We start from the raw sequence: 115,343 nt of genomic DNA, 5'->3' as shown, positions 1-115,343 counted from the left end.
GGTGGCGGCCGCAAGAGCGCTTGCCCGGTTTGCCTGGCTGCGGCCGAGAAGCAGTGCCTCGTGAAATTCGGCGTATTTGTCAGGCGCCACTGAATTGACCGCGACGGCGACCTGGGCGGCTTCCACCGATCCCTGACCGAGGACCGGGAATTCCTTGAGGACGATTTTCAGGTCGGGATACTGTTCGATCAGACGCGCCATGTCGGCGTGCGCGCGCTTGCAGTAGCCGCAGTTGTAGTCGAAGAATTCCACCAGCGTCATGGAACCTTTCGGATTGCCGAGAACAACCTGACGGGAAGAGTTGAAGAGAACGTCCGCGCTGTCGCTCAACGCCTGCAGGCGGGCGGATTCCTCAGCTTCCTTCTCGCGGCGGTCCAGCTCCGTCAAAGCTTCGGCGATGACTTCGGGATTTTGAAGAAGATATTCCCGGACGATTTTTTCAATTTCGCCGCGATTGACGTCCTGTGCCGCAGCGGAGCCGGCGATCATGGCCAACACAAGGGCAGTGGCGGAGAGGAGGCGCAGCAATGCGGGCGGGCATATTTGCCGGCTAAAACTGGTGATGTAGGTCATATGGGGCTCCCTGGACCAACCCGCTGTCATGTGGCGTCACATGCGGCAAAGAAGTCGATCGATTCCAAATTGTTGGAGCATCCGGTCTGCGTTCGTCAGATCGCGGGTTGCTCCAGGCAAAAACGTCATGGCCATTCGGTCTTGCCACCATGCGTGTCACAGGTGTTAGCGGCCATTCGGCAGATCTGGTGGTTTGTACGCTACAATGTCGTCGGCTTGAAGCCATGCGGGCGATCCGCGCTTCAAACTTTTTTGAGCGCGGGCCGCGTAGCGCTGTGCCGCTTGAAAATCTCCGCTGACCATCAGACCCTTCGCCGTTGCCAAATCGGCTTCGGCCCGTTCCCCCTGGCGCCCGTGGGCAATCGCCAGCTGGCTGTAGGCCACGCCCGAGTTCGGGTCTCTGTGAATGGCCTGTTTCAGGATACGCTCCGCTTCGGGAAGATAGGACGGCTCATTGGCGCCGACCAGCGCATATCCGAGCCAGACGAGAAACTGCGGTTCGTCGGGCTTGAAGGACAGGGCCTTGCGGAACGGCGCGACCGCGGCTTTCGGGTCGCCGCCTTCCAGCAGCGCCTGGCCCTTGAGTTCGTAGTAATAGGGATTGTTCGGCTGCGTGCGGATCAGCGCGTCGATCTCGTTCACAGCTCCCTTGCCACGGCTTTTCATGGCCGCGATCGCCCGCGCATATTGCGCCGCGGGGCTTTTGTCGCTGCGCGGATAGGCCCGCAAGGTGGCCGAGGGATGGCTGGTGAAGGCGAACAGCTTCGCACGGACCTGGTCGTGCCGATATTGCAGGACGTAGTCTTCCGGCTGGTTGAAATATTTCGACTTCTGAGCCTCATTCAAAAGGCCGTTATAGCGTTCCTGCGCCATAGGGTGGCTCTGGGCGTAGGGGTCGGCGAACTTGCGTGAGAACAGCTGCTGTTCGGACATGCGCTGGAAGTTTTTCAGCATCCCACGGGCACTCTGGCCGGTCGCATCGAGATATTTGAGCGCCGCCCTGTCCGCGGAGGCTTCCTCACCGCGCTGGTAGGCGAGCAGGGACCTTTGCCCCACCGAACCTGACCCGAGAATGGCGGCGGCGCCCCCGGAGGCGGCCTGGCCCGACCCGGCAGCGGCGCCGGCGGCGGCGGCGCCCGCGCCCAGGATCATGCCGATCACGGCGACGATCTGGGCATTGGCCGCGGCCGAGCGCAGCCGCACGAGATGCCGTCCGGCGATATGGCCGGATTCATGGGCAATCACGCCAATGACTTCTCCCGGCGTTTCCGCTTCGAGCAAGACGCCTATATTGATGAACATGCGGCGCGAGTCCGGAACGAAGGCGTTGAAAGTTTTTTCGTTGACCAGAATGATCTGCGGTTCGGAATTGGCGATTCCCGCCACCTTGAACACCGGCTTGGCGTAATCCTTCAAGAGCGCCTCGGCTTCCGCGTCGCGGACCAGCGGCAGGTTTCCGCGCTGTGCCTGTGCCGGGGCAGCGGCCAGGGGCAGAAGAAAGGTAACCGAACAGGCAAGGGCAACAGCCCTGCGCATCAGCCGCATTCCGGAGCTTCTTTCAGGCAGGACGAAAAAGGGCACGAAACGCGGCAAGTCGCATACCTCCGAAGCGTAACAGCAAATCGATCTCCACATTCATCCTCCCGATTCAGCCCTACTCAGGCGCATGCCTACTCAGACGCATGAATGTGTGGCGAACGTATGGAGCATGGCGGGCCCGGTCAAGAAAAGGTAATGACAAATTAGAGAGGCTTCAAAGAAAGCGTCCTTTCCATGGACGTCGCGGCCAGATTGCATCCTTAGGGAGAATCCGCGATACGAAGGGCCGTGAGCATTCCGATCCAAACCATTTCATCCTCATTTGTGAGTTCGTGACCGAGGTCACTGCCGGAACAAGCAGGTCGCCATGACATCCTCCGCCTTTGTGCCTTCCCGCCGCAGCGACGTTGCCCCTTTCATCGCCATGGACGTTCTGTCCGAGGCCGCGCGGCTCGAAGCGGATGGTCGCAGGATCGTGCATATGGAGGTCGGCCAGCCCTCGGCTCCCGCCCCCAAAGCTGCCCTGGCCGCGGCGGACGAGGCTCTCAGGCACGGCAGGCTCGGTTACACGGAAGCCCTCGGGGTAAAACCGCTTCGCCATGCGCTTGCCCGGCACTACAAGAAGACCTACGGCGTTGAGATTCCGATTGACCGGATCGTGGCGACGACAGGATCATCGGCCGGTTTCAACCTGGCCTTTCTGGCCGCCTTCGATCCGGGCGACCGGGTGGTGCTGACCGCACCTGGATATCCCGCCTACCGCAATATCCTGAAGGTGCTCGGTCTGGTGCCTGTCGAGGTGGAGGTGGGCGCCGAAACCCGCTGGAGCCTCACGCCGGATCATCTGGAAGAGGTTCAAAAGGACGGGCCCGTGAAGGGCGTTCTCGTCGCCAGCCCCGCCAATCCCACCGGCACAATGATGAGCGCGGAGGCGCTGGAAGATCTGATCCGCTACTGCGAGAGCCGGAGGATCTGGTTCATTTCCGACGAAATCTACCATGGTCTTGACTATGCCGGAGAGCAGAAGACGGCGCTTGCGTTTTCCCGCAACGCGATCGTCATCAACAGTTTCTCCAAATATTATTGCATGACCGGCTGGCGGATCGGCTGGATGGTTCTTCCCGAACAGCTGGTCAGGCCGGTGGAGCGCATTGCCCAGAGCCTCTACATTTCGCCGCCGGAGCTATCACAGATCGCGGCAACCGCGGCGCTGGACGCCGTTCAGGAACTTGAGGGCGTCAAGGCAGGCTATGCGGCGAACCGGGCATTGCTGCTGGAGAAGTTGCCGGAAATCGGCCTCGACAGGCTTCTGCCGGTGGACGGCGCTTTCTACATCTATGCCGACATAAGCCGCTTCAGTTCGGACAGCCTGGAATTCGCAAGGCAGATGTTGCATCAGGCCGGTGTCGCGGCAACGCCGGGCGTGGATTTCGACCCGGTGCACGGTCATGAGTTTCTGCGCTTTTCCTTCGCGGGAACTCATGAAGACATGAAAGAAGCGTTGAACCGGCTGTCCGCTTTCCTGAAATAGAGCGTTCGGCAACCAGGTTATCGAAGGCTTTTGACCAGAAGGAAGCGGGAGCGTCTCTCCAGATCAACCTGCTTGACCTTGCAAGCAGGTTGATCTGGATGTTCCTTTGGCAGACTTTTCGGCAGGCGATCAGAAGAAGGACCGGCCCCGCCACCAGCCGGCGCGTTTCGGCTTGTCTTCCTTGTCGTCACCGGACGTTTCGCTGGTGACGACAGGCTCGGCCGGAGCAGAGGGAGCTTCCGCTTCCTGTTCCGGGGCCGCTTCACTGGCGACAGGCTGTTCGGATGTCGGGGTTTCGACAACGATCTTTTCTTCTTCGGACGCATCGGAAGGCTCGGACGCCGTAACATCCTGGTTTTCCGTAGTGTCCGCCTCGATGGTTGAGACCTCTTCCACCGGGCCGGCGGCAGCTTCCGCGTTCACCGCGTCGGAGCCATTTTGCTCAGCCTGAGATTCTGGCGTTGCCGGCTCTCCGGAAGCTGTGGCTTCCTGCGCCGGGGTGGCGTCTACAGCCTCCGCAGCTTCGCCGTTGGAGGCTTCTGCCGAAATTGCGGTGTTCCCGTCCGCTTCGTCTTCACCGTTGAAGTCTCCGCCTTCACCATTCTTGCGGCCCCGGCGTCCGCCGCGGCGGCCCCGGCGGCGCTTGCGGCGCGGTTCGTCATCACCGCCATCTTCCTCGCCGGAGCTGGCTTCCTGCGGCTGGCCGTCTTCGCTTTCCGCGTCGTCGGAGGCGTCCGCCGCCTGCCGGGTGGTATTCGCGGTGTCATTGTTGAAGTCGTTGCCTTCGGGCTGCGTGTCGGATCCGCCCCGCCGGCGCTTGCGACGGCGTTTGCGGCGGCGGTCTCCACCCTCGTCGTCGAGAGCCTGCTCTTCTTCAAGTTCCTCCGGCTGCTCTTCGGTGGGCTCGTCCTCATATTCAATTTCAACGGTGTGGGGCTGGACGATCGGCGACGGTGCGGGGAAGCGTTCCCTGTCCACCAGGTCGCCGCGTTCCAGCACATAGAGCTGGCCGTTGATCGCATCGTCCGCATGAACCCCGATCTCGATCGCGAATCGCGTTTCAAGATCCACCAGGTTCGCGCGCTTCTGGTTCAAAATGTAGAGCGCGACCTGTGTTGTGGTGCGAATGATCAGATTATGGGAAGACCCCTTGAGCAGGTTGTCCTCAATCGAGCGCAGCACATGAAGAGCTATGGATTCCACGGACCTGATCATGCCGGTGCCCTGACAATGCGGGCAGGGGGTGGTGGAGCTTTCCAGAACGCCGGTGCGGATGCGCTGGCGCGACATTTCCAGCAGGCCGAAATGGGAAATCCGGCCGACCTGAATGCGGGCGCGGTCGTTCTTCAGGCAATCCTTCAGCTTGCGCTCGACGGATCTGTTGTTCTTCGACTCTTCCATGTCGATGAAATCGATGACGACAAGGCCGGCCAGATCGCGCAGGCGCAACTGCCGGGTAACCTCTTCAGCCGCTTCCAGGTTTGTCTGCAGCGCCGTGTCTTCAATATTGTGTTCGCGCGTCGACTTGCCCGAGTTCACGTCGATCGAGACCAGAGCCTCGGTCTGGTTGATGACGATGTAACCGCCGGACTTCAGCGTTACCTGTGGCGAGAACATCGCGTCGAGCTGGGGTTCCACGCCAAAGCGGATGAACAGCGGCGAGGGATCGCGGTAGGGCTGGACGTTCTTGGCATGGCTCGGCATGAGCATGCGCATGAAATCCTTGGCCTCGCGGTAGCTTTCGTCGCCGGCAACCAGGACCTCGTTGATGTCCTTGTTATAAAGATCGCGGATCGAGCGTTTGACCAGACTGCCTTCCTCGTAGACGAGGCTTGGAGCGCTGGATTTCAGGGTCAGCTCGCGCACATTTTCCCAAAGCCGCATCAGATATTCGAAATCGCGCTTGATTTCCGCCTTGGTGCGGCTGGCGCCCGCGGTCCGCAGGATGACGCCCATGCCTTCCGGCACTTCCAGTTCGGAAGCGATCTCTTTCAGGCGTTTGCGGTCGGTCGGCTGGGTGATCTTGCGGGAGATGCCGCCGCCGCGAGCGGTGTTCGGCATCAGAACGGAATAACGGCCGGCCAGCGACAGGTAGGTCGTCAGAGCAGCGCCCTTGTTGCCGCGCTCTTCCTTGACCACCTGAACCAGAATGACCTGGCGGCGCTTGATGACTTCCTGGATCTTGTATTGTTTGCGAACCGGTGCGCGACGCTCCGGAACCTCTTCCATGGCGTCTTCCGCACCGACAGATTCGACCGCGTCTTCGTCATTTTCGACGTCGTCGTCGTCTTCTTCGGATTTGCGGCCCCGGCCTCGCCCACGGCCCCGGCCGCGCGCCTTCACCGGGGTGTCATCTTCTTCCTCGTCCGCGTCGTCAGAGGACTGGTTGCCGTCACCGGCGTCCTGGGCGTCGTCGTCTTCGGGAGCCCTGGCGGCAAGGTCTTCCACGGTCGCGTCACCAGACGCTTCACTTGTCGTGTCCGCAGCCGGTTCGCCGGCATCGGCCTGGGCGTCTTCGGGCTCGATCTTTTCGCTGGCGACAGTTTCCGCGCCGTCGTTCCTGGCCGCGCGGGTGCGGCGGCGGCGCTTCGGCTTTTCGTCGGCATCCGCGTCGTCGCGCTGGCGGTCGGCGGCCTCGGCGGCAAGCAACGCTTCCCGGTCCGCGACCGGTATCTGGTAATAGTCCGGATGAATTTCACTGAACGCGAGAAATCCGTGGCGGTTGCCGCCATATTCCACGAACGCCGCCTGAAGCGAGGGTTCGACTCGCGTTACTTTCGCTAAATATATATTCCCGCGAAGTTGCTTCCGGTTCGCTGCCTCAAAGTCGAATTCTTCAACCCGGTTGCCACGCACGACGACGACCCGGGTTTCTTCCGGGTGGCCCGCGTCGATCAGCATTTTGTTTGCCATTATTGAACGTCTCCACGGCAGCGCTGCTTGGCGCGAATCGAAAACGCGCATCGCCCGAAAGGAGGATGGCTGCCGTATTTGTTTTGCTAAGATGGGGAAGGGCGTCTGCGCCCGGCGCGGTCGTATGATCAACGCAAGCGGCCGCATAAGCGGGGACTTGCTTCATGTCGATCATCATGTGCATCGCGCGGGTCCTTCGGGGCAACGCAGGCCCAAGAGTTAAAGTCGTTGTGCCATTTACACCGGCATGCAGGTTGGCTTCGCCGCTACATCTACACCCGGTTCCGGAAAGGGTTCGCTCTCAAGGCCCGCCGCTGACCTCGCTGGGGATCAGCCAATGGAATCAGGCATGATGCTACGAGGCGGGACGGTATCGAAGAGAGGCCGATACCCTGTCCTCTGCAGTCCAGACACTTGAAAAACCGGCAGAACGGCCTCTGTTCTGTCGCTTAAAGGCCTTGGATTGCGATGACGTTGTGGATAGACATCCCATTTCGTCACCTGGGAAGGTATCGGATTCGAACCTAAATCCGTAAGGTACTTTTACGATCCACCGCTCCGCATTGCAAGCAGTGTGACATATGGGAAGCATTTTCCTCTTTGCGCAGATGGCGTATGAGGGAGCGAAAGAGCCTCACCACGGACGGTTTGCGGGCAACATGACCGGTATGATGGAATTGAAAATCGGGATGAAACTGCAGGTTGGCAGGGTATTTGATGCCATTCGCGGGTTCGCCGGGCTGACGGGCGTCCTATTCGCACTATGTGCTCTCGCGTTCACCGTTCACACCGGCGCCGTTCTGGCGGAAGCCGTGACACCTGTCGTGACCGGAGCCAGAGTTGCCGGCGATGAAGGCCGGACCCGATTCGTTCTGGACATGAATACGCAGGTCACGCCCATCATTTCCGGCCTGGCAAATCCGTATCGGCTCATCCTCGACCTGCCGGAAGTATCGTTTTCCATTCCGCAGGAGTCGGGAGAAACGGGACGGGGGCTTATCAGCGACTGGCGTTTCGGACTGTTCGCTCTCGGAAAATCGCGAATCGTCATGGATCTGACCGGACCGGTCAGCGTCGACAAGACCTTCTTTTTGCCCGCCGTGGACGATCAACCAGCGCGGCTCGTCGTGGATCTGGTGCGCTCGTCGCCGCAGGACTTCGCAGCCTTTGTCGAAACGTCCCGATCCGTGCGACCGGCGGATAGCGAAAAGGCCGCCTCCAAGAGCGACAGGCTGACTGCCCCGAAGAACGGCCACAAGCCGCTCGTCGTCCTCGATCCCGGCCATGGCGGGATCGACAACGGCGCCACGAGTGCCGGCGGAACACTGGAAAAGGCGATCGTTCTCGAATTTGCCAAACTCCTGAAAGAAAAACTGGAGGCCAGCGGTCTCTACAATGTGCGCCTCACGCGTGAGGACGACACGTTCATTCCGCTTGGGCGCAGGGTCGAGATCGGTCATGAACTGGCCGCCGATCTATTCATCTCCATTCACGCCGATTCGGTGCGCCGGGGGCGGAAACTGGCCCGAGGTTCGACCGTCTACACCTTGTCGGACAAGGCTTCCGACCAGCTTTCCGCGGAAATCGCGGAATCGGAAAACATGTCCGACGTGATAGCGGGCGTGGATCTGGAGTCGGGACCGGCCGAGGTAACCGATATCCTCCTCGACCTGGCGCGCCGGGAAACCCGGTCCTTTTCGGTGTATTTTGCCAGGACGCTTGTGAGCGAGCTGAAAAGCGCCGTCCGCCTCATCAACAACCCGCACAGATCGGCGGGTTTCCGGGTGCTGAAAGCACATGATGTGCCCTCGGTTCTCGTCGAACTCGGGTACCTTTCGAACGAGCATGACGAGAAACTGCTGATCTCCGACGAGTGGCGCGAGCGCATGGCCAGCGCGGTTACCGAGGCTATTCACGGATTTTTCCGGCCCCGGCTGGCACGCCAGCAGGACACGGCATCTCAGTAAAAATCCTTGTGCCATCACGCAAATCGAAGGTGCGGACCGACAATTGCCTCAGCATCGCCATATTGGTGCACGAGGAAGGCTGCTAAGTGTATCGGACGGTCTGTAGTGCCGGATTAATGTATCCATGTTAAAACGCTATACGCGCTTGAAGACGGGGAAAGACGAGCCCGCGGTATGAAATTTTTGGTGAAGTTTTTCGGTTATCTGTTTGGCATCGGCGCTGTCCTCGGACTGCTCGTGGCGGCCGGCGTGTGGATGTATCTGCAGCATCTCACAGAGGGTCTGCCCGATTTTACCGCGTTGCAGAATTACGAACCGCCCGTCATGACGCGCGTCCATGCCGCAGATGGCAGCCTGATGGCGGAATACGCGATCGAGCGCCGCATGTTCCTGCCGATCCAGGCCATTCCGGACCGGGTGAAACAGGCTTTCATCGCGGCGGAGGACAAGAATTTCTACACCCATATCGGTGTCGATCCTGAAGGCATTGCCCGTGCGGCGGTACGGTTCATTCAGAACTATGGCTCCGGCCGGCGGCCCGAGGGCGCTTCCACGATCACCCAGCAGGTGGCGAAGAACTTCCTCCTGTCCGACCTGGTGAGTGAGGAAAAGCAGAGGCGGTCGGCGGCCTATGAGCGCAAGGTCAAGGAAGCCGTTCTCTCCTTGAGGATCGAACAGGCCTATACGAAGGACGAGATACTCGAGCTTTATCTGAACGAGATCTATTTCGGGTTCGGCGCCTACGGAGTCGCGGCGGCCTCGCTGATCTATTTCGACAAGTCTGTGCACGAGCTGTCACTCGATGAAGTCGCCTATCTGGCGGCGCTTCCCAAGGGGCCGAGCAATTATCATCCCTACAGGAAGACCGAGGCCGCCATCGCACGCCGTAATTATGTGATCGACCGGATGATCGCCGATGGTTACATCAGCCTCGAAGAGGGGGATGAAGCCAAGGAAAAACCGATCGTCGTCAAACCGCGCGAACACGGTTCGCAACTGTTTGCAGCCGAATATTTCACCGAAGAGGTCCGCCGCGAGGTTGCCGATATCTTCGGCGACAAGCGCCTTTACCAGGGTGGCCTTTCCGTCCGCTCGACGCTTGATCCGGAACTTCAGAAGATGGCGCGCAAGTCGCTCATGGACGGGCTGATCAAGTTTGACCATCAGCGCGGCAGCTGGAACGGCCCGGTGGAGAAGCTCACCCTGGGCGCCGACTGGGGCGTCGATCTGGCAAAGATCGAAGCCTTGAGCGACCTGCCGGAATGGCGTCTCGCGGTGGTTCTGGAAAGCGGCGGCGATCAGGCGCTTGTCGGCGTCCAGCCGGAAAGGCTGGTCAGCGGTGAGCTTTCCGACGAACGCAAGAGCGGGCCACTCTTCCTGGAGACCATGAAATGGGCCCGCGTGAAGGGCCGGACGCCAAGTGCGGTTTCCGATGTGCTCGCGCCGGGCGATGTGGTTTATGTCCATGAAAGCGATGTGGCTCCCGGTACATTCGAACTGCGCCAGATCCCGAAAGTTTCCGGCGCGCTGGTCGCGATGGATCCCTATACCGGGCGTGTTCTGGCCATGGTCGGCGGTTTCAGCTACGCCCAGAGCGAGTTCAACCGGGCCACACAGGCCTACCGTCAGCCGGGCTCGTCCTTCAAGCCGTTCCTTTACGCCGCCGCCCTCGACAACGGCTACACACCGTCCTCGGTGGTGATGGATGCGCCGCTGGAAATCAACCAGGGACCGGGCCTTGGAACCTGGCGGCCGCAGAACTACGGCGGCAAGTTCTACGGACCCGCCACCCTTCGCACGGGCGTCGAGCTTTCCAGAAACGTCATGACCGTTCGCCTGGCGCAGGACATGGGCATGCCGCTGGTGGCCGAATATGCCAAGCGCTTCGGCATCTACGACAATATGCTGCCGGTCCTGTCCATGTCGCTCGGTGCCGGCGAAACCACGGTCCTGCGCCTGACCACTGCTTATGCAACCATCGCAAATGGTGGCAGGAAGGTGCGTCCGACCCTGATCGACAGGATCCAGGATCGGTATGGCCGCACCATTTACAAGCACGACAGCCGTATCTGCGACGGCTGTACCCAGGATGTCTGGGAAGGCCAGGAAGAACCGACCTTGATCGACGACCGCGAGCAGGTGCTCGATCCAATGACCGCCTACCAGATCACCTCCATGATGGAAGGTGTCGTGCAGCGCGGCACGGCGACGTCGGTCCGTGCGGTAGGCCGTCCGGTCGCCGGCAAGACCGGAACGACCAATGACGAGAAAGATGCCTGGTTCATGGGCTTCACTCCGGATCTCGCCGTGGGGGTCTTTGTCGGCTACGACAATCCGAAGCCGATGGGACGCGGCGCGACCGGCGGCCAGGTCGCGGCACCCATCTTCACGGATTTCGTCAAAAAGGCCCTGTCGAACAAACCCCCGGTGGAATTCCGGGTTCCGAAGGGTCTGCAGCTTATCCCGATCAACCGCCGCACCGGCATGCGTACGGCCGCCGGAACGCCTGGATCGATCCTGGAGGCCTTCAAGCCCGGCATGGCTCCGCCGGACAGCTACTCCGTCATCGGATTTCAGGAAACCATGGGTGTGCCGCACGCGGTGTCGCCGGAAGCCGCAGGCGCGGTTCTCAGCGGGACGGGCGGCCTTTACTGATCGGCCGCGTCCGGACGCATCAGCGAAACGCTTCCTCCCGCTGTGTGGTTTACAGCGTCAATCCGTCCGGGTAATGTCCCGCTCCAAATTCAAAAGCCCGCAGCGTCTATCGGGACGCGCGGACTTTAAGAACCGATCTGGGCCCGGCGTCTCCTGAAGGTGGCCGGGCCGCTTCATGTCAATCAAGCGAGGTATCCGATGCGCGCCGAAATGGAAGCGATCGTCGACGAAATCAAGCAGGCCATAAGCCTGCTGAGGAGGCATCTTTGACTGGGATCAGGCTGTTGTCCGGCTGGAAGAGCTGAACGCTCTTTCGGAAAATCCGGAACTTTGGAATGAACCCACCAAGGCACAAAAGCTGATGCGCGAGCGCCAGCAGCTCGATGACGGCATCAGCGGCGTGACGGCTCTTCAGCAGGATCTCTCTGACAATATCGAGCTGATCGAACTCGGTGAGATGGAAGATGACGCCTCCGTCGTGAAAGAAGCCGAACAGGCGCTGCGCAGTCTGAAGGACAAGGTCCACGAGCTGGAACTCAAGTCGCTTCTGTCCGGGGAAGCCGATGCCAACGACACCTATCTGGAAATCAACTCCGGAGCGGGCGGTACGGAAAGCCAGGACTGGGCGTCCATGATGCTGCGCATGTACCGACGCTGGGCGGAAAAACGCGGCTACAAGGTCGAACTTTTGGAATATCACGACGGCGAGGAAGCGGGCATCAAATCGGCAACGCTGCTGATCAAGGGCGAGAACGCCTATGGCTGGCTGAAGACCGAGTCCGGGGTGCACCGCCTGGTGCGGATTTCACCCTATGACAGCAATGCACGCCGCCACACGAGCTTTTCCAGCGCCTGGGTCTATCCGGTGATCGACGATACCATCGACATCGACATCAACGAAAGCGACTGCCGGATCGACACCTACCGCGCATCCGGCGCCGGAGGACAGCACGTCAACACCACCGATTCGGCCGTGCGCATCACGCACCAGCCGACAGGAATCGTTGTCCAGTGCCAGTCCGAACGCTCGCAGCACAAGAACCGTGCGACCGCCTGGTCCATGCTGAAAGCCCGGCTCTATGAGGCGGAACTGAAAAAGCGGGAAGAGGTGGCCAGCGCCGAGGCCGCGTCCAAGTCGGATATCGGCTGGGGTCACCAGATCCGGTCCTATGTCCTGCAGCCGTATCAGCTTGTGAAGGACCTCAGAACCGGTGTTGAAAGCACCTCTCCGGGCGATGTTCTGGACGGAGACCTCGACAAGTTCATGGAAGCCGCGCTCGCCCAGCGGGTCTTCGGCGGCGACCCGGTCACGGTTGAGGATATCGAATAAAAGCTGGCTGGAACGGCGAAAAGGGGGCTCCGGCCCCTTTTTTTTTGTTTCAGATCGCCTCAAGAACGTGTCGCGTTAAAGCGAAAGGGCGGCCAGCTTGTCGCCGGCGGAGAGAAACGCCGCCGGGTTGCTCGGTTTGTCGCCGCGGCGGATTTCATAGTGCAGATGGGCTCCGGTCGAGCGGCCGGTGGAGCCGACATTGCCTATCAGGTCGCCCGCGAGCACATGATCGCCCTCCGACACCCGAAGGCGGCTCAGATGGGCATAGCGGGTGACAAAGCCGTTGGCATGGCGGATTTCGACCATCTTGCCATAGCCGCCGTGACGCCCGGCGCCGATCACCGTGCCGGGGGCGGTTGCGAAGACGCGCGCGCCATAGGGCGCCTTGAAGTCGATGCCGGTATGCATTGCCAGACGGCCGAGAAAAGGATCCACCCGGGGGCCGTAGGTGCTGGAAACGGAACTGTTTTGAACGGGACGTTTTATCGGCAGACGCAAGGCGGTGAACTTGATCCTGCGCAAGGCATCGATAGCCTTGTTTGCCCGCTGCAGCCGGTCCGGAAAGTTTTCGTCGGTGATCGGCTGAAAGGGACCGCCGATCGAGGTTTTGCTGCGCAGCGCCGCATTGACGGACGGGGTGACGGTGCGCGTGATGCCGAGAATGTCTTCTATGCGGCTTTCCGTGGCAATGGTGATGGCATCCACCGCGACGGTGCTTTCCTCGTCCATTGCCGAGATGTGGGCTCTCACCGCATCGAGAGCAGCTTGTTTCTCAAGGTTTTTTTTTACACTGGAATTGGATTGAGGTGGTTCTGAAACCGGCTGCCGCAGGATCGTCAGCGGATCGAAACCTTTCGAAGAACCATCCCGCAGACCGAGCGCCTTTACCGGTTCGTCGATCAACTGACTTTCACCACCGATCGCGGACTTGTCCTCTTTTTCGATCGAGGCGAGGTTACTGGAGTCCAGAGCCGGTTTTTGCGGCGGCAGCGGTTGATCGCTGCTGAGATAGATGCCGTTGCTTTCCGCACGAGCCACCAGATCGGCAACAATCGCGTGCCGCTGATTGAGGCCCTGCTGGCGGCGCAGAACATCCATGACCTTTATCTCGACGGTTTCCCTGTCAACCATCTGTCGGCTGGTCAGGATTTCAATTTCCGCCCGAAGCCGGTCGATGCGATCCTGGTATTCCAGAACCAGTTCGGTACGTTCCGAACTGGCCTCGACCATCATGTCGTGGCGCAGGAGGAAGTAGCCGATGGTTCCGGCAGCCGCCAGTGTTGCGGTGACGCAGACAAGGGCACCGCAAATCAGGTGCAGCGGCCGGACGCTGTAGGTGGTCGTCTTGGCGTTTTTATCCGGCGCCGGATGATGTGGTGCCGCCCAAGGTGCCTGATAAGGCCGAGTCGTATTCTGGCGCTGTCGCATGTTCACTCAGTCACTGCCTGCATTCTGCAAAAGAACTGAGTCTGATTAGAGTTTGGTAAGGTTAATAAATCGTCTTCGCGAACTTGAAATCAGCCTGTCAGGCGCGCGAGAGGCTTGTAAAAACCGGGTGTTAGCCCGGCTTCTGAACGTGCGCGGTCGTTGAAAGGCGGTTTGAGCGCGCCGCGGAAATGTTTGCGGACGAATGCGTGAAATGCGGGCTCGGGTCTGATTCCCTGACGGTCGCACAGGAAGCGGAACCATTTGGCACCGAAAGCGACATGGTTTTTTTCATCCCGGTAGATCACTTCCAGGCATCTGGCCGTATCTTCATCGCCAATTCCGCGTGCCTTTTCGATCATCGGCGGGGTGATGTCGAGGCCGCGGGCCTCCAGTACGAGAGGGATGATGGCAAGTCGCGCGGCAAGGTCGTTCCCGGTGTTCTGGGCCGCTTCCCAAAGGCCGTCATGGGCCGGCATGTCGCCATAGGCGGCGTCCAGCTTCGTCAGCCGGTCCTGGAGCATGGAAAAATGCTTTGCCTCTTCCAGACCCACCCGGACCCAGTCGTCGTAGTAGGAACGCGGCAGGCGTATATGGGCGAACCGTCCGATCAGGTCCCAGGTGAGATCGACCGCATTCAGTTCGATATGGGCAAGGGAATGGATCAATGCCAGGCGGCCTGACTTCCCGGTCAGGCTGCGTTTCGGCATGTCCCGCGGAGCCAGCAGGACCGGTTTGTCCGGCCGGCCTGGCCGGTCGGGCATGGAACCGTCCCTGGTTGGTGAACCGAGCCCCAGCTCCCGTTGAAACCATGCTTTCGAAACCGCATAGGCCAGCCGGACCTTTTCGGACGTGTCCTGGGAGGTAACGATGGCCCGGGCTCCGGCAACAAGGCTTGGCGGCAGGGAGGAAGAGGGGCGAATCCCGGCGCCGCCTTTATGAGATGTCAAAGGGCCCGAACCGCTTCCAGAACGGCTTCCGCATGGCCGGGTACTTTCACCTTGCGCCATATCCCGACGATTTTTCCGTCCGCATCCACAAGAAATGTGGAGCGCTCCACACCCATGTATTTTTTGCCATACATCGATTTTTCGACCCACACGCCATAGGCTTGCGCCGTGCCGGTTTGCGTATCGGCGCCGAGGCGAACCGCCAGATTGTGTTTGGCGACAAAATTGTCGTGTTTCTTTGCCGAATCCGGTGAAAGACCGATGATCGTGACATCCGACTTTTCGAATTCCGGCATCAATTCGGTAAAGGCAATGGCCTCCTTCGTGCAGCCCGGCGTGTTGTCCTTCGGATAGAAATACACCACCACAGGCTTGCCCTTCAAAGCTTTCAGGGAGACGCGCCCGCCTCCATCGCTTTCCAGATCGAAATCCGGTGCCGTGTCTCCAATGGCCAAGTCTTCCATCACGCCTTCCTTCTGTCACAGTTTGTGGGTTAATGCCGGGGACCGGCAGTCTGGCGAGTTGCGACTGTCGCTTTTACAGTTGCATTCGCTGTACCATAAAGTGTCCCGTGAATCGTTCAATGCGGCACGGAGCGAAGCAGGCGTTTTGTCCCCGGGAACACACTGAACCGCCTTTGGCGCCTTCAGGCGGAAGATATGGACTGACTTACTTGCCCAAAAACGGCAGCCCGAAAGGTTCGAAGACAGCTTCACCGCGAAAGACCGGGCGCATGCTTATGCGCATTTTCATCGCGGCGGTGCTGATATGTGTCCTTGCGGGGCTCACGATCCTGTTTGCTTCCGGACCTGTCCGAATTCCGTTTCTCGGCAGTCTTCTTGCGATGCAGGGAACCCGTGGACCGGTGACGCTTTCAGTCGTCCGCGCCAGCCTCGATTTCACCGCGCCCGGCGGCCTGGAAGTCATCATCGAGGATGCGAGGGCGGACATCGACGGGCCGTCTCCGGTCAGCATCCGTCTGCCGAAACTGACCGCCCCGATCGATATGGACGCGCTTTTCTCCGGCCGGGTCCATTTTTCGTCGCTCGTGCTTGAAAAGCCCCACGTCAAGCTGGCTCTGAGCGGCGGGCCCGCGAAGGTGCCGGAAGTCGGGCCTTTGATGGAAGCGGTCGACCGGATCAGCGATGTGGTGGATGATCAGTTCGCCCGCCGCGGCCTGCAGTCCGTCCGGATCGCGGACGGTTCATTTGAACTGGCCGGGCCCGCTTCCCGCCGCTTCAAAGGCATCGACGCGGATATCTTTCGTGGAAGCAATCGCGTTATCCGCGCCTATGCCAGGATTGCCGGAAACATTTCCAACTGGCGTCTGGAACTTGCCCGGAGCGCGCCGGAAGACGCCGGCTTCAAGAATATCGGTGTCGTGGTCAACGGAATTACGCTGGCCGAGCTGCTCGGGCCGGAAGCGGGATCTAAGCATGGAAAAGGCCTCCGTCTGCCGGCCTCCGCGAAAATGGAAGCCAGTCTGGATCGGGAGGGGAAGTTTGTCTCGGCAAACGCCGTCGCCCGAATGCGCAATGGCTGGTTCCAGCTCGGCAAAACCCTCGTCGCCTTTGACGATGCGGCATTGTCGCTGTTGTTCACGGCAGGCCAGAAGGCAATCGACATCACGACTTCGCATGTGATCCGAGGCAATACACGGCTCTTTTTTACCGGTTCCCTTACGCCCGGCATAAACGGAACTTCCGAGTGGGGCATCAGTCTGGACAGCAAATATCCCCAGTTCGGCCCGGCGGATGTTTCTGAAGATCCGAATATGCTGGAAGGCATCCAGGTGCGCGGACGCTTCGATCCGCAAGAGCGGCTGCTAAATATCGAACGGTTCACCGCCCGCTCGGGAAAAGCTGTCATTCACGGCGTCGCATCGCTTCAGCTTACCGCGGAGGGGCCATATCTGGCGCTCGCCGCCAATGGCGAGAAGATACCGGTAGCCCTGGCCAAACAGGTCTGGCCGATCACGCTGGTCCCGCCGGCGCGTCGCTGGGCAGTGGACCGGATCAAGGACGGTCTCATCGACAGTGTGTCCTATACCGGGGCCCTGCGTCCGGCCGCCTTCGATCCCCGCGATCCGGACCCGGGCTGGTCGGGGGATGACATGCGTATCGACATGACGTTTTCCGGCGCTGCCGTCACACCGGTCGGCGAGGTGCCGGAAATCAGCGGCCTTCAGGGCACACTGACGATACGGGACGAAATAATGAGCGTTGCCGCCACGGGCGGTTCGGCGGTTTCTTCGAAGGGAGGAACGGTCGCGTTGCCGTCAGGCACTTTTGAGATACACCAACTTACGGAGCGGGACGGCAAGACAGCGCGCGTTTCCACGCTGATGGAAGGCGAAGCCGAAGATATCGGAGCAATGGTGAACAGTGCGCCTTTCCGGGTATTGGACCGGGCCGACATCAGGAACGATGGTGTCAGCGGGACCGGCCGGCTGAATATCGAAGCGACATTTCCGTTGGAAAATCAAATCGATCTGGCTGATGTGGACTGGCGGGCAACTGGAAATTTCAAGAATTTTTCGGACCCTCATCCCGTCATGGGGCACACGGTGGCGGATGCGAATGTTTCGCTGGAGGCGGACGAGGATCAGGTCGCCATCACCGGCAAGGGAGTTCTCGACGGGTTCAAGGCGGATATCGATCTGGTCGTTCCGCTCGGCGATTCCGGCATCGCGGCCAGACAGGACGTCGTCGTGTCGGTGTCCGCGAAACAGCTCAAGGACAAGGGCATCGATCTGACCGCGTTCCTCGATGGCGGAATGACGCTTAGCGTCGCCAAAGCCGGCGAGGGGCAGGATTTCGTCATCGACCTGAAGCAGACAGATGTGCGGCTGACGGCGCTTGGCTGGCGAAAGGCCAAGGGTGTGCCGGCGACTGCCACCTTCAGGATGACCGAGACCGCCGACGAGCGCCGTATTCAGAATTTCAAACTTGTGTCCGAAGGCGTCAACATCAACGGCGCTCTGCGGCTGACCGCGGACGGCGAGTTGAGTCAGGCGTCGTTCGATACCTTCAGGCTGCGGCCCGGCGATGATATCGAGCTTGATATCCAGCGGGCGGGGGATGGGCGTTACGACATTATCTTCGCCGGTCCATCCTTCGACGGAAGGGGTCTTATACGAAGCATACGAAGTCCGGGCGGCAGCAAGGGGGCGGGTGATTTTTCAAGCGGCGCCAGGATCGCGGCAACGATCGACCGGGTGACGGGCTTCAACAACCAGACCATCGAAAAATTCTCCGGCAAGATCGACACGGGAACGAAGGGGCTCGTCTCGGCCGATCTGCGCGGTCTGGTCAATGGCCGTGCCAATTTCGAATTCACCGTGAACGACAACGACGGATCGCAGTTGGCCAATGGCCGGTTCGCGAATACCGGAGCGACGCTCAGGTTCCTTGACGTTTACGAGCGTATGCGCGGCGGCACCGGAACGCTGAATGTCGTCATGGCCGATGAGGACAGCTGGGTGGGGGACTTCAATGTGACCTCCCTGCGTATCACCGAAGATCCGGCAATCCGGAGCATTCGCGAGCGGGACCAGATCAGCAGGCGCAACAACGGCACCGAAGGTCCGATGGGGGCGGTTCAGAACAAAGGTTCCGCGAGCTTCGACACACTCGACATCAATTTCACGCGCGAAGCCGACATGCTGAGTATCAGCCGCGGCGCATTGCAGGGGAACGCGCTGGGTGGAACCGTCAGCGGAACCGTGAACCTGGCTCAACAGACCCTGAACCTCACGGGCACTTTCGTGCCGATCTACGCACTCAACAATTTCTTCGCCAAGATCCCGTTGCTTGGGTTCGCGCTTGGCGGGGGTTCGGGCGAAGGGCTGATCGGGGTCACCTACCGGCTGTCGGGCTCCGTTTCCGAACCGGTCCTTTCGGTCAATCCGATCTCCGCGATCGCGCCGGGCATTTTCCGCAAGATGTTCGAATTCCAGTCGAACTGAATTAAACGCCCGGCACTGCCTGCTTGGAACATACCATCCAGGCTTTGGGAAAGGCCTTCAGCGCGCTCGGTTCAAAAAAGTCGGGATCCGGCTCTTGCCGAAAAACGCGGCCGCCTGGCCGGTTCAGACCGGCTTCAGCAGCACGTGTTTCTTTTTGCCGAGCGACAGCTTGATGACGCCGTCCTGCGTGACGTCGGCCAGGGAGAGCTGGCGATTGTGGTCCTGCTCGCCGCGGTCGTTGATCCTGACGGCGCCACCCTTGATGTTCCGGCGTACGTCTCCATTGGAGGCACAAAGACCGGCGGTCACGAATGCGGACAGAACGCCCAGACCCGTTTCAAGCTCGGATCGGGCGATTTCCACCGTCGGCAGGCCTTCGGCGGACTGGCCCTCCTCGAAGGCCTGGCGGGCGGTTTCCGCCGCCGCTTCGGCTTTGTCGCGTCCATGGATCAGCGCCGTCGCTTCCGTCGCGAGCACCTTCTTGGCTTCGTTGAGCTCCGAACCCTCAAGGGCCGCGAGGCGGGCGATTTCGTCCATCGGCAGAACGGTGAACAGCTTCAGGAAACGTTCCACATCCGCGTCTTCGGTGTTGCGCCAGTACTGCCAGTAGTCATAGGCGGAAAGCTGCTCTTCGTTGAGCCAGACGGCGCCGGCCGCCGTCTTGCCCATCTTTGCGCCGGACGAGGTGGTCAGGAGCGGCGAGGTGAGGGCAAAGGCATCCTTGTCTTCCAGGCGGCGGACGAGATCCGTGCCGGACAGGATATTGCCCCACTGATCGGATCCGCCCATCTGCAGGCGGCAGCCGGTGCGCCGGTAGAGTTCCAGAAAATCATAGCCCTGGAGCAGCATGTAGTTGAATTCCAGGAAGGACAGATGCTGCTCGCGCTCAAGACGCAGACGGACGGAATCGCGCTGGATCATCTGGTTGACGGAAAAATGCCGTCCGATGTCGCGCAGGAAGTCCACATAGTTCAGCTTCAAGAGCCAGTCCGCATTGTCCACCATGATGGCGTCGGTCCGCCCGTCGCCGAAGACAAGCAGCTTTTCAAAGACCTTCCTGATGCCGGCCTTGTTCTGCTCGATGTCGTCCTCGGTGAGGATCTTGCGGGTTTCATCCTTGCCGGACGGGTCGCCGACACGTGTCGTGCCGCCGCCCATCAGGGCAATCGGGCGATGTCCGGTCTTCTGCAGCCAGTGCAGCATCATGATCGGAACGAGGGAGCCCGCATGAAGGCTCGGCGCCGTGCAGTCGAAACCGATATAGGCGGTGACGGTTTCCTTCAGGCAAAGCGCGTCGAGCCCGGCCGGATCGGAAATCTGATGAATGAAACCGCGCTCTGAAAGAACCTTCAGAAAGTCCGATTTGAACTCGCTCATGCCTGCCTGTCCGTGATTTTTTCTCGTGTATCGCCTCTCGGCTCTTCGGACGTGCTCTAGCGCGTGCGGCGGGCGTTGTAAATCGCGGCGGACGGAAAACCTGAAGGTCGCCGGGTTCCAGTCGCTCCGGATCCGAAAGCAGTGATGGAAATGCCCGTCGCGGGCCTGACCGGCGCCGCCGCCCGGATAGGTGAGAATTCCGCTACCCCGAAGGCTGTTCACTCACGTTTTTCCCAAAGGCACGGAGCGTGACAACGGTCACAGAGAAAAGTTTTCGCGAGGTCTAGTGTCTCTTCATCAGCCAATTCAATACCGCTGAAGATCAGTTGAGAGGACCAGACATGTTTCGCAAGTTCGCCATCGCCGCCGTTACCGTTGCCACAGTGGCAACCGCTGCCGTCACCATGACGCCGAATGAAGCCCAGGCCGGGAACCGCCGTGCCGGCGCTATCGCCGCGGGTGCAATCATCGGCCTTGCCGCCGGTGCCATCATCGCCTCGCAGGCTCAGCCGCGCTATTACGCGCCCGTGCGCTGCCACAATCAGCCGGTTCGCCGCTGGGACCCGTACTATCGCCAGTATGTCGTCGTCGGCTACCGCCAGGTCTGCTACTGAGCGCAGGCAACATCACGAGAACGAATGGCCTCCTCCGGGAGGCTTTTTCGTTTTTAGCTTGCGCAAATTCATCTTTTCTCGGTGCATCGCGCCTTTTCCGGACAGCGAGGCGGCGCGGAAAGCGCCCGGCGAAACAACAAAAAACCCCGGCCAGATGACCGGGGTTTTTCCTGTCCGAAAGAGCGGAAACCCTTAGACGGAGTAGTACATGTCGAATTCGACCGGATGCGGCGTCATTTCGTAACGCTCGACTTCTTCCATCTTCAGTTCGATGTAGGCGTCGATCTGGTCGTCGTCGAACACGCCACCGGCCTTGAGGAACTCGCGGTCCTCATCGACAGCTTCCAGGGCTTCACGGAGCGAACCGCAAACCGTCGGGATCTCGGAGAGCTCTTCCGGCGGCAGGTCGTAGAGGTTCTTGTCCATGGCATCGCCCGGGTGCAGCTTGTTCTTGATGCCGTCAAGGCCGGCCATCAGCAGCGCGGAGAAGCACAGGTACGGGTTCGCGGTCGGATCCGGGAAACGAACTTCGACGCGTTTTGACTTCGGAGACGCCGTGAACGGAATACGGCAGGAAGCGGAACGGTTACGCGAGGAATAGGCCAGCAGAACCGGTGCTTCATAACCTGGAACCAGACGCTTGTAGGAGTTGGTCGACGGGTTGGTGAACGCGTTCAGGGCCTTCGCATGCTTCAGGATACCGCCGATGAAGTACAGGCAGGTTTCGGAAAGATCGGCGTACTGGTTGCCGGCGAACACAGGCTCGCCCTTGTTCCAGATGGACAGGTGGCAGTGCATGCCGGTGCCGTTGTCGCCGAAAACCGGCTTCGGCATGAAGGTTGCGGTCTTGCCGTAGGCATGAGCAACCTGATGGACGACGTATTTGTAGACCTGCATGTTGTCGGCGCAACGGGTCAGGTGGTCGAATTTCATGCCGAGTTCGTGCTGGGCGGCCGCCACTTCGTGGTGGTGCTTTTCGGTCGGAACGCCCATTTCGCCCATGACGGACAGCATTTCGGAGCGGATGTCCTGGGCGCTGTCGATCGGCGGAACCGGGAAGTAGCCGCCCTTTGTGCGCGGACGGTGGCCGAGGTTGCCGGTCTCGTATTCGGAGCCCATGTTCGACGGCAGTTCGTCGCCGTCGAGGATGAAGCCGGTGTTGTACGGGTCCGCGGTGAAGCGGACATCGTCGAACATGAAGAATTCAGCTTCCGGACCGATATAGATGGTGTCGCCGAAACCGCCGGACTTCACGTAAGCTTCCGCCTTCTTGGCGGTCATGCGCGGATCGCGATTGTAGCCTTCGCCGGTGATCGGGTCGACGATGTCGCAGAAGATCGCCAATGTGGACTGGGCGAAGAACGGGTCGATATGCGCGGATTCCGGATCGAGGATCAGCATCATGTCGGACTCGTTGATGGCCTTCCAGCCGGCGATGGACGAGCCGTCGAAGGCAACGCCCTCAGCGAACATGTCTTCGTCAACAAGCGCGACATCCATGGTGACGTGCTGCATTTTGCCTCTTGGATCGGTGAAGCGCAGGTCGACGAATTTCACGTCCTTTTCCTGAATCTCCTTCAGGACTTCAGCGGCAGTGGTCATAGTGTCCATCCCTTTGATTTATTGTGTGAACGGTTGGGTTTGGTTCCGGCCCGGCTGGGTGTCTTCAACTGTTGGCTCCGTTGCTCAAGACCGGAATGGGGATCACCGGCGGATGCCGGAACGGGTGGGTCAGATAGCGTCGATGCCGGACTCGCCTGTCCGGATGCGCACAGCTTCTTCAATATTGGAAACAAAGATCTTGCCGTCGCCAATGCGGCCGGTTTGCGCCGCGGAACGGATCGCGTCAACGGCTTTTTCGACCATGTCGTCGCCGAGCACGATTTCGACCTTCACCTTCGGCAGGAAGTCCACGACATATTCGGCGCCGCGATACAGCTCTGTATGTCCCTTCTGCCGGCCGAAGCCCTTCGCTTCCGTAACGGTGATGCCCTGGAGGCCGACCTCCTGAAGAGCTTCTTTGACCTCGTCCAGTTTGAAGGGTTTGATGATCGCCTCGATCTTTTTCATCACCTTTTGTCTCTCTCCACATGTCAGGCCGGGATTATTCGGCGAGCCTTCTTTCGGAAGGCTTGGGGTCAGGCAGACCCTAGATCGACCCGCATTCATATGGCCTCATATGAAAGCAGGCTGATCGATCTTAAAGTGTCAGAGCATCTTGTCCGCATTTGGTTGGACACAGGATGCGCTAACGGGCCCGTAGGGACCGTTGCTGGCTATAAAGCACGATATGTGCCAATCCGGAGCAACTTCCCGCAAATTTTCTCAGAGTAGAGATTTCCGCCACTAAAAGCGGCAAAATCAATCGGTCCATCTGAGCAGTTTCGTATGAAGCATTGATCTTGTGATTAAACAATATGCAAACAGCTTAAAAAATAGACATGAATGATAATGATGACCTTATGTTACTCCCAAGGCTCGACAAAAACCGCGATCCTGTACAGCTTGCGAAGCGGGCAATTGGAGGCCTTTTGGGAATGAACCCGGATATTGTTTTTTCCAACGCGGTGCTGCTGACACCGGAGGAAATGGGGCAGGCGGACCGGCTGACCATTTCCGGTGGCGTGCCGGGTATCGAGCTGATGGAGCGGGCCGGGCAGGCGGTGGCGAGGGCTGCCGCGAAAATGGTCCCGGCCGCCGCGCGGATTTCCATCCTGTGCGGTCCCGGCAACAATGGCGGTGACGGGTTCATTGCCGCGCGTTGTCTTACCGCGGCCGGCCACACCGTTCAGATCCATCTCCTCAAGGCATCCGAAACGCTCAACGGAGATGCGCTTGAAGCCTTTGTGCGTATGGGGTTGCCACACACGGTGGTTCCCGATGGAGACGGGATCGCTGTTTCTCTGGCGGGAGAGCTCGAGCGCGCGGATCTGATCATCGATGCGCTGTTCGGAGCCGGGCTCGACCGGCCGCTCGCCGGTCCTGGTCTGGCTCTTGTGAAGGCCGTCAACCGGTCGGGCCGTCGGGTGCTTGCCGTCGATCTGCCGTCCGGAGTGAACGGCGCGACCGGAGCCGATCCGGGCGCGGCCGTCAGGGCAGACGCGACGGTGACCTTTTTCCGCCGCAAGCCGGGGCATCTTCTCAATCCCGGCCGGACCTTGTGCGGCTCTGTCACGGTTGCCGATATCGGCATAAAGGCAGGTGTTCTGGAAAAGATCGGGCCTTCCGTCTTTCACAACATTCCGGAGCTGTGGCTTGGCGACTGGCCACGGCCCGATCCGCTCGGGCACAAATACACCCGGGGCCATGCGGTCGTGTTCGGCGGGCCGATGTCGGCCACGGGCGCGGCGCGGCTTTCCGCGGGCGCGGCTCTGAGGGCTGGGGCAGGGCTGGTAACTCTAGCCTCGCCGCCGGATGCAATGATGGTCAATGCCTGCCATCTGACGGCGGTGATGCTGAAAAAGGTCCCCGGAGCGGAAGCCATGGAAGAGCTTCTTGCCGACAGGCGGTTCAATACCGTGCTGATCGGCCCCGGCTACGGCGTCGGCGAGGAAACCCGTGCCGCGGTCGCCGCCATTCTCAAACAAAAACGGGCAACCGTGCTGGACGCCGACGCGCTGACGAGTTTCCCGAACCATGCTCAAGAGCTGTTCACCCTGATCGGGGACAATCCGGCGCCGGTTCTGTTGACCCCGCATGATGGCGAGTTCGCCCGGCTGTTTCCGGACATTGAAGGCGACAAGCTTGTCCGCGCCCGCCGGGCGGCGGAACGCTCCGGCGCCGTCGTTGTCCTCAAAGGTCCCGATACGGTGATTGCGGCGCCGGACGGCCGGGCCGCGATCAACGACAACGCGCCGCCGTTTCTGGCGACGGCGGGGTCCGGCGACGTTCTCGCCGGAATTTCCGCCGGGCTTCTCGCGCAGGGTGTGCCGGGTTTCGAGGCGGCCTGCCAGGCGGTCTGGCTTCACGGCGAGGCTGGACGGGAAGCCGGCCCGGGGCTGATTGCCGAGGATCTGGCGCCTGCCCTCAAAGCCGCAATCCGTGCGCTTGTGGACAAAACGGCCGGGGGGTGAAAGCGGCCGCAGCTTTTTGCTTTGACGGGGAAATCAGTGGTGTTATAGAGGCCCCGCTTCTAGAGCGGGGCTTCAAATGCCCCGCGGCGCGGATGTGGTGGAATTGGTAGACACGCCAGATTTAGGTTCTGGTGCCGCAAGGCGTGGGGGTTCAAGTCCCTTCATCCGTACCAAAACAGACTTCGGGACCGGAAAGCCCCCAAGCGCCCTGAACGGCAACGCGATTTGGGGGCAGGTCCCTCATCCCGGACACATTCAATCTGCTCTGCGAAGGCCAGCTTCAGCACTGCCCGACGCAGACTGACCGAGATTACTTCCGGTGTCGTCATTGCCTGGCATTCAAGTGCAGCCGCATCGTCGCGAAAAAAGAACGCAGATTTGTGTCTCTTTCTTGGGACATCCAGTCCGGCAAAGTATTCCATAGCAGTCCGCTTCAGGATCACAAACACTACCTCTCCCAAAAACCCGACATGGCGTTTCCGATCGGTGGCGATGGCGTCAAGCCTGCGCAAGTCCCCGATCCCATGAACCCCCAAGCCAGCGATACCGGTCAAGTCGATCCTGAAGGCGACAAGGTGAAGGTCTCGGAATATGAGACCCGCTCGGTGAACATCTATGTCTACTGGCTGATCAAATCCCGGCCCGACCCTTGGCCCGGCTATGTTCAAATGCCGTCCCCCGGCGGGAAGGACACACCGCCGGAGCGCTAATGATAGAGCTTCCTCCTCGCCAGATGACAGGTGTTGCGTATAGGCTTTGGCTCGCAACACGTCCGCAGGGCGGGAAAGACCATGACCGGTGCAACTTCGGCCACCTGGAGCGGCCGTCAGGGCTTCTACCGGCGTTTTTTCGCACCCTGTCCCACGCTGAATGCGGGGGCGACCGCCCTTCGGGCCGCCTGAGCGCGGGATGACCGACAGAGTTGGTTCCGCGCGGGGAGTGGTTGAAACGCGGCTGATTTCCTCTCCAAACCCCCGCTCTCCCCTTGACACTTTCCACCCCAACCTTTATCGCGCTTGCATCGTGCGTCTCGGACTTTGTCCGCGGCGATGCATCGCCATTCGAACGCTTCCGGGAGAAGGGGAGTGCAGGCAATGCGGCACACGGAATTTTAAAAACAAAACCTCCGGAGCGGACTGCCGCTCAGGATCGAGGACGACAAAACCCATGCAGGTAACCGAAACCCTCGCCGAGGGCCTGAAGCGAGAGCTCAAGATCGACATTCCGGCCGGCGATCTCGCCGCCAAGCTCGATGAATACATGGACGACATGAAGTCCAAAGCCAACATCAAGGGCTTCCGCCCGGGCAAGGTGCCGCTCGCGCACCTGAAAAGGATGTATGGCCGTCAGGCGATGGCGGAGATCCTGTCGAACACCATCCAGGAGACCACCCAGAAAGCCGTCGAGGAGCGCTCCGAGCGCCCGGCTCTGACCCCGGAAATCGATCTGCCCGACGAAGACGCCGAAAAGATCCTGGCGGGCGATGCCGACCTGTCCTTCAAGATGACCTACGACATTCTGCCGGTCTTCGAGATCGTCGATTTCTCCGGTATCGAAATCGAACGTCCGGTTGTTGAGATCGCCGACGAGGAAGTCGACACTCAGGTCGCCGACATCGCCAAGAACAACACGCCGTTCGAAGCCAAGGACGGGGCCGCCGAAGACGGCGACCGTGTCACCATGTCCTATCTCGGCAAGATCGACGGCGAGCCCTTTGAGGGCGGCGCCGACGAAAACGGCATGCTGGTTCTGGGCTCCGGCCAGTTCATTCCGGGCTTCGAAGAGCAGCTTATCGGCCTCAAGGCCGGTGACGAAAAGGTCGTGGAAGTCTCTTTCCCGGATGACTATCCGGCCGAACACCTCGCCGGCAAGTCGGCTGCCTTCGACGTCGTCGTCAAGGAAGTGGCCGTCGCGGGTGAAGTCACCCTCGACGACGAGTTCGCCAAGGGCCTTGGCCTTGAGTCGCTCGACAAGCTGAAGGAAATCGTCCGCGGCCAGATCGAGGGCCAGTTCGGCCAGATGACCCGCCAGCGCGTGAAGCGTCAGCTTCTCGACAAGCTGGACGAGCATTATTCCTTCGATCTTCCCGAAAAGCTGCTGAACTCCGAGTTCGACGTGGTCTGGAACCAGGTCGAAGAGGACATGAAGCGCAACGAGAAGACCTTTGAGGACGAAGACACCACGGAAGAAGAGGCGAAGGCGGAATACCGCAAGATAGCCGAACGCCGTGTGCGCCTCGGCCTTGTGCTTTCCGAAATCGGCGAGAAGAACAACATTCAGGTCACCGACGAGGAACTGCAGCGCGCGCTCTACGACCGGGTCCGCCAGTTCCCGGGCCAGGAGCAGCAGGTGTTCGAGTTCTACAAGAACAACCAGCAGGCGCTGGCAAGCCTGCGCGCCCCGATCTACGAGGAAAAAGTCGTCGACTTCATGCTTGAGCTCGCCAAGGTGACCGACAAGACGGTGACCAAGGAAGAGCTGGAAAAACTGGTCGCGGAGGAAGAGGAAGAAGCCTGAGCTTGTTCCCACCTATCCCCAGATACGGCAGCGGTCTTAACTTTGCTTTCATGCCGCATCTGTCATGACTTTGCGTTGAGGGCGACATCCCATATATACGGGGTGTCGCTTTTTTCGACTCAGGCCCCTGATCGATGCGCTCGGGGGGCTGAATCAGGCCCGGCTGACTGCCGGGTCCCATCTCAAGCTTATGGATGAGGTATGAAGGATCCTGCCGATATCTACATGAACACGCTCGTGCCGATGGTTGTCGAACAGACAAATCGCGGCGAGCGGGCCTTCGATATCTATTCGCGATTGCTCAAGGAGCGCATCATCTTCCTGACCGGTCCGGTCGAAGATCAAGTGGCTACCCTGGTCTGTGCCCAGCTTCTTTATCTGGAAGCTGAAAACCCGAGCAAGGAAATCGCGATCTATATCAATTCCCCCGGTGGTCTCGTAACCTCCGGCCTGGCGATCTACGACACGATGCAGTTCATCCGCCCGGCGGTTTCGACGCTGTGTATCGGTCAGGCCGCCTCGATGGGGTCGCTTCTGCTGGCCGCCGGCCACAAGGGCATGCGATTCATTCTGCCGAACGCGCGGGTGATGGTTCACCAGCCTTCCGGCGGTTTCCGCGGTCAGGCCGCCGATATCATGCTTCATGCACAAGAAATTCTTGCAATGAAGCGGCGGCTGAATGACATCTACGTGAAACATACCGGACAGACCCTCGATCAGGTTGAAGAAGCGCTGGAGCGCGACAACTTCATGACCGCCGAAAGGGCCAAGGAATTCGGGATCGTGGACAAGGTGATAACCGATCGTACCACGCTCGGTGAAGAGGCTGAAAAGTGATCAGGCTTACCCGGTCTTAAGCATGGCTTCAATTTCCTTGATTTAAGACCGGAAAATGCCCGATTGATGCCGGGTTTTCATCTTCGCCTTAAACCTATATTGATTTTTAATGGTGAAGCATGGTGACATCAGATTGTGAAGGGGTGCTAATGCATCTCTTCAAAACCGGTTCAGTCATAATTCGGCCGCATCCGGGAAGATAAGGGGAGACACTCCCCGAAAACGCGAGGTTAATTGTATGACCAAGGCCAGCGGCAGCGATTCAAAGAATACGCTCTACTGCTCCTTCTGCGGCAAGAGCCAGCATGAGGTGCGTAAGCTGATCGCCGGCCCGACTGTTTTCATTTGCGATGAATGTGTCGAGCTGTGCATGGATATCATTCGCGAGGAAAACAAGTCCTCGCTGGTGAAGTCGCGGGACGGGATCCCGACCCCTCAGGAAATTCGCGATGTGCTGGATGACTATGTCATCGGGCAGGGCAGCGCGAAGAAGGTTCTTTCGGTTGCCGTCCACAACCACTACAAGCGCCTGAACCACGCATCCAAGAACAACGATGTGGAACTGGCGAAGTCCAATATCCTGCTTGTCGGTCCGACCGGCTGCGGAAAGACGCTTCTGGCGCAGACCCTTGCCAGGATCCTGGACGTGCCGTTCACCATGGCGGATGCCACCACACTGACCGAAGCCGGTTATGTGGGCGAGGACGTTGAAAACATCATCCTGAAGCTGCTGCAATCGGCCGACTACAATGTCGAGCGCGCTCAGCGCGGCATCGTCTATATCGACGAAGTCGACAAGATCAGCCGCAAGGCGGACAATCCGTCGATCACCCGGGACGTTTCCGGTGAAGGCGTGCAGCAGGCCCTTCTGAAGATCATGGAAGGCACAGTGGCTTCCGTTCCGCCCCAGGGTGGACGCAAGCATCCGCAGCAGGAGTTCCTGCAGGTGGACACGACCAACATCCTGTTCATCTGTGGCGGTGCCTTCGCGGGTCTCGACAAGATCATTTCCGACCGCGGCACCCAGACCTCCATCGGCTTCCAGGCCCAGGTCCACGCCCCGGAAGACCGCCGGATCGGCGAGCTGTTCTCGGAACTGGAACCGGAAGATCTGCTGAAATTCGGTCTCATTCCCGAATTCGTCGGCCGTCTGCCGGTGATCGCAACGCTGGAAGACCTCGACGAGGAAGCCCTGGTAACCATCCTGACTGAGCCGAAAAACGCTCTGGTCAAGCAGTATCAGCGGCTCTTCGAAATGGAACAGGTCGAGCTGTCCTTCCACGAGGAAGCGCTCAAGGCGATTGCCCGCAAGGCGATCCACCGCAAGACGGGTGCCCGGGGCCTGCGGTCCATCCTTGAGTCCATCCTGCTCGATACCATGTACGAGCTGCCGGGCCTCAAGGGCGTGAAGGAAGTTGTGATCTCGCCGGAAGTCGTCAACGGCGAGGCGCGTCCGCTCTATATCTACGAGGATCGCGAAGAAACCTCCGCGACCAGCGCTTGAGGGATCCGGACGCAGCAAAAACGTGAATAAATGCCGCTCGACAAGGGCGGCATTTTGCTTTTTTCGCCTGATTGTGCCGTGCCGGCCGCTTATCCACCGGCGCATCGAGTCGTCAACAGACAAGACTTCTCCATCGGGCTGGGCGACCTTGACACCGGCATGTCAGATGTCCACCTAATAGCCTTAAAGGACGGCTCGTGCGGATTAACGGTGTGCCCAGACGGGGTGCCGTGATCCGGCCAATCGGAAGCAATAGCCGAAAGCCGTATTTCAGTGTTCAGGCTGCCTTTTACCGAGTGGGGCCGGAACACGCCGAGAAAGGAAAAAAAATGAGCGACGCAGAAATCCGCGCCACAGATCCGGACAGCACCGCTGTCTATCCCGTACTGCCGCTGCGCGACATCGTCGTCTTTCCGCACATGATCGTGCCTCTGTTTGTCGGCCGCGAGAAATCGATCAAGGCGCTGGAAGAGGTCATGACCACCGACAAGCACATTCTTCTGGCTACCCAGATGAATGCTGCGGACGACGATCCCAACCCGGACCAGATCTACGATGTCGGCACGCTTGCGACCGTGCTGCAGTTGCTCAAGCTCCCGGACAACACGGTCAAGGTGCTGGTCGAAGGAGGCGCGCGCGCCCAGATCGGAGAGTACAGCGAGCGCACGGATTATTTCGAAGCCTCAGCCACGGTTCTCCCGGAGCGCGACGGCGAGGAAATCGAAGTGGAAGCGCTCGCCCGCTCGGTGATTTCCGAGTTCGAGAACTATGTGAAACTGAACAAGAAGGTTTCTCCGGAAGTCCTCGGCGCGGTCAACCAGATCGACGACTATTCCAAGCTGGCGGACACGATCGCTTCGCATCTGGCGATCAAGATCCCCGAAAAGCAGGAAATCCTCGGCGTCGTATCCGTCGCCGAGCGGCTTGAACGGGTTCTGGGCATGATGGAGAGCGAAATCTCCGTCCTGCAAGTGGAAAAACGCATTCGCTCCCGCGTGAAGCGGCAGATGGAGAAGACCCAGCGCGAGTACTATCTGAATGAGCAGATGAAGGCCATTCAGAAGGAGCTTGGCGACAGCGAGGACGGCCGCGACGAAATCGCGGAACTTGAGGAAAAGATCAAGAAGACCAAGCTGACCAAGGAAGCGCGCGAGCGCGCGGCAGCCGAAATGAAGAAGCTGAAGCAGATGAGCCCGATGTCCGCCGAGGCGACCGTCGTGCGCAACTATCTCGACTGGCTGATCGGCATTCCGTGGAACAAGAAATCCAAGATCAAGCACGATCTGGCGTTTTCCGAAAAGGTTCTCGACACCGACCATTACGGCCTCGACAAGGTCAAGGAACGGATTATCGAATATCTTGCGGTGCAGAGCCGGGCCAACAAGCTGCGCGGTCCGATCCTCTGCCTGGTCGGTCCTCCCGGTGTCGGCAAGACCTCTCTCGGCAAGTCGATCGCCAAGGCGACCGGCCGCGAATTCGTTCGTATGTCGCTTGGCGGCGTGCGCGATGAAGCGGAAATCCGCGGCCACCGCCGGACCTATATCGGCTCGATGCCCGGCAAGGTCGTCCAGTCGATGAAAAAGGCGAAGAAATCCAACCCGCTCTTCCTGCTCGACGAGATCGACAAGATGGGCATGGATTTCCGCGGCGATCCGTCCTCCGCGCTTCTGGAGGTGCTCGATCCGGAACAGAACTCGTCCTTCATGGATCACTATCTGGAAGTCGAATACGACCTTTCCGACGTGATGTTCGTGACGACAGCCAACACGCTGAACATTCCCGGTCCGTTGATGGATCGTATGGAAGTGATCCGCATTGCCGGTTACACGGAAGAGGAAAAGGTGGAAATCTGCCGCCGTCACCTCATCCCGAAGGCGGAAAAGGATCACGGCCTGCGCGAAGGCGAGTTCTCCATCGAGGACGACGCCCTGCATCTCATCGTCCGGCGCTATACCCGCGAAGCCGGGGTGCGTAATCTTGAACGCGAAATGGCGACCCTTGCCCGTAAGGCGGTCAAGGATATCCTGATGAGCGACAAGGTAAGCGTCACGGTTACGGAGGAAGTGGTCGAGAAATATCTCGGTGTGCCGCGCTACCGGTATGGCGAAGTCGAACTGGAAGACCAGGTTGGTGTTGTCACCGGTCTTGCGTGGACCGAGGTCGGCGGCGAGCTGCTGACCATCGAAGGCGTGATGATGCCGGGCAAGGGCAAGATGACCGTGACCGGAAACCTGAAGGACGTGATGAAGGAGTCGATTTCGGCAGCGGCCTCCTATGTACGCTCCCGTGCGATCGCCTACGGAATCGAACCGCCGACCTTCGACAAGAAGGATATTCACGTGCACGTGCCGGAAGGCGCGACGCCGAAGGACGGTCCGTCCGCCGGTATCGCCATGGCAACCGCGGTCATCTCCACCATGACCGGCATTCCGGTCCGCCGGGATGTGGCAATGACGGGTGAAATCACGCTGCGGGGCAGGATCCTTCCGATCGGTGGTCTGAAGGAGAAACTCCTGGCCGCGTTGCGCGGTGGCATCAAGCTGGTGATGATCCCGGAAGACAATGCCAAGGATCTGGCCGATATCCCTGATTCGGTGAAGAACTCGCTGGAGATCATTCCGGTATCCAGCATGGAAGAGGTGCTGAAAAATGCTCTCGTCCGGGTTCCGGAACCGATCGAATGGGATGAAACTGCTGCGGAAGCCGCCACCAAGGCGGGTGAGTCGGAAGAGGACAAGGCGGGCCTTTTCGCCCACTAAAAGCCTCTTTACAGCGTACAAAATGTCAAGCCCCGGGAAATCCGGGGCTTTTCTTTTGAATAATTGGTCAAAATGGCGGTTTTCTGCGAAAAAACCACTTGCGTTTCGAGTCATTTCGCCCGAATTTCGCGCAACGGCGCTGACAGGAATCGTCGGCAATCTGCCGTTTCTTAGAAAGGTATCTGCTATGAATAAGAACGATCTGGTCGCAGCTGTTGCAGAAAAGACCGGCCTCACCAAGGCGCAGGCAGGCGAAGCAGTTGACGCAACTTTCGACGTGGTCACTCAGACGCTGAAAGGCGGCGACGAAGTCCGCATCATCGGCTTTGGTAACTTCACGGTTTCTGCACGTGCGGCCACCGAAGGCCGGAACCCGCGGACTGGCGATACGATCCAGATCCCGGCTTCTAAGACGCCGAAGTTCAAGGCCGGTAAAGGCCTGAAGGACGCTGTGAACGCCTAAGGCGCTCACACTCGAGTTCTTCGAGAAACCCCGTATCCGATGCCGGATGCGGGGTTTCTCATTTTCAGCATTCAATTCCCGATTGTGGGCTGCCGCGTTTGCGTATTCGCCGCTATAGTGAGCGTTGCGTGGGATCCAGCCGACGGAACGGGAGCGGGACATGTCGCTGCAAGCCATCATAAGCCGCCGACAGCGGGCTCTCTTCAATGCCTGGGTGCAGGATCCGCTTGTCCAGGTTCAGGTCGAGCATCCCGAACGACTCGGTCGTCTGGTCTTTCTCAACGGTTTCGATGACACGACTGAAACGGAACGGGCAGGGCGCCGCAGCCTGAAAAACGTCGCCATCGTCCGGAAACCGGGCGACCCGGACCAGAATGCCAGCGTCTGGGTGCGGGCAGGGTATTCCTCCTACCAGAAGGCCTGGCTCGGATTTGTCGACCAGGCCTATGGCATCAAGGCAACGTCCAGCGATCTTGCCGGCTACAATATCGACCACCTTCTCAACAAGGCGCGCAGTCCGAACAAGGCCGGGTTCATCCGGGTCGAGGCCGTCAACGATGCCGTTAACCAGGCGTGGGGCGGCTTGTTTGAGCGGGCGGCGAGCAATCCCGAGTTCAGCGCCAACCAGAAGAGATACCGACGGACAATGTCGTGGATCATTGCCGCCAAGCTCATGGATCAGCCGCCTCCCAGGGGACCGGACGACCATCAGGGAATCGCCCGGCTGGTCCAGTTCTTCAACCAGAATGGTCTGGCAGCCGACGATCCGCAACGCGGCCTGACGGACATGCTGCAGTTCGCCTACCGGTTCCGATAACCGGTCAGGAGGCGAGGGCCTGCACCTCTTCCGCAGCTTTCCGTCCGGACAGCAGCGCGCCGTGAACGGTCGCGGGGAAGTCCGGACTTGTGGCTTCGCCCGCGAAAAACACCCTGTCATTCACGCTCGCTGCGAGCGCCAACCGGTCGGCGGAGGTACTGCCTGGTGCAAGGAACGAATAGGATCCCAGCGCCTGTGCATCACTTGCCCAGGCGGAGGAAATGCCGGCCTTCGGGACAGGCAGGTCGGCACCGAACATGGTGCGGAGCGCTTCATGGGCCGCGGCCATGCGCCCGGCGTTGTCCATGGCCTCCAGGTCGCGGGCAAAGGAGCCCGCATTGAGCGCGCCGAGCACCGGAACGCCGGTCGCCCGGCTGAGATTGATCCAGTAGGCGAACTGGCGAGGCTTGTCCGATACCCTGATGAAGTTCAGCGCATCGGGTTCCCAGAATGGTTCGGCGAAGGTCAGATAGACCTTGTTGAGCACGCCCATGCCCAGGTTGCCGATCGCCTTGCGCTTGGCGTCGGGCAGTGGGGGACCGAAGTCGATCCGTCCGGATTTCAGCACGCCGAGAGGGACCGTGACGATGGCGTAATCCGCGCTGAAGGTCTGCCCGTTCACCAGGACCGACACACCGTTGGAAGAGTGATAGATGCCGTCGACGGATGAAGAGAGCCGGACCTCCAGGTCGCCTGCCAGGCCATGGGCGAGACGGTCGTAGCCGCGGGGCAGGATCGCATCCGGACCGCCAAGGACACGGCCTTCCCCGAGAGCTGCGAGGGCGAGTTCGCCGCTGTCGGCGGCATAGTCCAGTTCTACGTGATTGGTGATCAAGGCGCCGATTTCCGCGTCGGACAGATGGGCGATCCGGCGTTTTCGCCGGATGTGGCTCACGGCATCGCGAATTGTAAGGGTGGCGGCGTGCGATCCGGCTTGACTTGCGAAATCTTCCAATCCGGTCAGGAATTCGTCGGCTCTTTCCTGCAATCTCCCCCGGTGGCCCGTCAGGTCGATAATGGCCCTGTCCTCATAGTTCCAGTCCTGGAGAGGTTGGCCGAGACTTTCGGACAGTTGCGCGACCGGGTTGCCGCGCGTGCCGTGGATCCAGCTCGCGCCCAGATCCAGCGGAATGCCAAACGATCGGTCGCTCCACAGCCGGCCGCCGATGCGGTCACGGGCTTCCAGAACCGTGACCTTGAAGCCACGATCCGCCAGTTGTCTTGCCGCGGCAAGGCCTGAGATTCCCGCGCCGATGACGACAACCCTGGCACCGTCCGCCGATCTGGCCGGACGCGTCATGGAGGCAAGCGGCAAGCTGGCGAGGCCGAGAAAAAGGCGCGTCAGCACGGACCGGCGGGAAGGCGTCATTCGTCCGGGTATCCTTTACTTGGGAAAGACCGTTCCGGGAGCCGGTGCGCACTCATCCACTGCATGTGGGGATCTGCGAAATCTGTTCTATTTTATTCTTGCCAAGTGCCGGGGGACAACCTAAAAGGCGTCTCACCTCATAGAGGGCGATTAGCTCAGTTGGTAGAGCGCTTCGTTTACACCGAAGATGTCGGGAGTTCGAGTCTCTCATCGCCCACCATTCCCCCAGCCGGTAGATTCGATTTTTCTTGCCATGGCGCTTTCAGTGTCAGGGCTCGACATGCGTTGGGGCTTTGGCGTGTCCTGACCTGATACCAAGCGTTTCCGGCAGGGGGTCGTCGGGTTGATCCGTTTCAACTGCGTCCGGCATAAGGCATTGAAGAAAATGACAAAGCCTGGACAAGCCCGATCCGGCGAATCCGTCCCCTCTCTGTCTTGGGGAAACATTATCCACAAGGACTGAGAGGATTTCATTCGCGCGAAGTGTCACAAGCGGCGGGGTTTTAAAAAAACGACACATTAGAATGGGCTCGGCGCTTGACTTCGCAATCCAGCCGCCGTACATCAGCGCCACTTCGGAACGGACACAAGTTCATTCCGCAAGCGGGTGTAGCTCAGTTGGTTAGAGTGCCGGCCTGTCACGCCGGAGGTCGCGGGTTCGAGTCCCGTCACTCGCGCCACTTTCCAAATCGCCAAACACAGCGATCGGGGAAGGGCGCAATATTCCGTGAATGTGCGGGTGTAGCTCAGTTGGTTAGAGTGCCGGCCTGTCACGCCGGAGGTCGCGGGTTCGAGTCCCGTCACTCGCGCCACTCACGGTTTTGATCGATATTTCAATATCTTCCTGAAGAAACTTAATGCAGAATGCGAGCTTCGCCAACGAAGTGTCGAGAGATGCTTTGCGCCTTTGTGACTTCCAAGGTCGACCGCCCGGTTCCGGCGATGGAATACCGTGGTTACGCAGCGTCTTCAATTTGTTCGTCTTTTGCTATACCGATGTTTCAGATCCGATTCTCAGGCAGGGGTGGATTTGCATCGCAGGTGCGGCATATTTCCTTTCGGCTTGTGCAAAGATTTTGTTCCGCGGCAAAGTGGCTGAAATGAGGGAATTGTCGAGGGTGCGCGGGAACTTGGTCCAACTGCGGCAGGAGTTTGCCCGCATCTGGGTCTTGCGTTGCACCAAGCCGTAAGCTAAGCGTGCGCTCGCATGTTGGTTTCATTCGGCTGGCGGGCTCAGCGCGATCGGCCGGGAAATGTGACGAGAGGGCCACAGCCCTGGCCCGGATCGCCTCCCGATCCGCCTCCATATGCAAGGACGCGAAAGACATGGAAGAACTGTTGCGGGAATATGTCCCGATTGTCGTCTTCATCGGCATAGCCCTGGTGATCGGCCTTGCTCTGCTGATTTCCCCGTTCATCCTGGCCTACAAGAATCCGGATCCGGAAAAACTGTCGGCCTATGAGTGCGGCTTCAACGCCTTCGACGATGCGCGCATGAAGTTCGACGTGCGCTTTTATCTGGTGTCTATCCTGTTCATCATCTTTGACCTTGAGGTCGCCTTCCTGTTCCCATGGGCAACGGTGTTCGGCGAACTCGGCTGGTATGGATTCTGGTCCATGATGGTCTTTCTCGGTGTCCTGACCATCGGATTTATCTACGAATGGAAAAAGGGAGCGCTGGAATGGGATTGACCTCGACCGAGCCGCTCGTCGCACGGCAGCCGAAAGGCATCATCGATCCGAACACCGGTAACCCGGTAGGGGCGGACGATCCGTTTTTCCTCGAAGTCAACAATGAGCTCGGCGACAAGGGCTTTCTTGTCACCTCGACCGACAATCTTATCCAATGGGCGCGCACCGGTTCGCTGATGTGGATGACTTTCGGCCTGGCCTGCTGCGCCGTGGAAATGATGCAGATGTCCATGCCGCGCTACGATGCCGAGCGCTTCGGCTTCGCTCCGCGCGCTTCTCCGCGCCAGTCCGACGTGATGATCGTCGCCGGAACGCTGACCAACAAGATGGCGCCCGCCCTGCGCAAGGTCTATGACCAGATGCCGGAGCCGCGCTACGTCATCTCGATGGGATCCTGCGCAAATGGCGGCGGCTATTATCACTATTCCTATTCGGTGGTGCGCGGATGCGACCGCGTTGTCCCCGTCGATATCTACGTGCCGGGCTGTCCCCCGACTGCCGAGGCGCTTCTTTACGGTGTCCTGATGCTGCAAAAGAAGATCCGCCGTACCGGTACGATTGAACGATAAGAATCAGCCGCCCCGTGGCGGCAGGTTCAAGGAATGAGGCGCCCGGCGCCTTGAATTTGAGGCTCCCCAGGAGTGAGGTCGAACGCGATGGACGAGACTTTGAAGGAACTCGCCGAGCACATTGAGCTCGGTCTGGGAGAAATCCTTGTTTCCTGGCAGGTCGAATACGGTGAGCTGACGCTGACCGTGGATGCCACCGGTGTGCTCGATGCGATCCGTTTCCTGCGCGACAACAGCTCATGCAAATTCTTCAATCTGACCGATATCTGCGGCGTGGATTATCCGGAGCGCGAAAAACGCTTCGATGTGGTCTACCACTTCCTGTCTCCGGTCCAGAATCAGCGCATCCGCGTGAAGGTCGCGACCGACGAGACCACGCCGGTCGCCTCTCTGACACCGCTGTTTCCCGGCGCCGAATGGTTTGAACGCGAAGCCTATGACATGTACGGCATCCTGTTCTCCGGCCATCCGGATCTGCGCCGCATCCTGACCGACTACGGTTTCGACGGACATCCGCTGCGCAAGGATTTCCCGGTCACCGGGTTCGTGGAAGTGCGCTATGACGACGAAAAGAAGCGAGTCGTCTACGAGCCCGTGCGCCTGAACCAGGAAATGCGGACCTTCGATTTTCTCTCGCCATGGGAAGGCACGGACTACGTGCTGCCGGGCGACGAAAAAGCAACGACGAATTGAGGGCGGGGCAGGGATGAGCGAACGGCTTTCAGGCGGCTGTCTTTGCGGCGCGGTGCGGTTCACCGCGGTGCCGGAGAAACCCGAAATGGGTGTCTGCCATTGTTCCATGTGCCGTCGCTGGACCGGCGGTGTCTTCATGGCAGTCGGCTGCGGCGATGTTCAGGTGGAAGATGAAGATGCACTCGGCGTCTACAAGTCCTCCGGTTACGGCGAGCGGGTGTTCTGCAAGACGTGCGGGACGACGCTGTTCTGGCGGATGGCCGACGGCTCTCATACCAGCGTTTCCGCCCAGGCTTTCGACGATCCGTCGGTCTTCAAATTCACGACGGAAATCTTCGTCGACGAACAGCCGGCCAACTATGCCTTCGCCAACGACACGAGCAAAATGACCGGCCCGGAAGTCATAGCGTATTTCACTCAACAGCAGGATCCTCAACATGGCTGAGGCTCAGGTCCGAAACTTCAACATCAACTTCGGCCCGCAGCACCCGGCGGCCCACGGGGTTCTGCGTCTGGTGCTGGAACTCGACGGCGAGGTTGTGACCCGCGTGGATCCGCATATCGGCCTGCTGCACCGGGGCACCGAAAAGCTGATCGAGCAGAAGACCTATCTGCAGGCGATTCCGTATTTCGACCGCCTCGATTACGTCGCGCCGATGAACCAGGAGCATGCCTTTGCTATTGCGGTTGAACGCCTGGTCGGCATCGAAGTGCCGAAACGCGGGCAGCTCGTGCGTGTGCTTTTCTCCGAAATCGGCCGTATCCTGTCACATCTCCTCAACGTGACCACCCAGGCGATGGATGTCGGCGCCCTGACGCCGCCGCTCTGGGGCTTCGAGCCGCGTGAAGAACTGATGGTGTTCTATGAGCGCGCCTGTGGGGCCCGCATGCACGCGGCCTATGTGCGCCCGGGCGGTGTGCATCAGGACCTGCCACGCGATCTGCTCGACGACATCTGGGATTTCTGCGATCCGTTCCTGCAGACGCTGGACGACATCGAAGGCCTTCTGACCGAAAACCGCATCTTCAAGCAGCGCAATGTCGATATCGGTGTTGTCGATCTTGACGATGCCTGGGCCTGGGGTTTCTCCGGGGTCATGGTTCGCGGTTCGGGCGCTGCCTGGGACCTGCGCAAGTCGCAGCCTTACGAATGCTATTCCGAGCTTGATTTCGACATTCCGATCGGCAAGAACGGCGACTGCTACGACCGCTACCTGATCCGCATGGAAGAAATGCGCCAGTCGATCCGGATCATGAAACAGTGCCTGGAAAAGCTGACCGTTGAAACCGGTCCGGTCTCCACGACCGACGGCAAGATCGTGCCGCCGAAACGCGGTGAAATGAAGCGCTCGATGGAAGCGCTTATTCACCACTTCAAGCTCTACACCGAAGGCTTCCATGTGCCGGCCGGTGAGGTTTACGCGGCCGTCGAGGCGCCGAAGGGTGAATTCGGCGTCTATCTGGTTGCCGATGGTACCAACAAACCCTACCGCTGCAAGATCAAGGCGCCGGGTTTCGCCCACCTTCAGGCAATGGATTTCCTGTGCCGCGGCCACATGCTCGCCGACGTCTCGGCGGTACTTGGGTCCATGGACATCGTGTTCGGTGAGGTCGACCGCTGATGCGGACCGCCCGCCAGAAATATTCGACCCTGGCAGCCGCCCGTCCGGCTCCGGTCACTTTGAAAGAACGGGGATAGCACCATGGCAGTTCGCCGACTTGCCGCGGAACAACCAGACAGTTTCGACTTCACGGAGAAGAATCTCGCGTGGGCAAGGAAGCTGATCGACCGTTATCCGGCAGGCCGCCAGGCCTCCGCGGTCATTCCGCTTTTGTGGCGCGCGCAGGAGCAGAACGACGGCTGGGTCAGCGAGCCGGCGATCCGCTACATCGCGGACCTTCTGGACATGCCGAGGATACGCGTTCTGGAAGTGGCCACCTTCTACACCATGTTCCAGCTTCAGCCGGTCGGCAAGAAGGCCCATATCCAGGTCTGCGGCACCACTCCGTGCCAGTTGCGCGGGTCGGAAGACCTGATCAAGATCTGCCAGTCGCGCATCGCCAAGCACATGCACGAAATTTCCGAGGACGGCATGTTCTCCTGGGAAGAAGTCGAATGCCTGGGCGCCTGTGTGAATGCACCGATGGTGCAGATCTTCAAGGATACCTACGAGGACCTGACGCCGGAAAGCTTCAACCAGCTGATCGACGACATTGCCGCCGGCAAGGAAGTCACGCCGGGTCCGCAGAACGGACGCCGATTCGCCATGGCGGAAGGCGGCCAGACGACGCTCTCTGAAATAGACGACGATACCAAAGGCGAGCTTCCCGCTGCCCACATCGTCGATGGAGCCGAGAAGGCCTCCCATGCGTTCGCCGGTGCTCCCATCAATGCTGGTGGAAACGATTATGACGGCGTTCCGACCCCGGCGGAGGATGCAGTCGCGCGGGTGAGGGCGGAAGTCGCCGCCAGGGCGGAAAAGAAACCGGTTGAAAATCCGGCTGCCTCCGCGCCAAAGAAGGCCGATCCGGATACAAAGCCAACTGTCAAGGCGAAGACGGCAGGCGACGACCCTGAGAAAAAGGCCGCAACGCCCAAGGCACGCGGTGAGAACAAGGCGCGTCCCGACGCGAGTGACCGCACGGAAGTGGAAGTCGCGCGTTCCGCCGACACCAGCGGCGCGGCTCCCGCCAGGGACAAGGCGCCCGCTGGCGACGAAAAAGCACCGGAAACGCTGACGCAAGCGCGTGGCGGCAAGCCGGACGATTTGAAAAAGCTCAAGGGTGTCGGTCCGAAGCTGGAAGCGACGCTCAATGAACTCGGCTTCTACCACTTCGACCAGGTCGCAAGCTGGGGTCCGCAGGAGGTCGCCTGGGTTGACAGCCGGCTGAAGTTCAAGGGCCGGATCGAACGGGACGGCTGGACCGAACAGGCGAAGACGCTCGCGTCCGGTCAGGACACAGAATTTTCCAAGCGCGTGGATGCCGGTCAAGTGGCCTCCTCCAAGAGCGAAGACTAGGGGGAAGAGATGCTGAAAGATCAGGATCGGATCTTCACCAATATCTACGGTCTGCATGACTGGGGTCTGGACGGCGCGAAAAAGCGTGGCCAGTGGGACGACACCAAGGGCCTGATCGACAAGGGCCGCGACTGGATCGTCCAGGAAATGAAGGATTCCGGCCTGCGCGGCCGTGGCGGAGCGGGCTTCCCGACCGGCCTGAAATGGTCCTTCATGCCTAAGGAATCCGATGGCCGTCCGGCTTATCTGGTGGTCAATGCCGACGAGTCCGAGCCCGGCACCTGCAAGGACCGTGAAATCCTGCGCCACGACCCGCATACGCTGGTTGAGGGCTGTCTGATCGCCGGTTTCGCCATGGGCGCGATTGCCGCCTATATCTATGTGCGCGGCGAGTTCATCCGTGAGCGCGAACGCCTGCAGGCAGCGATCGACCAGGCCTATGACGCCGGTCTCATCGGCAAGAACAACAAGAACGGCTACGATTTCGACATCTACGTTCACCACGGAGCCGGCGCCTATATCTGCGGCGAGGAAACCGCGCTGCTGGAGAGCCTGGAAGGCAAGAAAGGCCAGCCGCGCCTAAAGCCGCCGTTCCCGGCCAATGTTGGTCTCTACGGTTGCCCGACCACTGTGAACAACGTCGAGTCGATCGCTGTGGCGCCGACCATCCTGCGCCGTGGCGCGGCCTGGTTTTCCGCCATCGGCAAGCCCAACAACACCGGCACCAAGCTTTTCTGCGTTTCCGGCCATGTCAATCAGCCGGCAACCTTCGAGGAAGCCCTGGGCGTTCCGTTTTCAGAGATGATCGACAAGCATTGTGGCGGGATCCGTGGCGGCTGGGACAATCTTCTGGCGGTTATTCCAGGCGGTTCTTCCGTGCCCTGCTGCACGGCGGAGCAGATCAAGGATGCCGCGATGGACTTCGACACGCTGCGTGGCATGGGCTCCGGCCTCGGCACAGCGGCAGTGATCGTCATGGACAAGTCGACGGACATCATCAAGGCGATCGCGCGGCTCAGCTATTTCTACAAGCATGAAAGCTGCGGCCAGTGCACGCCGTGCCGGGAAGGCACCGGCTGGATGTGGCGCGTGATGGAACGCATGGTGAAGGGTGAATCCTCCTATGAGGAAATCGACATGCTGTTCAAGGTGACCAAGCAGGTCGAGGGGCACACGATCTGTGCGCTCGGGGATGCGGCCGCCTGGCCGATCCAGGGCCTGATCAAGAATTTCCGGCCTGTCATCGAAGAGCGCATCGATGACTTTGTCGCCAGGTCGAAGACGTCTTCGACCATGGTGGCGGCTGAGTAAGCGGAACGGGATTTGGAGAGCAACGGATGACGAAGCTCATCATCGACGGCAACGAAGTGGATGTCCCGGCGGACTATACGCTGCTTCAGGCTTGTGAAGAGGCGGGTGCCGAGGTTCCGCGCTTTTGCTATCACGACCGGCTGTCGATTGCCGGCAACTGCCGCATGTGCCTTGTAGAGGTCAAGGGCGGACCGCCGAAGCCGACCGCTTCCTGCGCCATGGGCGTCAAGGATCTGCGTCCGGGGCCGAACGGCGAACCGCCGGTGGTCGAAACGAAATCCGAAATGGTCAAGAAGGCCCGCGAAGGGGTGATGGAGTTCCTGCTCATCAACCACCCGCTGGATTGCCCTATTTGCGACCAGGGCGGCGAGTGCGACCTGCAGGACCAGGCGATGGCCTATGGTGTCGATACCTCGCGCTTCGACGAAAACAAGCGCGCGGTCGAGAACAAGCATATCGGCCCGCTCGTCAAGACGATCATGAACCGCTGCATTCACTGCACCCGCTGCGTGCGCTTCACCACGGAAGTGGCAGGGGTTGCGGACATGGGCCTGATCGGCCGCGGCGAAGACGCTGAAATCACCACTTATCTGGAAGCGGCGCTGTCCTCCGAACTGCAGGGCAACGTGGTCGACCTGTGCCCTGTCGGCGCGCTGACCTCCAAGCCTTATGCCTTTCATGCCCGTCCATGGGAGCTGACCAAGACGGAAAGCATCGACGTGATGGATGCGCTCGGATCGGCGATCCGGGTCGATACGCGCGGCAAGGAAGTCATGCGCGTGATGCCGCGGCTCAACGAGGAAATCAACGAAGAGTGGATCTCCGACAAGACCCGATACATCTGGGACGGTCTGAAAACCCAGCGGATCGATCGGCCCTATGCGAGGAAAGACGGCAAACTGCAGCCGGTCTCCTGGTCCGAAGCCTTCGCGATCATCGCCGACAAGGTGAAAGCGGCGCCGGCCGAACGTATCGGCGCGCTGGCCGGGCAGCTTTCGGGCGTTGAGGAAATGTTCGCGCTGAAGAGCCTGATGGAGAAGCTCGGGTCCGCCAATATGGACAGCCGCTTCCCGGGCTCGCCGCTGCATCCGAAGAACGGCCGCGCCAGCTACATCTTCAACTCCACGATCCAGGGGATCGAGGATGCCGACGCGATCATGCTGATCGGCACCAATCCGCGCCAGGAAGCGCCGGTTCTGAATGCGCGCATCCGCAAGCGCTGGTCGCGCGGCGATGTTCAGATCGGCCTGATCGGCGAAAACGCCGACCTGACCTATCCGGTTACCTATATCGGTGCCGGTCCGGACAGCCTGAAACAGTTTGTCGATCACGCGCCTGCCAAGGCCGAACGTCCGATGTTCATCGTCGGTCAGGGCGCGCTCAACCGGGCGGATGGAGCCGAGGTTCTGGCGGCCATCGTGGCGGCGGCCAAATCTCTCGGCGTCATCAAGGACGGCTGGAACGGCTTCAACATCCTGCATACCGAAGCGGCCCAGGTGGGAGCGCTCGATATCGGTTTCGTTCCGGGCGAGGGTGGCAAGGACACGGCCGCCATGCTGGAGCCGGGAGCGCTCGATGTCCTGTTCCTGCTCGGCGTCGATGAGGTCGAGGTTCCAGAAGGCGCGTTTGTTGTCTATCAGGGCACCCACGGAGACAAGGGAGCGCATCGCGCCGACGTGATCCTGCCGGGCGCCGCCTATACGGAAAAATCCGCGATTTACGTCAACACCGAAGGCCGCGTCCAGATGGGCGAACGGGCCGCGTTCCCACCGGGCGACGCGCGTGAGGACTGGGCGATCCTTCGGGCGCTGTCCGCCAGCCTCGGCCAAACGCTGGAATTCGATTCGCTGAACGAGCTGCGGTCCAAGCTGTTCGAAGCCGTTCCGCATATGACCGGCATCGACGCGATCGAGGCGGGCGATGCCGCGGATATTGCAAAACTGGCCAACGCCAAGGCCAAAATGAACAGCACCGGTTTCGCAAATGCGATCCGGGACTTTTATCTGACCAATCCGATCGCCCGCGCGTCCAAGGTGATGGCGGAGTGCTCGGCGCTCGCCAGAACGCGGGCGGCGGAAGCAGCAGAATAAGGGGTAGGGGACCGATATGGCTGAGTTCATGACGACCTACGGTCTGCCGTTCCTGTGGATGGCATTCCAGAGCGTTTTGCTGATGGTCGTGCTTCTGGTGATTGTCGCCTACGTGCTTTATGCGGACCGCAAGATCTGGGCCGCCGTTCAGATCCGCCGCGGACCGAACGTGGTCGGTCCCTGGGGCCTTCTGCAGAGTTTCGCCGACCTTCTGAAGTTCGTTCTGAAGGAACCGGTCATTCCGGCGGGCTCGAACAAGATCCTGTTCCTGCTGGCTCCGCTGGTCTCGGTTCTTCTGGCGCTGACCGCCTGGGCGGTTATACCGGTCGCCGACGGCTGGGTGATCGCCAATATCAATCTCGGGGTGCTCTTCGTTTTCGCCGTGTCCTCGCTTGAGGTCTACGGGGTGATCATCGGCGGCTGGGCCTCGAATTCCAAGTATCCCTTTCTGTCGGCGCTGCGCTCTGCCGCGCAGATGGTGTCCTATGAGGTCTCCATCGGCTTCGTGATTGTCACGGTGCTTCTGTGCGCGGGGACGCTGAACCTCTCCGGCATCGTTATGGCCCAGCAGACAGGGCTTGCCACGCTGCTTGGCGTACCGTGGCTGTCCTTCCTGAATTGGTACTGGCTGCCGCTGTTCCCGATGTTCGTGGTGTTCTTCATTTCGGCGCTGGCGGAGACCAACCGTCCGCCGTTCGATCTGGCGGAAGCGGAATCTGAATTGGTCGCCGGCTTCATGGTCGAATACGGCTCCACCCCGTACATGATGTTCATGCTCGGCGAATATGTCGCCATCTGCCTGATGTGCGCGCTGATGAGCATCTTCTTCATGGGCGGCTGGCTGCCGCCGTTCGACTTCGCGCCGTTCACCTGGGTTCCGGGCATCGTCTGGTTCCTGCTGAAATGTTTCCTCGGCTTCTTCATGTTCGCCATGGTGAAGGCGATGGTGCCGCGCTACCGCTACGACCAGCTCATGCGCCTCGGCTGGAAGGTGTTCCTGCCGCTGTCCCTGGGCATGGTCGTGGTCGTTGCGACCGTGCTGATGGTCATGGGCTGGGCTCCGGGGGCTGTGTGAGCATCTCGCTTGCCGGTGTGATCGGCGCCGCTGTCGGCCTTTATGTCGGCTGGCTCGACTGGAAGATCCTGAAGGGCATGCTTCAGGCGATGGAAGCGAAAAACAGACAGGCCGGAGGCGACGGTGGCGCCGCGGCAAGATACAAGACGCTTCTGGGCGTCGTCATTTTTGGAGTTCCGGTGATCGGCTTTCCGGTTATCGGGTATTGGGCCGCCAGCCAGCTGGCAGGTTGAGGAAAGAGAGGCAAAAAAGCGATGGGACTTAATCAAGCCGTCAAATCGCTGTTTCTGCAGGAGTTCGTATCGGCCTTCATTCTGGCGATGCGTTACTTCTTCAAGCCGAAGCCGACAATCAACTATCCCTTCGAAAAGGGACCGGTGAGCCCGCGTTTTCGCGGTGAACACGCTTTGCGCCGTTATCCGAACGGCGAGGAGCGCTGCATCGCCTGCAAGCTCTGCGAGGCGATCTGCCCGGCGCAGGCCATCACCATCGAGGCCGGCCCGCGCCGCAACGACGGTACCCGCAGGACCACGCGCTACGACATCGACATGGTCAAATGCATCTATTGCGGCTTCTGTCAGGAAGCCTGCCCGGTGGATGCGATCGTCGAGGGACCGAATTTCGAATTCGCGACGGAAACCCGCGAGGAGCTTTACTATGACAAGGACAAGCTGCTTGCGAATGGGGACCGCTGGGAACGCGAAATCGCCCGAAACATTGAAATGGACGCTCCTTACCGCTAGGAGCTAACCGGACACTTCGATTTCCGCCCGGCAATCCGGCCGGGCACCGCACTTCCGGCCGACAGGCCACACGACAGACAGGTCTTAGAAATGATCCTGACAGCCCTCTTTTTCTACCTGTTTGCCGGCGTCACGGTGGCGTCCGCCTTCATGGTGATCGCGTCCCGCAACCCGGTGTCCTCGGTTCTGTTTCTGATTCTCGCCTTCGTGAACTCCGCCGGCCTGTTCATTCTTCTGGGGGCGGAATATCTCGCGCTGCTGCTGGTCGTCGTCTATGTCGGCGCGGTCGCGGTGCTGTTCCTGTTCGTGGTGATGATGCTGGACGTGGATTTCGTCGAACTTCGCCAGGGTTTCCTTCAGTACATGCCGGTCGGCGCGCTGATCGGGCTGATCCTGCTTGTCGAACTGCTGATGGGCTTTGGTGCCTGGGTCATCGCGCCGGGAATACTCGGACACGGGGCGGAACCGATGCCGGCGCTGAGCGAGACCAGCAACATCCAGGCGCTCGGATCGGTGCTCTACACGAAATACATCTACTTCTTCCAGGTCGCCGGCCTGGTGCTGCTGGTGGCGATGATCGGGGCAATTGTCCTGACGCTGCGCCACAAGCCGAATGTCAAACGTCAAAGCATTCCGGATCAGGTCGCGCGCAACCGCGAAACCGCCATCGAGGTCCGGAAAGTGGAAACGGGAAAAGGTATCTGACGCGATCTCATCGCGTTTGTGGGGCGTCCCGCGGTCGAACGGTCGCGGATCAGGTGCTCCAACACTATAGAATTGATCAATTTTCTGCTTTCACGGGGCAACCCAAAAAAGCAGGTTGGTCTGGGAAAGCCCGGACACCGGCACGCTCCTCCGTGCGGTTTCCGGTTGGGGTAAACGAGGGGAGCACGGCGAGGCGTCCATGGAAATCGGTCTGTCGCACTATCTTTCGGTCGCGGCGATCCTGTTCACGATCGGGATCTTCGGAATCTTCCTGAACAGGAAAAACGTGATTGTCATCCTGATGTCTATCGAGCTGCTGCTGCTGTCGGTGAATATCAACTTTGTCGCCTTCTCGTCGTTCCTTGGCGACATGATGGGGCAAATCTTCACCATGCTGGTGCTGACCGTCGCCGCGTCCGAAGCGGCGATCGGCCTGGCGATCCTGGTGGTCTTCCACCGGAACCGCGGTTCCATCGCCGTGGAAGACGTCAACGTGATGAAAGGGTAGGAGCCGATGTATTCCGCAATCCTGTTCCTGCCGCTTATCGGCTTTCTGATTGCCGGCCTTTTCGGACGCTCCCTCGGCGCCAAGGCCTGCGAGTATATTACCAGCTCGCTCCTGATCGTGGCGGCGGTGCTGTCCTGGATCACGTTCTGCGGCTTCTGGTTCGGTGGATCGGAAGAGCAGGTCGTCGAGCTGTTCCGCTGGTTGAATGTCGGTGACCTGAAAGTCTCCTGGTCGATCCGGGTCGATACGCTGACGGCGGTGATGCTGGTCGTGGTCAACACGGTGTCGGCGGTGGTGCATGTCTATTCCATCGGCTACATGCACCATGACCCGCACCGGCCGCGCTTTTTCGCCTATCTGTCGCTGTTCACCTTCGCGATGCTGTCGCTGGTCACCGCGGACAACCTTCTGCAGATGTTCTTCGGCTGGGAGGGCGTCGGTCTGGCCTCCTACCTGCTGATCGGTTTCTGGTACCAGAAACCCTCCGCGAACGCGGCCGCCATGAAGGCCTTCGTGGTCAACCGGGTCGGCGATTTCGGTTTCGCGCTCGGCATCTTCGGTGTGTTCTACCTGTTCCAGAGCATCGATTTCACCACCATCTTCAACGACGCGCCGTCCTTCATCGAGGAGCACGGCGAGGTGATGACCTTCCTGGGTTACCATCTCGATCCGCATGCGGCGATGACCGTTGTCTGCCTGCTGCTGTTCATGGGAGCGATGGGCAAATCGGCCCAGTTCCTGCTGCATACCTGGCTGCCGGACGCGATGGAGGGACCGACACCGGTCTCCGCGCTCATCCACGCCGCGACGATGGTGACCGCCGGTGTCTTCATGGTGGCCCGTCTGTCTCCGCTGATGGAGCTGTCTCACACGGCGATGGCCGTGATCGTGTTCTTCGGGGCGACCACGGCGTTTTTCGCCGCGACGGTGGGCCTGGTGCAAAACGACATCAAACGGGTGATCGCCTATTCGACCTGTTCCCAGCTCGGCTACATGTTCGTCGCGCTCGGGGTCGGGGCCTATTCCATCGGCATCTTCCATCTGTTCACACACGCGTTCTTCAAGGCGCTTTTGTTCCTGTGTGCCGGTTCCGTGATCCACTCGGTCTCCGATGAGCAGGACATGCGCAAGATGGGGGGCCTGAGGAAACACATTCCAGTCACCTACTGGACCATGATGATCGGCACGCTGGCCCTGACCGGTGTCGGCATCCCGTTCACCCATATCGGCTTCGCGGGTTTCATCTCCAAGGATGCCATCATCGAGGCTGCCTTTGCCGGATCCACCGGCGATCATGCCAACCCGATGGCGCTTTACGGCTTCTGGCTGACCGTGATCGCGGCGGCGCTGACGGCTTTCTACTCCTGGCGGCTGACCTTCATGACCTTCCACGGCAAGCCGCGGGCATCGGTCGATGTCATGAAACACGTTCATGAATCGCCGCTGGTCATGACCATTCCGCTGCTCATCCTGTCTGTAGGCGCGGCCTTTGCCGGCATGGTCTTTTACGGGATCTTCTACGGGGAAGGTTACGCGGAATTCTGGAAGGGGGCGCTGTTCACAAGCGAAACCAACCACATTCTGCATGCCATGCACGAGGTTCCAGCCTGGGTGAAGGTCTCGCCCTTCATCATGATGGTTCTCGGTTTCCTGGTTGCCTATCAGTTCTACATCCGCTCGCCCGACATGCCCAAGCAACTGGCGGAGCGTCATTCAGGCCTCTATCAGTTCCTGCTCAACAAGTGGTATTTCGACGAGTTCTATAACTTCATCTTCGTGCGGCCCGCCATGTGGATCGGCCGTACACTGTGGAAGAAGGGCGACGGCACAGTCATCGACGGCTTCGGTCCGAACGGTGTCGCGGCCCGCGTTCAGAACGTCACGACCTGGGTCGTGAAACTGCAGACCGGATATCTCTATCACTATGCTTTTGCGATGCTGATCGGTGTGGCTGCGCTCATCACCTGGTCGATGTTCACCGGTGCGGGCACCGGCGGGGGTGCACACTAATGATTGACTGGCCAATTCTGTCACTCACGACCTTCTTGCCGTTGCTTGGCGTGGTCTTCATCCTGCTGGTTCCCAGTGAGGATGAGGGAAGCAGGCGAAACATCCGCATGGTCGCCCTGGTGACCACGGGCGTGACCTTCGTCCTGTCTCTGTTCATCTGGGGCAACTTCGACTACGCCAATCCGGGTTTCCAGTTCATCGAGCATCGCGACTGGCTCGGCGGCAATGTCAGCTACAGGATGGGCGTGGACGGCATTTCGGTGCTGTTCGTGATCCTGACCACTTTCCTGCTGCCGTTCTGCATCCTGGCCTCCTGGGAAAGCATCCAGAAGCGCGTCAAGGAATACATGATCGCGTTCCTGATTCTGGAAACGATGATGATCGGCGTGTTCTGCGCGCTCGATCTGGTGGTCTTCTACGTGTTCTTCGAGGCCGGCCTGATCCCGATGTTCCTGATCATCGGCGTGTGGGGCGGCGCGCGGCGCGTCTATGCGTCCTACAAGTTCTTCCTCTACACGCTGCTCGGATCGGTGCTGATGCTGATCGCGATCATGGCGATGTACTGGAACGCCGGGACGACCGACATCGAACAGCTTCTGACGCACGGCTTCCCGGCTGGCATGCAGACCTGGCTGTGGCTGGCATTCTTCGCGAGCTTCGCGGTCAAGATGCCGATGTGGCCGGTGCACACCTGGTTGCCGGATGCGCACGTTGAGGCACCGACGGCCGGTTCCGTCATTCTGGCGGGGGTTCTCCTGAAGCTCGGCGGTTACGGCTTACTGCGCTTCTCCCTGCCGATGTTCCCGATCGCCTCGGACATGTTCGCCCCGCTGATCTACACGCTTTCGGTGGTGGCGATCATCTATACTTCTCTGGTGGCGCTCGCCCAGGAAGACATCAAGAAACTGATCGCCTATTCCTCCGTCGCCCATATGGGCTACGTGACCATGGGGATCTTCACGATGACCCATCAGGGCGTTCAGGGCGGCATCTTTCAGATGCTCTCCCACGGCATTGTCGCCAGTGCGCTCTTCCTGTGTGTCGGGGTGATCTACGACCGGATGCATACCCGAGAGATCGCCGCCTATGGCGGCCTGGTCAACCGGATGCCGAAATATGCGGTGGTGTTCCTGATCTTCACCATGGCCAATGTTGGCCTGCCGGGCACCTCGGGCTTCGTCGGCGAGATCCTGGTCCTGATGGGCACCTTCCAGGTGAACACCTGGGTCGCGGTATTCGCGACGACCGGTGTGATCCTGTCCGCCGTCTATGCGCTCTATCTCTACCGCAGGGTGGTTTTCGGCGCGATCGAGAAGGAAAGCCTGAAGTCGATCCTCGATCTGGATCTCAGGGAAAAGTTCATTCTGATCCCGATGGTCGTGCTGACAATCTTCTTCGGCTTCTACCCGATGGCGATCCTGGACGTGACCCAGGGGGCGGTCGATAATCTCATCAATCAGTACACTGCGGCACTTGACGCGGCGGGTGTCGCCCAGCACGCGGCGCCCGCCGCCGTGTCTCACTAAGGTTTCGAGGACGAGACAGAGCTATGTCGGATATGACCCAATTGCCAGATCTCATGCCGGTGCTGCCGGAGATCATCCTGGCCCTCGGAGCCATGGCGTTGCTGATGGTCGGCGCCTTCGGCGGCAAAGACGTCAGCTACGCGGTTTTCGGCGGTGCGATGGGCCTGCTGGGCGGTACCTTCCTGGTGCTGCTTCTCGTGCCGACTTATGGCGAAACCTTTGGCGGATCCTTCGTTCTCGACGAATTCGCCTATCTGTTGAAGCTGCTTGTGCTGGCGGGGTCGTTCTTCGCGATCGCCATGTCCTGGGCCTATGCCAAGAGCCAGTCCTTCGATCATTTCGAATATCCGATCCTGATCGTCCTGGCGACGCTCGGCATGATGCTCATGCTTTCGGCCAACGACATGATCGCGCTCTATCTCGGTCTCGAGCTGCAGAGCCTTGCGCTTTATGTGGTGGCAGCCATCAACCGCGACAGCGTCCGCTCCACCGAAGCGGGCCTGAAATATTTCGTTCTCGGGTCGCTGTCCTCAGGCATGCTGCTTTACGGAATGTCGCTGGTCTACGGCTTCACCGGTCAGATCGGCTTTGCGGAAATCGCCGAGGTTCTGTCTCATCAGGGCGACTCGATCGGTCTCGTCATCGGCCTGACCTTCATTCTGGCCGGCCTTGCCTTCAAGATTTCCGCGGTGCCGTTCCACATGTGGACCCCGGATGTTTATGAGGGCGCGCCGACCCCTGTCACGGCCTTCCTGGCGGCAGCCCCGAAAGTGGCCGCCATGGGCATGCTGGTGCGGATCGTCATCGAGGCGTTCCAGCCGGTGACCAGCGACTGGCAGCAGATCGTGGTCTTCGTGTCCATCGCCTCCATGGCGCTCGGCGCCTTCGCCGCCATTGGACAGCGCAACCTGAAACGGCTGATGGCCTATTCCTCCATCGGGCACATGGGCTACGCGCTTGTCGGACTGGCCGCCGGTACGCAGACAGGCGTGGAGGGTGTCATCTTCTACATGATGGCCTATCTCGGCATGACACTCGGCGTCTTTGCCTGCATTTTGTCCATGCGCCGCAAGGACGGCATGGTGGAGGAGATCGACGATCTCTCCGGGTTGTCGCAGACCAACCTGCCGATGGCGATCCTGCTGGCGTTGCTGATGTTCTCGCTGGCGGGAATTCCGCCGCTGATCGGCTTTTTCGGCAAATGGTACGTCTTCGTGGCGGCGGTTCAGGCCGGGCTTTATCCGCTGGCGGTCATCGGTGTACTGATGTCGGTGGTCGGTGCCTATTATTACCTGCGCATCGTCAAGGTGATGTTCTTCGACGAGCCGGTGGAAGCCTTTGAGAAAATGCCGATGGAACTGCGGGTGGTGCTTGGCCTCTCCAGCGTGTTCGTCATCTTCTTCTGGCTGGCTCCCGGACATGTGGTCAATGCCGCCAGCGCGGCGGCGCAGTCGCTGTTCTGACCGCCTGCATGACCTCCCAGGGCTTGGAATGTCCGGCGCCCGGTGCGCCGGATTTCCGTTATGAAGAGCACGAAACCGTCGGTTCGACCAATTCGCTTTGTTTCGAACGCGCGCGCGGCGGTCATCCCGGTAATCTGTGGATCCGGGCGCACACCCAGTCGGAAGGCCGCGGACGGCGCGGACGGGACTGGATGTCGCCCGAAGGAAACCTCTTTACCAGTCTTCTGCTGATAGATCCCGAACCGGTCGGCCGAATTGGCGAATTGCCCCTTGGGGCGGCGGTTGCGCTTGCGGAAGCCGTTGACAAAGCAGCCGGGACACTGCAACTGGTATCGCTGAAATGGCCAAACGATCTCCTTGTAGAGGGAGCAAAGCTTTCAGGGATACTCCTTGAAGCGGAAACCCTGGCCGATGGCCGGCGGGCCGTGGTTATCGGGTTTGGTGTGAATTGTGTCTCCCACCCGCCACTAACGCTATACAAGGCAACCGATCTGAGAAGTCTCGGTTTTCAGGTAACCGCGGAAAGGCTGTTCGCCAGCCTCGCGGAAACCCTGGCGGAGCAACTCAGCCGCTGGCAGGGGCCGAACGGGTTCGAAGGTATTCGAACCGCCTGGCTCAATCGGGCGGCACATCTGGGCAGGGAGATAACGGTCAGAACCGCCCAGGAAGAAATTACCGGCATTTTTGCCGATATGGATGCGCGCGGCCATCTTGTATTGAAACAGGAAGATGGCGGCCAGCGCACCGTTTATGCAGGCGATGTGTTTTTGCCCGAGGCTTAACCGCCGGCCTGTGCACAGCTTTAAAGGAGCAATTCATGGCTTCGGCCAAAAAGAACGATAACGACATAGTGTTTCTGCCGCTGGGTGGGGTCGGCGAAATCGGGATGAACCTGGGTCTTTATGGCTACGGGCCTGAAGACAACAGGACCTGGCTGATCGTCGATTGCGGCGTCAGCTTCGCCGGACCTGAGCTTCCGGGCATCGACGTGGTCGTGCCGGATATCAAGTTTCTGGAAGACGAAGTCGACAATATTGTCGGCATGGTGATCACCCACGCGCACGAGGATCACTACGGTGCCATCCTGCATCTGTGGCCGTTTCTGAAGGTGCCCGTCTATGCGACGGCCTTCACGGCCGGGCTGCTTGCCGCCAAGACAGAAAGCGAGCCGGGTGCCGAAGAAGTTCCGGTGACGATCGTCAAACAGGGAGACAGGGTCAAGATCGGACCGTTCGACGTCGAGTTCGTCGCCATGGCCCACTCGATCCCGGAACCCTGTGCGCTTGCGATCCGTACGCCCGCGGGCATGGTTCTGCATACCGGCGACTGGAAAATCGACATGACCCCGGGCGTCGGGCGTCCGATCGATCTGGACCGGCTGGCGGAACTCGGCCGTGAAGGCGTGATGGCACTCGTCTGCGACAGTACCAACGCGATCCGCGACGGTGTCAGCCCGAGTGAAGCGGATGTGGCCGTAGAGCTGAAGAAGGTGATGGCGAAGGCAACGAAACGGATCGCCATCACAACCTTTGCCTCCAACGTCGCGCGTATCCGGGCGATTGCCGAGGCCGCTGCCGCCAATGACCGCGATGTCGTGGTGGTCGGCCGCTCGATGCACCGGGTGATCGAAGTCGCGGGCGAACTCGGCTATCTGGAGGGTCTGCCGGCTTTCCATAACGAGGACGCGTTCGGCTATCTGCCTCGGGAAAAGGCGGTTCTTCTGTGCACCGGCTCGCAAGGGGAAAACCGCGCCGCGCTGGCAAGGATCGCTGCGGGCGATCACCGTAATGTCGCGCTTTCCAAGGGCGACATGGTGATCTTTTCCTCCCGGACCATTCCCGGCAATGAAAAGGCCGTCGCCGAGGTTCTCAACAATCTCGCGGACCTGGGGGCCGACATCGTTACCGACAAGGATGCGCTGGTTCATGTTTCCGGCCACCCGCGCCGGGGGGAACTGGAGCAACTCTACAAGCTGCTGAAGCCGAAGGTTCTTCTTCCCGTGCATGGCGAACCGCTGCATCTTGCCGCCCAGGCCGCGTTCGCCCGCGAACAGGGCGTTCCCGAAGTGGTGCGCGGCAAGAACGGCGACATCATCCGCCTGACCGCCGGCAAGGCCGCGGTCATCGATCAGGCACCGTTCGGCATCATGGTCAAGGACGGCGACATTCTCGACGACCCGGAAGTTACCGGCGTCAATGAACGGCGCAAGCTGTCGTTTGCGGGGGCGGCCGTCATCGCGCTGGTTATCAACCGGGCCGGGGAACTGCTCACCGATCCGGAAGTCACGCTGCTCGGGCTGCCGGACACGGACGACGAGGGCGAGCCGATGGAGAATATCGTCATCAAGGCCGTGACCGGCGCGATGAAGAGTATTCCCAAGGCCCGGCGCAAGGACAAGGAACTGATACGTGAAGCCGCACGGCGGGCGGCGCGCGCCGAGATCCAGAGCGTGTGGGGCAAAAAGACGCTCTGCAAGGTGATGGTGACCCGGCTATAACGTCAAGAGGCGGCCGGGAGCGGCCGCCGTTTGCGGAGGAATGTACATGATCGGCCGGCTCAACCACGTGGCAATCGCCGTATCGGATATCGATGCTGCGACAGCGGTATACCGGGACACGCTCGGTGCCGCGGTTTCCGGCAAGCAGGATCAGCCGGACCATGGCGTCACGACCGTGTTCATCAACCTGCCTAATACCAAGATAGAGCTGCTGGAACCGCTGGGAGAAGGTTCGCCGATCGCGAAGTTTCTCGAGAAGAACCCGTCCGGCGGCATTCATCACGTCTGTTATGAGGTCGATGACATCATTGCCGCGCGGGACCAGCTCGTGAAAAACGGCGCACGGGTGCTTGGCGATGGCGAACCGAAGATCGGCGCACATGGCAAACCGGTCCTGTTTCTGCATCCGAAGGATTTTCTGGGCACATTGACCGAACTTGAAGAGGCGTAGAAAGCATGTCCCTGGTGTTCGGCCTGGCTGTTTACTTCCTGATCTGGTGGATCATCCTGTTCGCCATTCTTCCCTTCGGCATGCGCCGGACCCAGGAGGAGGCGGGAGACGTGATTCCGGGCTCGGAGCCAAGCGCTCCGGACAGGCCGCGCTTCCTGAAGGTGATCATGCTCACGACCGTCGTCGCCACGGTTCTGTTTGCCGGCTTTCTGGCCCTGCGGGCGTCGGGATTCGGTCTGGACGATATTCCGTTTTTCAATCCACCCGCAAACAGCTACAGCAATCCAGGTAAATAAGGTTCCGGGCTTTTCTTGAAAAAAAAGCCGCTTGATCCTTGGAAAACTGAATCCAATTCTTCAGAAATCTTTTCAGAAAAAGAAAAAGGCAGAGCCAAGCCCTGCCTTTGTTAAGTTCCGCGTCTAAACTGACCCTATTCCCTTACCGATCGGATTAACAATCCGGCTGGGCGGCTGCGAACCGTGAGGCGCGCCTAAGGGTCCTTCCTCCCAAGACTCAGACCGCGATAATCTTCAGCTTCTTAGTATTTCTACCAAGGCGTCTTTTTCTTATGAGAAGAAAACATAGGGGATTGAAACTGACTTGTCACCTATTTGTAGTGTGTAGCCTACATTTTACGCTTGCCTATTTCAGCGGCGGAAAATCCGGCCTCAAATTGGGCGAATGCAGCACTGAAGATTAGGTGGCGAAACGCGTGAAGCCCGTCTCTTCTTGTCCCATATTGCGGCAAATTCCGCAAAAGGCGGCAGCCTCGGCGCAAAGGACTTGTTTTTGGGCGCGGCTTGCGCTTTGACTGCGCACCAAACAGGCGTCGCCAGGACTGAGAGAACATTCATGCGTCTTTCCCGATACTTTCTTCCCATTTTGAAAGAAACACCCAAGGAAGCGGAAATCGTTTCCCACCGGCTGATGCTGCGTGCCGGCATGATTCGCCAGCAATCGGCCGGGATCTATTCCTGGCTGCCGCTGGGACTGAAGGTGCTGCGCAAGATCGAGCGGATCGTGGAGGAAGAACAGGCGCGTGCGGGGGCCATCCAGTTGCTGATGCCGACCATCCAGTCCGCCGACCTGTGGCGGGAAAGCGGCCGCTACGACGCTTACGGCAAGGAGATGCTGCGCATCACCGACCGGCACGAGCGCGAGATGCTCTACGGCCCGACCAACGAGGAGATGATCACCGAGATCTTCCGCAGCTATGTGCGCTCCTACAAGGACCTGCCGCTGAACCTCTATCACATCCAGTGGAAATTCCGCGACGAGGTCCGTCCGCGCTTCGGCATCATGCGCGGCAGAGAGTTCCTGATGAAGGATGCCTATTCCTTCGATCTCGACAAGGAACGGGCGGTCGAGGCCTATAATCGCATGTTCGTCGCCTATCTGCGCACCTACAAGCGCATGGGCCTGACGGCGATTCCGATGCGCGCGGAGACCGGACCGATCGGCGGCGATCTGAGCCACGAGTTCATCGTGCTCGCCGAGACCGGCGAGAGCGAGGTCTATTGCCACTCCGACTATCTGAACAAGGAGACACCCGGTGAGGACATCGATTTCACCGGAGACCTGACGCCCATCGTCAAGGACTGGACGTCGCTTTACGCGGCGACAGAGGACATCGTCGACAAGGCCGAGTTCGAAGCCTCCGTGCCGCAGGACAAGCGGATCGTCGCCCGCGGCATCGAGGTCGGGCAGACTTTCTATTTCGGCACCAAATATTCCGAACCGCTGGGCGCCAAGGTCGCGACCTCGGACGGCACGGAAGTTGTGGTCCACATGGGCTCCTACGGCGTCGGCGTGTCCCGCCTTCTTGGTGCCTTGATCGAGGCCAATCATGACGAAAATGGAATCATCTGGCCGAAGTCGGTTGCCCCCTTCCATGTCGGACTGGTCAATCTGAAGCCGGGGGACGAGCTGACCGACAGTGTGTCGGAGGACCTTTACGGCAAACTGGAGACCGCTGGCATCGAGGTGCTCTATGACGACACCGACACGCGGGCGGGGGCGAAATTCGCGACCATGGATCTCATCGGCCTGCCGTTCCAGGTTATTGCCGGCCCGCGCGGGCTGAAGGACGGCCTTCTGGAGGTCAAGGACCGCGCAACTGGGGAAAAGGAAATGCTTTCCCCGGAAGCCACGCTGAACAAGCTGACGGCGGCATTGACGGGTTAATCAAGTGCGGTGATGCTCGGAGCGGGGATTCGGCCGCAAGCCGCCAGAAGTCATTGGGGCCGGTGGGGCATTGCTGAATTGGATGGACGATGACAGCGGTAGAAACGGCGGACGTTGACCAGGGCCGGAAATCGGCAGCGCCTACGCGTCCGTTTTCCGCCTACGAGTGGATGATCGCCGGAAGGTACCTGCGCTCGAGGCGGCGCGAGACCTTCATATCCGTCATCGCCGGCTTTTCCTTTGCCGGCATCATGCTGGGCGTGGCGACGCTGATCATTGTCATGGCGGTGATGAACGGTTTCCGGTCCGAGCTGCTGGGTAAAATTCTCGGCATCAACGGTCATATGCTCGTCCAGCCGATAGATCTGCCGCTCACCGACTACGACGCGGTGGCCGCACGGCTTGAAGGCGTGCCTGAGGTGGTCAGCGCCATCCCCTTCATCGAGGGCCAGGCGCTGGTCTCGGGTCCGGCCGGCAATCTGGGAGCGCTGGTGCGCGGCGTCCATGAGGTCGATCTGCGCCGGGTGCCGCTGATTGCCAACAATGTCCGCTCCGGCTCCCTTGACGGCTTCGACGAAGGGGAGGGGATCGCCATCGGCTCGCGCATGGCGCAGCAGCTCGGAGTTGCCGAGGGCGACAACATCACCATTATCTCACCACGCGGCAGCGTGACCCCGATGGGGGTGACGCCGAGGCTGAAGGCCTATCCGGTGTCGGCCGTCTTCGAGATCGGCATGAGCGAATATGACAGCACCTTCGTGTTCATGCCGCTGGAAGAGGCGCAGGCCTATTTCAACATGGATACCAAGGCGACCGGTATCGAGGTCTATGTGGTCGATCCGGACAATGTCGGCATCATGACCAAGGCCATCGAGGAAGCGGCCGAGCGGCCGACCTTCGTCACCGACTGGCGCCAGCGCAACGTGACGTTCTTCTCCGCGCTGGAGGTGGAGCGCAACGTGATGTTCATCATCCTGACGCTGATTGTGCTGGTCGCGGCGCTCAACATCATCTCCGGACTGATCATGCTGGTGAAGGACAAGGGCAGGGACATCGCCGTCCTGCGCACCATGGGTGCGACCCGCGGCTCCATCATGCGGATCTTCCTGATCACCGGCGCCAGCATCGGCTGTGTCGGCACCTTCGCGGGTTTCGTACTCGGGCTGGTCGTCTGCCTGAATATCGAAAGCATCCGCCAGGGCGTCTCGTGGCTGACATCAACGCAGCTTTTCGATCCGACGCTTTATTTCCTGTCCAGGCTGCCGGCGGAAATCGACAGCGGCGAAACGCTGACGGTGCTTTTGATGGCGCTGGTGCTGTCGCTGCTGGCGACGCTTTATCCCGCCTGGAGGGCCGCGCGGCTCGATCCTGTTGAAGCCCTGCGGTATGAGTGAGGAAGCGCCGATGAACATGGCCGTCGATCCGCGCCGGACGCCGGACCTCGCACCGGCCGCCCTGGAGCTTGCCGGCATAAGGCGCAGCTTCGATGAGGGCGACCGCCAGCTCCATATTCTCAACGGTGCGAACCTGCGGATCGAGGCCGGGGAAATGGTGGCGCTGGTCGCGCCGTCAGGAACCGGGAAATCCACCCTGCTGCATATCGCCGGTCTGCTGGAACGCCCCGACGAGGGGGACGTCTTTCTCGGACCGGTCAATTGCTCGGATCTGTCCGACGACCAGCGCACCGCGATCCGCCGCAACGACATCGGCTTCGTCTACCAGTTCCATCACCTGCTGCCGGAATTCACCGCGCAGGAGAACATCATGATGCCGCAGATGATCCGCGGGCTGCCGAAAAAGGTCGCCGCCGAGCGGGCCGATGAACTGCTGAACTACCTGCGGCTTGGCGAGCGGGGAAAACACCGTCCCTCGGAGCTTTCCGGAGGCGAGCAGCAGCGGGTGGCGGTCGCCCGGGCTGTCGCCAATGCGCCGCGCATCCTGCTGCTTGACGAGCCGACCGGCAATCTCGACCCGACCACGGCCAAATATGTCTTCGACGCTCTGGCGGCGCTTGTGCGGGCCTCGGGCGTCGCAACGCTGTTCGCCACGCATAATCTGGAACTGGCGGCGCGGATGGACCGGGCGATCACCCTCAAGGACGGGCTGGTGCAGCCACTTTAGGTCTGCAGCGGTTGCGGATCCGGAGAATCAGACTTTCCGATCGGCAATTGTTGGAGGTCCGATGGTTGCTCCTCTACACCGGACAAGGCCTTCCGCCACGATTCCGGATACGCGGAACAAAGCAAAAACCTGCGATTTTCATATAATTTGATCCTCTGTGTGGCAACAGGAACAAAAAGGGCTTGCAAAGAGAACATATATCGAACATAGTCTTTTCAAGCCATAAGCCAAGGTTGGAGGGTGTGATGATTTATATCGCTCGTGATTTTGCCGCATTCGGTTCCCTGATGTGTTTCTGCACGACGCTTGCCGTCTGGGGCGACGTTCTGTTCTCTGTGGGCTGAGAAAAAACTCGCTCCGGTGCGCCGGGGAAATTGTTTCCGGCGTATGTGCTCTCGCGAAATGATGCTGCTGTCTCCGCCGGTGCGCGCCTTTTCTCGACGTGCGGGGCAGGGCGATGCGGCAAAGAACAGCGGTGACAACCGCTTTGACGGCTCGACATATCTTTTTTGAAGCGCTTCACTTGAAAGCTGATTCTGGAAGATGCGAGAAGCGCCGTCATGACCGATACCCACACCTCTGCGAAAGCGCCGTCCAGGGCCGCCGGAAACCAGGGACACAATTCGGGACAGGCGGGCGCCGGACCGGGATACGTTCACCTCAGGGTCCATTCCGCGCTGTCGCTTCTGGAAGGCGCACTGCCGATCAAGAAGCTGCTGGACCTTGCCAAGGCCGACGGCCAGCCGGCGCTGGCGATTGCCGACACCAACAATCTGTTCGGAGCGCAGGAGTTTTCCGGCAAGGCCTGGGACGCCGGCATTCAGCCGGTCACCGCCTGCCAGCTATCGGTGTTTTTCGATGACGGGCTGGAGAGCGGCCGGCGCGGCGAGCCCGCTCTGGCCGATCTGGTTCTGCTCGCCATGAGCGAGCGCGGCTACGGCAACCTGATGGAGCTGTCCTCGCGCGCCTTCCTCGATACGGAAACGGGGCTGCGTCCGCATGTGTCGCTCGACTATCTGCTGTCCAAATCCGAAGACATCATCGTTCTGACCGGCGGCGCCCTCGGGCCGGTCGGCGCGGCGCTGCTTGCCGGACGCAAGGATCTGGCCCGGGACCGGCTGCGGAAGCTGGCGGCGGGCTTTGCCGGCCGCTGTTACGTCGAGATCCAGCGCCACGGCATGGAGGCGGAACGCAAGACCGAAGAGGCCTTCCTCGCTCTTGCCTATGACATGGGCTTGCCGCTGGTTGCGACCAACGAGGCGTTTTTCCCCAAGCGCGAGGATTACGAAGCGCATGACGCCCTGATCTGCATTTCCGAAGGCCGGGTGCTGATCGAGGATGACCGCCGCCGGCTGACCCCGGACCATTATTTCAAGAGCCGTGCGGAAATGTGCGCGCTCTTCGCCGATCTGCCCGAGGCGCTGGCCTCCACGGTGGAAATCGCCAGGCGCTGCCATTTCCGGCCGCTGCGCCGCGATCCGATCCTGCCGCGTTTCGCCAGCGCCGATGTGGATGGGGACGCCGCGGTGCAAGCGGAATCGGACGAGCTGAAGCGCCAGGCGCGCGAAGGCCTGCGCGCGCGGCTCGACGCTCACGGTCTGGCGCCGGGTCTGGAGGAAAAGGACTATTGGGAGCGGCTCGACTACGAGACCGGTGTCATCGAGGGAATGAAATTTCCCGGTTACTTCCTGATTGTTGCTGACTTCATCAAATGGGCCAAGGCGCATGACATTCCCGTCGGGCCGGGCCGTGGTTCGGGGGCCGGCTCGCTGGTGGCATGGTCGCTGACCATTACCGATCTCGATCCAATGCGCTTCTCGCTGCTGTTCGAACGTTTTCTCAATCCCGAACGCGTATCGATGCCCGATTTCGACATCGACTTCTGCCAGAGCCGGCGCGAGGAGGTGATCCGCTACGTTCAGGAAAAATACGGCCGCCAGCAGGTGGCGCAGATCATCACCTTCGGATCGCTGCAGGCGCGCGCCGTGCTGCGCGATGTCGGCCGCGTGCTGCAGATGCCCTACGGCCAGGTCGACCGGCTGTGCAAGCTGGTGCCGGCGAACCCGGCCAATCCGGTAACGCTCGCCCAGGCCATCGCCGACGAGCCGCGCCTGCGCGAGGCGGCCAAGGACGAGGAGAATGTCGAGCGCCTGCTCGGCATGGCGCAGAAGCTGGAAGGGCTTTACCGGCACGCCTCCACCCACGCGGCGGGCGTGGTGATCGGCGACCGGCCGCTGGAACAGCTCGTGCCGCTTTACCGCGACCCGCGTTCCGACATGCCGGTCGCGCAATTCAACATGAAGATGGTCGAGGACGCCGGGCTGGTGAAGTTCGACTTTCTCGGCCTGAAGACGCTTACCGTCATCGACACCGCCGTGAAGCTGATCGAGCGGCGCGGGATTACGGTCGATGTCGCCGGTCTGCCGATCGACGATGAAAAGACCTACAACATGCTGGCGCGCGGCGAGACCTTCGGCGTGTTCCAGCTGGAAAGCCAGGGCATGCGCCGGGCCATCGCCGGCATGAAGCCGGACCGGTTCGAGGATATCATCGCGCTGGTGGCGCTCTACCGGCCGGGGCCGATGGAGAACATTCCGGTCTACAACGCCGTCAAGCACGGCGAACAGGAGCCGGACTGCCTGCACCCGCTGCTGGAACCCATCCTGATGGAGACGAACGGCATCATCGTCTACCAGGAACAGGTGATGCAGATCGCCCAGGTTCTGTCCGGTTATTCGCTCGGCGAAGCGGATCTCCTGCGCCGCGCCATGGGCAAGAAGATCGCCGCGGAGATGGAGGTCCAGCGGGCCCGCTTCGTGGATGGCGCGGTCGAGCGCGGCGTCCGCAAGGCCCAGGCAGGGACGATCTTCGACCTTGTGGCGAAATTCGCCAACTACGGCTTCAACAAGTCGCATGCGGCGGCCTACGCGCTGGTCTCCTACCATACGGCCTGGCTGAAGGCGAACTATCCGGTCGAATTCATGGCCGCGTCGATGACGCTCGATCTCGGCAACACCGACAAGCTGGGGGATTTCCGCCAGGAGGCCCGGCGGATGGGAATCGAGATCGAACAGCCGTCGATCAACCGCGGCCAGGTGTATTTCGACGTGGCCGACGGCAAGATCCTCTATGCCCTTGGAGCGATCAAGGGCGCCGGGGAACAGGCGGTCGAGCATATCGTCGAGGTGAGGGGAGACAACCCCTTCAAGAGCCCCGGCGATTTCGCCCGCCGCATCTCGCCGAAAATGCTCAACAAGCGCACGCTGGAAAATCTTGTCGCCGCCGGCGCCTTCGACGAACTGGAGCCCAACCGGGCGCGGGTCTTTGAGGGGCTCGACCGGGTCATGGGGCTGGCGCAGCGCACGGAGGAAAACCGCACGCTCGGCCAGGACGAGCTTTTCGGCGGCAGCGACAGCGAGGAGCCGCTGCAGCTCGACGAGGTCCAGCCCTGGGCGACGGAGGAAAAGCTGCAGCGCGAGCATTCCGCCATCGGCTTTTATCTTTCCGCCCACCCGATCGACGAATACGCCAACATCCTCGACAAGATGCGCGTCCAGCCGTGGACGCAGTTTGCCGAGGCGGTCAAGAAGGGCGCCTCCGCCGGGCGCCTGGCCGGCACGGTGATTTCCATGCAGGAGCGCAAGACCAGGACCGGCACGCGCATGGGCATCGCGCGGCTGTCCGACGCCACCGGCCAGTACGAGGCGCTGCTGTTTCGCGAAAAGCTGGAACAGTTCCGCGAACTTCTCCAGACCGGCCGGTCCGTCGTTATTCTGGTCGGCGCCGACATGCGCGACGACGAACCCTCGCTGCGGATCGAGCAGGTGGACCCGATCGACAAGGTCGCGGCCCGGTTGCAGAAGAGCATGCGCGTCTTCGTTCGCGACGAACGCCCCATCCAGAGCCTTGCCAAACATCTGACGATGCGCGGCGAGGGCGATGTAACAGTCATCGTCCTTCTGGAAAACGGCGCGCGCGAAGTGGAAGTCAAACTCCCGGGCCGCTTCCGCCTGTCACCCGAGATCGCCGGAGCGCTTAAGGCGGTGCCGGGCGTGACGGATGTGCAGGTGGCGTGAGGGGCAGCGGAAGAGGGGTGTTTGTCCCGCTGCACCACGGCTCGGGGAGAGTTACAGCCGCTTAGTGCATGTCACGTTCAAGCGGGTACAAGGATTCAGGAAGACGCCCGAGGCAGCGTTTGCATTGCAAATGCGTTCGGGCGATTTCCTGAATTCAATTCAACGCGATATGCTCTAAACGCGGGTCCGCACGCCGTTCAGAAGTTCCGTCTCCAAAGCGGGACCGTGCAGGACGGAAATGTCCCCGGTGGTTTCCAGCACAACCGCGCGCACGTCGGCGAGCGACAAGACGTTCGCTTCCCGCAATTTTGCATAGATATCGTTTCGCGCCACGCGGGTCCGGCGTAAAGCTTCCGGCAGGAATGCGCCGTTTTCCATGAGCAGGATCGGGGTGTTCTGGGAGAGTTTCTGAAATCGGTCGGAAACCCTGCGCCAGCGCGCCACGACGAATTGCACGGACAAAAGGGTCGTGATGGCAAGACAGCTTTGCGCGAAGTTCGACCAGTTTGTCGCCTGACTTGCGCCCGCCAGCAACGAACCGGTCGCGACCGTCACCACGAAGTCGAAGGACGTCATTTTCGAAAACGCCCGCAGACCAATGACCCGCACGACAAAAACGACCCAGATCAGAGCGATGGTGGACAGCAACGCGGCGCGCACAATGGTGTCGAGGGGAACGGAACTGAAAAACATCAGCGTATTTCCCTGATGTGCCAGACGACCTGGCGGGAAATCCGGTTTCGATGCCGAGCGGTGCGGAGCATTGTCTGATGTCCTTGGTCTGTTTCCGGTGACAAGGGATCAACTGCGAAGCGGGCCTAAGGTTCCGGATTGATGCAATTACAGGTGCATTCGGCCGTGTGATGAGGTGTCGATATGCTTGCCGGCCTGGCGACCGGCAAACGGCCCGCTCATCCTGGATTGATGAGTCTTGAGCTGGCCATGCGCCTCTCAGCCACCTTTACAGCTCAGGCAGGTTGCCTGAAAATCTAGCTGCAGCGCATGGACAGAAAGTAAAGACTGTCTATAGTAGTGCAAGGTATTACCTTTTGCTATTCGAGGCTGAGATATGGCGTCTCCTACTTCCATCAAGCTTGATGACGAGTTGAAAGTCCGGGTCCAGACCCTGGCCGAGACTCGTCGCCGTTCCTCACACTGGATTATGCGCGAGGCCATCGCGCAGTATGTCGAGCGCGAGGAAAAGCGCGAGGCATTCAAACAGGATACGCTGCGCGCCTGGGAGGAATACAAGCAAACCGGCATGCATCTGACGGGCGAGGAAGTGGACGACTGGCTGAAAAAGCTGGAAGCGGGTGAGGATGCGGAGCTGCCGGCGTGCCACAGCTGATCTGGGCTCCAGGTGCAGCGGCCGATGTTCAACGCCTTTATCGTTTCCTGCTTCCCCAGAACGCGGATGCTGCCAGGCAAGCCGTCACCGCCATTCGCAGCGGTGTCACCGTTCTTTCCCGGCAACCGCGCATTGGGCGGCCAGTCGAGGATATGCCGGCTGAATTTCGCGATTGGCTGATCGACTTCGGCAGCAGCGGTTATGTTGTCCGCTACCGCATTGAGGACGATGTGGTGACGATCCTGGCGGTCAGGCATCTGAAAGAAGTTGGTTTTTAACAGGCCGGACGTCGAGTTCTAACTAATTGAAGGCTCGTGTCCGGTAGGCGGACGGTATGAACCGGCAGCGCGGTCCGTCAGCAAAGCGCCCTCGCTCTCGGGCGCTCAAGTTTCCCACATGTTTTCCTGAAAGCAGCTCTTAGTGTCCCCGTTAGGGGATCTGTAAACCCCTCGCCTTTAGTCGACGGGATACAGTAGCATTCTTGTATGCAATTCCACAAACGTGGGAGCCATACTGTTTGGGACTGCAAGTACTGCTTGGATTGGACGACGAAGTACAGATACGAGGTCTGGGTTGGCGATGTTGGCAACCGCTGCCGTGAGTTGTTGCATGAGATATCGATTTCACAGGAGATCCATATTCATGCTGGTTCGATCAATAGGGACCACATCCATATGCTGGTGCCGATCCCGCCGAACCTGTCAGTTTCACGTGCAGTCCAATTCTTGACGGGCAAAAACCCTCAGAAATTTTTAAGCGAATACAATGGCTTGCGTAAAATCTACTGAGGACGGCATTTGTGGGCGAGGGGCTATTGGCTGAATTCGAACGGCAATGTTACGGATGAAGTGTGGAAAGAGTATATCAAGAACCAGAAGCCGCCTGACGATGATTTTGAGGTTGTGTAGTCCGCCAAAGGGCGGATCAACCCACCTTATGGCCGCAACCTGAAGCCACCGACTTTAGCAGGTGGCGTGTTCACGAATCATCTAGGGAATATCGGTTAGTGGTAATTTAAGGGGGTGGTTTGCATCATATGTTGCATCTTTACGGCTGCATGTGGAGATTGAGATGGGTAAGGTGTTTGTTATTCAATTTTTTGCTCCAATCATTTTGTTTTCATTATATTTCGTAATTAAGAATGGAGCATTCAGATCGGGAGTATTACTCTCTTTTATAATTACAATTTTCGTGGGCATTATTACGCTAGGTTCATATGGTGGATTTAGTGGTTGGAGCATTATTTTTGGTGTTTTACTATTCAATTTCTCTTATACGCAAATATTCTACTTCGTAATATTTTTCTCTTTGTTAAGCTTTTCTCAGACGCGCAAGTCGATTTCGACCTCGGTGTATTTGTTCCCACCTCTATTCTTGATTACCTTGTTTGTTATGAACTATCAAAAAATTGCTACTGATATTGAAACCAAGCAAGCTGAGTTGTACTCAGAAGAAAAGGCCGAGCTGGATAAAATTCCGGAGTATGTTGTTACAACTGGTAGTACGGCAATAAAGAGACGGGAGTTTTTCGCTATTGAAGAAGTTAAGCATCTAATAGAAATTAAGGAAGATGGAAGATATTTTTTATACGATCGCTTGGAAGGAAATAAAGTTTCCGAATTTTCTGTCGTAGACACATTGCCAGATAATTATCTTTTCATTAAAACTGGAAAAAACACTTCTTTTGCTTCTGACTATAGAGATAAAAATGGACAGTTAATAGCAAGAAATCTATATGCTTACGAAATTAGACATGTCGATGGTGCAAGCAATCAATTGATTGATGTAGATGTAAAGACCGATTGGTTTAAACCCATAATTCCGCCGTCAATATCTAACCGTTTCAGCTTTGTAAGGGTTGGTAGCTCTAAGAAACGAGGATCAAGAAGGGCCGCGTTGAGGGCGCTAATGAAAGGGGTGTACGAGCAAGGAACATAATTCCAATGTTCGGCGCGGTAATCCCCTTCCCATGTTTAGCCGCTCGTTGTTGAACGTCCATGGACCTGTTGGGTGAACGCGCTCAATTCCCTGCCAGTTGACGCGGCCCTTTTCGCGCGGGGCCGGTTTCAGACGACAGTATCGGTGTAGCGCGTCAGATATTCCCATTGGTTCGGGGGGCTGGGTCAACCGCGCCGCATCGACCCTATTTTTTTGTAAAAACACAAGCCCATCGGGATCGTTCGCCGCCTCTCGCCACTAATCCTGCCTTCCCCGGACAATTCCCTTCTTTTACCCTTGAAATAAAATCCGCCGCCAACTATAAGGCGCGCATTCCACACGCAAGGGGCGGAGCCTGAGCTTTATCGGGGTCCATCCGGTGGCCGACGGGAGAAATCCTTCGGCCCACAATCCTCTTGCGGAGGTCAAACCGGAAAACCAGGAGAGCAAGCCCGATGGCATTGCCCGATTTCACCATGCGTCAGCTTCTGGAAGCTGGCGTCCACTTTGGTCACCAGAAACACCGTTGGAACCCGCGCATGGGTTCGTACATCTTTGGTGTACGCAACGATGTTCACATCATGGACCTGTCCCAGACCGTTCCGCTGCTGCATCAGGCGCTGAAGGCGATTTCCGACACCGTCGCCGGTGGCGGCCGCGTTCTGATCGTCGGCACCAAGCGCCAGGCACAGGAAGCGGTGGCGACATCGGCGCGCAACTCCGCGCAGTATTTCGTCAACGCCCGCTGGCTCGGCGGCATGCTGACCAACTGGAAAACCATTTCCCAGTCCATTCAGCGCCTGCGCAAGCTGGAAGAGACGCTGTCCTCCGACGCGGCGAACTCGCTGACCAAGAAAGAACGCCTGTTCATGGACCGCGAGCGCGAGAAGCTCGAGCGGAACCTTGGCGGCATCAAGGACATGGGCGGCATCCCGGACCTGATCTTCGTGATCGACACCAACCGCGAAGCCATCGCCATCCAGGAAGCCCGCCGTCTGGGCATTCCGGTCGCCGCGATCCTCGATTCTAACTGCAATCCGGACGGCATCACCTATCCGGTGCCGGGCAACGACGATGCCGGCCGCGCGCTGTCGCTTTACTGCGATCTGATCGCCCGTGCCGCAATCGACGGCATTTCCCGCGCCCAGGGCGCTTCCGGCATGGATGTCGGCGCATCGGAAGAAGCTCCGATCGAAGAGGCTCTGGCTGAACCGGTCGCGGAAGCAGCTCCCGCCGCACCTGCTGTGGAAGAGGCTCCGGCTGAAGCCGCACCGGCTGCTGCTGAACCGGCTCCGGCCGAAGCTGAACCGGCTGCTGCTGAGGCCGCACCGGCCGCCGCTGAAGCCGAACCGGCGGCTGCTGAAGCAGAACCGGCAGCAGAGAAGGCCGCACCGGCCGCTACTGACGCCTGATAACAGCTCTGCCGCGGCCTTATGCGGCAGAAACATGTTGAATTCGCAAGACGGGCTGCACTTTGTTGCAGCCCCGTCATAAAGACGCGGAAAGCCATCGGCTAAACCGTGTCTCACCCGAAACCCCCATGCACGAGGCAATCGATGAGCATTACCGCCGCGATGGTAAAAGAGCTCCGCGAGAAATCCGGCGCTGGCATGATGGACTGCAAGACCGCCCTTACAGAAACCGGCGGTGACATGGAAGCGGCCATCGACTGGCTGCGCACCAAGGGGCTGGCCAAGGCCGCCAAGAAGGCCGGCCGTCTGGCCGCCGAAGGCCTTGTCGGCGTAGCCACCGACGGCAGCAAGGCTGCCGTGATCGAGCTGAACTCCGAAACCGACTTCGTCTCCCGCAACGAAGGCTTCCAGGAACTGGTTTCCAAGGTCGCCCAGGTTGCCGTGACGACCGACGGATCCGTCGAAGCCGTCTCCGCCGCCGATCTCGGTGGCAAGTCGGTCGCCGACACGATCACCGAAGCGATCGCCACCATCGGCGAGAACATGAGCCTGCGCCGCACCGCCGCCCTTTCGGCAAGCGAGGGCGTCGTTGCCTCCTATGTCCACGGCGCTATCGCCGATGGCCTGGGCAAGATCGGCGTGCTGGTCGCGCTGGAATCTTCCGGCGACAAGGACAAGCTCAACGCGCTTGGCCGCCAGATCGCCATGCATGTGGCCGCGACCAGTCCGCTGGCGTTGAACACCGATGCGCTGGACCCGGCCGTGGTCGAGCGTGAAAAGTCGGTCTTCTCCGAGCAGGCGCGCGAGTCGGGCAAGCCGGAAAACATCATCGAAAAAATGGTGGAAGGACGTTTGCGCAAATTCTACGAGGAAGTTACCCTCGTGAAACAGGCCTTCGTCATCAATCCGGAGCAGACGGTCGAACAGGCCGTCGAGGCTCTGGCAAAGGATCTCGGCACCGGGGTCAAGCTTACCGGCTTCGTCCGCTTCGCCCTCGGCGAGGGGATCGAGAAGGAAGAGCACGATTTCGCCGCGGAAGTGGCGGCAGCCTCCGGGCAGTAAGTTCCATGAAAAGCGCCGGTCAGTCCGGCGCTTTTTTTTAGAGCATCCCGCGTTCGAGCGAATGCGGACAAGATGCTTCGGCATTTATAAAGCGATCACCTTTCAGACCTCCAGTCGATCGCGGCAATCGATTGCGGCTGGAGGTCTGAAAGTTGATCTAGAAAAAGACTTTCACGAAGGGTGCAGCCATGACGAATTCCTTGCGATGGAAACGGATTCTCCTGAAACTCTCCGGCGAGGCTCTGATGGGCTCGCAGGCCTTCGGGATCGACCCGGCCATCGTGCAGAGGATCGCCAAGGAAATCGCCGATGCCGTGGCCCTTGGCGCCCAGGTCGGCGTCGTCGTGGGCGGCGGTAACATCTTCCGCGGCGTGGCCGTGGCCGCCAAGGGCGGCAACCGCGTCACTGGCGACCACATGGGCATGCTGGCGACCATCATGAACAGCCTGACCCTCGCGGACGCCCTGCGCCGGCTGAAGGTCAATGCGCGCGTCCTGTCGGCGGTCGCCGTACCGTCCATTTGCGAGACTTTTTCCCAGCGGGTCGCCGACCGCTACATGGAGGATGGCGACGTCATCGTCTTTGCCGGCGGCACGGGCAATCCCTTCTTCACCACCGACAGCGGCGCGGCGCTCCGGGCGGCGGAAATGAAATGCGACGCCTTTTTGAAGGGCACCCAGGTCGACGGCGTCTACTCGGAGGACCCGAAGGTCAATCCGGACGCCGAGCGCTACGATACCCTCGGCTATGAAGAAGTCATCAGCCGCAATCTCAAGGTGATGGACACCACCGCCATCGCGCTGGCGCGCGACAACTCCATCCCGGTCATCGTCTTTTCCATTCATACGCCGGGCGCGCTCGTCAGCGTGCTGCAGGAGACCGGCACCTATACGGTCGTCGGCGGCTAATTCCCGGAGTTTTCGGCTCCATCCCGGCCCCAGGAGCAGCCGTATCGGATATCGAAATCCTGTTTTATCGCAAGCGAAGCCACGGGCGGGGCTGGTCTTTTCAAGTCTTCGCGGTTCTTGGTGATGCTCTGCATGGTGCCGCGGGCGGGTCCACCCCGTGACCTGCGCCAAATTGTCAACAGAACGGGCACATGGACTTGTGTTTCAGCACGTTTATGCCATGTTGGCGCGCGCCGGGACTCTATCAAGCCCAGTCAAAAACAAGAGTGAGGATAAAATGTCGGTAGTAGGTGTCGATCTGGACGACTTGAAGCGCCGGATGCAAGGGGCTCTCGCTTCGCTGAAGACCGATTTTTCAGGCCTTCGGACCGGGCGGGCATCCGCGTCCATGCTGGATCCCATCTCCGTTCAGGCCTATGGCCAGTCCATGCCGATCAGCCAGGTCGGCACCGTGTCCGTGCCGGAGTCGCGCATGGTCGCGATCCAGGTCTGGGACAAGACCATGGTGGCCGCCGTCGAGCGGGCGATCCGGGAATCTAACCTCGGCCTCAATCCGGTTGTCGATGGCCAGTTGCTGCGCCTGCCTATCCCCGAACTCAATCAGGAACGCCGCCAGGATCTGATCAAGGTCGCCCACAAATATGCCGAACAGGCGCGGGTCGCGATCCGTCACGTCCGCCGCGATGGCATGGATACCGCGAAAAAGGCGGAAAAGGATGGTGACATCTCCCAGGACGACAGCCGTGTCGCATCCGACGAAGTGCAGAAGCTGACCGATCAGATGATCGGTGAGGTGGACAGCATGCTGGAGAAAAAAGAACAGGAAATTTCCCAGGTCTGATCGGATCTGGACCTGTGAACAGGGGAGCCTAATGAGCGTCAGCCCGGACCGGAGCCCGCATGTATCTGCCGCGGAAGGTTCCAGCGTGAAACCGCCGCGCCACGTTGCATTCATCATGGATGGCAACGGGCGATGGGCCACGGCGCGCGGCCTGCCGCGGACGGAAGGGCACCGCCACGGGCTGGAAACCCTGCGCCGGGTGATCCGGCATGCCGGCAAACGCGGCATCGATGTAATCACCATCTACAGCTTTTCCTCCGAGAACTGGAGCCGGCCGGAAACCGAGGTCTCCTTTCTCATGGGGCTGCTCCGGCGCTTCGTGCAGCGCGACCTGAGCGAACTGCACGAGGCCAATGTGCGCATCCGGATCATTGGCAGCCGCGACGATCTGGAGCCGGGCATCGCCGCGCTGCTGCAGGAAGCCGAGGACCTGACCCGCAACAATACCGGTCTGAACCTCGTGGTGGCCTTCAATTACGGTGCGCGCGTGGAAATCGTCCGGGCGGCAAAAGCGCTGGCTCAAAAGGTTCTCTCCGGCGAAATGCGGCCCGAGGACATAACTGAAACCGCATTTTCCGGCGCTCTCGATACCGGCGGGCTGCCCGATCCGGACCTGATCATCCGCACCAGCGGCGAAATGCGGCTTTCCAACTTTCTCCTGTGGCAGGCGGCCTATTCCGAATTCTATTTCTGCGACAAGCACTGGCCTGATTTCGACGAGGCGGCGTTTGACGAGGCACTGACCTGTTTTGGCAACCGGCAGCGCCGGTATGGCGGTCTTGATGCCAAGGCGTTGTAGCGTTCCTCCCGCGTGATGGCAGATCCCGAACACACTGCGAAAAAAATGTCGGATCTCGGCCTGAGGTTCGCCTCGGCGATAATCCTCGGACCGCTGGTGCTGCTGATCACCTGGCTGGGCGGCTTGCCCTATGCCGCGCTGATGCTCGTGGCGGGCGTGCTTTTCCTTTGGGAATGGTTCTCGATCACCGGAACGCGCCAGATGTCGGCTCCGGCCCTGGTCGGGCAGGGCGCGCTCGTCGTGTTCACACTTTGTCATGTGACGGGCCATGCGGAGATCGGCTTCGCGGTGATCCTGCTGGCAGCGCTTGCCGCCTTTGCCTTCGGCCGATTTTCCCGGGCCGGGAGATGGAGCGCGGAGGGGATCCTTTACAGCGGCTGCGCGCTTTTCGCGCTTCTGGCGATTCGGGAGGGAACCGGCGGGCTGCTGTTCACCTTCTTCCTGTTGTTCGTGGTCTGGGCGACCGACATCTTCGCCTATTTCACCGGCCGTGCGCTCGGGGGCCCCAAACTCTGGTCACGGGTTTCTCCGAAGAAAACCTGGTCGGGCGCTATCGGCGGACTGATTCTGGCGGCGGCGTTCGGTGTCGCAGTGGTTGTTGTCGCTGGGGCCTGGGCCGGACCTGAGGCTGCGCCGGGGGCCGGGGACCAGAACCTGTGGGTCTGGGCCTTTCTGGCAGCCGCGCTTTCAATCGTCTCTCAAGCAGGCGATCTACTGGAATCTGCGGTCAAGCGCAGGTTCGACGTCAAGGATTCCAGCCGTCTCATTCCCGGTCACGGGGGGATCATGGACCGCATCGACGGTCTGGTGGCCGCGGCCATATTCGCCGTTCTGATCGGCATGATCGCAGGCGGTCCCCTGAGGGATCCGATCGCGGGCCTTGGTCTGAATTAAGTGCTCGGTACGAGTTAAGTCTGGAGTTGCGACCATGGCGGCCGGAACCGCTTTCATCGACGAGACTGCGCCGATCCGGATCATCGTGCTTGGCGCGACCGGCTCAATCGGCCAGAGTCTGGCGGATCTGATCGAGCGGTCACCCGAACGGTTCGACGTCGTTGCCCTTGTGGCCAACCGCAATGCGCGGGCGCTTGCGACGATGGCGAAAAGGCTGAAGGCCTCGTCGGCCGTCCTTGCGGATGCCTCCTGCTATCAGGACCTCGCCGGCCATCTTGAAGGGACCGGTATCGCGGTGTCCGCGGGAGAAGCCGCGGTTCTTGAGGCGGTCGAGCGCGATGCCGACCTGGTGGTCGGCGCCATTGTCGGCGCCGCCGGCCTCGCCCCCACCATGGCGGCGATCAGGCCCGGCCGCCGGATTGCCCTTGCCAACAAGGAGTGCCTGGTCTGCGCCGGCGATCTCTTCATGGCGAAGATCCGCCGCACCGGAGCCGAATTGCTGCCGGTGGACAGCGAGCACAACGCCATTTTCCAGGTCTTCGAATCGGAAAGAGCGGATCAGGTCGAAAAAGTCATTCTGACCGCGTCGGGCGGACCGTTCCGCACGTTCTCCACTGACGAGATGGCGGGCGTGACGCCGGAACAGGCGTTGAAACACCCGAACTGGGACATGGGCGCGCGGATCACCATCGACAGCGCCACGATGATGAACAAGGGGTTTGAGGTAATCGAGGCGTCACATCTGTTTCCGGTGAGCCACGATCAGCTGGGTGTACTGGTGCATCCGCAGTCCGCCATTCACGGCCTCGTCCAGTACAAGGACGGCTCGCTGCTCGCGCAGCTTGGCAGTCCCGACATGCGCACGCCGATCGCCCACTGCCTGGCTTATCCGCGCAGGATGGCGGTGCCCGTCAAGCGGCTCGACCTGGCGGAGCTTGGAACGCTGACCTTCGAGGCGCCCGATCCGGAGCGGTTTCCAGCGCTGGGACTTGCCATCAGCGCCATGAAAGCGGCCGGGGCCGCGCCTGCGGCGCTGAACGCCGCCGATGAAATCGCCGTGGACGCCTTTTTGAACGGAAAGATCCGCTTTCCTGACATTCCCGCCGCCATCGAAGCCGTTCTGGAGAGGATGGCGGGGGAGGGACGCCTGGTTGCATGCGACCGGCTGGAGGACGTGCTGGCCCTCGACACGGAAGCCAGGCAAAAGACCCGCGAATGGATCGCCGCCAGGCATGGACGGGCCTGAGTCTTTGAAATTTTTACACTGGACCATTAACACGCCGTAATTTTCCTTTTAGTACAGTGGCTCCAGATAATCCAAGCAGTGCAGGATCGGACGCCCTTTATGGACTTTCTTATTTCCGCGTATTCCCTCGTCGTCGGTACCGTCATTCCCTTTCTGTTCGTGCTGACGATCGTGGTGTTCTTCCATGAGCTTGGACATTTTGCCGTCGCCCGCTGGTGCAACGTCAAGGTTGATGCCTTCGCCGTCGGATTCGGCCGCGAGATCATCGGCAAGACCGACAGGAGGGGAACTCGGTGGAAGCTCTGCATGATTCCCCTGGGTGGATACGTGAAGTTTGCCGGCGACGAGAACGCGGCCAGCGTGCCGAGCCGTGAACTGATCGCGCAAATGAGCGAAGAGGACCGCAAGACCGCTTTCATCGCCAAGCCGGTATGGCAAAGGGCGGCGGTGGTGGCGGCGGGACCGCTCGCCAATTTCCTTCTGGCGATCGTTATTTTCGCCACGCTCTTCATGCTGACCGGCAAACAGGGCATTGAGCCAGTCGTCGAGGAAGTCTTCGCGGGCAGGGCCGCCGAGCGCGGCGGCATTCAGGCCGGCGATATCGTCCGGGAAATCGACGGGCGCGAAATTCATACTTTCGGCGAGTTGCGTCAGGTCGTGATGATGAATGCGAATACGCCGCTGGTGTTCGAAGTCGAGCGCGGCGGAAAGCTTGTCGACCTGACTGTCACTCCCGATGCCCGGGAAAAAGAGGTTTTTCTCGGCGAGCGGCAAATGGCGGGAGATATCGGTCTGCGCGGTTCCAGCGATCCCCAGTATCTGGTGCGCATCAAATACGGGCCGCTCGGCGCGGTCAATGAAGGTGTCCTGGAAACCTGGCGGATCATGGAGGGAACGGTCAACTACGTCTGGGGCGTGATCTCCCAGCGCCAGTCCGCCGACCAGCTCGGCGGCCCCATTCGCGTCGCGCAGATATCCGGTCAGGTTGCCGATCTCGGCTTTTTGCCGCTGATTTCCCTTACCGCAGTCCTGTCGGTGAGCATCGGCCTGATCAATCTGGCTCCGGTGCCGGTTCTCGACGGTGGGCATCTGCTTTATTTCGCCGCCGAAGCGCTGCGGGGCAAACCCTTGAGCGAAAGGGTTCAGGATGTGGGTTTCCGAATCGGAATGGGGCTTGTGCTGATGATGATGGTTTTCGTCACGTGGAAGGATATCATGCGGCTTGTGAGCCCCAGTTCCTAAGGCATTGGGCTGCCTCGTGAAGTCATGTCAATCCTCAGGCCGTGACATTGACGCAACGTCTTCTGACTAAATCGCTTTCACCTGGCAAGTGCAGTTGCGTTATCGGTAAAATCCTATAAAACGATCATCGGTTCCGAGAATCTGCCCGGGTGAGTGCAGGTTCCGGGAGGGGTATTTAAAAACAAAGGCATAGCGCAATAATGCAGCGATTGCAGAAGTTTACACGAGCCGTACTGTTCGCTGCGGCCGTATTTTCAATCGGGGCGGCGTTGCCTCAGACCATTGGCATTCCGTCCTTCGTGACGGAGGCGCAAGCGGCCGTTGCCAGAAGCATTCAGGTGCGCGGCAACACGCGGGTCGAGGATGAAACCGTCGTCAGCTACATGACCATCGTTCCCGGGCGCTCCTACAGCGCCTTCGATGTCGATGAGTCCCTGAAGGCGCTCTATGCAACAGGATTGTTCGCTACGGTAGATATCTCTCCGAGCGGCAGCACCGTTATCGTCACGGTTACCGAAAATCCGATCATCAATCGCGTTTCCTTCGAAGGAAACAAGAAGATCAAGGATGATGCCCTGGAAACTGCCGTTCGGTCCCAGCCGCGTTCGATGCTGTCGCGCGCCAAGGTTCAGGCCGACGTGCAGAATATCCTGGAAGCCTATCGCCGCTCCGGCCGTTACGGCGCGTCCGTCGAGCCGCAGGTCATCGACCGCGGCCAGAATCGCGTCGATCTGGTATTTGAAATCAACGAAGGTGCAAAGACCGGTGTCGAGCGTATCAGCTTCATCGGCAACACGTCCTTCAGTGACGGTCGCCTGCGCGATGTCATCCGCACACGGGAAAGCGGACTGCTGAGCTGGCTGCGCAGCACCGATACCTACGATCCGGACCGGCTCGCCGCCGACGAGGAACTGCTGCGCCAGTATTACAACAAGAAGGGTTATGCCGATTTCCGTATCGTGTCCGTGAGCGCGGATCTCGATCGCGAGCAGAACATCTTCTATGTCACCTTCAATGTGGACGAGGGTGAGAAATACGAAGTCGGCGATGTCGAAATCGTGTCCACGATCGCCGACGTCGATCCGGAAGAGCTGCGCCGGCTGATTCGGACCCGCAGCGGCCAGACCTTCAATTCGCTGCGCATCGAGCAGACCGTCGAGGACATCACGCTGCGCGTCTCCGAAGAGGGGTATGCCTTCGCACGGGTCCGTCCGCGTGCTGCCCGCGACTACGAGAACAACAAGATTTCCCTGATCTACTATATCGAGGAAGGCCCGCGCGCCTATATCGAGCGGATCAATATCATCGGCAACGACCGCACCCGCGAATATGTCATCCGCCGGGAATTCGATATCGCCGAAGGGGATGCGTTCAACCGGGCTCTGGTCGACAAGGCCGAGCGCCGCCTGCGCAACCTTGGCTTCTTCGAGCGCGTTTCGATCACCACCCAGCAGGGCAGTGCGGCCGACCGCGTGGTTGTCAATGTTCGCGTCGAGGAAAAACCGACAGGTGAAATCTCGTTCGGTGTGGGCTATTCGACGGTCGATGGCGTGATCGGCGACATTTCGCTGACCGAGAAGAACTTCCTCGGCCGCGGCCAGTTCGTGAAGATCGCCGTGGGCGGCGGTACCGACACGCAGTCCTACGAGTTCCGGTTCATCGAACCGTTCTTCATGGGCCGCCGTGTCGCGCTCGACCTTGATCTTTACCGCAAGGTCGACGACGCCAACGATTACCGTTCCTTCGATCAGGAGAAGACAGGTGGCGGCTTCGGCTTCACGTTGCCGCTCCGTGAAGAAGAACTGACGGTCCGGCTCTACTACAATATCTTCCAGGAAAAGAACTCCGATCCTGATAACAAGTCGACCAGCATCAACAACTGCGATACGGCCAACCTGTCTCTTGCGGTGTGTGACTCGCTCGGCACCTATCTGACATCGCTGGTCGGGTATGAGTTCCGCTACAACACGCTGGACCGCAATCTCGATCCGACGGACGGCATTTACGCCTCCTTCGGCCAGCAGTTCGCGGGTGTCGGCGGCGACAGCTACTTCATCAAGACCGAAGCCGAGGCACGGGCCTACAAGGAAATCCTGGCAGACTACGGTCTCGTCGGCAGCCTTTCCGTCCGCGGCGGCAATATCATGGCCCTTGGCGACGAGCGTCTGCGGGTGTCCGAGCAGTTCATGCTCGGCGGCAATATTGTTCGCGGTTTCGAGAACCAGGGCATAGGTCCGCGGGATGCGTCGACGGATGATGCGATCGGTGGCCGCTTCTATGTCGCAGCGACAGCCGAGACCCGGTTCCCGTTCCCTGTCCTTCCGAAGGAATTCGGTCTGAGCGGCGCGGTGTTTGCCGATGCGGGTTCCCTATGGGATGCGGACAGCAGCCTGGTGAGCCTCGTGGATAACAATGGCGGACGGATCGACTCCAACGATTTCGCGCTGCGCGCATCCGTGGGTGCGGGTATCCGCTGGAATTCGCCCTTTGGACCCCTGCGGGCCGACTTCGCCTATCCTCTCGTCAAGGAAGACTCCGACAAGACGCAGGTTTTCCGCTTGAGTGGTGGCACCCGCTTCTAAACAGCGGTCAAGCAGGTTAGAAATCGGCCGCCGATCTGATCGGCGGCCGTTTTTATTGGCTGGCAACAAGGATAAAATCATGTCCGAGCCAAAATTTTTCACGACACCGGATCCCGTTTCGCTGCGGGAGATCGCCGACTGGGCGGAAGCCGATATCCAACGCGGTGACGAGACCCTGCAAATTACAGGTGTCGCGCCGCTGGAAGAGGCTGGTTCCGGATCGCTGGTCTTTTTCGATAATCCCGTCTATCTCGATCAGCTTCAGACAACGACTGCGGCGGCGTGCCTGGTCGTCAAGAAGCATAAGGACAAGGTCCCGGACGGGGTCGCGGTGCTTGTCTGCGCGGATGCCTACCGGTCCTGGGCCAAGGTTCTGGCGCGGCTATACCCCGACGCCATGGTGCCAAAGGACCCCGGACCGGCTTCCATTTCCGCCAAGGCGGTTATCGATCCGGGAGCGTCCCTGGAGGAGAATGTGACCGTGGAGCCTGGCGTCGTGATCGGTGCCGGTGCCGAGATCGGTGCCGGGACGGTCATCCGGGCGAATACAGTCATAGGACAGGGTGTGAAAATCGGCCGCGATTGCGTGATCGGACCGAACAGCACCGTTCAGCATACGGTTCTGGGAAACCGTGTTTATCTTCATCCAGGCGTGTGTTGCGGTCAGGATGGCTTCGGCTATGCCATGGGGCCTCTGGGGCATCTGAAAGTCCCGCAGGTGGGGCGGGTCATCATTCAGGACGATGTCGAGGTCGGCGCCAACACCACCATCGACCGTGGCGCGAACCGCGACACGATTGTCGGCGAAGGAACCAAGATCGATAATCAGGTGCAGATCGGCCACAATGTCGTCATCGGCCGGCATTGTGTTCTCGTGTCGCAGGTGGGTCTGTCGGGAAGCTGCACATTGGAGGATTTTGTCGCCATCGGCGGTCAGACCGGTGTGCGTGGACATGTGACCATCGGCATGGGCGCCCAGGTCGCGGCGGTGAGCGTTGTCGGTAACGACATTCCCGCCGGGGGACGCTACGGAGGCACGCCGGCCAAACCGGTGAAACAATGGTTCCGCGAAGTCGCCGCCCTGAGAAAACTTGCAGAGCGCGGCGGCGGATCGTAAACGGATAATCAAACAAGGACTTTGCGGCGCTGATCCGCCAAGGGGTATTTCATGGAAGACGCAGAAACCAAAATACTTGCCAGCGCAGATATCATGGAAATCATGAAGCTTCTGCCACACCGCTACCCTTTTTTGCTGATTGACAAGATCATCGAGATGGACGGCGATGACAGCTGTATCGGCATCAAGAATGTCACCATCAACGAGCCACATTTCACTGGCCACTTTCCCGGACGGCCGGTCTTCCCGGGTGTGCTTCTTATCGAAGCGATGGCACAGACCGCCGGTGCGCTTTGCGTGCATGCAAGGGGAAGCGATGCCCCGCCGCAGCTCGTGTATTTCATGACCATCGACAGGGCCAAATTCCGCAAACCGGTGGAACCTGGCGATCAGGTTCATTTTCACGTCAAGAAGATCAAACAACGCTCCAATATCTGGAAATTCGATGCTGTGGCGACGGTCGCCGGAGCAAAAGTCGCAGAAGCTGAAGTCAGCGCCATGCTGGTAGATGCGTGAGGAAACATGACTGACATACATCCGACGGCCATTGTCGAGGACGGGGCCGTGATCGGCGACGGGGTGCGTATTGGACCGTATTCGATAATCGGGCCGAACGTCCAACTTGCCGAGGGTGTGACACTGGAGGCTCATGTCGTTGTCGCCGGGCATACGGCAATTGGAGCGCGCACCCACATCTTCCCTTTTGCCAGTATCGGCCACAAGCCGCAGGATCTGAAATACGCCGGCGAGGTGACATATCTGAAGATCGGTGCGAACAATCAGATCCGTGAACATGTGACGATGAGCCCCGGCACCGAAGGCGGCGGCGGTGTGACAAACGTAGGCGACAATTGCCTCTTCATGATGAGCGCACATGTCGGACATGACTGTCAGGTGGGCAACCATGTCATTCTGGCCAATAACGCGACTTTGGCCGGCCATGTGGAACTGGAAGATTTTGTTATTCTGGGCGGGCTCAGCGCCGTGCGGCAATGGTCCCGGATCGGAACCGGTGCGATTATCGGCGGCATGACCGGTGTCGAATTCGACGTCATTCCTTACGGATCGGCGATTGGCGACAGGGCGCGCCTTGCGGGTCTTAATCTTGTCGGCCTGAAACGCAAAGGCATACCGAGGGAGCAAATTCATGCTCTCAGGGCCGCCTACCGTGCTCTGTTTGAGAGTGAAAACGGCACGTTGCGCAGCCGGGCGGAAGCTTTGGCGGCCGAAAGTACCGATCAGCCGTTGGTAAAGACGGTGACGGATTTCATCCTGGACAAGGACGACCGGCGGTTTTGTACTCCGCGCAGCGAAGACTGAGAAAATGCCCGCCCCGGATCAGGCAGAGACGAGACGGATTGCCCTGATTGCCGGGAACGGCAGCCTGCCGGGACAGATTGCGGATGCACTTGCCGCGGCAGGGCGTGAATTTCGGATCATCGCCATCAAGGGGGAAGCCGAAGCGCTTACCCGCGAGCGGGCCGACGCGGAGCTGGGCTGGGGTGAAATCGGCCGTCTCTACAATTTTCTGAAAACGAGCGGCTGCCGGGATATCGTGCTTATCGGCGGAGTGTCCAGGCGGCCCGATTTCACATCCATTCTCGGGGATTTAGGCACGCTCAAACGTCTGCCAACCATTATCCGGGCCCTGGCGGGCGGAGATGACAGCCTGCTTACGAAAGTGATCCGGTTGCTTGAAGACGAGGGGTATCGCGTCGTGGGGATCAAGGATGTCGCGCCGCAATTGCTGGCCTCCGGCGGTGTTCTGGGCCGCGTTCAACCCGCCAAGGATGACTGGCGGGATGTCGAACTGGCGTTGAAGGCAACCGAGAAGCTTGGCGAGCTCGATATCGGTCAGGCTGCTATCGCGGTCGGCGGGCGCGTGGTCGCGCTCGAGGGGGCCGAGGGCACGGATGCCATGCTTGAGCGCTGCGCGGAGTTGAAGCGGATCGGCAGGGTACGGGCAAAGGGACGTGCAGGCGTCCTGGTCAAGACCGCCAAACCGAACCAGGACCTGCGGGTGGATCTTCCAACGGTCGGACCCAGAACAATCGATCTCGCACTTGCGGCCGGCCTTGCGGGGATCGCGGTGGAAGCGCATGGGGCGCTTATTGCCGAAAGGGACGAAACCCTCCGCAAGGCCGATACGGCAGGCCTGTTCCTGATCGGTCTGGACCGATCACAGGGCGCCGGAGTTGCCGATCAATGACCGGCAGCATGCCGACCGTCTGCCTGGTCGCCGGGGAGGAATCAGGCGACCAGCTTGGCTCGGAACTTATCAAGGCTCTGAACGGGCGACTTGGCGAAGGTGTCCGGTATTGCGGTGTTGGCGGCGAGCGGATGACCGCGCTCGGCCTCACGAGTTTCTTTGACATTACCGACGTTTCGGTCATGGGACTGACCGCCGTGCTGGCCCGGTTGCCGCGCATCGTCAGACGGGTGTATCAGACCGTCGATGCGGTGATCGCCGCCAATCCGGATGTGCTGGTGATCATCGACAGTCCCGACTTCACCCACAATGTCGCCAAACGGGTCCGTAAGAGGGCGCCGCATATTCCGATCGTCGGATATGTGTCTCCGTCCGTCTGGGCCTGGCGGCCGGGCAGAGCCCGGAAGATGAGCGTCTATGTCGATGAATTACTGGCGCTCCTGCCGTTCGAACCGGAGGTGCATAAACGCCTTGGCGGGCCCCGCACCCACTATGTCGGTCATCCATTGAGTGAAAACTCTGCAGACCTGCAGCCGGGCGACGGCGAACGCCGCCCCTTGAGCGAGGCTGGCAAAGTGTTGCTGGTGCTTCCGGGCAGCCGGGGCAGCGAGATCGACCGGCTCCTGGGTGTATTTGGTGAGACTGTTGCGAAGGTCGCCAAGGATCTGCCGGATCTGGAAATTGTCCTGCCGGCGGTTTCCCATCTTGAAGGCAGGATCCGGGACGGCGTTTCGAACTGGCCGGTGAAGCCGCACATCGTCTGCGGGCAGGAGGCCAAGAAGGCGGCCTTCCGCCGTGCGCATGCCGCGCTCGCGGCTTCCGGCACGGTGTCGCTGGAACTGGCGCTGTCGGGGGTCCCGATGGTCGTTGCCTACAAGGTCGACTGGTTCTTTCGCAGGATCAAGGAGCTCAACCGGATCTTCAGGTTCTCCAGCGTGGATTCCTTCGTCCTGCCGAACATAATCCTCGGCGCGAAGGCAATTCCCGAGTTTCTCGATGACGAGGTGCAGCCGGACGTTCTGGCGGACCATCTGAAGGCCTTGCTCAGCGACAGTCCGCAACGGCGCGAGCAGGTTGCCGAGCTTGCGCGGCTGGACGAGGTGATGCGCCTGCCGGATGGCCACAGCCAGCGCGGAGCCGCGGCGGATGTCGTCGTGACTGCAATGGCGCTGGACCGAATTTAAGCGTGTCGCGTTAAATTGAAACCAGACAAGAAGCTCCAGACAACATCCGCCATTCAGCTTCCGGCGCTAAACAATCCGTCAGGTTAGGCGGAAACAAAAAAAGCTCCCGGAAATCCGGGAGCTTTTCTGACAACGGCTGCTTTAGCGGCGTTGTTCGATCGGCGTGTAATCGCGCTTTTCGGCGCCTGTATAGAGCTGGCGCGGCCGGCCGATGCGCTGGGACGGATCTTCGACCATTTCCTTCCACTGTGCGATCCAGCCGACGGTGCGGGCGAGAGCGAACAGGACGGTGAACATCGTCGTCGGGAAGCCGAGCGCGCGCAGGGTGATGCCCGAATAGAAATCGATGTTCGGGTAGAGCTTCTTCTCGATGAAGTATTCGTCATTGAGAGCGATTTTTTCCAGCTCCATGGCGACGTCGAGAAGCGGGTCGTCCTTGATGCCGAGCTCGTTGAGCACTTCATGCGTGGTTTTCTGCATGATGCGCGCGCGCGGGTCGTAGTTCTTGTAGACCCGGTGCCCGAAGCCCATCAGGCGGAACGGGTCGTTCTTGTCCTTTGCGCGGGCGACGTATTCGGGGATGCGGTCCACCGAACCGATCTCCGACAGCATGTTGAGAGCCGCTTCGTTGGCGCCGCCGTGAGCAGGGCCCCACAGGCAGGCAATGCCGGCCGCGATGCAGGCGAACGGGTTGGCGCCGGAAGAGCCCGCGAGGCGGACCGTCGAGGTGGACGCGTTCTGCTCGTGATCGGCATGCAGGATGAAGATACGGTCCATGGCGCGGGCCAGAACCGGGTTCACCTTGTACTCCTCGCACGGAACGGCAAAGCACATGTGCAGGAAGTTGGCCGCATACCCGAGATCGTTGCGCGGATACACGAAAGGCTGGCCGATATGGTATTTGTAGGCCATGGCGGCGATCGTCGGCATCTTGGCGATCATGCGCAGGGAAGCGACCATACGCTGGTGCGGATCGGTGATGTCGGTCGAGTCATGGTAGAAGGCAGCCAATGCGCCGACAGTTCCGACCATCACGGCCATCGGATGGGCATCCCGGCGGAAACCGGAGAAGAACCGGTTCATCTGCTCATGGATCATCGTGTGATAGGTGACGCGCTGGACGAAATCGTCCTTCTGCACCTTTGTCGGCAGTTCGCCATAGAGCAGCAGATAGCAGGACTCGAGGAAGTCGCCATGGTCTGCGAGTTGATCGATCGGATAACCGCGGTAAAGAAGCGTTCCTTCGTCACCATCGATATAGGTGATTTTGGATTCGCAAGACGCGGTTGAGGTAAACCCCGGGTCGTAAGTGAACATTCCAGTATCATGGTACAAGGACGAAATGTTCACTACCGACGGTCCGATGGATCCGTCAAGAACGTCGAAACCGTGGTCTTTACCACCGACGCTGAGCTTGGCGTTGTTGTCGGCCATTCAGAAAACCCCTTCACGTTAACCTGAGTACCGTCCTGATGACTGGCGCTTCCTGGGAAGGGCCCCGATATCGGTTGCCGGACGGCAGTTGAGAAATTTTCGCGTCTTGCGTAGCCCATTTACCGCACTGCCGCAAGCTGGCCTGTATAAAGCTTTGGTCAAAGACGGATCGGGCGGCTGCGGACGGCCGTCCGATTTAATTGAGGCGTTGCCCGCAGGCGCGCGGAGCGCAATTGATATCAGGCAGCCTGATCCTGGATTCTGGCAAGGGACTCCTCTCTGCCGAGCGCAATCAGCACGTCGTAGATGCCAGGCGACGTGCCACGCCCTGTGAGGGCGGCACGAAGCGGTTGGGCCACTTTGCCGAGCTTCAGTTCCTTCTCCTCCGCATAGGCCTTCACGGCCGCTTCCAGGGGCTCCTCGGCCCAATCGCCAGCGGCAGACAGAACGGCGTGGAGGTCGGCGAGGATCGCCTTTGCCTCATCGGTCAGGATCTTGTCGGCTTTCTCGTCGGTGTCGAGCGGACGTTGCCGCCACAGATAAGAGGCGCTTTCGGTCAGCTCCACAAGCGTCTTGGCTCGTTCCTTCAGGCCGGGCAGGGCGGTCAGGGCGGTGTTGGCGTTTTCTCCCGCCGACAGCCAGTTCAGGACTGTCTGGCCGTTTTCTGCATGCGCCAGATAGACCTTCCAGTGGTCAAGCAGTTCCGCTTCGCCTGTGGCGCGCATGTAATGCCCGTTGAGGTTTTCGAGTTTCTTGAAGTCGAACCGGGCGGCGGACTGGCCGACCGCCTCCAGTCCGAACCATTTGATCATGTCGTCGAGAGACATGATTTCCTCATCGCCGTGGCTCCAGCCAAGACGGGCGAGGTAATTGCGCATGGCCTGCGGCAGGTAGCCCATCGCCCGGTAGGCTTCCGCGCCGGTGGCGCCATGGCGCTTGGAGAGTTTGGCGCCGTCCGGGCCGTGAATGAGCGGAATATGCGCCATGGCCGGAACTTCCCAGCCGAGCGCCTTGAAGATCAGGGTCTGTCTTGCGGCATTGGTCAGATGGTCGACACCGCGAATGATATGCGTGACGGCCATGTCGTGATCGTCGACCACGACCGCATGCATGTAAGTCGGTGTTCCGTCCGAGCGCAGCAGGATGAAATCGTCAAGGTCCTTGTTGGGAATCACGACCCGGCCCTGTACCAGGTCGTCGACCACCGTCTCGCCGTCCTGCGGGGCTCTGATGCGCACGACCGGCGCAACGCCTTGCGGTGCCTCGGAGACATCCCGGTCGCGCCAGGTGCCGTCATACCGCGGCGGCTTGCCCTCAGCGCGGGCTTTCTCGCGCATTGCGGTGATTTCCTCCGGAGAACAGTAGCAGCGATAGGCGGTGCCATTGGCGAGCATCTGCTCAACGGCTTCCTTGTGGCGTTCCACCCGCGAAGCCTGGGAAATCGGATCGCCTTCCCAGTCAAGTCCCAGCCAGGAAAGGCCGTCGAGGATGGCGTCCACCGCTTCCTGAGTCGAGCGGGCGCGGTCGGTGTCCTCGATGCGCAGCAGCATCCGGCCGCCGTGATGCCTGGCGAACAGCCAGTTGAAGAGCGCGGTGCGAGCGCCGCCGATATGAAGAAAACCCGTTGGAGAGGGAGCGAAGCGCGTGACGATTTCTTGTGGCATGGTGATTATTTGAAAGTCTCTGTAAGAATAGCGGCACGGTCCGCGCCGTTCGTGGTGGCGCGGTCTTAGCACAGGCTTCGGCAAGGCTAAATAGGGGCCCGCTAATTACGGTTGGAATTGCCCGTTTCTTCCGGTGATGAGGTGAAAGGATCGTTGGCGAAGGAGCAAAACGAGCTACCGCAAGATGACAGCCGCCCCGCCGCGGCAACGGTTCGTGACGCCCCGTCGTTTAAAACCGGCCGGAGCAACCGGAAAGACGCAGGCGATGAAGCCGCAGGAACCCGCAGGTCCGTGTGGGCTTTCCTTTCCGGGCCAACGGGTCCGCGCACGGAAGCGGACGAGCGGGGCCGGGACAGTCACGCGCTGTTGTGGTGGAGCTTCGCCTTTGCCACAGGCATCGCGGTCTACAACTTTCTCCCAGAAGAACCTCACTGGCCGGTGCTGGCCATTCTTGCCGCACTGGCATTGGCGCTGGTCGTTTGGTCCGGGCGTCATGGAACCCTGGGCAAATCCGCCATACTGACGCTCGCACTGGTCTGCGGCCTGTCCGTTGCCTCAACCCGGACCGCCTTCGTGGATGCTCCGCGGCTCGGCGAGACGATGACCGCCACTTTAACCGGCCATGTTCTTGAAAGCCGGACCGGTTTGAGGGGGACCCGGGTCCTGCTTGGAGTGGAGACAATAGACGGGCGCCCGAGGAGCGAAGTGACGTTTCCTGAAAAAGTACGCCTGCGGGTTCCGGCGGGCAGCCCAAACGGGGTCGGGGAAGGTGTCAGCGTAAGGGTGCGGCTGTTTCCACCGGCGGGACCGGTGAGCCCCGGCGGATATGATTTTTCCTACCGCGCCTTCTTTTCAGGGATTGGAGCAACCGGGTTCAGTTACGGTCCGGCCGTGCCTTTCGAAACCGGAGATCCATCCTTGCCGCTGCGCGCGGCGGCGCAAATCCAGAGCTTGCGAGACGGACTAACGGACCGAATCAAGTCAGCTCTGCCGGACACGCCGGAAAGGGCTCTCATTATTGCTCTTCTGGTCGGGGATCGCAGCGGCATCAGCCAGGAGCAGGAAGACGATTTGCGGGCAGCGGGTCTGGCCCATATCCTGGCGATATCCGGACTTCACATGGCGCTGTTTGCCGGTGGAGCATACGGCTCGGTCCTGCTGTTTCTGGCTCTTTTTCCATCTCTGGCGCTGCGCTGGCCGACCCACAAATGGGCTGCCGTCGCCGCGTTGGCCGCTGCCGTTGCCTATCTGCTCATTTCCGGCGCGGCGGTTGCTACGCAGCGGTCCTTCCTGATGATCGCCCTCGTCTTTCTGGGCATTTTCACCGGTCGCCGCGGGTTGACGCTGAGAAGTGTCGCGCTCGCCGGTCTGTTCCTGCTGTTTCTCGCACCCGAACGATTGTTCTTTCCCGGCTTTCAGATGTCCTTCGCCGCGGTCATCTGTCTTGTTGCCGTTTACGAACTGTGGCGCAATCGCTCCGCGGACTGGCAGTCGAAGCAGCACCGGGATGAGGGTCATGCCGGGGGACGCGCCGGTCATATCCTGCGCTTCGTCGGGAAATGGGCCGTGGGTCTGTTCGTCACCGCGCTGGTCGCCGGACTGGCCACGGGCATCATCGGCGCGCACCATTTCGGCCGCATCGCCCCTTACGGATTGCTGGGAAACCTGCTGGGCATGCCGGTATTTTCGCTGCTTGTCATGCCGATGGGCGTGCTGGCGCTGGTGCTGATGCCTCTGGGTCTGGGGGCGCTTCCCCTGCATGTCATGGCGTTCGGCCTGTCCATCCTGCAAAAGACAGCCGCCTTCACGGCGAACCTCGGTGCGGATGCCGGAGCTGTCGGGACGTTGAACGGCGCGTCTGCGCTGCTGCTTTTGTCGGCGCTGTTCATTGTCCTCCTGATTTCCGGCCGGCGGAGGCTTTTGGCGGTCGTTCCGTTCACCGCGGCCCTGGTGCTGATCGCCTTTTCGCGGCCTCCGGACATTCAGATCTCAGCGTCAGGGCAAGTCGTCGCCGCGCGGGACGATGCCGGACTGCTGCGGATCTCCAAAGGGCGGAAGACCTTTCAGGCGGAGCTCTGGTTCCAGCGCGAAGGAATATCTGAGCGGGAGATTGAATCGCGCACGATGAAATCGCCGCAACGGCGTTGCGATCGGGACGGATGCGTCGTCCTGGCCCATGCCGGGCAACGCGATAAAGATGCTGAGGAGAGCGTATCGGTTCCGCTGGCAATCGCCCTGCCGAAAAGCCCGCAGGCACTGTCGATGGATTGCCGTTATGCCGATTTGGTCGTAAGCGATCTGATCGTGCCGTCAGGCTGCCGGACGCGAACGGTATTCGACCTGCGGGTGCGGCGGCAACGGGGTGCGATCTCGGTATGGTTGTCCCATCCTGATCCGGCCGGCGCCGATCCGTCAACCGGGCGCCGCTCCGCAGAGCCAGAAATCAGCAGGGTCGAATACACCATTCCCGTTTCACCCCGGCCCTGGCACAGGCCGGGGATCGTCACCAGGGAAAGTGTACGGCGCTCTTTAAAGCGAAGCGGTCAGTGACAAAAATCAGAGCGCATGATGAGGCCGCCACTGCTCAATACTGGCGGACCAAGGCGACCAGGCGGCCCTGAACACGGACCCGTCCAGGTCCGAAAATACGGGTTTCATAGGCCGGGTTCGCAGCTTCGAGCGCAATCGAGGCGCCTTTCTTGCGCAATCGTTTCAGGGTCGCTTCCTCATCGTCGACCAGAGCGACAACGATATCGCCGCTGTCGGCGCTGTCCGTGCGGCGAATCAGGACCGTATCGCCGTCCAGAATGCCGGCTTCGATCATGGAATCGCCGCGCACTTCCAGGGCGTAATGTTCGCCCTTGCCGAGAAGCTCCTGCGGAACGTTGATGGAATGGCTGTGGGTCTGGATGGCTTCAATGGGAACACCGGCGGCGATGCGGCCCATCACGGGGATCTCCATGCTGGTGCCCGCAGGCTGGGTCACTGGAATCGCGGCTTGCGGTTTGCCGAGGGATCCTTCGATGACTTCCGGGGAAAAGCTGCCGCGCGGCCGCGGCGTGCCGAGACCCGGCGCGATCGAGTCCGGCAGGCGGATCACTTCCATCGCACGGGCCCGGTTGGGTAGCCTGCGTATGAAACCGCGCTCCTCAAGAGCCGTGATCAACCGGTGAATTCCGGATTTGGAGCGCAGGTCAAGCGCATCTTTCATTTCATCGAAAGACGGCGGGACACCGGTTTCCTTCAGTCTTTCGTGAATGAACATGAGCAGTTCATACTGCTTGCGCGTCAACATATTGCTTCCCCTGATCGCGAGAACGGATTGGTACAAATCAAGAACATACTACCTGTTCCCATTGTGTTCCGCAAGGGTAAATGTTCTCTTACTGTTCCGGTGTGCCGGGTACCTGAATTGAGGCTCTGGTATCGCGCACGGGATCTCCGGGTGGTTGATCAGGATGGTCCGCGGTCCAGAGAAGCAGACCGCAGATGCCGGGCCGAAGTTTGATCATGAGGTCGACGGCGACAAAACCGATCTGCCCACAAGCGAGTATGGCAGCTCCATCCTCTTTTCCTGGTCCTGCGTAGACGCGCAGCATGGGAGGGCATTTCCGCCAGGCCGACAAATCGACCGGCGGTATGCTTCAACACTGTCCATTCCGCTGGAGGGACAAATCTGCAAGGATGTGCGCCGGACTGGATTTCGGATTCGGCAGGGATGTGTGAATGACGGGTACACAAGTTACCGACTGGGATGATGCCTACGCCAATGGGGCCCATATTCCGGGGGCTGCGGACTATCCGCCGCGGTGGGAGGAAGAAGCCAAAACGTTCAGGAAAACCTGGATCGAGAAGGACCTGGGGATCGTGTACGGAGAGACGGATCGTCAGCGTCTCGATATCTTTCATCCGGAGGGCAAGGCCAAGGGGCTCGTCGTTTATGTCCATGGCGGCTACTGGCTTAAATTCGACAAGTCATCGTGGTCCCATTTCGCGAAAGGGTGTCTCGCTCGCGGGTGGTCCGTGTGCCTGCCGGGATATGATCTGGTGCCTGACGTACGCATAGCGGACATCACCCGGCAGATAGGCCTTGCGGTCAGCAAGGCCGGCGAGCGGGTCGGCGGTCCGGTCAGGTTGACGGGGCATTCGGCGGGCGGCCATCTCGTCACGCGTCTGGTCTGCGACGACTCGCCCCTTTCGCGGGACGTTCTCGCGCGGGTCGAGAAAGTTGTTTCGATCAGCGGGCTGCACGACCTGCGTCCGTTGCGGAACACGAAAATGAACGACGCGTTCCAGATGAGCGAAGAGGACGCTATCGCGGAAAGCCCTGCTCTCAAGACACCTTGCGGAACCTGTCCTGTCGTGGCCTGGGTCGGCGGGGACGAACGACCGGAATTCATCCGCCAGTCCCGCCTGCTGTCCGAGGCCTGGCCGAACGCCGAGTTTCATGAAGAACCTGGCCGGCATCATTTCGATGTCATCGACGGTCTGCAAGTTCCCGACAGCAATCTGACTTCAACCCTGTTGGCTTCGTAAGCCACCCTTCAGGAGATCCCGAATGCGCACGGAAAGTGACAGCCTGGGCGAAATCAGCGTTCCCGAGGACAAATACTGGGGCGCACAGACACAGCGTTCGGTAGCCTATTTTTCCATAGGCAGCGACCTGATGCCGATTGAACTCATCCATGCCTACGGCATTCTCAAAAAGGCGGCGGCGCTGACCAATGAGGATCTGGGCCTGCTGGACAGCCAACTGGCGGATCTGATCGTCCGGGCGGCCGAAGAAGTGGCGGACGGACAGCTGGACGAGCATTTCCCGCTACATGTGTGGATGACGGGCAGCGGCACGCAATCCAACATGAATGTCAATGAGGTGATCTCCAACCGGGCGATTGCCCATGCCGGCGGGGTGCTGGGCACAAAGGATCCGGTGCATCCGAATGATCATGTCAACATGTCCCAGTCGTCGAACGACACCTTTCCGGCGGCCATGCATATGGCGGCCGCCATTCAGGCGACGCACCGGCTGCTGCCCGGTGTCCGGACGCTGTATGAAAGCCTGAAAGCCAAATCCGAGGCTTGGGACGCGATCATCAAGGTCGGTCGTACCCATATGCAGGACGCGACGCCGCTGACGCTCGGGCAGGAATTTTCCGGATACGCCGAAATGCTGCACCAGGACATGGCGCGGATCGAACATGCCCTTAAGGACGTGTACGCGCTTGCGCTGGGTGGAACGGCTGTGGGAACGGGGATCAATACCCATCCGGAATTCGCGGAACGGTCCGCCGCAACGATAGCGGATCTCACCGGTCTTCCCTTTGTCAGCGCCCCCAACAAGTTCGCGGTGCAGGGCAGTCACGATGCTCTGGTGATGTTCAGCGGCGCTCTGCGGACCCTGGCTGTCTCGCTCTTCAAGATAGCCAACGACATCCGCCTGCTCTCCTGCGGACCGCGCTGCGGCTTCTACGAGCTGAAAATTCCTGCGAACGAGCCGGGCTCGTCGATCATGCCGGGCAAGGTCAATCCCACCCAGTGCGAGGCGCTGGCGATGATCGCAGCTCAGGTGATGGGGAACGATGTCACCGTCGGTATTGGCGGGGCGAGCGGTTATCTGGAGATGAATGTTTATAAACCCCTGATGATCAATGCCATTTTGCAGTCGATCCGGATCATGGGCGACGGCTGTACCAATTTCGCCCGCTACCTTGTCGATGGCATGGAACCGAACGAGAAGCGGATCAGGGAATATCTGGATCAGTCGCTGATGCTGGTCACCGCGCTCAGCCCCGTCATCGGGTACGACAAGGCCAGCCATGCGGCGCATCATGCATTCGAACACGACCTGACCCTGAAGCAGGCCTGCCTTGACCTTGGGTATGTCGACGAGGCGGAGTTCGACAGGGTCGTCGACCCCTCGAAGATGATCCATCCTGCCTTGTAAGCGGATGAACGTCTTGCGCTATTTATTTCGGGAGGGGCGGGATTTGGCCGTCCTTCAGACTGCTGAAAAATTATGTCAGCTTCGTCATTGCGGGGCTTGACCCTGCAATCCATGCCGTGAGCTTGCAGCAAGGCAGGCTGGGGTTCGGGGTGACGAAACGGCATGGATGCCATGGTCAAGCCATGGCATGACGGAGATGAATTTGCTCCAGCCAGTCATCCCGAATGCAGCGTAGCGAAGATCCGGAATCGGTGAGCCGAGGGTCAACCGTAGGAGAGCTTCAGCTACAACAAGGATTTGTGGCTCTCCGGTGCCGGCTCGCGCTTCGCCTGGCCGGGATGATAACTGCGGTAAAGCTATCACTTCGTCATCAGGCCGAAGGGCGGCACCGGGCCGCCCCTTTTTTGTTCATATCAGATCGCGCTGGGCGAGGTTGCGCATCAGGTGACTGATCCCGAAAGTCCATTCGGGGCATTCGGTCGAGAGGCGGACCGTATTCTTCAATTTCCCGAAGCCGGGCGCGGAAATCGTCACGACGTCGCCCAGCTTGTGGGTGAAACCTTCGCCGGGAACATCGCGGTCTTTCGTCGGAGCGAAGAGGGTGCCCAGGAAAAGCACAATGCCGTCGGGATACTGATGGTGGCGGCCGACCGTCTGGCGAACGAGATCTTCCGGATCGCGGCTGATTTCCCGCATCGAGGAATGGCCGTCGAGGACAAATCCATCCGGTCCCTCGACCTTCAACTCCAGTTCCGCCTTGCGGACATCATCCAGCGAGAAGGTGGCATCGAACAGCCGGAACATCGGACCGATGGAACAGGAGGCGTTGTTGTCCTTCGCCTTGGACAGAAGCAGTGCGGAGCGGCCTTCGACGTCGCGCAGGTTCACGTCGTTGCCGAGAGTCGCGCCGACGATCCTTCCTTTTGAGGAAACAGCCAGAACCACTTCCGGCTCCGGGTTGTTCCACTTGGAGATCGGGTGGAGGCCGACATCCGCGCCGGGACCCATCGAGGACAGCACCTGCGCCTTGGAGAAGACCTCCGCGTCCGGACCGATGCCGACTTCCAGATACTGGCTCCACAGGCCTTCGGCGATCAGAACCTGCTTCACTCTGGCGGCGTCTTCGGACCCCGCCTTGATGTTGCGCAGGCTTTCACCGATGGCGCTGCCGACGCGGCCACGGATTTCCTCGGCCTTTTGCGGGTCGCCCGCGGCCTGTTCCTCGATCACACGCTCGACCATGGAACTCGCGAAGGTCACGCCGCAGGCCTTCACGGATTGAAGATCGCAGGGGGCCAGAAAATGGACCGCTGAAAGATCGCCGGGCGTGGCGGAAGCAATATCCGCCAGAGTGCCGAGGGAGGCGCCCGCGGCGGCCGAGACGTAGGCGGCCGGATCGTCCATTTCACAGATGTCGCGAACCGTCGGTGCGGTTTTCGATGTTATGTCGATCACCTGTCCGTCTCGCAAGGTGACCGCGGCCGGACCGTTTACTTCCGGCCGCCAGACCCGGCCAAGAAATGTTCCATTCAACTCGGAAGTATCCAGAAAGCTCATAATCCATCCCTAGTTTAACTTAATTGCTGTTGATTGGATCAAGCGGCTTTCATACGAAAACATGAAAGCAGAAATGTTGATCTTACCTGAAGTGCCAGAGCATCCTGTCCGCCTTCAACTGGACGCAGGAAGCTCTGGAGAGGAAATTTCACGGCACAATAATGCGTTTCGACCCTGTTTCAATCTGAGACCCGGCTTTCAGCTGTAATTTTTTATAATCGTATACCAACTGCCGGGGCGAGAGGTCATGGAGAACCCGAGTACGCTCCGGTCGCCCCGCAGATCATTTCATGGTGCTGACTGAAACCGGACCTTGCCGCCGTGAAGGAACCAGGCCTTGCTGAAAAGGCTCAGGTCGAGCCGGTTGGGAAGGCGGATATCTTCCATATCCGGCAGAGGTTTCACCCCGGGATCATAGGAGCGGTCTATCTGGGACAGGAACGCCAGAATTATTCCCCTCTGTCGGGCGAATGCCCGAAGGGACCTTACCTGCACGGCCAGATCGGGTTTGCTTCTCCGCTGGTCGAGGATTTGCAGATAGTCGATCAGCGCGATGGTTCCGCTTGGGGCGCTGTCGAGATATTCCATGATGAAATCCGAACTGATGTCCTCGGAGGTAACGACCGACAGGCGGTCGGCCGGTCCACGGGGATCGTCACCGAGATTGGCGAGATATTCCCGCGCCGTTTTTTCGGTAAATTCAAGCGAGAACAGCACTGCCTTGCGCCCTTCGCGCGCCGCGTCAAGCAGGAGCCGCAGCCCCATAAGGGTCTTGCCCTGTCCGGGACGCGCGCCCAGCAGGGCCAGGTCTCCGTTTTCAAGCCTGGAAATCGTGACTCGGGAGGGAGAATGCCCGGATAATCGGGCCGCGAGCAAACTCCAATGGGCGAAGCCTTCCTGGCGGGCGATGCGGTCCAGCGCCGTGCTCAGAGGAATATTTTCCTGGCGGGCCAACAGTTTGGCCCGGCGCTTGAGCTGGAATACCGGTGCGGAAAGGGTCATTTCGCAAACCTCCATTACGAGCGGAAAACGCAATCCCTCCTAATGCGGGTGCTCGAACAGACGGTCCGATGGTTTGCTGCCCTGTATGTCGGATACTTCCCCGGTGGAGGGGGGAGGCTCGGGCCAAGCCTCCCTCAGATTATTTCGGGTGGATGATTCGGGCAAGCCGATACGGCGGGCAGCGAAGCTATGCCAGGATTGCGCTGTCAGCCGTCCAGCGCATAGAGCCTGTGAGCCAGTTTTCTGACACTGCTGTTTCTGAAGTGACGGATATGCGCGGGGGGAACCAGGTAGACGACCCCGGCCGAAAGGCCATTGCGCCAGCGAAGCTGAACCTGGGCAAGTGTTTTGGGAGCCGTATCGTAAACATAAAACTCCTCGGGAAGATCCGTTTGCCTGTTCAGCACAAGCCTGAGGCCTCCCTTGGATATATCGCGGATCATGCAGTCACAAATGAACGCATTGTCGAGGCCGGCAAGCTTGGCAGGGCGCAGGCGTGTGCGCCGGCGTGGATAAAGCCGTCTTTGGATGGCCCGGGCGAGGGAGTTCCTGCCGGAATTCAGGAAAGCGAACATGGCGGGTTTCACGGGTCCTGCCTGAAAGGAATACCAGGGGGCGAGGGCAAGGGAGGGACGGGTCTTCTCCTTGGCGATGGGGCGGGTCTGTAGGACGGATCGCCCAGCGTGGTGGGCCTGTGGTTGACCGGTGACTTCTGATTGCTGCATGTGCTGTAGGCAAGGTCATACAGGCCCTGCCAGCCGCCGGGGTAATTTCCAAGCGTATCCAGGACGGCGAGGGCGCCGCCGGCAACAGCGCCGCGGCGCGCGCCGCCCGGACCTTCCCACGCTCCTCCCGCGACCGCTCCGCGCATTCCGCCGTCAACGACGGACAGGTCCGTGGGGTCGTTACTCGTGTGCGCATCGGCGTAGGATCTGGCGTAAGCGTCGCAGTTCACCGCTTGCGCGTTTGCCGCTGACAAGGTGCCGACGGTAAGCAGAACTCCGGCAAGGGACGCTTGCAGGCGCGGAGCGCTCAAGAAGGCCATCCATGAGGCTGCCTTTCCCGGGCGCGTTTCACCCGATTTATCTAACAGGCTGCGCCTGGGTTTCGACATCGGAACATCTCCAGATAGTGCCGGTTTTCAGGCTCTTAGGCTGGAGCCCCGCAAGGTTTCTGCATGCACCTTGAAGATTGCGCGGAGCTTGCGCCGGACGTCCGTTGAAACCTTTTGCGGAACAGCCTCGGGCAAGGTTCGCCGATTACACCTTGAGGCAACCTGAGCTGATAGGAGGTTCCGATGGAGCCGGTGTTCCTGAACAAACTCGTTTCGCACAACAATGACTGGCTTTCCCTGCGCCAGGCGACAATCGCAGAGAACATAGCAAACGCGAATTCACCGGGGTTCCACGCCAGGGACCTGGAGCCGTTCACGTCCGTGATCAGCGAAGCCCAGCTTGCCATGACGGCGACCCATGACGGCCATCTCGGTCAGGCGATGGACGTCTCGCGTCCTTCCGATGTGGAAAAGCAAGACAGCTGGACGGTAACCCACTCCGGCAACTCCGTCAGCATCGAGCAGGAATTGATGAAGGCGGGCGAAGTCGCGCGCGATCATGCCCTGAACGCCAGTATCGCAAAGTCGTTTCAACGCATGTATCTCGCCTCGGTGAAATCATAAGGAATTCGAACATGTCCGATCCATTGTCCGCTTCCCTGCAAATTTCCAGCGCCGGACTGCGCGCGCAATCCGAGCGTCTGCGTGTCGTCTCCGAAAACCTTGCAAACGCACGTTCCACCGGAAAAACCGCCGGAGACGATCCATACCGCCGCAAGACAATCACTTTCGAGAGCGAGTTCAGCCGCGCTCATCAGGCGAATCTTGTGTCCGTCAAGGGTATCGGGTCCGACAAGGCGCCGTTCACCATCGAATATGAGCCGGGTCACCCGGCGGCGGACGAGAACGGCTTCGTAAAGATGCCGAATGTCAACACGCTGCTGGAACTTGCGGACATGCGCGAGACCAGCCGGTCCTACGAAGCCAATCTGAAAGTCATGACGCAGGCCCGCGAGATGGTTATGCGCAACATCGATCTTCTGAGGAACTGACCATGATCAATGAAATTGCCGCCCTGACCTCTTCCTCGACGACGGATGGGCTCCTCAAGGCCACGTCCACCACCCGCTATTCGGCGAGCACCCCGGATCTGGGTGGAACCGCCGAGGCGTCCGCTCCCAGCTTTTCACAGGCCGTGGCGCAGGTCTCCCAGGAGGCCATCGACAAGATCAAGCAAGGGGAAGCGGCGGCCATATCCGGCGTTGACGGACAGGCCTCCGCGCAGCAGGTCGTGGAGGCCGTTCTGGCCGCTGAATCCACTTTGCAGACGGCCATCGCCATCCGCGACAAGGTGGTGAGCGCCTATCAGGAAATCAGCCGCATGTCGATCTGATCCCGAAGGGAAGATCGTCTGAACGCAGCGGAACCCATCAGGGAGATAAAACATGAAAGCCCTAGCCATTGCCGCGACCGGCATGAGCGCTCAACAGCTCAATGTCGAAGTGGTCGCGAACAATATCGCCAACATGAACACCACCTCGTTCAAGAGGTCCCAGGCGGAATTTTCCGATCTGCTGTATCAGGCGGAGCGTCTGCAGGGGGTGCCGAACCGTGGCGGTGAGGATCCGGTTCCCGAAGGCGCGCAGCTCGGTCTTGGCGTCAGAACAGCGGGCATCCGCAAGCTGCATGTCCAGGGTTCGCTGACCAATACCGGCAACCAGTTCGATGTTGCGCTGGATGGACGGGGCTGGTTCGAAATCACCGGGCCGGACGAGGAAACCCTCTATACCCGCGCCGGATCCTTCAACAAGAACGCGGAGGGCCGTCTGGTTACCATCGACGGATACGCGGTCGAACCCGCGATCATCGTCCCGGACGAGACAATCGAGGTGGTCGTCAATGAATCCGGCCAGGTCTTTGCGAAAGTCGACGGTGAACTGACACCACGCGAACTGGGTCAGCTGACGCTGGCGAACTTCGCCAACGATGTCGGCCTCGAGCCGGTCGGCGGCAATCTGTTCCGCGAAACGGAAGCCTCCGGCACTCCCGTGGCCGGTGTACCGGGCGATCCCGGCTTCGGAGTAATCCAGCAGGGTTACCTTGAAAGCTCGAATGTCGATCCGGTGAAGGAAATCACGGCGCTCATCAACGCCCAGCGCGGATATGAAATGAACTCAAAGGTTATGAAGGCCGCCGATGAGATGGCCGGAACCGTAACCAACGGCATCCGCTAGAGCATTCCGCGTTCAGATGAACGCGGACAAGATGCTCGAGCACCTTATTATCGATCAGCGGTTTCGGCTTTGTGTGAGTTTGCAGGCAGACAGGCTGATCTGGAAAGGTCCCGGAAAATGACCATGCTGATCAGAACCCTCTCGGCTCTACTGCTGGCGGCAAGCTTCGGCCAGGCGGCGTTTGCGGCCAGTGTTGAACTTCCCGTTCCCCGGCAGACAATCCATCCCGGTTCGGAAATCTCGCATCAGGATCTGATCGAACGCAAATTTCCAAGCCGTACCGCTCAGCAATTCGCCGTTTCCACGCATCGTGGCGAACTGGTGGGAATGGTTGCCCGCCGGACGCTTCTGCCCGGACAGCCCATTCCGGTCAAGGCGGTTGAAAAGCAGGTTCTGGTGCGGCGCGGAGAACCGGCGCGTCTGGTTTTTCAGGAACAGGGACTGGTCATCGTCATGCAGGTGGAAGCCCTGCAGAACGGCGGTGCGGGCAGTTTCGTGCGCGTGCGCAATGTCGACAGCGGACAGGTCGTGTCCGGCCGGGTGCAGAACGATGGCACTATCCGGGTGGAGAACTGATAAATGGTCCGGCTTTTTAGCATTCTTCTCATCTTTCTGACGGCCTGTCCGGCGTTCGCGATGGTCCGTATCAAGGATATTGCCAGTCTGCAGGGTGTGCGTGACAACCAGCTTGTCGGCTATGGCCTGGTCATTGGCTTGAAGGGTTCCGGTGACAGTTTGCGCAATTCGCCGTTCACGGAACAGTCGCTTCAGTCGATGCTGGACAGTCTTGGTGTCAATGTGCGTGACGCGCGATTGCGGACCCGCAATGTCGCCGCCGTCGTCGTCACCGCCGAAATGCCGTCCTTCATCGGTAAAGGGTCGTCTATAGACGTGAGCGTGTCCTCGCTGGGAGATGCGACGTCGCTTGGTGGCGGCACGCTGGTTGCAACCCCTCTGCTCGGCGCCGATGGACAGATCTATGCTGTCGCGCAAGGCGCGGTCACGGTTTCCGGCTTCGCCGAACTCGGGCAGGCGGAAAGCCTGACGCAGGGTTTTCCGACAGTCGGCCGCATTTCGAATGGCGGCCTGATCGAACGCGATTTGCAAGCGAGATTTTCGCAAATTCCAAACCTGGCCCTTGAATTGACCAATCCGGACTTCAAGACCGCGGTCCGGATTGCCGATGCCATAAACCAATTCACCAAGGAGCGTTACGGCATCCGTGTGGCCAAGGAACGCGATTACCGCACGGTGGATCTGACCCCGCCGAAAAACATGAGCATTACCCGCTTCATTTCGGAGATCGAGTCCATCCGGGTCCGTCCCGATCAAACGGCAAAGGTGGTGATCGACGAGCGGACAGGGACGGTGGTCATCGGCAAGGAAGTTCAGATCTCGACCGTCGCAATCACCCACGGCAACCTGACTGTCCGGATTTCCGAAGCGCCTGAAGTATCTCAGCCAACGCCGTTTTCGAATGGACAGACCGTCGTTGTGCCGCGGACTTACGTTGACGCCCAGGAAAGCGGTGGCCAGCTCGCGATGGTCGGGGGAACGGATCTTCCCACGCTGGTGCGCGGCCTCAACCGCATAGGCCTTCGTCCGACGGGCATCATCGCGATCCTCCAGGCCATCAAGACCGCCGGAGCGCTGCAAGCGGAACTGGTTATCCAGTAACGCCTGTCAGATCCGCCACAGCGACCAGCAGAAACGCCGCCGCCAGAGCGGCGTTTTTTGTCGGTGCCGCCAGCCCCGCGCAAGCTCGATCTGTGAGTGTGCAATCAAACCGGTTCAGCACAAAGGACGGCGCATCCTATGCCTTTCACTTTGGACAACGGCCTGAAGCAGGGCCTCTTGGCAATCGCGGTATTTTCAATCGCATTCACGGGAAGTCCCGCCATTGCGCAGGCGCCCAAGGAAAAACCCGATCTCGTGGAAGTCCTCGTTCCGCCGCCGGACAGCGAGCTCTATTGCAAGAACATAGCCGAGGCGGCTTCGGATGCGCGCGTCAAGTGGCAGACGTGGAAGATGATCAGTCTTGAGGCCAGCTTGCGGGATCGGATTGCCGAGCTGCAACGCAAGGAACAGGATTTCGAGACGTGGGTGGAACGCCGCGAAGAGCTGCTCAGTGAGGTCGAGGACCAGGTGGTGTCGATCATCGGCCGGATGCGCCCGGAAGCCGCCGCCGCGCAACTGGCGACAACGGACGAAGAAGCCGCCGTCGGGGTTCTTCTGAAGCTCAAGGCCCGCGTTGCCAGCAGCATTCTCGATGAAATGGATCCCGCGAGAGCGGCGCAACTGACCCAGTCCATGATGGGTATCGCCAACCCGGACATACAGCGGAGTTTTTGATGCGAACCCTTGTTTACCCCTTTGCGGCAATGATGCTGACCGGTTGCGCTGGGCAATTGGACGACATCGGCAGAGCGCCTGCGATGTCGCCTGTCGGATACGGTCTGGCCGCACAGGAAACCGCGGTCTATCCGCTCAGCACATTCGCGCCGGGCGGCGTCAAGGACTACAATTCACTGTGGATGAGCGGCCGCGACAATTTCTTCGCCGATCCCAGGGCCAAGAAGATCGGTGACGTTCTGACCGTCACCATCCATATCAACGACAAGGCCAATCTCGATAACAGTTCGGACCGGCGCCGATCCTCCGATATCGGCATAGGCGGGTCGTTCGGGACAAGCTTCGACAGTACCGACACCGATGGTTCGGCCGATCTCGATCTGGATTCCGGGTCGGGTTCGTCAGGTTCCGGATCAATCGACCGGTCCGAGGAAATCAAGCTTTCGGTCGCCGCCGTCGTGACGGACCGTCTGCCGAACGGCAACCTTCTCATTGCCGGATCCCAGGAAGTCCGCGTGAACTATGAAATGCGCATTCTGCAGATCGCCGGGATCGTCCGGCCGCGGGACATTCAGAGCAACAACACCATTCCCTATGACAAAATCGCGGAAGCCCGCGTCTCTTATGGCGGGCGTGGCCGGATCACCGAAGTGCAGCAACCCGGATGGGGACAGCAGCTTTACGACATCGTGACACCGTTCTGATCCGAGCATTGGCAACAACGGGAAAACCCATATGCCCAAATTGATTCAAGCTCCGTTCGGCGGTGCTGGTGAGCAGTCCGGAAAGTCCAGCTTTCTGGCCGCGCTGCTTCTGCTTACCCTGGTTGGCGGTGGCGGCGGCGCCGTATTCGCGAAATATCTCGTGGACTATACCGAGCAGGAGGTGCAGGGGCGCCAGCGCCAGCAACAGTCCTATTCGGAAACGCTGCCTTTCTCAGTCTCGACACGGCTGCAGAAACTCGATCCGCTGGTGACCAATCTGGCTTCCCCTAAAGATTCCTGGATAAGGGTTCACGCCTCCATCCTGCTCGAAGAGGAGACGGAAGGGGAAGTGGGGCTTTTGCGGAAAAAGGTGGAAGACGATTTCCTCGGTTATTTGCGGACATTGACATTGGGCCACCTTGAAGGCGGCGCCGGTCTCCAGCACCTCAAGGAAGATCTCACGGAACGCGCGAAGACCCGGTCGAAGGGACAGATCCATGAAGTCATTCTGGAGTCGGTGGTGATTCAATGATCCGGCTTCTGGTTTCCGCCGCCGCGCTGTTTGTGCTGACCGGCCAGGCGGCTGCTCAGGTACCTGACCTGTCGGCGTTGCTGCCGGCTGGCGAAGGCAGCGCGAGCGGCCGGATCATTCAGGCGATCGCTCTTCTGACGGTGCTTTCGCTTGCACCGGGCATCCTGATCATGGTCACCAGTTTCACCCGGTTCGTGATCGCCTTTTCGTTCCTGCGCTCGGGCATCGGTCTGCAGACGACGCCCGGCAACCTCATCCTGATTTCCCTTGCGCTTTTCATGACTTTCTACGTCATGGCGCCGACCTTCGACAAGGCCTGGGAAGACGGCATTCAGCCATTGATGAACAATGAGATTTCCGAGGAGGTTGCCTATGTGCGCGTCACGACGCCTTTCCGGGAATTCATGCTCGAACAGGTGCGGGAAGAGGACCTGGTTCTGTTCGACGACCTTGCCGCAGGCAGGGTGACCGAAAATGAAGCCCAAACGGCCGAAGAGGTCGAATTGCGGGTGCTCATTCCAGCCTTCATGATATCGGAGCTGCGGCGCGGTTTCGAAATAGGCTTTCTCATCGCGCTGCCTTTCCTCGTGATCGATATGATCGTGGCCACGATTACCATGTCCATGGGCATGATGATGCTGCCGCCGACGGTTATATCCTTGCCCTTCAAGGCCTTGTTCTTTGTCCTGATCGATGGCTGGAACCTTCTGGTGGGTAGCCTGGTACGATCTTTTTTCTGAAGAAATTATCCCTGTAGCCTGAGAACAGAGCGGAGCCGGTTGGCTCCGTTTTTGTATCGTGTGCGATCTTAATCCTCGCGACCTTGTCGGATGATTTCGCTGGCGGCCCTCGCTGGAAAATGCGGAATATTTCAAATTGACCGAATAGGCGTAAGCTTCGCGCAAGGTTGGGCCGCTAGTGTCCAACTTACAGCAGGTTGGACCGCACTCGCTTGAGGGTCCAAAAGCATGACGCTGCTCCTGCTGTGCCGGTACCAGCCCGGCATGTCCCAAAACAATTCCAGTTTCTACTGAAACATTGAAAGGGACATATCATGTCTAGCTTGTTGACAAACGCTTCCGCAATGACCGCGCTGCAGACTCTGCGGCACACCAGCGCAAACCTGGCAGAGACGCAGAACCGCATCTCTACCGGTTATCGTGTGGCCGGTGCGGAAGACAACGCCGCCTACTGGTCCATCGCAACCACCATGCGTTCCGACAACATGGCTCTTGGCGCCGTTGAAGATTCTCTTGGTCTTGGTGCAGCTACGGTCGACGTCATGTACACTGCAATGGACAGCACCGTCGATGTCATGAACGAGATCAAGGCCAAGGTCGTTGCCGCCCGTACTCCTGGCGTTGACCGCGGCAAGATCCAGTCGGACATCACCGAACTGCAGAACCAGCTGCGTTCGACTGCTGACTCGGCTGTGTTCAACGGTGAAAACTGGCTTGCAAGTGACGTGACCGCCGTTACGTCCAAGGACATCGTCAGCTCCTTCACTCGCTCCGGTGGCGCGATCCAGATCCAGGTTACGACCGTCGATATCACCGCCACTCAGCTCTATGATACGGCTGCCGGCACGACTGGTATCCTCGATCAGGACCGTGGTTTCGGTGGTCTGGCTAACGTCACCGGTGCCGGTGGTATCGCTGACTTCGATCTGTCCGCGGTGACAGACGCCGATACGGCAAGTATCGATGCTCTGGTAGACGGCATTGACGCGGCTCTGGGTGAAATCACCGACTCCGCAACGCTGCTCGGTTCCATCAAAAGCCGTGTCGATCTCCAGACAGACTTCGTGTCTGCTCTGCGTGATGCCATCGACCGTGGCGTCGGTCAGCTTGTCGATGCCGACATGAACAAGGAATCGACCCGCCTCCAGGCTCTGCAGACCCAGCAGCAGCTCGGTATTCAGGCACTGTCGATCGCAAACCAGGGCAGCCAGAACATCCTGTCCCTGTTCCGTTAATCCACCCGGATCTGATGGAAAAGAGGACCGCGCCCTCAGGGGCGCGGTCTTTTTTTGTGCGCCGCCGTTCATGACAGGCTCGCACAAGCTCCAATTCCCATAGTGACGCGAACAGACACGAACGTGCATCAAGGGGTTCTGCATGCCGGGCCGCGAACAAGCTGAAAAACTGTGGGCAAATCTGATGGAACTGGGGCTGCGCAGACTGGTCGCGCTCGCCCTGATCGGACTCGCCACGATCGCCACCGTCGGGGCTGGCGCCTATTATCTTAGCCGCCCGGAACAGACCGTTCTTTATACCGGTCTTGAAGGTGAGGATGTAACCCGTATCGGCTCCGCCCTGAGAGATGCGGGCATACCATTCGACATCACGTCGGACGGTGGCTCGGTCATGGTCTCTCACGCGCAGACGGCCAAGGCCCGCATGCTGCTCGCGGAAAAAGGTCTGCCTCGGGGCGCGAATTCCGGCTACGAGCTTTTCGACGAGCTGGGGTCCCTCGGCCTGACCTCCTTCATGCAGGAAGTCACCAGAGTACGCGCCCTGGAAGGGGAGCTCGCACGGACCATTCAGCTCATGAAGGGGATCCGGGCCGCGCGCGTCCATATCGTCCTGCCGGCAAAAGGCTCCTTCCGCCGGGACCATCAGCCCCCCTCAGCCTCTGTCGTGATCCGTTCCGATGTGCCTGACGATGTTCGCACCGCCGACGCGATCCGTCATCTGGTTGCCGCCGGTGTTCCTGGCATGGAGGCCAACAAGGTCACCGTTCTGGATACGACCGGAGGCATTCTGGCGGCGGGCAACGATCCAACCAAGGCTTCAGCCGGGCAGATGGCCAGTCTTGAGACTGCGGTCAGCAGCAGGATCCAGGAGAATATTCGCAAGACCCTGGCGCCTTATCTCGGCCTGGACAATTTTCAGGTCAGCGTCGCCGCCGAGCTTAACACCGACCGCAAGACGATTGCCGAGACTATTTTCGATCCGGATTCGCGTACCGAACGGTCCATCAGAACCATACGGGAAAACGAGAACGCGCAAAATTCCAGCGTCAGTTCGCCGACGACGGTCGAGCAGAACCTGCCGGAAGAAAATGTCGCGGCCGAAAACGGAGAAAAGTCAACGGAAGAAAACGAACGCCGGGAAGAAACGGTCAATTACGAGATTTCCTCCAAACGGATCGAAACATCCCAGGACGGCTATCGCGTCGACCGGCTTTCCATCGCCGTCCTGGTCGACAGGTCCCGGCTTGTCCAGTCTCTCGGAGGAGAGCCGACCCAGTCCCAGATCGCCGAACAATTGCTGGAAATCGAAGGCCTTGTGGCGTCGTCGGCCGGCATTGAGAAGACCCGCGGCGACAACGTGAAGGTGGCCATGGTCGATTTTGTCGATGGCGGGCATGCCATGGAACCGATACCGCCGATAAGCATCACGGAATATCTGCTGCGCCAGTCCGGCAACATCATCAATGCCCTGGCCATTCTGACCGTGTCGATGCTCGTGATCTGGTTCGGATTGCGCCCGGCCGTCTCCGCCCTCGTACCGCAGATTTCCGGTCCGCAGGTTGAAATGGCCGAACTGGGCATGGCCCAGGAAGGGGTCGATGGACATTTTGAAGATCCCGACGGCGAACACGCGTTTCTTGTTCCACCGGACCATTCCGACCTGATTCAGGATCTGAACAGCAAACGCAATCAGTCCGCCCTCCGGAAACTGGAATCGCTGCTGGAGTTCAACGAGGAACAATCCGCCGCGATCCTGCGCCAGTGGCTCTATGAATCGGAGCGTGTCTAATGACGATGTCCGCAGCTTCCCACATTCCGGTTATCACGGTGCCGAAATTCAAATCGTACGGTGCGTATGACCCGGCACTGGTCGATGTGCTCGAACCCGAGGACGAGCAAGCTCCCGAACCGAGCGAGGAGGAGCGCCGGCAAGCGGAATATGAACGCGGCCTGGCCGAAGGCGAGGCGCGCATGCACGCGCATTACGGATCGCTTCTGGAGAACGAACGAGAGGGGCACGCCAAAGCGCTGGAAGACGAGAAAACCCGGTTCGACATGCGGGAGTCAGCCAATGTCAGCGCGGCAATAGAAGGCTTTCTCGACGTGATGGAGCAACGGATCGCCTATTCTCTGGCCAAACTGCTTCAGCCGTTTTTGAACGAACGGATCACCGAGCAGCTCGTGACGGCATTCGCCGGGCATTTGAGGCAACTGACCCAGGAGAGTGACGGCAAACTGATCCGTCTTCGCGGTCCGGATAGCCTGACCGGACAGGTCATGGCACAACTGCCGGACCTTCGCGAGCGGATCGAGGTTCAGGTCGCCGACCAGGTTGAGCTTGTCGCGTTGTTCGACGAAACCACGATCGAAACCCGGTTGGAACAATGGCTCGGTCAGCTTGAGATTTTGCGGAAGGAGGCTGACTGATGCTGGATGGTGTCCCGAACGAAATTGTCATTGTCCGGCGTAAGTACAGCTGGGACGAAGAGACCCATATGCATGGCGTCTGGAAGATCGCCTATGCGGATTTCATGACCGCGCTGATGGCATTCTTTCTGGTTATGTGGCTGATAAATGTCACGGATGAAAGTGTGCGCAAGGGTGTCGCCCAGTATTTCAACCCAGTCAAACTCGCGTCGACGGCGCCGAACCGCAAGGGGTTGAACGACCCGCTGGTCGATGGTGAAACAAGCAACGACGGAACGAAACCGTTCAGCGGCAAGCTCGGCGGCTCGGAAGAGCCTGTCGATCAGGATCCGAATTTCGGCGACGGGCTGAAAACCGGCCACAAGGCCATTGAAGTGGAAGAAATCCAGGCCCAGGGCGGCAATGCCATCAGTGGCCAATTCGCGCAGGCTCATTCCGAAACTGTCCTGTTTTCCGACCCTTACGCGGTGCTGGATACCTTGTCTGAAAAAATCCGTGTCGTGGACACTCTCGAAGCCAATCCGTTGGGCATCGGCTCAGGTCTGGAAAAACATGAGGGTGTCCAGGGCGGGCAGGCGTATCGCGATCCATTCGATCCCCTTTATTGGCAATTCCGACCCGGACGGGGCGTCGATGGCGCCGACCCGCTGTTGCGCGCGCAGGACCGGAAGGAAGAAATTCGCCAGAATACCAACAGCGGATCGGGGGCAGGGGAAGTTCAGTTTGAAGGTCTCCATGCCTTCGGTGGACCGTTTGATGAAGAGCTTTCCGGAGCGCCGGATGGGCCGGTGGCGGCACAGATGGGGGGAGCCGTGGCCTCGAGCGGCGATCTGCAGCATGCTTCGGGAAGCGGCCCGGACGTCTTTGCCGAACTGGGCGCAGGCCCTCGCGCCGATCCCTTCAAGAAAATGGATCCGGTTATCGCTCATGTGACCGGGCTGTCGCTGCAAAATGCCTCGCGGCTGAGTGCTCAGGTCAGCACAGGCACACAGGACGAGGATACCGGGACCGAAATCGTCGATGGCCTGTCGAAAGTTGAAATTCTTGTCGCTCGTTTGTCTCAGGTCCTTGAAGCGACGAAAGGCACTGTTCTGGAAGAAACCGCCGCTCAGATCACCATCATACGCGAAGGCGAGGGGGCATTGATCAGCCTGACGGACGACCAGAACTTCGGCATGTTCGCCATAGGTTCGGCGGAACCACGACCGGAACTGGTGAAGTTGCTGGAACGGATCGGCAAGGTCATTGCGGACATGCCCGGTCAGATCGTCATCAAGGGCCACACCGACGCAAGACCCTTCCGCAGCAAGACCTATGACAATTGGCGGCTGTCTTCGGCCAGGGCCCATATGGCGCTCTATATGCTCACGCGCGGCGGCGTGGCCAAGGATCGTTTCGACCGGGTGGAAGGTTATGCCGACCGTCATTTGAAAAATTCGCAAGATCCTTTCGCGGCGGCAAACCGCCGGATTGAGATCTATCTTCTGGAGGGAGGCGAATGATGGGCATCAAGCCGCAGCTGAAAACGGGAATTTTCCGTATCGTCCTTGCAGGGCTGCTCCTTGCCGGTTCTATTGCCGTGGCGCGATCGCAGGATGTTGGCAGCGGACCTCTTCCCTATGAGCTCGTCAGGTCGCTGCAATCCCTGCAGGAGCAGGTTGCCCAGGGCAACAGCCACGCCATGATCGCCCAAAGGTCCCTTCTGACCAAGATGGACGTGACGTTTGTCGAAATGCGGCCGGATGTCTGGCAGGACCCGCGCAACGCGCGGGCGGCGGTCATACATCTCCTCAGCGGCGGTCATCCGGAAGTCATGCGGTATCTTCTGTCGCTCGACCCGGCTCCTGTTGTCGACCGGAAGCTGATGGAAGCTTCGCTGGCCTATATCGAGGGGCGCGAAGAGGATTTGCTGGATCTGCTTGAGGACATCGATCCGCTCGATCTTCCCTCCGGTCTCGGCGGGCATGTGGCGCTGGTAAAGGCCGCGCCCTACATCCGGAGCGACCCGGCACGGGCGATGGAACTGTTGCAGGTTGCCAGTCTGCTGATGCCCGGCACTTTGGTCGAGGAGGCGGCGCTTCGACGGGAAGTCTTCGTCGCCGGAATCATGGGCGATGTCGACCATTTCCGGGTCCTGAGCACCCGCTACCTGCGCCGTTTCAGCAATTCGATTTACGCCGGTGACTTCCGCAGGCGCTTTGCGCTGGCGATCGATACGCTCGGATTTGTCAAGAGTGAAGACAAGTTCGCGCTGATCGTGCCTGTCCTGCATGAGTTTGACGCCGATTCCCGGCGTGGCCTTTACATGCGGCTCGCCCGTTCGGCGCTGCTGGCCGGGCATTTGAACGTGGCGCGCAAATCGACGGAAGAAGCTCTGATACTGGCCGTGGAAGGCACCCGGGAAAGAGAGATTCTCAAGGTGTATTCGGCAGCGACCAGGCTGGAGCCTGAGATGATCTCGGAAAACAGGGATCTTTTGTGGTCGATCGACAAGAGCGCGCTTTCCTATGAGGATCTTGCACTTCTCGACGGGGTCTACACGGTTCTCAATTCCGTGCGGCATTTCCCGGAGCCGCCGGAAAATGTCATCGGAGAATTCAACGTGGCGAGCAATATCGCCGATCCCGAGGACCGGTCCTGGTTCACGCCGGATATGGATGTGGCGGAGCGGCTGTTGCTCCGCACAGAGAAGTCTCTCGCAGTTATGGGAGAAGAAAAATGAGTCTGAATACGCAAGCTTTCACGCCTTCTACACCGCAGTCCGGCAAGTCCGCGGACGGCCGGGCCGCAGACGGCGGCCAATCGGCTCAAGAGACGGCGGCGGAATTTCACTCCCTCATGCAGGGCATGAAAAAGGGAGATGCGGTAGGCGCGGGCGGTGGCGGACAGTCGGGGACGCAGGACGGTCAGGCGGAGGACGGCAAGGGGGACGTGTCGCAAGAAACCGTTGAACCGCAGGCGGAAGGTGACGCGAAAGCGGAAGGCGGCGAAACCGGAAAATCCGCCTTCATCTCCTTCACGACAAGCAATCTTGCCGACGCCTTGCGCCAGGTTTCCCAGAAAATCCTGTCGAAGCCGGCAAATGACGGCGAAGGTTCAGAGACGCGGACCGGCGGGGGTCCGGGTTCCGCCGACCCGGATTCGAAAGGATCCGGGCAGAGCGCGGCGCAAGCTTCGACCGCTTTACCGATCACTGCGGTGCTCGCCATTCCGGCAGATCAAAATCGGCAGACTGCCGCTCCCGGATCTCAAGATCAGGTGCTTCGGCAGCGTCAGTCTTCCGTGGGAGCACAGGGAAAAACTGGCCTGGCCGTCGAGACAGACGGCAGCGCAAAGACTGGATCGTCTTCGCTCTTCGCGCAGTTCGGTGTCGAACCGGAGCGCGTCACGGACGGCGCGTCCGGCAGGTCCGCCGGGCGGTCCATGTTGCCGGAAGACGCGGCGGGCACGGTCAAGATATTGCGCCAGGAAACCCATTTCGCGCCCAACTTGCGCCTTTCGCCGGTACAGCAGGTTGGAGACCAGATCGTTTCCGCCATGAAGGATATGCCTTCCGGCCCCGCCGCGCGGCAGACGGGTCTTTCCACAAGGGCGGAAGGGCCGGTGCTCAAAACTCTGGATATCCAGCTTACGCCACATGAACTCGGCAGCGTGAAAGTGTCTCTCAGAATGGTCGGCGACACCGTCGAGGTGACGCTGGTCGCCAGCAAGGCGCAGACCGCCGAGCTTCTGAAACAGGACAGGCAACTGCTCGATCAGATGCTGCGCGTCACCGGTATGAAGGCGGACGCGATTACCGTTCAAGCCGCCGACGACCGTCCGGCCATGCACACCGGTGCGTCCGCGAACGGCCAATCGGCAGCGGGGCAAAACGGTTCCGGTGAAGGTCAGGCCCAGTCCTTCAATGGAGGCGGTTCCGAACAGCAGAACAACCGGTCGGACAGAAACAATCCCGAGGGTTCATTCCAGTCCAACGAGGCCAATGCCATCGAGACTACGGAGGGAGCAGGTCATGAAAACACTTCTGACATCAGCCTTTCTGACGGCATCTATCTTTAGCGGCGTTTTGACCGCCAGCCTTCCGGCTGCCGGTGAAGTGCAAAATGTCTGCGAGCGGGAAATGATCGCGGCGGCGCAAAAATACCACGTTCCGCTTGGCGTGCTCTACGCGGTCGGGCTGACAGAAACCGGACGGCGGAACTCTCTTTACCCCTATGCATTGAACATCGAGGGGAAATCGGTCTTCCCGCCCAGCCGGCTGGCCGCCAGGAAGGACTTCCTCCAGGCGCGCAAGCATGGCAAGAAGCTGATCGATATCGGCTGCATGCAGATCAACTATCATTATCACGGAAAGCGGTTCCGGTCGGTCGATCACATGCTCGAACCGCGGGCCAACGTGCAGTATGCCGCCCGCTTCCTGAAAGACCTGCGCAGCCGGCAGGGCTCCTGGACCATGGCGGTTGCCCGATATCATGCCGGCCCGAACAATAATCCGGCACAAAAGCGCTACGTCTGCACAGTGATCAGGAATATGGTTGCTTCAGGATTCGGTCATTGGACGGATAAATCAAAGCAGTTTTGCGGCGCTTGACTGTCCTGCGTCGGCATTTCTCGGTGCAGATGCTTTCATTTATTTCATAAGCTAAAATTTTATATAATTAAGTATCTGAATATAAAGAATAAATATTTTTCAAGAACAGCTTCACGCAAGTTATGTCGGTTTGACTGTGTCCAGTTGATCTGGAAACAGGAGACCTGTCATGGGCCTTTTCGGAGTAATGCGCACAGGCGTTTCAGGCATGAATGCGCAGTCTAGCAAACTCGGCACGGTTGCCGACAATATCGCCAATTCCAGCACCACCGGCTACAAGCGGGCGATGACGGAATTTTCCTCCCTGGTACTGTCCCAGGGGTCGGGAACCTACAATTCGGGAGGCGTTAAGGCTCATACCAAATATGCCATAACGGATCAGGGCGCGCGGACCTATACCACGTCCAGCCTCGACCTTGCGGTCAGCGGCAACGGGTTTTTCATCGTCTCCAGCGGAACCGACGCCAGTTCCCAGCAGGCACTGACCCGCGCCGGGTCCTTCGTGCCTGACGGGGAAGGCTTTCTCGTCAACACGGCGGGTTACTATCTGCAGGGCTACCCGATTACCGACGGTTCTGAACCGGCATTGGTGGCCAACGGTCTCGGCGGTCTGGAACCGATCAACATTTCGCAGAACAAGCTCGAGGCGACACCGACGGGCCGGGCAACGCTCTACACGAACGTGTCCGAGGATGCGACGATCGTGGCTGGCGCCAACCTTCCCTCCGTCGACTTCGCGTCGGCTGCGACGGTCGATTATTCCCATAAGACGTCGCTTATCGTTTACGACAACCTCGGCAACGAGGTGAAGCTGGACGTTTATTATTCCAAGACGTCCGAAGTTCCTCCTGCATCCGACTGGGAAGTTGCGGTGTTTGATTCAGCCGATTCCACAAACGGCGGATTTCCCTATGCCAACCCGCCGCTGAGCACCCAGACCCTGACCTTCGACACCACCACGGGCGATCTTGCGGGGGCCAGTCCGACGACTATCAACGTCGCTGTGCCGAACGGGGGTACCTTCGATATCGATCTGGCCGATTCAACCTACCTGAATGCCGATTTCGAGGTCACCACCGTCGATACGGACGGAAACGCGCCGAGTTCCGTCGAGGGTGTCGAATTCAACGACGACGGCACGCTTTTCGCGGTCTACGAAAACGGCGACCGCCGCGCGCTCTACAAGATCCCCCTGGCGGATGTCGCGAGCCCGGACAAACTCGATCCGTTGAGCGGCAACATCTACCGCCCGTCCTTCGAGTCCGGTGAGGTGCGGGTCGGTTTCCCGGGAGAAGCGGGGTTGGGCGATCTGGAAGTGGGCGCGCTGGAAAGCTCGAACGTGGATCTGGCGAGCGAACTGACCTCGATGATCGAATCCCAGCGCACCTACACAGCCAACTCCCAGGTGTTCAAGGCCGGTTCCGACCTGCTGCAGGAACTCGTCAACCTGACCCGATAAAACCCCAATAAATCCATTGGCCCGTTAACCCGAAAGTTGATGTCATGAGCCTGTCCGTCGCATTGCAGGTTGCCCAGTCCGCCCTGGCTGCCCGCCAGACAGAATCCGCGGTGATCGCCCGCAATATCGCGGGCGCACAGGATGCCGGCTACTCCCGAAAATCCGTGGTTCTCAGCCAGGTTTACAGCTCTACCGGCCAGTCCGGCGGGGTCCGTGTCGACGGTGTCGTCCGGGTGACGGACAGTGCCCTGTATTCGTCTCTTCTTTCTTCCACGTCCGTCGGCTCCTCCCAGGAAGCCATCCTGAACGGCCTGACCAGAATGTCGGAGACGATCAACGACACCCAACTGGAGATGTCGCCCGCGGCAATGCTGGGCGAGCTGCAGCTTTCCCTGCAAAATTACGCCTCGGATCCGAACAACACCATTCTCGCCCAGAACGTTCTGCAATCCGCCAAGGATATGGCCTCCACCCTGCAGTCCGGCTCAGCCACCGTTCAGGAGGTGCGCGCGAACGCGGATACCGATATGGCGGGATCCGTCCGGCAGATCAACAATCTGCTCGGCCAGCTAGAGGATCTCAACACGGTCATCGTCAAGGGCACGCAGTCCGGCGCCGATGTGACCGATGCCCTGGACAGCCGGGACCAGATCCTTTTGGCGCTTTCGGAAGAAATCGGCATTACGACGCTCGACCGCGCCAATGGCGATATCGTCGTCTACACGGACAGCGGTGTGACCCTGTTCGAGACCAGCGCCCGCGATGTGAGATTCGAGCCTACGCTGGTTTATGACGCGACGACGGTCGGCAATGCGGTCTTCGTCGACGGTGTTCCGGTGGCCGGGCCCGGTGCCATGATGCCGATCAGCTCCGGGCGATTGCACGGTTTGGCCGAGCTTCGCGACGATGTCGCCGTGACCTATCAGAACCAGCTCGACGAAGTCGCCCGCGGTTTGATCGAAGCCTTCGCCGAAAGCGATCAAAACGGTGGGGGCGGGCCGGATCAGGCCGGGCTGTTCACCTGGCCGGGCGCACCTGCCGTTCCGGCGACAAGCACGCTTGTTGCCGGACTGGCGGGGGAGATAGAGGTCAACGCCAATGCGGATCCCGATCTCGGCGGCAGCCTGGACAGAATCCGGGACGGTGGCATCTCCGACCCGTTCGATCCCGACTACAACTACAACCCGGCGGGGGCGGCCGGATTTTCGGACCGCCTGCAGGAACTGGTTTCCGCGTTCGATCAGGACCGGGTCTTTGACGGCGGCGTCGAGCTCGATCCGTCCGACACCTTGAGCGGATTTGCAGCGTCTTCCGTCAGCTGGCTGGAAAGCGGCCGCAAGACCATGACCAGCAATGTCGAGGTGCAGGCGGTCATCCTGGGCCGCACGGCGGAAAATCTCGACAACAAGACCGGCGTCAACATCGACGAGGAGATGACGCTGCTACTTGATATCGAGCGCTCCTATTCCGCCGCGACGCGGCTCATTTCAGCGGTCGACGCGATGTTCGAAGATCTCCTGGCCGCAGCGAGGTAAAGTCATGAAAACCACCCATATCTCAACGATTTCATTTGCGAACGCCTCACGCCGGCAGATCACGAGCCAGGCGAATCTGGTCAACAAGCTCAGCATCGAAATGTCTTCCGGACGCAAGTTCGACGTCGGGCTGGATCTGGGGTCGCGCACCGGCGAAAGCGTGTCCCTGCGGGCGGAATTCCATTTTCTGAACGGCATCGTCGATACCAACGCTTTGACAGCGTCCCGTCTGGATGTCAGCCAGGCCGCGATGGGGGATATGCTCAGCGACGCTCAGGGTTTCCTGAGCACACTTATAGCGCTGCGCGAAGATGGCGGCAGCGCGGAAATCGTCAAGGCGGATGCCCAGGGAAGCATGGAACTGCTGGTATCGCGGCTGAATACCCAGCTAAACGGCAATTTCGTGTTCGCCGGGATCAATTCCGACCAGGAACCGGTCGCCGATTATCTCGATCCCGCGTCGCCGAACAAACTGGCGGCCGACGCTGCCTTTTTCGCCGAATTCGGTATCACCCAGTCAGACCCGACCGTATCCGGCATCACAGCTGCGGCAATGGACACCTATCTGAACGGCGCGTTCGACGCGCTGTTCCAGGATCCTGCCTGGGGGACGGACTGGTCGGGCGCTTCCAACAGCGTCACGGTCAGCCGGATTTCGGCGAGCGAGACGGTCAACAGCTCCGTGAGCGCCAACGAACAGGCTTTCCGGGATCTGGCGCAGGCCTACACGCTGATGGCGGATCTGGGCAACGAAAACCTGGATCCGGGCACTTATAAACGCGTGCTCGACAAGGCGATTGAAAAGCTCGGCACCGGTATCGCCGGCGTGACCAGCGCGATGGGGAAACTCGGCAACGTGCAGGAGCAGGTCAAGCTGGCGAGTTCCCGCCTGCAAGTCCAGACCGACATCCTGAACAGCCGCATCAACGATCTGGAAAACGTGAACCCGGAGGAAACGTCGGTTCGTCTGAATACCGCGCTGACCCAGTTGGAGACGACCTATGCTGTTACAGCCCGCATGCAGGGCCTCAGCATACTCAACTACATCTGATCATGCCCAAGTATCTGACATCAAGAGTAAATATGAAACTGGAGAGGGCCCATGTACAACTTGTCCTATGCTGAGGTCATGGATGATCTCTGCGGCGATCAACGGTTGAACGAACATGAGGCGATGACGATTGTCATCGACAAGCTGAGCAATGCCAGCGAACTGGGAATCCGCTCGCCGGAAGCCGTGGACGCGCTGTTCTACACCCGGCGCCTGTGGAGCTACTTCCTGGAACAATTGGCCGATGACGGCAACGAACTGCCCATCGAAACGCGGGCAAATCTCATTTCCATCGGGATCTGGGTCCTGAAGGAAGCGGAAGCGCTGCGCCAGTGGCAACAGGAAGACTTCGCCGACATCATTCAAATCAATTCCATCATCCGCGACAGTCTGGACGGTTAACCTCATGAAAATCGGATTGAAAGCGGGCGAACGCCTGTTCCTCAACGGTGCGGTGATCCGGGCCGAACGCAAGACAAGCATCGAACTGCTGAACGATGCGGTGTTCCTGCTGGAAGCGCATGTGCTGCAGCCCGAAGACGCGACAACGCCTCTACGGCAGCTCTATTTCATTCTGCAGACCGTGATCATCGATCCCGCCTCCGCGCACACTGTACAGGACATGTTCCATCTGGTGCTTGCGTCGGTCAAGGCTGCCTTCTCGTCGAAAGAGGTTCTGGACCGGCTGAATGAAGTGGAGAATCTGGCGACATCCGAACGCTGGTTCGAAGCGATGAAGATCGTGCGCGGCCTTTATCCCGTCGAGGCGAACCTGATGGTCGCCGAAAAACGCAAAGAGATGCAGGCCGGGAGGTCAGTGCCCTCGGTTTCGGCCGGAAACAAGTATCGCCAAGGCCCGCTGCTGGCCGTCGTTTAAAGGAGAAACAGCATGACCACTGTTGAAGGTGTCGGCGCGGCACAAAACCAGACCCCGGGAGCTGCTTCAAGCGCTCAGCAGCAGCTGACCGTCGACTACGATACATTTCTGCAGCTGATGATGGCGCAGATGCAGAACCAGGACCCGACGAACCCGATGGATGCTTCCGAACAGCTTTCGCAGCTCGCAAGCTTCAGCCAGGTCGAACAGGCCATCCAGACCAACGCCAAGCTGGAGACCATGCTGATGAACATG

98 protein-coding genes, 4 tRNA genes and 2 pseudogenes (2 of these 104 running past the window's edge) are annotated in these 115,343 nt (G+C 59.9%); 86 read left to right on the top strand and 18 right to left on the bottom strand.

Annotated elements, in window-relative coordinates:
• Both CLV41_RS17000 and CLV41_RS16995 read right to left on the bottom strand, forming a co-directional pair.
• Window positions 1-573 carry the 5' portion of a DsbA family protein gene (locus tag CLV41_RS17000; protein ID WP_103223610.1) on the bottom strand. It extends 216 nt beyond the left edge of the window, so the window shows 573 of its 789 coding nt (coding positions 1-573); it begins with the start codon at window positions 571-573; its stop codon lies off the left edge, out of view.
• Window positions 574-738: 165 nt separating this feature from the next.
• Window positions 739-2,109 (bottom strand): M48 family metalloprotease, encoded by a 1,371-nt coding sequence (locus tag CLV41_RS16995; protein ID WP_208987554.1) that lies wholly within the window; start codon window positions 2,107-2,109, stop codon window positions 739-741.
• A gap of 370 nt (window positions 2,110-2,479) precedes the next feature.
• Between CLV41_RS16995 and CLV41_RS16990 the strand changes: the two genes are divergently transcribed.
• A complete protein-coding gene (locus tag CLV41_RS16990; RefSeq protein ID WP_103223608.1) occupies window positions 2,480-3,643 on the top strand; it encodes a pyridoxal phosphate-dependent aminotransferase in 1,164 nt (387 codons plus the stop codon).
• 129 nt (window positions 3,644-3,772) lie between these two features.
• Here CLV41_RS16990 and CLV41_RS16985 read toward each other — a convergent pair whose 3' ends face one another.
• The gene (locus tag CLV41_RS16985; protein WP_103223607.1) at window positions 3,773-6,556 is read right to left on the bottom strand and encodes an Rne/Rng family ribonuclease; all 2,784 of its coding nucleotides are present in this window, start codon (window positions 6,554-6,556) and stop codon (window positions 3,773-3,775) included.
• 689 nt (window positions 6,557-7,245) lie between these two features.
• Here CLV41_RS16985 and CLV41_RS16980 point away from each other — a divergent pair.
• From CLV41_RS16980 to prfB, 3 genes are all read left to right on the top strand, one after another.
• Window positions 7,246-8,523 (top strand): N-acetylmuramoyl-L-alanine amidase, encoded by a 1,278-nt coding sequence (locus CLV41_RS16980; protein WP_103223641.1) that lies wholly within the window; start codon window positions 7,246-7,248, stop codon window positions 8,521-8,523.
• A gap of 183 nt (window positions 8,524-8,706) precedes the next feature.
• Entirely contained in the window at window positions 8,707-11,178 is a 2,472-nt protein-coding gene (locus tag CLV41_RS16975) for a penicillin-binding protein 1A (protein ID WP_208987570.1), read from the top strand.
• 198 nt (window positions 11,179-11,376) lie between these two features.
• A protein-coding gene (gene prfB, locus CLV41_RS16970; protein ID WP_103223605.1) for a peptide chain release factor 2 occupies window positions 11,377-12,508 on the top strand; the annotation gives its coding sequence in 2 pieces (ribosomal slippage) (window positions 11,377-11,445 and window positions 11,447-12,508; 1,131 coding nt in all).
• 75 nt (window positions 12,509-12,583) lie between these two features.
• Here the strand turns inward: prfB and CLV41_RS16965 are convergent.
• The 3 genes from CLV41_RS16965 to bcp form a co-directional block, all read right to left on the bottom strand.
• Window positions 12,584-13,936 carry a M23 family metallopeptidase gene (locus CLV41_RS16965; RefSeq protein ID WP_103223604.1) on the bottom strand — a complete coding sequence of 451 codons (1,353 nt, stop codon included), beginning with the start codon at window positions 13,934-13,936 and terminating at the stop codon, window positions 12,584-12,586.
• Window positions 13,937-14,025: 89 nt separating this feature from the next.
• Window positions 14,026-14,883 (bottom strand): ferritin-like domain-containing protein, encoded by an 858-nt coding sequence (locus tag CLV41_RS16960; protein WP_235867157.1) that lies wholly within the window; start codon window positions 14,881-14,883, stop codon window positions 14,026-14,028.
• Window positions 14,880-15,347: a thioredoxin-dependent thiol peroxidase gene (gene bcp / locus CLV41_RS16955; RefSeq protein WP_103223603.1), complete on the bottom strand. Its 468-nt coding sequence runs from the start codon at window positions 15,345-15,347 to the stop codon at window positions 14,880-14,882. The genes CLV41_RS16960 and bcp overlap by 4 nt, the downstream gene beginning before the upstream one ends.
• A 269-nt stretch (window positions 15,348-15,616) precedes the next feature.
• Between bcp and CLV41_RS16950 the strand changes: the two genes are divergently transcribed.
• The gene (locus tag CLV41_RS16950) at window positions 15,617-18,850 is read left to right on the top strand and encodes a YhdP family protein (protein WP_103223639.1); all 3,234 of its coding nucleotides are present in this window, start codon (window positions 15,617-15,619) and stop codon (window positions 18,848-18,850) included.
• 123 nt (window positions 18,851-18,973) lie between these two features.
• Here CLV41_RS16950 and tyrS read toward each other — a convergent pair whose 3' ends face one another.
• A complete protein-coding gene (tyrS, locus tag CLV41_RS16945; protein WP_103223602.1) occupies window positions 18,974-20,227 on the bottom strand; it encodes a tyrosine--tRNA ligase in 1,254 nt (417 codons plus the stop codon).
• A 341-nt stretch (window positions 20,228-20,568) separates the two neighbouring features.
• Here tyrS and CLV41_RS16940 point away from each other — a divergent pair, with 341 nt between their 5' ends.
• Window positions 20,569-20,841, top strand: a complete 273-nt coding sequence (locus tag CLV41_RS16940; RefSeq protein ID WP_103223601.1) for a tyrosyl-tRNA synthetase — start codon at window positions 20,569-20,571, stop codon at window positions 20,839-20,841.
• Window positions 20,842-21,033: 192 nt separating this feature from the next.
• Here the strand turns inward: CLV41_RS16940 and glnA are convergent, their stop codons facing one another.
• Both glnA and CLV41_RS16930 read right to left on the bottom strand, forming a co-directional pair.
• On the bottom strand, window positions 21,034-22,443 hold the full coding sequence (gene glnA, locus CLV41_RS16935) for a type I glutamate--ammonia ligase (protein WP_103223600.1): 1,410 nt from the start codon (window positions 22,441-22,443) through the stop codon (window positions 21,034-21,036).
• Between the two features lie 129 nt (window positions 22,444-22,572).
• Entirely contained in the window at window positions 22,573-22,911 is a 339-nt protein-coding gene (locus CLV41_RS16930; protein WP_006934743.1) for a P-II family nitrogen regulator, read from the bottom strand.
• Window positions 22,912-23,378: 467 nt separating this feature from the next.
• On the opposite strand from CLV41_RS16930, the gene CLV41_RS16925 reads away from it, so the two are divergent.
• The 9 genes from CLV41_RS16925 to CLV41_RS16880 all read left to right on the top strand — a co-directional run bounded on the left by CLV41_RS16925 (window position 23,379) and on the right by CLV41_RS16880 (window position 33,811).
• Window positions 23,379-24,914: an NAD(P)H-hydrate dehydratase gene (locus tag CLV41_RS16925; protein ID WP_103223599.1), complete on the top strand. Its 1,536-nt coding sequence runs from the start codon at window positions 23,379-23,381 to the stop codon at window positions 24,912-24,914.
• 88 nt (window positions 24,915-25,002) lie between these two features.
• Window positions 25,003-25,087, top strand: a tRNA-Leu gene (locus CLV41_RS16920).
• A gap of 297 nt (window positions 25,088-25,384) precedes the next feature.
• Window positions 25,385-25,624 carry a hypothetical protein gene (locus tag CLV41_RS16915; protein WP_103223598.1) on the top strand — a complete coding sequence of 80 codons (240 nt, stop codon included), beginning with the start codon at window positions 25,385-25,387 and terminating at the stop codon, window positions 25,622-25,624.
• 457 nt (window positions 25,625-26,081) lie between these two features.
• Window positions 26,082-27,431, top strand: coding sequence for a trigger factor (tig, locus tag CLV41_RS16910; RefSeq protein WP_103223597.1), 1,350 nt, complete (start codon window positions 26,082-26,084; stop codon window positions 27,429-27,431).
• Between the two features lie 201 nt (window positions 27,432-27,632).
• On the top strand, window positions 27,633-28,268 hold the full coding sequence (clpP, locus tag CLV41_RS16905) for an ATP-dependent Clp endopeptidase proteolytic subunit ClpP (RefSeq protein ID WP_103223596.1): 636 nt from the start codon (window positions 27,633-27,635) through the stop codon (window positions 28,266-28,268).
• Between the two features lie 238 nt (window positions 28,269-28,506).
• A complete protein-coding gene (gene clpX / locus CLV41_RS16900) occupies window positions 28,507-29,772 on the top strand; it encodes an ATP-dependent Clp protease ATP-binding subunit ClpX (protein ID WP_103223595.1) in 1,266 nt (421 codons plus the stop codon).
• A gap of 329 nt (window positions 29,773-30,101) precedes the next feature.
• Window positions 30,102-32,531 (top strand): endopeptidase La, encoded by a 2,430-nt coding sequence (lon, locus tag CLV41_RS16890; protein ID WP_103223593.1) that lies wholly within the window; start codon window positions 30,102-30,104, stop codon window positions 32,529-32,531.
• 187 nt (window positions 32,532-32,718) lie between these two features.
• Window positions 32,719-32,994, top strand: a complete 276-nt coding sequence (locus tag CLV41_RS16885; protein WP_103223592.1) for an HU family DNA-binding protein — start codon at window positions 32,719-32,721, stop codon at window positions 32,992-32,994.
• Window positions 32,995-33,154: 160 nt separating this feature from the next.
• Window positions 33,155-33,811, top strand: coding sequence for a hypothetical protein (locus CLV41_RS16880; protein WP_103223591.1), 657 nt, complete (start codon window positions 33,155-33,157; stop codon window positions 33,809-33,811).
• A 4-nt stretch (window positions 33,812-33,815) separates the two neighbouring features.
• Here the strand turns inward: CLV41_RS16880 and CLV41_RS16875 are convergent, their stop codons facing one another.
• On the bottom strand, window positions 33,816-35,180 hold the full coding sequence (locus tag CLV41_RS16875) for a flavin monoamine oxidase family protein (protein WP_103223590.1): 1,365 nt from the start codon (window positions 35,178-35,180) through the stop codon (window positions 33,816-33,818).
• A gap of 144 nt (window positions 35,181-35,324) precedes the next feature.
• On the opposite strand from CLV41_RS16875, the gene CLV41_RS16870 reads away from it, so the two are divergent.
• From CLV41_RS16870 to dnaE, 27 genes are all read left to right on the top strand, one after another.
• A tRNA-Val gene (locus tag CLV41_RS16870) sits at window positions 35,325-35,400 on the top strand.
• A gap of 383 nt (window positions 35,401-35,783) precedes the next feature.
• Window positions 35,784-35,860 (top strand) — tRNA-Asp (locus CLV41_RS16865).
• Between the two features lie 55 nt (window positions 35,861-35,915).
• Window positions 35,916-35,992, top strand: a tRNA-Asp gene (locus CLV41_RS16860).
• A 514-nt stretch (window positions 35,993-36,506) separates the two neighbouring features.
• Window positions 36,507-36,872, top strand: a complete 366-nt coding sequence (locus CLV41_RS16850; RefSeq protein ID WP_068418473.1) for an NADH-quinone oxidoreductase subunit A — start codon at window positions 36,507-36,509, stop codon at window positions 36,870-36,872.
• Window positions 36,863-37,441: a NuoB/complex I 20 kDa subunit family protein gene (locus tag CLV41_RS16845; RefSeq protein WP_068418475.1), complete on the top strand. Its 579-nt coding sequence runs from the start codon at window positions 36,863-36,865 to the stop codon at window positions 37,439-37,441. Before CLV41_RS16850 ends, CLV41_RS16845 begins: the two co-directional genes overlap by 10 nt.
• Before the next feature lie 87 nt (window positions 37,442-37,528).
• Complete coding sequence (locus CLV41_RS16840; RefSeq protein ID WP_103223588.1) at window positions 37,529-38,134, top strand: NADH-quinone oxidoreductase subunit C; 606 nt, start codon at window positions 37,529-37,531, stop codon at window positions 38,132-38,134.
• 13 nt (window positions 38,135-38,147) lie between these two features.
• The gene (locus CLV41_RS16835) at window positions 38,148-38,579 is read left to right on the top strand and encodes a GFA family protein (protein ID WP_103223587.1); all 432 of its coding nucleotides are present in this window, start codon (window positions 38,148-38,150) and stop codon (window positions 38,577-38,579) included.
• Entirely contained in the window at window positions 38,572-39,756 is a 1,185-nt protein-coding gene (locus CLV41_RS16830; RefSeq protein WP_103223586.1) for an NADH-quinone oxidoreductase subunit D, read from the top strand. Before CLV41_RS16835 ends, CLV41_RS16830 begins: the two co-directional genes overlap by 8 nt.
• An 81-nt stretch (window positions 39,757-39,837) precedes the next feature.
• Window positions 39,838-41,154 (top strand): NADH-quinone oxidoreductase subunit NuoE, encoded by a 1,317-nt coding sequence (gene nuoE, locus CLV41_RS16825; RefSeq protein ID WP_103223585.1) that lies wholly within the window; start codon window positions 39,838-39,840, stop codon window positions 41,152-41,154.
• 9 nt (window positions 41,155-41,163) lie between these two features.
• Window positions 41,164-42,465: an NADH-quinone oxidoreductase subunit NuoF gene (gene nuoF, locus CLV41_RS16820; protein WP_103223584.1), complete on the top strand. Its 1,302-nt coding sequence runs from the start codon at window positions 41,164-41,166 to the stop codon at window positions 42,463-42,465.
• 26 nt (window positions 42,466-42,491) lie between these two features.
• On the top strand, window positions 42,492-44,555 hold the full coding sequence (nuoG, locus tag CLV41_RS16815) for an NADH-quinone oxidoreductase subunit NuoG (protein ID WP_103223583.1): 2,064 nt from the start codon (window positions 42,492-42,494) through the stop codon (window positions 44,553-44,555).
• Window positions 44,556-44,571: 16 nt separating this feature from the next.
• On the top strand, window positions 44,572-45,630 hold the full coding sequence (nuoH, locus tag CLV41_RS16810) for an NADH-quinone oxidoreductase subunit NuoH (protein WP_103223582.1): 1,059 nt from the start codon (window positions 44,572-44,574) through the stop codon (window positions 45,628-45,630).
• Window positions 45,627-45,863 (top strand): hypothetical protein, encoded by a 237-nt coding sequence (locus CLV41_RS16805; protein WP_103223581.1) that lies wholly within the window; start codon window positions 45,627-45,629, stop codon window positions 45,861-45,863. The genes nuoH and CLV41_RS16805 overlap by 4 nt, the downstream gene beginning before the upstream one ends.
• A gap of 21 nt (window positions 45,864-45,884) precedes the next feature.
• Window positions 45,885-46,373 carry an NADH-quinone oxidoreductase subunit NuoI gene (gene nuoI / locus CLV41_RS16800; RefSeq protein WP_103223580.1) on the top strand — a complete coding sequence of 163 codons (489 nt, stop codon included), beginning with the start codon at window positions 45,885-45,887 and terminating at the stop codon, window positions 46,371-46,373.
• A 90-nt stretch (window positions 46,374-46,463) separates the two neighbouring features.
• Window positions 46,464-47,078 (top strand): NADH-quinone oxidoreductase subunit J, encoded by a 615-nt coding sequence (locus CLV41_RS16795; protein WP_103223579.1) that lies wholly within the window; start codon window positions 46,464-46,466, stop codon window positions 47,076-47,078.
• 199 nt (window positions 47,079-47,277) lie between these two features.
• Window positions 47,278-47,586 (top strand): NADH-quinone oxidoreductase subunit NuoK, encoded by a 309-nt coding sequence (gene nuoK / locus CLV41_RS16790; RefSeq protein WP_068418566.1) that lies wholly within the window; start codon window positions 47,278-47,280, stop codon window positions 47,584-47,586.
• A gap of 6 nt (window positions 47,587-47,592) precedes the next feature.
• Window positions 47,593-49,596: an NADH-quinone oxidoreductase subunit L gene (gene nuoL / locus CLV41_RS16785; protein WP_103223578.1), complete on the top strand. Its 2,004-nt coding sequence runs from the start codon at window positions 47,593-47,595 to the stop codon at window positions 49,594-49,596.
• Window positions 49,596-51,122 (top strand): NADH-quinone oxidoreductase subunit M, encoded by a 1,527-nt coding sequence (locus CLV41_RS16780; protein WP_103223577.1) that lies wholly within the window; start codon window positions 49,596-49,598, stop codon window positions 51,120-51,122. Before nuoL ends, CLV41_RS16780 begins: the two co-directional genes overlap by 1 nt.
• Before the next feature lie 23 nt (window positions 51,123-51,145).
• Window positions 51,146-52,585 carry an NADH-quinone oxidoreductase subunit NuoN gene (gene nuoN / locus CLV41_RS16775; RefSeq protein ID WP_103223576.1) on the top strand — a complete coding sequence of 480 codons (1,440 nt, stop codon included), beginning with the start codon at window positions 51,146-51,148 and terminating at the stop codon, window positions 52,583-52,585.
• Window positions 52,586-52,593: 8 nt separating this feature from the next.
• Window positions 52,594-53,367, top strand: coding sequence for a biotin--[acetyl-CoA-carboxylase] ligase (locus CLV41_RS16770; protein ID WP_103223575.1), 774 nt, complete (start codon window positions 52,594-52,596; stop codon window positions 53,365-53,367).
• Between the two features lie 35 nt (window positions 53,368-53,402).
• Window positions 53,403-55,082 (top strand): ribonuclease J, encoded by a 1,680-nt coding sequence (locus CLV41_RS16765; RefSeq protein WP_103223574.1) that lies wholly within the window; start codon window positions 53,403-53,405, stop codon window positions 55,080-55,082.
• 46 nt (window positions 55,083-55,128) lie between these two features.
• Window positions 55,129-55,533 (top strand): methylmalonyl-CoA epimerase, encoded by a 405-nt coding sequence (mce, locus tag CLV41_RS16760; RefSeq protein WP_103223573.1) that lies wholly within the window; start codon window positions 55,129-55,131, stop codon window positions 55,531-55,533.
• 5 nt (window positions 55,534-55,538) lie between these two features.
• The gene (locus tag CLV41_RS16755) at window positions 55,539-55,829 is read left to right on the top strand and encodes a DUF1467 family protein (RefSeq protein WP_103223572.1); all 291 of its coding nucleotides are present in this window, start codon (window positions 55,539-55,541) and stop codon (window positions 55,827-55,829) included.
• A 556-nt stretch (window positions 55,830-56,385) separates the two neighbouring features.
• Window positions 56,386-57,717 (top strand): proline--tRNA ligase, encoded by a 1,332-nt coding sequence (gene proS / locus CLV41_RS16750; protein WP_103223571.1) that lies wholly within the window; start codon window positions 56,386-56,388, stop codon window positions 57,715-57,717.
• Window positions 57,718-57,806: 89 nt separating this feature from the next.
• On the top strand, window positions 57,807-59,111 hold the full coding sequence (locus tag CLV41_RS16745) for a lipoprotein-releasing ABC transporter permease subunit (protein WP_103223570.1): 1,305 nt from the start codon (window positions 57,807-57,809) through the stop codon (window positions 59,109-59,111).
• A 10-nt stretch (window positions 59,112-59,121) separates the two neighbouring features.
• Complete coding sequence (locus CLV41_RS16740; RefSeq protein WP_103223638.1) at window positions 59,122-59,838, top strand: ABC transporter ATP-binding protein; 717 nt, start codon at window positions 59,122-59,124, stop codon at window positions 59,836-59,838.
• A gap of 560 nt (window positions 59,839-60,398) precedes the next feature.
• Window positions 60,399-63,914, top strand: coding sequence for a DNA polymerase III subunit alpha (gene dnaE, locus CLV41_RS16735; RefSeq protein WP_170107225.1), 3,516 nt, complete (start codon window positions 60,399-60,401; stop codon window positions 63,912-63,914).
• Window positions 63,915-64,088: 174 nt separating this feature from the next.
• Here dnaE and CLV41_RS16730 read toward each other — a convergent pair whose 3' ends face one another.
• Window positions 64,089-64,607, bottom strand: coding sequence for a DUF421 domain-containing protein (locus CLV41_RS16730; RefSeq protein WP_103223569.1), 519 nt, complete (start codon window positions 64,605-64,607; stop codon window positions 64,089-64,091).
• Between the two features lie 376 nt (window positions 64,608-64,983).
• Between CLV41_RS16730 and CLV41_RS16725 the strand changes: the two genes are divergently transcribed.
• From CLV41_RS16725 to lpxB, 18 genes and pseudogenes are all read left to right on the top strand, one after another.
• Complete coding sequence (locus CLV41_RS16725; protein WP_103223568.1) at window positions 64,984-65,262, top strand: CopG family ribbon-helix-helix protein; 279 nt, start codon at window positions 64,984-64,986, stop codon at window positions 65,260-65,262.
• The gene (locus CLV41_RS16720; protein WP_103223567.1) at window positions 65,250-65,540 is read left to right on the top strand and encodes a type II toxin-antitoxin system RelE/ParE family toxin; all 291 of its coding nucleotides are present in this window, start codon (window positions 65,250-65,252) and stop codon (window positions 65,538-65,540) included. Before CLV41_RS16725 ends, CLV41_RS16720 begins: the two co-directional genes overlap by 13 nt.
• Before the next feature lie 207 nt (window positions 65,541-65,747).
• A pseudogene (tnpA, locus tag CLV41_RS16715) lies at window positions 65,748-66,170 on the top strand (IS200/IS605 family transposase).
• A 163-nt stretch (window positions 66,171-66,333) separates the two neighbouring features.
• Window positions 66,334-67,200, top strand: coding sequence for a hypothetical protein (locus CLV41_RS16710; protein WP_103223566.1), 867 nt, complete (start codon window positions 66,334-66,336; stop codon window positions 67,198-67,200).
• A 455-nt stretch (window positions 67,201-67,655) separates the two neighbouring features.
• Window positions 67,656-68,444: pseudogene (gene rpsB, locus CLV41_RS16705) on the top strand (30S ribosomal protein S2); the annotation flags it as partial.
• Between the two features lie 312 nt (window positions 68,445-68,756).
• Entirely contained in the window at window positions 68,757-69,674 is a 918-nt protein-coding gene (gene tsf, locus CLV41_RS16700; protein WP_103223565.1) for a translation elongation factor Ts, read from the top strand.
• Window positions 69,675-69,862: 188 nt separating this feature from the next.
• Complete coding sequence (gene pyrH, locus CLV41_RS16695) at window positions 69,863-70,582, top strand: UMP kinase (RefSeq protein WP_103223564.1); 720 nt, start codon at window positions 69,863-69,865, stop codon at window positions 70,580-70,582.
• Between the two features lie 277 nt (window positions 70,583-70,859).
• Window positions 70,860-71,423, top strand: coding sequence for a ribosome recycling factor (gene frr, locus CLV41_RS16690; protein WP_103223563.1), 564 nt, complete (start codon window positions 70,860-70,862; stop codon window positions 71,421-71,423).
• Window positions 71,424-71,454: 31 nt separating this feature from the next.
• Window positions 71,455-72,222, top strand: a complete 768-nt coding sequence (locus tag CLV41_RS16685; RefSeq protein ID WP_103223562.1) for an isoprenyl transferase — start codon at window positions 71,455-71,457, stop codon at window positions 72,220-72,222.
• A gap of 45 nt (window positions 72,223-72,267) precedes the next feature.
• Window positions 72,268-73,116, top strand: a complete 849-nt coding sequence (locus CLV41_RS16680; RefSeq protein WP_208987552.1) for a phosphatidate cytidylyltransferase — start codon at window positions 72,268-72,270, stop codon at window positions 73,114-73,116.
• 34 nt (window positions 73,117-73,150) lie between these two features.
• A complete protein-coding gene (locus CLV41_RS16675; protein ID WP_103223560.1) occupies window positions 73,151-74,362 on the top strand; it encodes a 1-deoxy-D-xylulose-5-phosphate reductoisomerase in 1,212 nt (403 codons plus the stop codon).
• Between the two features lie 99 nt (window positions 74,363-74,461).
• Window positions 74,462-75,604 (top strand): RIP metalloprotease RseP, encoded by a 1,143-nt coding sequence (rseP, locus tag CLV41_RS16670; RefSeq protein ID WP_103223559.1) that lies wholly within the window; start codon window positions 74,462-74,464, stop codon window positions 75,602-75,604.
• 269 nt (window positions 75,605-75,873) lie between these two features.
• Complete coding sequence (bamA, locus tag CLV41_RS16665; RefSeq protein ID WP_408013992.1) at window positions 75,874-78,186, top strand: outer membrane protein assembly factor BamA; 2,313 nt, start codon at window positions 75,874-75,876, stop codon at window positions 78,184-78,186.
• A gap of 79 nt (window positions 78,187-78,265) precedes the next feature.
• On the top strand, window positions 78,266-79,303 hold the full coding sequence (gene lpxD / locus CLV41_RS16660) for a UDP-3-O-(3-hydroxymyristoyl)glucosamine N-acyltransferase (RefSeq protein WP_103223557.1): 1,038 nt from the start codon (window positions 78,266-78,268) through the stop codon (window positions 79,301-79,303).
• A gap of 51 nt (window positions 79,304-79,354) precedes the next feature.
• Entirely contained in the window at window positions 79,355-79,819 is a 465-nt protein-coding gene (fabZ, locus tag CLV41_RS16655; protein ID WP_103223556.1) for a 3-hydroxyacyl-ACP dehydratase FabZ, read from the top strand.
• Window positions 79,820-79,825: 6 nt separating this feature from the next.
• Window positions 79,826-80,623 carry an acyl-ACP--UDP-N-acetylglucosamine O-acyltransferase gene (gene lpxA, locus CLV41_RS16650; protein ID WP_103223555.1) on the top strand — a complete coding sequence of 266 codons (798 nt, stop codon included), beginning with the start codon at window positions 79,826-79,828 and terminating at the stop codon, window positions 80,621-80,623.
• A 4-nt stretch (window positions 80,624-80,627) separates the two neighbouring features.
• On the top strand, window positions 80,628-81,512 hold the full coding sequence (locus CLV41_RS16645) for an LpxI family protein (protein WP_103223554.1): 885 nt from the start codon (window positions 80,628-80,630) through the stop codon (window positions 81,510-81,512).
• Window positions 81,509-82,696: a lipid-A-disaccharide synthase gene (lpxB, locus tag CLV41_RS16640; RefSeq protein ID WP_103223553.1), complete on the top strand. Its 1,188-nt coding sequence runs from the start codon at window positions 81,509-81,511 to the stop codon at window positions 82,694-82,696. The genes CLV41_RS16645 and lpxB overlap by 4 nt, the downstream gene beginning before the upstream one ends.
• Before the next feature lie 141 nt (window positions 82,697-82,837).
• On the opposite strand, the gene gltA is transcribed toward lpxB, so the two are convergent.
• Both gltA and gltX read right to left on the bottom strand, forming a co-directional pair.
• A complete protein-coding gene (gltA, locus tag CLV41_RS16635; protein WP_103223552.1) occupies window positions 82,838-84,130 on the bottom strand; it encodes a citrate synthase in 1,293 nt (430 codons plus the stop codon).
• A gap of 239 nt (window positions 84,131-84,369) precedes the next feature.
• Window positions 84,370-85,794 carry a glutamate--tRNA ligase gene (gltX, locus tag CLV41_RS16630; protein WP_103223551.1) on the bottom strand — a complete coding sequence of 475 codons (1,425 nt, stop codon included), beginning with the start codon at window positions 85,792-85,794 and terminating at the stop codon, window positions 84,370-84,372.
• A 291-nt stretch (window positions 85,795-86,085) separates the two neighbouring features.
• On the opposite strand from gltX, the gene CLV41_RS16625 reads away from it, so the two are divergent.
• On the top strand, window positions 86,086-88,344 hold the full coding sequence (locus CLV41_RS16625) for a ComEC/Rec2 family competence protein (protein WP_170107223.1): 2,259 nt from the start codon (window positions 86,086-86,088) through the stop codon (window positions 88,342-88,344).
• Window positions 88,345-88,378: 34 nt separating this feature from the next.
• Here CLV41_RS16625 and lexA read toward each other — a convergent pair whose 3' ends face one another.
• Window positions 88,379-89,089: a transcriptional repressor LexA gene (lexA, locus tag CLV41_RS16620; RefSeq protein ID WP_103223549.1), complete on the bottom strand. Its 711-nt coding sequence runs from the start codon at window positions 89,087-89,089 to the stop codon at window positions 88,379-88,381.
• Window positions 89,090-89,520: 431 nt separating this feature from the next.
• On the opposite strand from lexA, the gene CLV41_RS16610 reads away from it, so the two are divergent.
• Both CLV41_RS16610 and fumC read left to right on the top strand, forming a co-directional pair.
• Complete coding sequence (locus CLV41_RS16610; RefSeq protein ID WP_103223547.1) at window positions 89,521-90,330, top strand: alpha/beta hydrolase; 810 nt, start codon at window positions 89,521-89,523, stop codon at window positions 90,328-90,330.
• A 22-nt stretch (window positions 90,331-90,352) separates the two neighbouring features.
• Window positions 90,353-91,738 carry a class II fumarate hydratase gene (gene fumC / locus CLV41_RS16605; protein WP_103223546.1) on the top strand — a complete coding sequence of 462 codons (1,386 nt, stop codon included), beginning with the start codon at window positions 90,353-90,355 and terminating at the stop codon, window positions 91,736-91,738.
• 408 nt (window positions 91,739-92,146) lie between these two features.
• Here the strand turns inward: fumC and CLV41_RS16600 are convergent, their stop codons facing one another.
• The 4 genes from CLV41_RS16600 to CLV41_RS16585 all read right to left on the bottom strand — a co-directional run bounded on the left by CLV41_RS16600 (window position 92,147) and on the right by CLV41_RS16585 (window position 95,333).
• Window positions 92,147-93,295 carry a fumarylacetoacetate hydrolase family protein gene (locus CLV41_RS16600; protein WP_103223545.1) on the bottom strand — a complete coding sequence of 383 codons (1,149 nt, stop codon included), beginning with the start codon at window positions 93,293-93,295 and terminating at the stop codon, window positions 92,147-92,149.
• Between the two features lie 288 nt (window positions 93,296-93,583).
• On the bottom strand, window positions 93,584-94,297 hold the full coding sequence (locus tag CLV41_RS16595; protein WP_103223636.1) for a DNA helicase: 714 nt from the start codon (window positions 94,295-94,297) through the stop codon (window positions 93,584-93,586).
• Between the two features lie 206 nt (window positions 94,298-94,503).
• Window positions 94,504-94,872 carry a PilZ domain-containing protein gene (locus CLV41_RS16590; RefSeq protein WP_103223544.1) on the bottom strand — a complete coding sequence of 123 codons (369 nt, stop codon included), beginning with the start codon at window positions 94,870-94,872 and terminating at the stop codon, window positions 94,504-94,506.
• An 8-nt stretch (window positions 94,873-94,880) separates the two neighbouring features.
• Window positions 94,881-95,333 (bottom strand): hypothetical protein, encoded by a 453-nt coding sequence (locus tag CLV41_RS16585; protein WP_146048580.1) that lies wholly within the window; start codon window positions 95,331-95,333, stop codon window positions 94,881-94,883.
• Between the two features lie 261 nt (window positions 95,334-95,594).
• Between CLV41_RS16585 and flgB the strand changes: the two genes are divergently transcribed.
• The 23 genes from flgB to flgD form a co-directional block, all read left to right on the top strand.
• Window positions 95,595-95,975 carry a flagellar basal body rod protein FlgB gene (gene flgB / locus CLV41_RS16580; RefSeq protein WP_103223542.1) on the top strand — a complete coding sequence of 127 codons (381 nt, stop codon included), beginning with the start codon at window positions 95,595-95,597 and terminating at the stop codon, window positions 95,973-95,975.
• An 11-nt stretch (window positions 95,976-95,986) separates the two neighbouring features.
• Window positions 95,987-96,403, top strand: coding sequence for a flagellar basal body rod protein FlgC (flgC, locus tag CLV41_RS16575; protein WP_103223541.1), 417 nt, complete (start codon window positions 95,987-95,989; stop codon window positions 96,401-96,403).
• Window positions 96,404-96,405: 2 nt separating this feature from the next.
• Window positions 96,406-96,744, top strand: a complete 339-nt coding sequence (locus CLV41_RS16570; RefSeq protein ID WP_103223540.1) for a flagellar hook-basal body complex protein FliE — start codon at window positions 96,406-96,408, stop codon at window positions 96,742-96,744.
• A gap of 52 nt (window positions 96,745-96,796) precedes the next feature.
• Window positions 96,797-97,585 (top strand): flagellar basal-body rod protein FlgG, encoded by a 789-nt coding sequence (flgG, locus tag CLV41_RS16565; protein WP_103223539.1) that lies wholly within the window; start codon window positions 96,797-96,799, stop codon window positions 97,583-97,585.
• Window positions 97,586-97,708: 123 nt separating this feature from the next.
• The gene (flgA, locus tag CLV41_RS16560) at window positions 97,709-98,161 is read left to right on the top strand and encodes a flagellar basal body P-ring formation chaperone FlgA (RefSeq protein WP_103223538.1); all 453 of its coding nucleotides are present in this window, start codon (window positions 97,709-97,711) and stop codon (window positions 98,159-98,161) included.
• Window positions 98,162-98,164: 3 nt separating this feature from the next.
• A complete protein-coding gene (flgI, locus tag CLV41_RS16555; protein ID WP_103223537.1) occupies window positions 98,165-99,262 on the top strand; it encodes a flagellar basal body P-ring protein FlgI in 1,098 nt (365 codons plus the stop codon).
• Window positions 99,263-99,400: 138 nt separating this feature from the next.
• Complete coding sequence (locus CLV41_RS16550; RefSeq protein WP_103223536.1) at window positions 99,401-99,937, top strand: MotE family protein; 537 nt, start codon at window positions 99,401-99,403, stop codon at window positions 99,935-99,937.
• Window positions 99,937-100,641, top strand: coding sequence for a flagellar basal body L-ring protein FlgH (gene flgH, locus CLV41_RS16545; RefSeq protein WP_103223535.1), 705 nt, complete (start codon window positions 99,937-99,939; stop codon window positions 100,639-100,641). The genes CLV41_RS16550 and flgH overlap by 1 nt, the downstream gene beginning before the upstream one ends.
• A gap of 31 nt (window positions 100,642-100,672) precedes the next feature.
• Window positions 100,673-101,173, top strand: a complete 501-nt coding sequence (locus CLV41_RS16540; RefSeq protein WP_103223534.1) for a flagellar basal body-associated FliL family protein — start codon at window positions 100,673-100,675, stop codon at window positions 101,171-101,173.
• On the top strand, window positions 101,170-101,913 hold the full coding sequence (gene fliP, locus CLV41_RS16535; RefSeq protein WP_208987551.1) for a flagellar type III secretion system pore protein FliP: 744 nt from the start codon (window positions 101,170-101,172) through the stop codon (window positions 101,911-101,913). The genes CLV41_RS16540 and fliP overlap by 4 nt, the downstream gene beginning before the upstream one ends.
• A 314-nt stretch (window positions 101,914-102,227) precedes the next feature.
• Window positions 102,228-103,148: a flagellin N-terminal helical domain-containing protein gene (locus CLV41_RS16530; protein WP_103223533.1), complete on the top strand. Its 921-nt coding sequence runs from the start codon at window positions 102,228-102,230 to the stop codon at window positions 103,146-103,148.
• 142 nt (window positions 103,149-103,290) lie between these two features.
• The gene (fliF, locus tag CLV41_RS16525) at window positions 103,291-104,937 is read left to right on the top strand and encodes a flagellar basal-body MS-ring/collar protein FliF (RefSeq protein WP_103223532.1); all 1,647 of its coding nucleotides are present in this window, start codon (window positions 103,291-103,293) and stop codon (window positions 104,935-104,937) included.
• Window positions 104,937-105,575, top strand: coding sequence for a hypothetical protein (locus CLV41_RS16520; RefSeq protein ID WP_103223531.1), 639 nt, complete (start codon window positions 104,937-104,939; stop codon window positions 105,573-105,575). The genes fliF and CLV41_RS16520 overlap by 1 nt, the downstream gene beginning before the upstream one ends.
• Window positions 105,575-107,077: a MotB family protein gene (locus CLV41_RS16515; RefSeq protein WP_103223530.1), complete on the top strand. Its 1,503-nt coding sequence runs from the start codon at window positions 105,575-105,577 to the stop codon at window positions 107,075-107,077. Before CLV41_RS16520 ends, CLV41_RS16515 begins: the two co-directional genes overlap by 1 nt.
• Window positions 107,074-108,297 (top strand): chemotaxis protein, encoded by a 1,224-nt coding sequence (locus CLV41_RS16510; protein ID WP_208987550.1) that lies wholly within the window; start codon window positions 107,074-107,076, stop codon window positions 108,295-108,297. The genes CLV41_RS16515 and CLV41_RS16510 overlap by 4 nt, the downstream gene beginning before the upstream one ends.
• Window positions 108,294-109,634, top strand: coding sequence for a flagellar hook-length control protein FliK (fliK, locus tag CLV41_RS16505; protein ID WP_103223528.1), 1,341 nt, complete (start codon window positions 108,294-108,296; stop codon window positions 109,632-109,634). Before CLV41_RS16510 ends, fliK begins: the two co-directional genes overlap by 4 nt.
• A 61-nt stretch (window positions 109,635-109,695) precedes the next feature.
• Complete coding sequence (locus CLV41_RS16500) at window positions 109,696-110,166, top strand: transglycosylase SLT domain-containing protein (RefSeq protein ID WP_103223527.1); 471 nt, start codon at window positions 109,696-109,698, stop codon at window positions 110,164-110,166.
• Between the two features lie 169 nt (window positions 110,167-110,335).
• Window positions 110,336-111,625, top strand: a complete 1,290-nt coding sequence (locus tag CLV41_RS16495) for a flagellar hook protein FlgE (RefSeq protein ID WP_103223526.1) — start codon at window positions 110,336-110,338, stop codon at window positions 111,623-111,625.
• Between the two features lie 44 nt (window positions 111,626-111,669).
• The gene (gene flgK / locus CLV41_RS16490) at window positions 111,670-113,160 is read left to right on the top strand and encodes a flagellar hook-associated protein FlgK (protein WP_103223525.1); all 1,491 of its coding nucleotides are present in this window, start codon (window positions 111,670-111,672) and stop codon (window positions 113,158-113,160) included.
• Between the two features lie 4 nt (window positions 113,161-113,164).
• Complete coding sequence (locus CLV41_RS16485; protein ID WP_103223524.1) at window positions 113,165-114,211, top strand: flagellar hook-associated family protein; 1,047 nt, start codon at window positions 113,165-113,167, stop codon at window positions 114,209-114,211.
• Window positions 114,212-114,262: 51 nt separating this feature from the next.
• Complete coding sequence (gene flaF, locus CLV41_RS16480; RefSeq protein WP_103223523.1) at window positions 114,263-114,613, top strand: flagellar biosynthesis regulator FlaF; 351 nt, start codon at window positions 114,263-114,265, stop codon at window positions 114,611-114,613.
• Between the two features lie 4 nt (window positions 114,614-114,617).
• On the top strand, window positions 114,618-115,088 hold the full coding sequence (gene flbT, locus CLV41_RS16475; protein WP_103223522.1) for a flagellar biosynthesis repressor FlbT: 471 nt from the start codon (window positions 114,618-114,620) through the stop codon (window positions 115,086-115,088).
• A 12-nt stretch (window positions 115,089-115,100) separates the two neighbouring features.
• Window positions 115,101-115,343, top strand: the 5' portion of a protein-coding gene (gene flgD, locus CLV41_RS16470; RefSeq protein ID WP_103223521.1) for a flagellar hook assembly protein FlgD. Its footprint extends 159 nt past the window's final position; only the first 243 of its 402 coding nucleotides appear in the window; the start codon lies at window positions 115,101-115,103; the stop codon falls past the right edge of the window.

This window comes from Roseibium marinum, from assembly GCF_002906165.1.
Lineage (GTDB): Bacteria > Pseudomonadota > Alphaproteobacteria > Rhizobiales > Stappiaceae > Roseibium > Roseibium marinum.
This window is presented reverse-complemented; position numbering and strand designations above follow the sequence as displayed.

Coding starts and splice junctions, on each gene's coding strand:
- CLV41_RS16995 (WP_208987554.1), bottom strand. CDS start 2,109: ATGCGCAGGGCTGTTGCCCTTGCCTGTTCGGTTACCTTTCTTCTGCCC.
- CLV41_RS16990 (WP_103223608.1), top strand. CDS start 2,480: ATGACATCCTCCGCCTTTGTGCCTTCCCGCCGCAGCGACGTTGCCCCT.
- CLV41_RS16985 (WP_103223607.1), bottom strand. CDS start 6,556: ATGGCAAACAAAATGCTGATCGACGCGGGCCACCCGGAAGAAACCCGG.
- CLV41_RS16980 (WP_103223641.1), top strand. CDS start 7,246: ATGAAACTGCAGGTTGGCAGGGTATTTGATGCCATTCGCGGGTTCGCC.
- CLV41_RS16965 (WP_103223604.1), bottom strand. CDS start 13,936: ATGCGACAGCGCCAGAATACGACTCGGCCTTATCAGGCACCTTGGGCG.
- bcp (WP_103223603.1), bottom strand. CDS start 15,347: ATGGAAGACTTGGCCATTGGAGACACGGCACCGGATTTCGATCTGGAA.
- CLV41_RS16950 (WP_103223639.1), top strand. CDS start 15,617: ATGCTTATGCGCATTTTCATCGCGGCGGTGCTGATATGTGTCCTTGCG.
- tyrS (WP_103223602.1), bottom strand. CDS start 20,227: ATGAGCGAGTTCAAATCGGACTTTCTGAAGGTTCTTTCAGAGCGCGGT.
- CLV41_RS16940 (WP_103223601.1), top strand. CDS start 20,569: ATGTTTCGCAAGTTCGCCATCGCCGCCGTTACCGTTGCCACAGTGGCA.
- glnA (WP_103223600.1), bottom strand. CDS start 22,443: ATGACCACTGCCGCTGAAGTCCTGAAGGAGATTCAGGAAAAGGACGTG.
- CLV41_RS16930 (WP_006934743.1), bottom strand. CDS start 22,911: ATGAAAAAGATCGAGGCGATCATCAAACCCTTCAAACTGGACGAGGTC.
- CLV41_RS16925 (WP_103223599.1), top strand. CDS start 23,379: ATGAACCCGGATATTGTTTTTTCCAACGCGGTGCTGCTGACACCGGAG.
- CLV41_RS16915 (WP_103223598.1), top strand. CDS start 25,385: ATGGCGTTTCCGATCGGTGGCGATGGCGTCAAGCCTGCGCAAGTCCCC.
- tig (WP_103223597.1), top strand. CDS start 26,082: ATGCAGGTAACCGAAACCCTCGCCGAGGGCCTGAAGCGAGAGCTCAAG.
- clpP (WP_103223596.1), top strand. CDS start 27,633: ATGAAGGATCCTGCCGATATCTACATGAACACGCTCGTGCCGATGGTT.
- clpX (WP_103223595.1), top strand. CDS start 28,507: ATGACCAAGGCCAGCGGCAGCGATTCAAAGAATACGCTCTACTGCTCC.
- lon (WP_103223593.1), top strand. CDS start 30,102: ATGAGCGACGCAGAAATCCGCGCCACAGATCCGGACAGCACCGCTGTC.
- CLV41_RS16885 (WP_103223592.1), top strand. CDS start 32,719: ATGAATAAGAACGATCTGGTCGCAGCTGTTGCAGAAAAGACCGGCCTC.
- CLV41_RS16880 (WP_103223591.1), top strand. CDS start 33,155: ATGTCGCTGCAAGCCATCATAAGCCGCCGACAGCGGGCTCTCTTCAAT.
- CLV41_RS16875 (WP_103223590.1), bottom strand. CDS start 35,180: ATGACGCCTTCCCGCCGGTCCGTGCTGACGCGCCTTTTTCTCGGCCTC.
- CLV41_RS16850 (WP_068418473.1), top strand. CDS start 36,507: ATGGAAGAACTGTTGCGGGAATATGTCCCGATTGTCGTCTTCATCGGC.
- CLV41_RS16845 (WP_068418475.1), top strand. CDS start 36,863: ATGGGATTGACCTCGACCGAGCCGCTCGTCGCACGGCAGCCGAAAGGC.
- CLV41_RS16840 (WP_103223588.1), top strand. CDS start 37,529: ATGGACGAGACTTTGAAGGAACTCGCCGAGCACATTGAGCTCGGTCTG.
- CLV41_RS16835 (WP_103223587.1), top strand. CDS start 38,148: ATGAGCGAACGGCTTTCAGGCGGCTGTCTTTGCGGCGCGGTGCGGTTC.
- CLV41_RS16830 (WP_103223586.1), top strand. CDS start 38,572: ATGGCTGAGGCTCAGGTCCGAAACTTCAACATCAACTTCGGCCCGCAG.
- nuoE (WP_103223585.1), top strand. CDS start 39,838: ATGGCAGTTCGCCGACTTGCCGCGGAACAACCAGACAGTTTCGACTTC.
- nuoF (WP_103223584.1), top strand. CDS start 41,164: ATGCTGAAAGATCAGGATCGGATCTTCACCAATATCTACGGTCTGCAT.
- nuoG (WP_103223583.1), top strand. CDS start 42,492: ATGACGAAGCTCATCATCGACGGCAACGAAGTGGATGTCCCGGCGGAC.
- nuoH (WP_103223582.1), top strand. CDS start 44,572: ATGGCTGAGTTCATGACGACCTACGGTCTGCCGTTCCTGTGGATGGCA.
- nuoI (WP_103223580.1), top strand. CDS start 45,885: ATGGGACTTAATCAAGCCGTCAAATCGCTGTTTCTGCAGGAGTTCGTA.
- CLV41_RS16795 (WP_103223579.1), top strand. CDS start 46,464: ATGATCCTGACAGCCCTCTTTTTCTACCTGTTTGCCGGCGTCACGGTG.
- nuoK (WP_068418566.1), top strand. CDS start 47,278: ATGGAAATCGGTCTGTCGCACTATCTTTCGGTCGCGGCGATCCTGTTC.
- nuoL (WP_103223578.1), top strand. CDS start 47,593: ATGTATTCCGCAATCCTGTTCCTGCCGCTTATCGGCTTTCTGATTGCC.
- CLV41_RS16780 (WP_103223577.1), top strand. CDS start 49,596: ATGATTGACTGGCCAATTCTGTCACTCACGACCTTCTTGCCGTTGCTT.
- nuoN (WP_103223576.1), top strand. CDS start 51,146: ATGTCGGATATGACCCAATTGCCAGATCTCATGCCGGTGCTGCCGGAG.
- CLV41_RS16770 (WP_103223575.1), top strand. CDS start 52,594: ATGACCTCCCAGGGCTTGGAATGTCCGGCGCCCGGTGCGCCGGATTTC.
- CLV41_RS16765 (WP_103223574.1), top strand. CDS start 53,403: ATGGCTTCGGCCAAAAAGAACGATAACGACATAGTGTTTCTGCCGCTG.
- mce (WP_103223573.1), top strand. CDS start 55,129: ATGATCGGCCGGCTCAACCACGTGGCAATCGCCGTATCGGATATCGAT.
- CLV41_RS16755 (WP_103223572.1), top strand. CDS start 55,539: ATGTCCCTGGTGTTCGGCCTGGCTGTTTACTTCCTGATCTGGTGGATC.
- proS (WP_103223571.1), top strand. CDS start 56,386: ATGCGTCTTTCCCGATACTTTCTTCCCATTTTGAAAGAAACACCCAAG.
- CLV41_RS16745 (WP_103223570.1), top strand. CDS start 57,807: ATGACAGCGGTAGAAACGGCGGACGTTGACCAGGGCCGGAAATCGGCA.
- CLV41_RS16740 (WP_103223638.1), top strand. CDS start 59,122: ATGAACATGGCCGTCGATCCGCGCCGGACGCCGGACCTCGCACCGGCC.
- dnaE (WP_170107225.1), top strand. CDS start 60,399: ATGACCGATACCCACACCTCTGCGAAAGCGCCGTCCAGGGCCGCCGGA.
- CLV41_RS16730 (WP_103223569.1), bottom strand. CDS start 64,607: ATGTTTTTCAGTTCCGTTCCCCTCGACACCATTGTGCGCGCCGCGTTG.
- CLV41_RS16725 (WP_103223568.1), top strand. CDS start 64,984: ATGGCGTCTCCTACTTCCATCAAGCTTGATGACGAGTTGAAAGTCCGG.
- CLV41_RS16710 (WP_103223566.1), top strand. CDS start 66,334: ATGGGTAAGGTGTTTGTTATTCAATTTTTTGCTCCAATCATTTTGTTT.
- tsf (WP_103223565.1), top strand. CDS start 68,757: ATGAGCATTACCGCCGCGATGGTAAAAGAGCTCCGCGAGAAATCCGGC.
- pyrH (WP_103223564.1), top strand. CDS start 69,863: ATGACGAATTCCTTGCGATGGAAACGGATTCTCCTGAAACTCTCCGGC.
- frr (WP_103223563.1), top strand. CDS start 70,860: ATGTCGGTAGTAGGTGTCGATCTGGACGACTTGAAGCGCCGGATGCAA.
- CLV41_RS16685 (WP_103223562.1), top strand. CDS start 71,455: ATGAGCGTCAGCCCGGACCGGAGCCCGCATGTATCTGCCGCGGAAGGT.
- CLV41_RS16680 (WP_208987552.1), top strand. CDS start 72,268: ATGTCGGATCTCGGCCTGAGGTTCGCCTCGGCGATAATCCTCGGACCG.
- CLV41_RS16675 (WP_103223560.1), top strand. CDS start 73,151: ATGGCGGCCGGAACCGCTTTCATCGACGAGACTGCGCCGATCCGGATC.
- rseP (WP_103223559.1), top strand. CDS start 74,462: ATGGACTTTCTTATTTCCGCGTATTCCCTCGTCGTCGGTACCGTCATT.
- lpxD (WP_103223557.1), top strand. CDS start 78,266: ATGTCCGAGCCAAAATTTTTCACGACACCGGATCCCGTTTCGCTGCGG.
- fabZ (WP_103223556.1), top strand. CDS start 79,355: ATGGAAGACGCAGAAACCAAAATACTTGCCAGCGCAGATATCATGGAA.
- lpxA (WP_103223555.1), top strand. CDS start 79,826: ATGACTGACATACATCCGACGGCCATTGTCGAGGACGGGGCCGTGATC.
- CLV41_RS16645 (WP_103223554.1), top strand. CDS start 80,628: ATGCCCGCCCCGGATCAGGCAGAGACGAGACGGATTGCCCTGATTGCC.
- lpxB (WP_103223553.1), top strand. CDS start 81,509: ATGACCGGCAGCATGCCGACCGTCTGCCTGGTCGCCGGGGAGGAATCA.
- gltA (WP_103223552.1), bottom strand. CDS start 84,130: ATGGCCGACAACAACGCCAAGCTCAGCGTCGGTGGTAAAGACCACGGT.
- gltX (WP_103223551.1), bottom strand. CDS start 85,794: ATGCCACAAGAAATCGTCACGCGCTTCGCTCCCTCTCCAACGGGTTTT.
- lexA (WP_103223549.1), bottom strand. CDS start 89,089: ATGTTGACGCGCAAGCAGTATGAACTGCTCATGTTCATTCACGAAAGA.
- CLV41_RS16610 (WP_103223547.1), top strand. CDS start 89,521: ATGACGGGTACACAAGTTACCGACTGGGATGATGCCTACGCCAATGGG.
- fumC (WP_103223546.1), top strand. CDS start 90,353: ATGCGCACGGAAAGTGACAGCCTGGGCGAAATCAGCGTTCCCGAGGAC.
- CLV41_RS16600 (WP_103223545.1), bottom strand. CDS start 93,295: ATGAGCTTTCTGGATACTTCCGAGTTGAATGGAACATTTCTTGGCCGG.
- CLV41_RS16595 (WP_103223636.1), bottom strand. CDS start 94,297: ATGACCCTTTCCGCACCGGTATTCCAGCTCAAGCGCCGGGCCAAACTG.
- CLV41_RS16590 (WP_103223544.1), bottom strand. CDS start 94,872: ATGTTCGCTTTCCTGAATTCCGGCAGGAACTCCCTCGCCCGGGCCATC.
- flgB (WP_103223542.1), top strand. CDS start 95,595: ATGGAGCCGGTGTTCCTGAACAAACTCGTTTCGCACAACAATGACTGG.
- flgC (WP_103223541.1), top strand. CDS start 95,987: ATGTCCGATCCATTGTCCGCTTCCCTGCAAATTTCCAGCGCCGGACTG.
- CLV41_RS16570 (WP_103223540.1), top strand. CDS start 96,406: ATGATCAATGAAATTGCCGCCCTGACCTCTTCCTCGACGACGGATGGG.
- flgG (WP_103223539.1), top strand. CDS start 96,797: ATGAAAGCCCTAGCCATTGCCGCGACCGGCATGAGCGCTCAACAGCTC.
- flgA (WP_103223538.1), top strand. CDS start 97,709: ATGCTGATCAGAACCCTCTCGGCTCTACTGCTGGCGGCAAGCTTCGGC.
- flgI (WP_103223537.1), top strand. CDS start 98,165: ATGGTCCGGCTTTTTAGCATTCTTCTCATCTTTCTGACGGCCTGTCCG.
- CLV41_RS16550 (WP_103223536.1), top strand. CDS start 99,401: ATGCCTTTCACTTTGGACAACGGCCTGAAGCAGGGCCTCTTGGCAATC.
- flgH (WP_103223535.1), top strand. CDS start 99,937: ATGCGAACCCTTGTTTACCCCTTTGCGGCAATGATGCTGACCGGTTGC.
- CLV41_RS16540 (WP_103223534.1), top strand. CDS start 100,673: ATGCCCAAATTGATTCAAGCTCCGTTCGGCGGTGCTGGTGAGCAGTCC.
- fliP (WP_208987551.1), top strand. CDS start 101,170: ATGATCCGGCTTCTGGTTTCCGCCGCCGCGCTGTTTGTGCTGACCGGC.
- CLV41_RS16530 (WP_103223533.1), top strand. CDS start 102,228: ATGTCTAGCTTGTTGACAAACGCTTCCGCAATGACCGCGCTGCAGACT.
- fliF (WP_103223532.1), top strand. CDS start 103,291: ATGCCGGGCCGCGAACAAGCTGAAAAACTGTGGGCAAATCTGATGGAA.
- CLV41_RS16520 (WP_103223531.1), top strand. CDS start 104,937: ATGACGATGTCCGCAGCTTCCCACATTCCGGTTATCACGGTGCCGAAA.
- CLV41_RS16515 (WP_103223530.1), top strand. CDS start 105,575: ATGCTGGATGGTGTCCCGAACGAAATTGTCATTGTCCGGCGTAAGTAC.
- CLV41_RS16510 (WP_208987550.1), top strand. CDS start 107,074: ATGATGGGCATCAAGCCGCAGCTGAAAACGGGAATTTTCCGTATCGTC.
- fliK (WP_103223528.1), top strand. CDS start 108,294: ATGAGTCTGAATACGCAAGCTTTCACGCCTTCTACACCGCAGTCCGGC.
- CLV41_RS16500 (WP_103223527.1), top strand. CDS start 109,696: ATGATCGCGGCGGCGCAAAAATACCACGTTCCGCTTGGCGTGCTCTAC.
- CLV41_RS16495 (WP_103223526.1), top strand. CDS start 110,336: ATGGGCCTTTTCGGAGTAATGCGCACAGGCGTTTCAGGCATGAATGCG.
- flgK (WP_103223525.1), top strand. CDS start 111,670: ATGAGCCTGTCCGTCGCATTGCAGGTTGCCCAGTCCGCCCTGGCTGCC.
- CLV41_RS16485 (WP_103223524.1), top strand. CDS start 113,165: ATGAAAACCACCCATATCTCAACGATTTCATTTGCGAACGCCTCACGC.
- flaF (WP_103223523.1), top strand. CDS start 114,263: ATGTACAACTTGTCCTATGCTGAGGTCATGGATGATCTCTGCGGCGAT.
- flbT (WP_103223522.1), top strand. CDS start 114,618: ATGAAAATCGGATTGAAAGCGGGCGAACGCCTGTTCCTCAACGGTGCG.